This window comes from Olivibacter sp. 47 (genome assembly GCF_030372825.1).
Classification (GTDB): domain Bacteria; phylum Bacteroidota; class Bacteroidia; order Sphingobacteriales; family Sphingobacteriaceae; genus Olivibacter; species Olivibacter oleidegradans.
On sequence record NZ_JAUCNR010000001.1, the window covers coordinates 236497 to 351839 of the forward strand.

Sequence of the window (115343 nt, forward strand, 5' to 3'; positions counted from 1 at the left end):
ATAACTCTGCGAAGATTGTGAATAAGATAGCTCGTCTGCATTGAGTGCTACGGCAATGTGCATGTCAGCATTTAAAGTATGGGAAATGTTTGAAAGGTTACTATATATCCCGCTGACTACAGACGTTGCTGTCGCTTCATTGTTGAATGCGTTAATTTTACCGATCTGGTTGGGCGGTAATTCAACTTCCACGAAATTGCTACAGCCTGTAAAACTTGTGATGATCGCCATCAGATAGTATTTAAATAATTTTTTTTGTTTCATTTTTATGCCGTTAAAAAGTTCCCTGAATTCCAAATGTTAATGTTCGCAGAGGCCGGAGGGTACGCATGCTGGTTACTTCCGGATCATTACCTTCGTATCCCGTGAAGGTCAGTAGATTCTGTCCCTGAAAGTAAATGCGAAGCTGCTTGATGTCCATGCTGCTAACCCAACGATCAGGCAAACGATAGCTGAGTGAAACATTCTTTAATCGGATAAATGAGGCATCTGTTATTACACCATTCGATAACAGGTAATTGCTTCTTGCAGTTGCGGCTCCTCCCCCTGTAGAAGGTTTCTGAATCTCACTATCAATATTTGAAGGGGTCCAATGGTTTGCCAAAACCTTTGGTTGGTTAAAGTTTGTAGTTCCCATTAACGCCGGAAGACTATGTATGAAACTGTATCCGTCCTTTTTGACAAATTGAAGAAAGACGTCCAATTGTAATCCCTTGAACTGGAAGCTGTTGTTTAACCCGCCGTAAAATTTCGGTGTAAGGTCGCGAATAACGCTGCGACCGTTGTTAAGATCGATAGACCAAAGGCCTGTCTCAGGATCTACCCCTAAATAGGGATATAACTTAACGATGTTCAGGGACTCGCCGATCGCATATTGATTTGCATAACTTGATTTATCGAGACCGGGAAAATCAAGTAACTTGTTTGTTGCGCGTGTAATGTTGAAAGACGAATTCCATTTGAATGCAGGTTTTTGGAGATTTATGGTGCTGATTTCAAATTCCCACCCTTTGTTTTCCACCTCGGCAGGTAGATTTTGGGTAATGCCTCGGAATCCCGTCTGAGATGGTAAGGTATATTGCAATAGTTGATTGGAGCTTCGGTTTCTGAACCAAGCTCCTGAAAACAGTATCCGATCTTTCAATAGACCAAGCTCCAAAGCCATTTCCAATTTACGGTTGCTTTCCCATTCGTAGTCAGGATTGTAAAGACGTTGCGGAGCTAGGCCACCGACACCAGCGTACGGATAACGGACATTTCCATAAGTGTCAAGAAACTGGTAGTCGCCTATTTTATCGTTTCCTGTCAGCCCGTAGCTTGCTCGAAATTTCCCAAAGCTTAAGAAGGTTAAATTGTTTTTAATGATGTTCTCATTGGTAAAAATCCATGCGGCACCAATTGCGCCGAAATTTGCAAATTGACGTCCGGGTCCGAAACGGGAAGAACCATCCCGTCGCCCGGTCAGATTAAAAAGATATCGTTCTTTATATTGGTAATTGATCCTTCCGAATATTGCCTGATACCGATAAAGTCCATATTCTTCGGTGACATTTAGGGTACTTGCCCCGGTTGTGGAGAACAACAATTCTTCGCTACTATAATTGCTGGCAAATATAACCCTACCGCTGGATTTCTCTTCCTGCCAACTGGATCCCAACAACATTTCCAACTTATGGTCGCCAAAGCTTCGGATATACGTAAGTTGCGGCTCTACAATCCAACTATTAAAATCACTATTGGCGAATGTTGATTCCCCGCTTATCCTGGAATTGTTCGGTATAAAAGAGCTTAACGGATAAACGTTGGCCTCATCTGTGGCAATGGTGGTATAACCGGCATTCAACCTGATAGCTATGTGTTTTGTAATACTGTAGTTAGCGTTCAGATTGCTGACCAAATTCTGCGTTTTTGTCCGGTAACTTCTCAATGTAGCCGCCAAAGGGTTATTATATACGGCTGATCCGTTTTCTGACCATGATAAGGATCCATTATCTTCATATGGTAGTAAGTTTGGTGCAGTGTAAATACCCTCTGTTAAATCGGTGGGAAGTATGTTGTTCTTGTAATCTGAAAAGCTGCTCGTAAAAGAAATCCGGAACTTCTCATTTTCGGATCTGTGATCGAGATTTAATTGCGCGCTTGCTCGTTTGTCGACCTCATCTCCGGGATAAACGTTTTCCTCCGTTCGATAGGCACCTGAAATACGGAACTGTGTTTTATCACTGCCCCCTGAAAGGTTTAACTGTAGATCAGATAAATGAGCTGTATTTCCAATTAAAATTTTTTTCCAATTTGTATACCGCTGCTGATCGTAAAGTGTAAGGTCAGGAGCATTTACAGACGTAGGGGAGATGTTATCATTTACAAAGGCTTGAGCACGCATTTCAATGTATTCCTGTGTGTTCATTAACGGCATAGTGTGCCCGACCTGGCTAATACCTGTGTAAGCATTCAGGCCAACTTCTGTTTTTCCCTGCTTGCCTTTCTTTGTGGAGATGAGTATCACACCGTTTGCTCCTCTACTACCAAAAATTGCGGTTGCATCAGCGTCTTTAAGCACTTCGACACTCTCAATGTCTAATGGGTTAATGCTGTTAAACGGACTTTGTGAACCCACAGAACTGGCTTTTGAAATACCGGCACTTAACCACGGCACTCCATCGATCAGGTATAGGGGTTCGTTGCCGTTTGCAATCGAGCTTCTACCTCTTATAAGAACATTAAAATTTGCTCCCGTACGTCCGCTCTGTTGTGTTATCTCTACTCCCGAAATTCGCCCCTGTAACGCAGCTATAGGATTGGCAACCGGTTGCCTTGAAATTTCTGCTGCGGTTACACGCCCAACACTACCGGTGTTGAAGCGTTTGGTAGTTTGTCCATAAGCAATTACTACGGTTTCGTCTAAGGTATTTTGCTGTGGATCAAGTTTTATGGTATAGTACTGGCTGGTGGAAATATCATACTGAATTTCTTTGGTTTGATAGCCCAAATAGGTGACCGTAAATGTTCCCTTGTTCTTTTTGGTTATGACAGTGAAATTCCCTTTCTGATCGGTGGTTATAGAGGTGACTTCCGTACGTACGGTAGCCCCTTCAAGCGGTTCGCCATTAACTGCTGACAGCACGTTACCCTTCAGCGTTATTTGCCGTAAAGCCACGCCGGTGGCAGCCTCCGGGGAGGAGGACTGCCGGGCGTGTGCCAAACAAACACAGAACAAAATCTTTAAGGTTATAAGGTAAAAGGCGTAAGGTCTAAGGACGCGCAAGATCACTCCGCTCAAACCTATCTTTATGCCTGTTTTATATGGGTATCTATTGGCGACCTTTAAAGTGTGATTCGCAATGATTTTATGTCGTTGGTCCCTGCACACGGTCGTTCGTCCCAAAAAATGGGGACGGACAGTAGTGTGGAGATTGGTGATATTTCTTTTATTAGTACTGTTTTTCTTGAATCGGGATTTAGCTGATAGCCGATTGCCGAAAGCCGATAGCTCGCCTTTTGGACACAGCAAACCCCTTATGAGCGTTAAATTCATTTTCTGTGATTACGGTTTGGTTAAAAATTAGGTTGAACTTCTTTTTGGAAAGAAGGGGAAAGGGGCTAAACAGGAGATTTAATAAGGTTCTTGTATAGATTCTTTTTAGTGCCTTTTTTCTCCGTACATTGAATTGTCAGATTGAAATCTGAAGTGCTAACGATAATTTCTTCATCGTCAACGAGAGTTACTACCGGATAAAATTTACTTGGTTGGTATGGGAAGAGCTTAAACAGAAGACGACCCTTGACCTTTCTTAAGACGGCTTTAATCGATTTAGGTATCTTTTGCTTTTTCATAATCTATTGTTAGGAATAGCAAAGAAAAAACAAATGCGGTGAAAATTAGAGAAAATCACTTCCAACACTTGATGTTGTAGTTCAGAAAGATGAATTTATACGGAGGTTTGTTTAGAAGTATTTGTTCTTTTGTGGAAGTTTTACTATATTTACGATTATAAAAATTTATAACATGAAAATAGGGAAAAACATCATTGAAATCCGAAGAGCTCACAAGTATACTGAAGAGTTTATGGCCGACGAATTGAAAATTAGTGTTGATGAATACAAATCAATTGAAAATGATGATGTTGACATAACTTTAAGTATGCTGGATGCAATTTGTAGTGTTTTGTCTTTAACTCCTGCAGAATTGCTTCAACTTAACGAGCCGACTAACGGAATAAAAAATTATTTTTTTAACCATAGTGATAATTCGGGAACAAATATTAAGATTCAGGGAATTGATCAAAAAGAAGTAAGAAAAGCATATAAAGAGTTATATAGTGAAGAACTAAAAAGGATACCCAAGCTTGAAAAGTTGTTGCGCGAAAACAATATACCAATAGATTTTTGAACCTTTTGACATGAAAGTTGGCGATAATATAAGAGAAATTAGGGAAACCGAAAAGAACTTTAAAAGGAGCTATATGGCCGATAGGTTAAATATCTCCGAAAGGGCATATGGTAACATTGAGAATAATGTTACAGATATAAGTTTAACTAGACTGGAAGAGATTGCTTCAATATTTGAATGTAGTCCAGAATATATCCTGAACTATAAGCAGTCTAAGAAAGAATTTTATAATTATTTTCACAACAAAAGCGGCAATAAGGGAACTAATATTATGCATCAGGGCGGAACAGGCATAGAGTCAGAAAGCAATAAGAAAATCCTTAGATTACAAGAGGAATTGCTAGAAAGCGAACGGAAACGCATCTCTTTACTGGAAGCACTATTGAAAAACAATAATATCGAATTTTAAGTATTTAAGATATGAAGATTGGAGAAAATATTAAAGAAATCCGAGAAAAGGAAAAAGGCTTGCACAAAGAGGATGTAGCAAAGGCTCTCGGTATAACAGTTAAAGCGTATAGTAATATCGAAAATAATGTTGCAGACGTTACAGTGTCAAGACTTTACGAGCTATCGGAGATTTTCGGAGTAGCCCCAGAATATATACTCAACTATCAAGAAAAGGCCACTTATACAAACCACTTTAACAATTATGATGGTAATCAGGGAGTGAACATAATGTACCAAGGCTGCTCTTCTGACCAGATCAAGAATTTAGAGGAACAGGTTGATAAAAGTAAAAGAGATGCAAGTCGCTTACAGGCTCGGGTGCAAACGAGGAATAATTAACCAATTACCCTCCCGCGGTACACTTCTTTACGATGAGTCAACCAATTAAATTTGAGAAGCAGCTTTTTGTTGACGTAGCCAAGCTGATTGAGGAAAGCAAACAACAACTTGCTCAAAGCGCAAACAGTACACTCACCTATCTCTATTGGAGAATAGGGAAGCGTGTAAGTGAAAACTTACTTACAGAAAAAAGAGCTGCATATGGGCAGCGTATCATTGTGGGACTTTCAGAGAGATTGGTACAGCAATATGGCAATAATTTCTCTGAGAAGAATCTTAGGCGAATGATTCAATTTGCCACAGTATTTTCAGATGAGCAAATTGTCGTATCGGCAATACGACAATTGAGTTGGACACATTTTATTGCTTTGATACCATTGAAAAGTGAGCTTCAACGGGAATTCTATTTGGAATTATGCAAAGCTGAAGGATGGAATGTAAAGACCCTTCGTGATAAAATAAGTAGTACCTATAGCGAACAGCATCTCGAAGATGCCATTTTAAGGGAACTTGAACGGTTTATTCTGGAATTGGGCCAAGGATTTAGTTTTGTGGAGCGTCAAAAGCGTATGATTATCGACGGAGAGGACTTTCGGTTGGATTTGCTGTTTTACCACCGAAAACTTAAGAGACTCATTGCCGTCGAGCTGAAGCTAGGTCGCTTCAAAGCAGCATATAAAGGCCAGATGGAACTTTATTTGAGATGATTGGAGCGTTATGAGATGGAAGAAGGTGAAAATACACCATTGGGGTTGATTCTTTGCGCCGAAGGTAACCACGAACAAGTGGAACTCTTACAACTTGATAACGCAGGTATCAAGGTTTCTGAATACCTTACTCAGTTGCCTAGTAAAAAACTGCTAAAAGAAAAATTACATCAAGCTGTTGAAGTGTCAAAAAAGCAAATCGAGAATAAAGTAGAGGATAAGCCCTAACAATTATTATGCAAACAATATAAATAACCAATTAACAGTCTTAAGGCAAACGGAGGTATCAATATGGCAAATATAACGGTTCAACCACCATTAAGCAATGTGCAAATGGAATTGCTTAAATTGTTTTGTGTGGATATACCTGAAAACGAATTGCTGGAGCTAAAGAGCATGATGGTTAAGTTCTTATTGGAACGCGCTCGTGATAGTGCTGATGCTATTTGGGACAAGAAAGGATATAGTGATGAAAAACTGAAAAAGATACTCGATAGCAAATAATAGTTATGGCTTTGCTGAAAGTAGTATTAGATACCAATGTTATTCTACGTTCTGTCTATCTCCCGAGGTCTGCATTTTGTGATGTATTATACCCAAATCTTATATCTAACGTGGAGAAGAGAGCCTTTGCCGAAAGCAATATGTGAAGAAATGAATCGAATACAATTTATTTGCCGCTGCGAATTGATTACCAAGACGATAAATCAGCGATTGTCCCCCTCAAGTAATTAATTGTTTAGTAATCAGAAATATGTAGAAAGACCGAACTGAAATCCTGCTACCTTAACAGCCGGATTGCCCAGCAGATCCCTGTGCCATTCATAACGATAGTTTGCCCGGAATACCGTTTGCCCTGAAGGACGGAAACTAATACCAGGTACTATAGCTGTAACCTGGTCGTAAATGTTATCTCCTGTTTGTTTGAATGTGCCCACATTATAATCAACATATTCTCCTCTTACTGCCAGGTTAACGGTTGCATTATCCCAACCCAGCATAGTACGTTTAATGACCGGTTGTACAATATCAATGAATCCTCCTTGCTGACGGTTACCAAATTGCTGTGTATATGTAGAAGGAACATCAATAAAAGCCCATACCCATTCTCCGTTGATGTAAGTATTCCATTGGGATACTATCGTATTAAAATCAATAGCTAATAAATCGACGCGCCGTTTTTTATCCAGAATAATCCCATCATCCCGGTACTTATTATATACACCGCCCATCCAGGATACTCCCAACTCCCCAAATCCCCTGTGCCGGATAGCCGTTTTAAGGGTTACCAAAGGCGATCCGTTAAAACTTTCCTCAAACCGTTCCGCGTTTTCTTTACTGGCAGGCATCCACGTACGGTTTTCACTATTGTTGATAATCTTATCGTCAAAACCATTGCTAAGGTATGCCTCATAAGCCCAAACCCAGTCATTACGGGCATATTTGCCATATAATCCAAATCCTACAGTGCTCCATGTAGCGGGGATAATAGTGGTGGCTGAAATCGGACGGCTGATAAATTCCCACTTTGGCCCATCATGATTTTGGTTGAATGAGCCAATTGGGTTCATGATCACGCCGCCCCGCAGGTTCAGCAATGGATGGAATTCAACATCTACTGATGCAAATTCTATATTGATCTCCCTGCCTCCTTCTTCCAGTTCAATTTCACTAAGAAATTTGATCCGGTGCCGGATGGTCGAGGCGACAAATAAAGTAAGCCTGGGTAGTTGGAATGATAAGCCTTCGGTTATACCATTTTCGTTAAAATAAGCCGTGTTGGCTTCAATGTAACCGCCTAGCGTTGCAGGCAGCTTACCTATTTGCAGAAACGGACGATTGTACACAGCATCCATATTCAGTTTCATCTTTGCGGTATCCGGCATTACCCTTTTAAAAAGGGAAGTATCCCTTTGTGCAGAAGCTGAACACGTAATCAGTGCAAAAATAAAGAATAAAAAAATTTTCTTCATACCAGGTGTATAAACAGATTCTGTGCATCAACAGTAGTAACAAATGAACGCAGTTTATCTTCCGCAGGGCCATGCACTACTTCACCCTTAGCGTTGAACTCGCTTCCATGTGCAGGACAGGTAAGCAGGTCACCGTTTACGTTTAGTTCATTGTATTGATGGCTGCACCGCAATAACAGGGCTGTGTAGTTATTTTCTGCATTGCGATATACTACGATAGGGTAGTTCAGCCGATCATTCCTGACAATGATATATCGCTTGAATTGCTGCCGGTTATTTTTTGATGATGTTATGAAAACAGAAAGGGGAACCTGCATTTGGCTCCTATCATTTATCGACGCATCCAATTGCCTGGATACGGCGCAGCTTTCAGTAAGCGCTGATAACCCCATTACCCCCAAGCAAGCAAACCCACATTGGTGCATAAATTCTTTTCGATTCATATCAAAGACTTTCTAAAAATTTAACTAGTTGCTGCTTTTCCTTATCTGTGAACTGCTGGAATTGATTGCGGCTGTTCTGTGCCTCACCACCGTGTAATAAAATGGCCTCTTCTATGCTCCTGGCCCTTCCGTCATGTAACAGAAAGTATTGCCCACCCTGTGAATTTTTTGAAAGCCCCAATCCCCATAAAGGGGGTGTTCTCCATTCTTCTGGCAGGGCAGTGCCTTCAGTGTAGCCATCGTTCAAACCATTGCCCATGTCATGCAATAGCAGATCGGTATATGGGTAAAATGTTTTGCCGGATAATGCTGCTATGGGAGAATGACCGGTTTTAAGTTGCGGAGCGTGACATTTGCCGCAGCTAATGTTCATGAAGATCTGTTTGCCGGCCTTTACATCCGTATTCTCAGCATTTCGCTGAATAGGCGCTTTCAGGGTTTTCAAATAGAATACCACGTCCAATACGGTCTGATTGCTTACTTCCGGGTCTATAGGTTGCCCGTTGTAGGTATCAACGGGTTCGTATCCTGAAGTGATACCAATATCCTGGTTATAGGCAACAGCAGTTTGCTGGAGCAGATCATACACAGCAGCTTTTTTTCCAATCCGGCCAATATACTTTCCATTATGCTCAATGGTTTCGGGGCGGGGCATGCAGTAAGCAGGTGCATGTATCCAGTTTGGCCTGCCCGAAATACCATCCCCATCAGCATCATTGGGATCGGCCAACGCAAGTAAAGCAGCATCAGGCACAGCATCCAGAAAACCAAGCCCCGTATTGGCCGGTGGCATAAAGTCGGAAAAGGTGGCCCCTGTAGGTAGGCTTTCAGATATGAACCCGGGTAAGGCTCTGTGCTGTAACTGCGGCCCACCCTGGTGCAAAAACCTGTTACCCAATGTATCGGATTGTCCGAAACGGGTTAAAGTGGTAAAAGGGTGTCCCTTACCATCCCCGGCATGACAAGTGCCACAGGAAGTGGCTACAAATAAAGGGCCCAGCCCGGTCTCTCCTGAAAACACATCATCATTAAAGGCCACATCGCCACGGAGGAACTGTATATGCTGCTCAGCAGTTAGCCCCTCCATAGGACCATCCAACAGGCTATCTTCTGGAGGGGCTTCGGGCAGCATTTTTTCACAGGCAATCAGGAAGATTATAGCAGTCATAGCAACGACTGTGATCTTCCTTTTTTTAGTCATATACATCATTATAATTTAGATCTGTCTAACTTTAATATTTTGCAAGTCTAATCATTTTTTGTAAATAATCAAAACTTATCCATTTGCCTTAATGAGGAAGTTGGACTGAAATTGAGTAGTTTACAGGAGCATGCACTATATATTTAATGATTCCTTTATGAGTCAGCAATATAAAATGACGCCGGAGCAATCGGAAACCTTAAAAATTAGAGGATATTGGTCCGTTGACTTTGGTGTCTCAAATCCGTTGGATATAAAGGATAAGAATAGCCATTGCCGGTTGCTGGCAAGCAAAGAATTGGTGTTCGAACAAGGAATTACCTAGGATAGTTATCAGGTATCTATTGTGATGATCTGAAAGAGTTATGCTGAGATAAAAGCAGTTATGCTTTTTGAAAGTCGCCGCAAAAAAAGTCCATGTCAAATAATAGCCAAAATCATACCCCCACTTCATAAAATATGGTATAGGGAGCCACGTTCCAATGGGTATAATCAAAAGCCGTTACAAACTATCTGAAACCAGTATTGGGCAATTTTCCTCCGGTTGCGCAGGGTTACAGCAATTTTGGCATTTTTGCACCCCGACAATTAGCTGATTACGTAGGGAGATCATATCGTGAATTTTTGTATCCAGCAAATCAACCTTTTTAGCTATTAGATCACTAACATTATCACAAGTAGCTGCATTAACATCTATCATACCCAACAATGTGGCTGCTTCGTTCAGCGTAAAGCCGAAATTCTTCATCCGTTTTATAGCCTGAAGTCGGTTTAACACATCCTCTGAATACTCTTTGTAATTATTCTTTCTTCGCTGCTTCCTGCCAACCTGAATTAAACCTTGCTTTTCGTAAAAGCGAATGGTATCTTTTGAAAGCCCTGTTTTTAAAGATAATTCACCAATTAACATAACTGTTACAATTTTTACTTGACCATGGACTATACTCCATGGTATATATTTGCAAAAGTAACTTTAATAAATTTATCGAATGGGAACATTGAAATCATTTTTAATATTTATTCTCGCAGGCTTATGCGAGATCGGCGGCGGTTATTTTGTTTGGCTTTGGCTAAAAGAAGATAAGCCGCTATGGTTTGGCATAATAGGCGGTGTAGTTTTAGCCTTGTATGGGGTAGTGGCTACCTGGCAGACCGCAAACTTTGGCCGGGTATACGCTACGTATGGTGGTATCTTCATAGTCCTTTCCTTGCTATGGGCTTGGAAAGTAGATGGTTTTAAACCTGATCGCTATGATATCATTGGCGCTTTGATAGCCCTGTTGGGTGTTTGTGTAATTTTTTATGCTCCGCGAACAACTAATTAATGTATGAAAAAAATCTTAATTCTACCACTGTTGGCTGTTTCTCTTGTAGGATATAGCCAAACCAACATCAATATGAAAATGGAAGACGATAACGTAAAAGTGACAAATGAAGTAAATTCCATAAAAAGGGAAGTTTCCTGTAAACTGACCACGCCGGAAATGCAAAGGCGTAAAGCCTCTATTATTGCCAGCTTGAAAAAGCAGGTTATAGAAAAGAAGGAGTTGAAAGATGGTTTCTCTTATAAGTTTAATGGCTCAGATAAAATAATTGATGAGCTTTCCGATTTCGTAAAAACAGAACGGCTTTGTTGTGATTTTTTTGATTTTGGTTTATCCGTTAAAGGTGATGGCTCCAATACATGGCTCACTATTACGGGGCCAAAGGGGACAAAAAATTTTATCACTTCTGAATTAGAATTGTAACCCTTTGGTCTGTAAAAGAGTAATACCTATTATTGGCATTGTACTGTAAAACTATTGCCAAGCCCTGCTGCCGATTAGCTTCTTTTCCGAGTGGATATTTCAATGTTTCACCAAAGAGATGTGTAACCTATTGCCTCATCATTACGTCATTCCATTCAACTACAGTACGTGTTCGCTCTGTTTAGCCAAATTTCCTTTATCTGCTTCGCTTTAATAAATAGCAGCTTTTTAAGGCTTCCGCAGCCAATTTCAAGTGTAGCAAAACAAACCAGTGGAACAATATAGGTGCCTCAATAGAAGGCTGATCTGTAATCCCTCAAAACTTTCGCATACAGAAAAGCGACATTCACATATAGAATCCCACCATTCAAACCAAGTTAGTTGAATAGACCTCTCTAACGCTCGAAATTCGCTATCGGATATCCAGTAAAACCCGGTGGCCATCGGTAGGGCGTAACCGAAAACCCTTGATCAGAGTAGGCAATGGTTTAACTATAGATACACAAAAGATGAAACGTAAAAGAGGAAAATCCCGGATAGGCAAACTGTTCAGCCGCCCCATTACGTTGCTCGCGTTGGAAGCTATTATGCTGGTAGCAGAAACGGAAGACAAATGTATCCCTTATGAGGGACTATAGAAATAATGTTTACCGCCCGGCGGTTTTTCGTCCGTCGGGCTAAATCTTTAAAAATGGAGAATAACCTTATAAAAAGTCACTCCCACGGCTTTCCTATCACCCATATAAGAACTTCTTTAGAACCTACAAATCCCTTCTGGTACAAATTTCAGGTAGTGAGTGCAAGCTTCCGTAATTTTCTTCCATCGCTAAAATACATGGAGCATGAGTCACATTTCTTTAAGTTATTGACAAACCAGCAGCAAAGCTATTTTGAACAGTCACTTCCGGACCTACCCAAAAACCTTAAAGTCCGCTTTCATGGTTATGCTTTGCAGGATATTAAAAATAGACCTGGAGTAATTGCCACCTTTCATAGTGGATCTTTTCGGATGATCGGGCATTACCTGGCAAAAAATGATGTCCCATTTGCCTTGGTTGTTTCAAAAAATGGCATGCAAAAAGAAAATGAATTGGTCAATCTGAAATATGATAGCCAAAAAATAGAACACCTTGGTTTTAATCTGATCAATGCCAACGATAAAAACAGCCTACTGCGAATAAATAGAGAACTAAGGGACGGAAAAAATATTTTAGTTTATGTAGATGGAAATACCGGAACAGGAGACGACCTGACGAGCCGTAACCTTATATCCATCCCTTTTCTGAACCAACATGTCAAAGTAAGAGCAGGGGCAGCTTTTATTTCTTACCTGAGCAAATCCCCGATTTATCCGGTAGTTTCTACACGGCAATGGAAGCGTGTTCCCTGTCTCGATTTTTTTCCTCCGATATTACCGAATGAGGAGCTTAATAGGCAAATATTTATAGAGCAGGCCGTTTCGCGAATCTATAAATATCTTGAGAAGGCTGTCTCCAAAAGGCCCTGGCAATGGGAAACATGGCTGCATTTGCATGAGCATGCCGATATCGTCAATCCGATCGCGGAACAGATATCCGAACCAATTATCACAGAAGGAAAAAAGAAAAGACTGATCAGATTCAACGAAGAGGATTATAGCTTTTTCAGTATAACCGGCAAATATTTTCTTTTCAGGAAAAGAGATTATCAATGTTTCGATATCGAACACTGGTTATATAGGCGGCTGGAACAGATTTATAGAAGGGATTATCCTTTTACAGTCCCTTTATTGCAGCGGAATCACATGAAAGATCTCATAACCAATAGAGTTGTATTAGAAATCTAAGAAAAGAGAATATGCAATCATTAGATGCGATCGCTGCACAGGGAAATAACGTCCTTTGCACACTTTTTTACGGAAAATGGCCTAATTTTTTTATCTTGTGGAATGATGAACCAAAAAATCCGGAAGATATGGCCACTTTTTTCCGTAAACACCCCCTGTTGTTCAATTTTATCTGTTGGATAATCTATGCCCAGTTTGTATATATCTACAACCTACCCAAAATCAGTTATGTCGACTACAGTCATATACTTTTTCTCTGCTTGTTGTATTCGATTATCTTTTACAGTAATTTCTTTCTCTTTAAATTTATCGAAAGCCGGAAAATAAATATTGGGATCGCTATATTATTGGTAATCTCCACTTTCTTTATACTGGCAGCACTGGGCTATGTGTGCATCTATGGAATATTGCCGCTATTTGGGGCTAAATTATATTATGAGGATGTGCCGTTTAAACTGAGCCTGTACCTGCGCAATATACTTTCCCCTTATATCAAATACGCCAGCTATGCCATTATCGTGTATTTTATACTGAAATGGTTTGCCAATCTGGCGTACAAACGCCGGATGGAAAAAGCACATTACGAAATGGAACGGGAAAAGTTCGAATATGAACAGGCATTTTTAAGAGCCCAGGTCAATCCCCATTTTCTGCATAATTCACTAAATTTTATCTATACAGAAGCACTTTCTTTATCCAAATCATTGGCCGATAGCATCTACCTGCTTTCCATGATGATGCGTTATTCGTTGGACAATGCGGTGAAAGGCAAACAGCTTGTGCCGGTGCATAAGGAGCTGGAATATCTGGAAATTTACCTCGAAATCAACCAGCGACGTTTCGGCAAAGGAAAAAACATTGTGTTCGAATTCGAGGGTGACCGCTACCTGCATTCGATTCCACCTTTATCCTTTATTACGCTTGTGGAAAATGCCTTCAAATATGGAGACCTATCAGATCCGCTATATCCCCTGCAGATCAAGATCGTGGTCAATCGGGATAAAATTTATTTCTATAGTTCCAATAAAAAACGGATCAGCAAAACATTGGATACTTCCGGCAGCCACATTGGTCTGAAAAATGTGGAGCGGAGACTGAGAGGTGCTTTTAAGGACAAGGCCAGACTCAGTCGTACGGAAGACAGTGAGATTTATACAGTTGAGTTATTTATTGATTTTTCCGCTGATACAAATAAACGACCATGATAAACTGTTTCGCAATTGATGATGAACCTGCCGCACTGGAACAGATTTCCCGTTACCTAAGCCAGGTTCCGGACATCCGTTTGATTGGAACCGCCACAAGACCACTCGAAGGTTTAAAAATGATCCCGAAACTAAATGTTCATGCAGTTTTTCTTGACATGGAAATGGATGAAATGACGGGTACCGAAGTGATGCGCGAGCTTGACCCTTCGGTTAAAGTGGTCGTCTGTACTGCTTATACTGAATTTGCAATCGAAAGTATCGAGCTCGATGCGGTGGATTATCTGTTAAAGCCTGTTCAATTCGATCGATTTGCAAAAGCAGTGGAAAAGCTGAAGGAAAGGATACTACACAGAACATTGGAATTACCCACAGTAAAAAACGATTACATCTTTGTACAGATCGAACATAAAGGAAAATTAAAGAAGATAGATTTCAGTGATATCATTTATGTAGAAGCAAGGGGAAACGATGTGATATTCCACAAACATGATGAATTTGTACTGACTTCTATGCGGATGGACGATGTTGAATCCGAACTGCGCCTGACTGACGGTTTTATACGAATCCACCGATCTTATATCATATCTATAAAGATGATTGACCTGATCGATGAAGGTATGGTTATACTGAAAAATAAAACAGGGCTGATCATCGGAAAAACATATAAGGACTATGTTCTAAAGACGTTGTATCAACACTAATCACCAACATGAGATGTATGCCAGATCGAACCGAATTGCGCGCGCCGATGACCTTCATGAACTCATTAATGAGGTATTGATATCAGAAACGGATAAAGAGAGCTTCACGTCTTATAAACGGGTCATAAAACAATATTTTTTAAGTCTGGAAACAAATATCTCGGCTACAGTCCTCCATGAGCCGTTCAGCAGGTATACATTAATCGGAAAATACCAACTCAATATAACCGATGTAATGCAGGAATGGTGGAGAAGACTTGAACAGGAAAAGGAAAGAAGAATAAAGATACCTTACGGGAATAACTACCGGGCTGCGGTCTATTACTATGCACTGAACCAGGGAACCCGGTTTCTGGAAGGCTTATTTCAACACTATCCCGATTCTTTTCACGAGCATAGATCACTGCCCCCTTTTATACCCTATTTAAGGTCAACAACCTTTCTGAGCAATACACACTTATTGTTGGGAGAGATGTATAAGAACCGTGTCGATCGACAGTTGATCAACTCCCTGCAAAACTATTTTTCCGGATTTGCAGATGAAAGCATGATGAGCTATTTCAAATGGCACCATTGGCATTATGCCCTTAGACTTGCCGCTGAGCTGCCTGCACGCCTATCTTACCTGAAATATTCGGATCGCTACGAACGGGAACTGATCGAACAGCTCATAATGCTGAATTTCAATTATGGCCCTTTCTGTCATCTTATCAGAGAGAAAATGGCAAAGGCTGTTGAAAATCTGGATGATGAATATAAAAAAGAAGAACAATGGCTAACTTACCAGAATCAATTGGCGCTGATACCTGAAATAAAAAAGTGGGCTGCGGATAGCCAGATACTATCCATAAGGAAGCAACTCTTAACATATAGCAAACGTAAACGTAAAGAACTCCGTAAGCGTCGAAGATTATGGTCAAAATTTCCGGTAGGTGCAATTGATCCAGCAACGGGCCGCTACCATTTTCAGGTTTCCCTTACCGAACGGCAGCTACTTTTCTTTTTCCGCGTGCTGCTGGAAATGAAAATACTGATAGTGGATACCAAGAAAATGTTATTTGCTTTTATAGCAGACTTTATCGGAACACCCAACAGAGAACACCTGGCGTTGCATAGTTTACTGAGTAAGGATACCATTCCCTCTCAACAGGTGATCAATAAAGTAAAACAGATGTTAACCTCAATGTTGAATTACATAAATTCCAAGTATCCCTGATCAAGGGTTCATCCTATATAGCATCCCAAGCTCTCTCAGGTAAGCCAACAGTTCATCAAACCATTCGTCGTTGATCTTTGGATGTTCTGCAACCTTTTTCAGTCCGGCATTGAAAATATCTTCTATCGTTAGCCATCCAATTTTGTTGCATGTTTTAATAAAACTAGCGCTTAAGGGGTGCTGGTTCAGGGGAAGTGTCTCCAAGCCCGTTAATTTTTCCAGTTCCGACATCTTATTCATCTGCATAAAAATAAGAATATTTTACTACTTATTAGTAGTATCTAATTAGTAGTAACTTATTAATGGTAACATATAAATATCCTTATGGCTTATTTTGTTTGTATGTCGCAAAAGGAAATATCACCATCGGAAGATGAAGATTTAAGAAAACTGGGAGAAAGGATAAAAGCACTCCGGATCAAAGCCGGATATGCTAATTATGAAAAATTTGCCAATGCCCATGATCTAGCGCGAGCACAATATGGTCGCTATGAGGCAGGCGAAAACCTACAGTACAAAAGCCTTTTGAAAGTCATGAAAGCACTTAATGTGACACCCAAAGAGTTCTTCAGTGAAGGTTTTGACTAATATTACACATTTTTTCCCATTTTTCCACCACCTAATACCTTTAATAGGCCGTAAACAAGCTCTGATATTACACAGGTAGTCGTTCCGACACCACCTTAACCACTTTATTTCCATCCGTAAAACCTGAGTATTTGTAGCGCACCAAAATTTTTGCTTATGATACTCGAAATCGCCAATAATCTTTACCGGCAACTTTCAGATGAGCTGGTAATGATCGAACAGGAAGAAATAACAGATAAGCTGGAAATTGCCAAAAAATTGCTGACTGCGCGTTCTTATCTCGTTGAACTTAAAAACAGGACTGTAAACTATACCTTTAGCAGTGAACAGGAAGAAATAGCTTTTTTTAAGACTAAAAAGCCTACGTTTATAAGTCAGGTACTTTATTATTCTGCCAGACAACGGATTGAATTGACGAAACCGGAAGGCACGGCCGATCAACTTAAGAAATATTACCGTTATCTCCTCAAGGGGATCGAGAAATTCTATCGCGACAACCGTGAACTTCACAGCTATCATCGTTCCGGAGCTGACCACCTCGACCGCCTTCTGTTTATGCGTTCGTCTACAGAACCACCGTCATGGCTCTGTCCGGTACGGATTGACTACGACGAACGTTTCTCCACCCCGGCAGATTATCTCATCGGTAAGATTCTTTCCAATGAGCGTATGACCACCTATCTACGGAAGCTGATAGATGGAAAGGACAATGTTACCGACACCGAAGCGGGGAACGACATGGTTTGGACCGGAGAAAGCATTAATTTGCTGGAAACTGCCTACGGGTGGTACTGTACCGGACAGATCAACAAAGGTCAGGCGGGAATAGGTGAAATTGTCCGTAAGCTGGAAATTCTCTTCAATGTAAAAATCGGACGCCCTTACAGAAGATTTACCGAAATCAAGCAGCGCAAAAGGCTCAGTCGTACCAAATATATTGACGAAATGGGTAAAGCTATAATCCAAAAGCTGGATGATGAAGATGCATATCGCCCGGACATCCAAAATAGACGATTTTAAATCAGCCTGTTCTTCAGGTGTTTACCCGTTTATTTTTGGGTACTACCCAGTAGGTTGTCAAGCAAAAAAACGTAGTCTATCAAACTTTGCTTCGTAAAAGCTGCACAATGGAGTGCAGCTGAAAGCAAAGTATTATGTTAAAACATATCACATGGCATGAGTTCTTACTTGCCGCCACCTTGTTGACATTCCTATGGTATATCAGCGTAATCCTGCTCCTTTTCAGAAAAGAATTAAAAAGGTTGTTGACAGGTAAAAAAAACGGTGCTGAAAAAAGACCACACAGCGGAACAAAGGAGAATGACCTCGATGCAGAACAAACGGAAAGCGTGGACGATGACCTGATGGGTAAGACGAAACTTCCCGAAGGGATGAGTGTCATGGGCATGGACGAATTCTCTTTTCGGAAAAGGGATGAAGAGCACAAAGAAAAAATGCTCGGCAACATTCCCGATCTACTGGAAGAGATGAAACAGCTTTTTCAGATCCTAAAAGACGAGGAAGGGACAAAAGAAGATTTCCTTATCCTGATGGATGGATTCAAACCACGCCTCAAGGCTATCCGTACCAATTCCAACCAGCAATCCCTTAATGAATTTATTACCCGGCATGCCCCTTTTCCCCTTTCGGAAAGAGAGTTGGAAAACTTCTGGGAATAAAATTTTTATAGAAACTTAAAATTATCCTTATATGAATCGCAACAATCATAAAAAACAGGCTATTGCCAGGATACTCTTTGCCTTATATATCTTTTTCAGTTATCAGTTTTTCCTTTCCATTCCACTATTTGCGCAGGACGGGGATGCCGGTATTCAGTCAGCAACCGATAAGGTGAAGGGGTATTTTGATTCGGGAATTGACCTAATGTATGCCATCGGTGCGGTGGTAGGCATTATAGGAGCTGTCAAGGTTTTCAATAAATGGAATGCTGGAGAACCCGACACGAATAAAGTGGCAGCTTCATGGTTTGGAAGCTGCGTCTTTCTGGTCATTGTAGCCACGGTTCTCAAATCATTTTTCGGTGTATAAACGGGCAGACTATGAGCAGCATTTATTCTATCAACAAAGGCGTTTCGCAACCGATTGTGTTCAAAGGGCTCAAGGCACAGTATATTATCTATCTGGCAATAGGACTGGTTGTTCTTCTGATTCTCTTTGCGTTATTGTATATCATAGGTGCCGGCCTGCTGATCGTTTTACCACTGATCCTGATGCTGGGCACAGCACATTTTTTATTAGTTCTTCATTTAAGCCACCGCTTTGGAACGCATGGACTGATGAAATATCTGGCAAAGAGAAGGCTGCCCCATACTATACGATTCCGCTCGCGCCGTCTATTTACTTCTTTAAATGCACACACGCATTCCGTTAACCCTAAATAAGAAAATGATATGATAGCCGAAGCAACAAACATATTTCCTATTTACAAAGTGGAGCACGACTGTATACTCAGCAGACAGGGAGATATTACGGTGGCCTATGAACTGACCCTGCCCGAAATTTTCACTTTATCGGAACGGGATTATACGGCTTATCACAGCACCTTTGTCAAGGCAATCAAGGTACTCCAAAATCACACCGTCCTGCACAAACAGGATTGGTACACACAGGCGAGTTATAAAGCAGACTACGAAGGAAAGGATGGTTTCCTTGCCCGTAGCAGTGAAAAGTTCTTTAATGAACGACCTTATCTGGCCCATTCCTGCTATCTTTTTCTGACAAAAAAGCCGAATGGGCGCAAGCCGGCCACATCCGCCTACAGCAATCTTTTACGGAGGACAATTGTTCCGGCGCAGACCGTGGACGAAAACCTTTTCCAACATTTTCTGGACAGCGCGGGACAATTCGAACGGATATTAACGGATAGTGGCTTTATAAGTCCGAGGCGATTGAAAAATGATGACCTAGCGGGAACGTCGGTAAAAGCAGGGATTATAGAACGTTACTGTTTTCTGTTAACAGAAAACGAGCAGCCGATAGTACGTGACATCAATCTGCAAAACGGTTTGAAAATAGGTGACCGGTACTGTCAGCTGTATACACTTGCCGATACCGAGAACCTTCCTGCCCTGTGTGGCAGCAGGATCAACTATGAAAAGTACAGTACAGACCGAACCAAGTTCAGTGTTGGTTTTGCAAGCCCTTTGGGGCAGCTCCTAAATTGTAACCATATTTACAACCAGTATATATTGATCGAGGATCCGCAAAAAACGATCAAGATGCTGGAATCTAAAAAGCTCCGGCTACAATCCCTTTCGATGTACAGCAGGGAAAACGCCCTGGCAATGGAGGCGGTCAACGGCTTTCTGAACGAGGCCATTGGTGAGCAGCGGCTGCCTATTAAAGCGCATTTCAATGTGCTGGTATGGTCGGATAAACCGGAAGACGCAGAACTTAGAAATCTGGTCAGTTCGGCGCTTGCTCAAATGGACTGCACAGCCAAACAAGAGACAGACGGCATGGCCCAGATATGGTACGCCGGAATGCCCGGAGCAGGAGCAGATTTTCCCATCAATGATACCTTTGACAGCTTTGCCGAGCAGGCTGCATGTTTCTTCAATCTGGAAACCAACTATAAAGATAGCATCAGTCCGTTCGGTATCCGTCTTGGAGACCGGATAAGTGGTCGACCTGTGCATGTGGATATTTCGGACGAGCCCTGGAAACAGGGATGGATCACCAATCGGGCAAAATTTATATTGGGCCCTTCGGGTTCGGGAAAAAGTTTTCTGACCAACCATTTCATGCGGAGCTACCATGAACAGGGTGCACATATCATTATCGTGGATATTGGCCACAGCTATAAGGGATTGTGCGATCTGGTAGGCGGCTACTATTTTAGCTATTCGGATGAGGACCCCATACGTTTCAATCCTTTCTATCTGCCTGAGGGTAGCTCGCTCGACACCGAAAAAAAAGAAAGCATTAAGACTTTGCTGTTATCCTTATGGAAAAAGGATAGCGAACCTTACAAAAGGTCCGAGTATGTTGCGATATCCAATGCCCTAACCTTTTACTACGCTTACTTAGACGAAAATCCCGACATCTTTCCTTCATTCAACAGCTTTTACGAATTTCTCTTATCCGAATATTCTCCGGTACTCAAAGAAGCGCAGGTAAAGGAAAAAGATTTTGACTTGGGGAGTTTTCTTTATGTACTCAATCCTTACTACAAGGGCGGGGAGTTTGATTACCTGTTGAACGCCAATGAAAATCTGGACTTACTTCATCAACGGTTCATTGTGATGGAACTGGATGCGGTGAAAGACCACCCCGTGCTCTTCCCCGTGATTACCCTTGTCATAATGGAAATGATTATATCGAAGATGCGGAAAATACCGCAGATCAGGAAAGTTGTGCTGCTGGAAGAAGCATGGAAGGCAATTGCAAAAGATAGTATGGCCGAACATGTGCGCTACCTATGGAAAACCATGCGCAAGTTCTTTGGTGAACCTATCGTAGTGACGCAGGAAATCGAGGACATTATCAGTTCGCCCATCGTAAAAAATGCCATCATTAATAATTCTGACACGAAGATATTGCTCGATCAGTCCAAATATGCCAACAAGTTTGAGCAGGTACAGGAACTGCTGGGGCTTACGGATAAGGAGAAAGCACTGGTGCTATCCATGAACAAAGCTAACGATCCCGACCGCTCGTACAAGGAGGTGTTCATCAGCCTTGGTGGACACAGCAAGGTCTACCGTACCGAAGTATCACCAAAAGAGTATTGGACCTATACTACCGAGGCCAGTGAAAAAGCAAAAGTACAGGAATACGCGCTGCGGTATGGTAGCATGCAGAAAGGCATTGAAATGCTTGTGAAAGAAATGTCGGGCCAATAACGATAAAGTAAATGGAAACGATAAAAAATTTGACGCATAAAATCAGCAAAATTATGAAAAAGTATATGATTATGCTTCCCCTTAGCGCCGCCACATTGTTTGTAGGTGTGCCGAAAGGGGCCAGCGCACAGATTGCCATTGCGGAAGTGATCCGTACAGGCGTAAAAAGGGTCATCAAAGCGGTAGATCTGAAGATACAACGCTTACAGAACGAAACGATATGGTTACAGAATGCCCAGAAAGTATTGGAAAATCAGCTTTCCAAACTGAAACTCACCGAAATTGCCGATTGGACGGAAAAACAGAAAGAACTCTATCGTAAATACTATCAGGAACTCTGGGAAATCAAATCGGCTGTTACCTACTACAAACGTCTCAGGGAACTCACGGCAAAACAGGTTGAACTGGTAAATGAATATAAGTGGGCATGGAACCTCTTTAAACGCGATAAGCATTTCACGCCCGAAGAAATCTCCGTTATGGAAAAGGTATATACAGGGATACTGGATGCAAGTGTCAAAAATGCAGACGAGCTTTTATTGGTCGTAAACAGCTTCAAAACCCAGATGTCAGATGCCGCCAGACTGGAAATCATTGCCGGTGCAGCCGATAAGATTGATATGAACCTTTCGGATCTGAAAAAATTCAACCACGAAAACATCAAACTGAGTATCCAGCGGGCAAAGTCATTGGATGAAGTGGTCACATTAAAAGAGATTTATGGAATACAGGAATAAGCTATCGGTATTTCACAGCACATTGTTGAACGTTCTATTGTACTGGATTGTAATATTGCCACTTTCTTCTGTGGTTAATATTGCCCAAGCCCAGACATTCTCGGAATTTTTCAAACAGAAAAAGACGCAGAAAAAATACCTGTTAACGCAGATTGCAGCCTTGCAGCTTTATTCGGGCTATGTAAGAGATGGTTATAATATTGCGCGTTCAGGACTGCAAACGGTAAAGGGTTTTACCAATGGGGAGTTCAGTCTCCATAATGTCTTTATCAGCTCATTAACAGCCGTAAGCCCCTTCATCAGAAACCATGTGAAAGTGACCGAAACCATGGCTTTCCAGCTAGCTATCAGCAAACTGTTCAATATGCTCAAAAAGGATGTTGGAGTCCTTTCAAGTTCGCAAAAGGCATATGTTGAAAAGATTCACGCTAAGCTGTCGGAGGATTGTAGCAGGGATATGGAGGAATTGATGTTGGTTATTGCTTCGGGCAAAATCGAAATGACGGAAGGCCAGCGCTTGCAGCGGTTAGATAAGGTGTATATGTCCATGCGTGACAGGTTCTCGTTTGCCCAACATTTCGCGGGACAGGTAAATGTGTTAAAAGGACAGATAAGATCAGAATTAAAGTCCGTAAATCAAATCCACAATATGTATGAAACAGTTAATTGAAAAAGGCAGGTATTTTCTGTTTGCCGTAACTGCTTACTGCCTAACAATGGCATTGCCCTTCAGGTCATCCGGGCAGTCTACCGAAATACAGCAATTGATCCTCAATGCAGAAAAGCTGAGCCAGTTCAAAAACATTTTAAGGGATATGAAAACAGGTTATGATATTATCAGCAATGGTTATAATGCCATCAGGAATATAGCAGAGGGCAACTTTTCCCTGCATACCGTTTTTCTTGATGGCCTGATGCTGGTCAGTCCCGAAGTGAAAAAATATGGACGGGTTGCCGATATCATCAGCTTGCAAGGTAGGATCAATTCGGAATATCGATCCGCGCTATCACATTTCAGAGGTTCGGCAATATTCAACTCCGGAGAATTGGAATATATGGCCAACGTTTACGGAAGGCTATTGAACCAGAGCAAAGACAACCTGGAGGATCTTCTCTTGGTGATCACTTCCTCTCAATTGAGAATGAGCGATGAAGAGCGTCTGGCACAGATCGACCGTATTTACAACGACATACAGGACAAGTTACTTTTCCTCCGGAAATTTAATGAATCAGGTAATGTATTGCTGATGCAGCGGAAAAGGGAAATAAATGATATCAAAGGTATCAGTCAATTTTTTAACGGTAAAAACCTATGAAAAAAATTAAACTTGCGGCCGTCCTGTTGGCGGCCAGTGCGCTTGTCTTCCCGCTTGCCAGTCGCGCGGATATTGCCCAGACCTTGGGCGGCATGCAACCCGTACTGGACAGCGTGCGGGATGATATGCAGCCGCTAAGCGGAAAACTCATTGACGTTGCGCGTGCCATAGCTGGTTTTGGCGCCCTCTGGTATACCGCCAGTCGCGTATGGCGCCAGATTGCGGCCGCCGAACCGATCGACTTTTATCCGCTTTTGCGTCCATTCGGTCTTGGCCTTGCCATTATGTTCTTCCCCGCGGTCATCGATCTGATGAACGGTGTACTGCAACCGACCGTGCTTGCCACTGGGGCGATGGTCAGAGACAGTGACGATGCAATAATAGCACTCCTGAAACAAAAAGAGGCGGCAGTAAAAAAATCCGATCTGTACAACATCTATGTCGGGGAAGACGGTAATGGAGATCGTTCTGAATGGTATAAATATAAATATCCCGAAAACGAGAACGGCTCCGGCGAGGGACTTTTGGAAGGACTGGGTCACGATATGCAGTTCTGGATGGAGAAACAATCTTATAATTTCCGCAATTCGGTAAAGCAATGGATGAGCGAGGTTTTGCAGGTTGTTTTCGCAGCTGCTTCTCTTTGCATCAATACTATCCGGACATTTTTTTTGATCGTGCTCTCTATACTAGGACCCTTTGTGCTAGGTCTAGCAGTCTTTGATGGTTTCCAGCAGTCACTTGTCCAATGGCTTGCACGGTATATAAACGTCTTTTTATGGCTTCCCATCAGTAACATATTCGGAAGTATCCTCGGCAAAATTCAGGAGAACATGCTCAAAATAGATATCGGACAGATCGGCCAATCGGGTGATACCTTTTTCAGTACCTATGATACCGCTTACCTGATATTTATGCTGATCGGAATTGTAGGGTATTTCACCGTTCCCAACGTAGCGGGCTACGTGGTGCAGGCAGGAGGAGCCAATGCCATGTTACAGAAAGTAACCAGCATGGTATCCACTTCGGCCATGGTTGCAGGAGGTTTGGCGACAGGTGGGGCTGCTAGTGTAATGCAGGGAGGTTCCAACATCTTACAGGCCGGAAAACAATATTCCGGCCAGCAGGAAGGTTCAGGCTCACATGATGCATCAGGTACTATGGGAAAAGGAGGAGCCTACCTCTATGACAAACTTTCCGGTAAATAATTCAAATTAAAGACAAGCGTATGTTCACACAATTCAGAAATATCGATACGGCTTTCAGGCATATAAAAAGGTTCAGTATCGTCCTGATATTGGCCAATGTTCTGACCGTCTGTTTCTGTGCCTACAAAAGCTACCAGATGGTAGAAGCGGCTCAGCAACGGATTTATATTCTATATAACGGGAAGGTGCTGGAAGCCCTTGCAACACATAGGCAAGGTAACCTCTCTGTTGAGCTACGGGATCATATCAAAACGTTCCACTACTACTTTTTTAACCTCATTCCGGACGACAAAGCGATAGAGGCCAGTGTTTCAAAGGCATTTTATCTCGCGGACGAGTCTGCCAAGAAGCAGTATGACAACCTGAAGGAATCGGGTTATTATAATAACCTGATTTCGGCCAATATCTCACAGGAAATTGAGGTGGACAGCACCGTGCTTGATATAGACCAATACCCCTACACATTTACCTGTTACGCCACCCAAAAGCTCACCCGCTCAACCAGCACGGCACTGAAGAGACTGGTCACCAAAGGAAAAGTGCGTGACTTAAAGCAACAGACAGATAATAACCCACATGGCTTTCTGATACAGCATTGGGAAGTCCTCAAAAACGAAAATCAGTTGCCATGAAACTCTACAGGAAACAAAAGGATAGAAAGCATGAACAAGATGAACAGGATGAAACGGCTTACCGGATAGCGATGAAAATCGTTAAGGGACAACAACGGGTTGCTTCCTTTTTGAATAAAAAGGCCGATGGCTTACCCCGATGGGTTTTACTATCCGCTTTTCTCTCGTACTTTCTCTCCATTGGAGCTTACTGTATTTACCTGTTGGTTCAGGCACTGAATTGAAATTGATCATCAATAAAAAACAATATCATGATGGAACAGGAAAAAAAGAAAGATACTCGCAAAATATGGCTGTTCTTGCCATTGCTCGTAATGCCCTTTTTGGTATTTGCATTTTATACATTGGGAGGCGGTAAGAGAACAGAGGAGATACTCAAATCGAAAAAAAAGCAAGTCAAATACGGAATTACCTGATGCTGCATTCAGGCAGAAAAATCAACCCCGCGATAAGATGGATTTTTACCGGCAGGCGACGAGGGATGAGGAAAAAAAGCAGGAAGGTATTGAAAACGTTATAAATAGACTGGGCTTCTCGCTGGAGGAAAATCCAAAAGCCGAGGAAATTGATGAAAAGCTAAAAGCAATCCGGCAGGAAATCAACGGGCCACAAGAAAAACATGAAAAATTTCCTTTTGCGGTTGTAGCTGAAAATCCGATGGTGGAACCCAGCCCCAAATCAGAGATGAACAGCGAAGTAGATCGGTTGGAAGCGCTGATGAAAAGCATGCATACAGACAGCGCTGATGACAGAGAGGTGGAGCAGCTCAACGGACTGCTCCAAACGATTCTGGATATTCAGCACCCAGAGCGGGTCAAAGAAAAGCTACAAAGTGAAAACGAGATAATTCCAGAGAAGGATAGCCTTTTCAAAGCGATACCAGCGATCATTACCAATAAACAAAAAGTAGTACAGGGAGCCACGGTAAGGCTTCAGTTGCAGGATAGTATGGACATCAAGGGCCATCATATTCCCAAAGGCTTTTATCTGTTCGCTACCTGCCGGATAGCGAATCAACGGATCATGCTGAATATTCGCAATATTCGCTTGGGAACATCGATTATCCCCGTAAATCTAAGCGTTTACAGTCTCGATGGAATGGAGGGCCTTTACGCTCCCGAAGCGGTAATCACGGAAGCGGCAAATCTTGGGACGGACAATCTGGTGCGTGGAATGGGTATGTACGGGCTAGATGGCTCTATTGCCACGCAGGTAGCGGGTGCCGGTATGGAGGCCGCTAAAAACATAATCAGCAAAAAAGTCCGCAAAATAAAGGTTAAGGTAAAAGCCGGGGAGTCTGTACTCTTAAAGAATAATGATTTAAAAAACACTAGATAGGTTGGAAGAACCCGCCTTCCTAAAAGGAGAAGAAAACAACCATTTCATATTTAACAATATCCGTAAATTAAAAATTAAATGTTATGAATCTGAACAATTTAGAAGATAGAATCGACGAAGCTAAAAACCTTGGTTTTAGCCCAAAAACCATTGCACAAATTGAAGAAAATATCAAGTTGGGTGTTCCCGAATTTAAAGCATATGACAGTATGCCTGCAACGGCAAAAGGACAGATTGATTTTACGCTGCATTACAAAAAATCCAGCCAATCGGATTTCTATTATTTCAACAAATTTGACGCCGTGCACAATAAGGTCGACCCACTGGAGATCGGTCAGAAATATATGCTTATCTTAAAAGGCGAAGATGACAAAAACATAGTCAAGAAGCTTGATAACGTTAATGAGGCTATTGAACTGTTCAAAAAGCAGGAAGGAAATGCGGAACTTGCTATCGGAAAAGACCCTGCCCATAAAAGTATGGTTGCCAACATGGAGAATGGAAAGATCAATTTTGTAGCAAAAACTTTCCAATCTGCCTATTATGCCAATCCGATACCACAGACATTTTACGTAGAAGAAGGAAAGGGATTCAACAAGGAACAGGCGGGAAATCTGGTGCAGGGACGTGCCGTGTACCGGGATGATCTGCTGAATATACAGGGTATGGTTTATAAAGCATGGGTAATGCTGAATACCGACAAACCCCGTGACAGGTATAATAATCTAACGACAAGAATATTCCACGACCCGAGTTATGGTTTTGATCTTAAAGAATCGCTCAAGTCATTTAATATTAAAGATCTTGAAAATCCGGAAAGGGCGGAAAAGATCTTTACAGGGATTATGAACGGAAACAGGGAGCTCGTAAAAGCGGAGAAAGCCAATGGAGAAACGGTTAACGTTTATGTAGAAGCCTCGGTAAGGTTCCGTAAGGCCAATTTCTTCCTTGAAAATGGTAAACCTGAAAAACGGGAGGAATTTTTAAAGCCAGGAGTAAAAGCCGAACAACAGAGTAAAGTATCCAGAGAAAATAAGCAGGAAAGAGCGGCAGGTATTGCCCGGTAAAGTGATTTGCCGTATTTTAGGGTTTTGAACGATAGGCTTGATCAGTAACCAAGCCTATTGTTCGGTATTAACACAATTATAGTCACAAAGATTTGGGGGCTTTTCAAAACGACCTCTATATCTCATTCTTAAAAACAATCTGTATCATGGAAAAATTCGCAGCACTGAAAGAACTTATCGCATCGGCCGAAAAAGATGCAAAGGCATTTTATGAGAAAGGAAACAAAGCAGCGGGTACACGCTTACGTAACGCGCTCCAGAACACAAAAGCGTTGGCGCAGGAAATACGCAACGAGGTTACTGCAAAGAAGAATGCTAAGTAAGTTTACTAATTAAGCCGCTAGCTATAGCGGCTTTTTTGTACGCTAATATAGGCTGTTTTGAGTAATACTTTCTTAATATTTTTATTTAATGGCTTATATTTGAGTTTGTTATCTAAACTCCTGATTATGGAAGCATACAGAAATTTTAGTTGGGTCGTGTTGCTATCGATTTCATCTTTTACCTTTTCCTGTTCATCACCAAAGGGGAAAACAGACTTACAAGATCAGCTAATTGGTAAATATGCATCTCAAAGCGAATCCACTTTTGACTATTACAAAGATACGGTAGAAATCAAGCCAACAGATGAAGGAAAATTTGATGTTCAGGTAATAGCCCATTGGAGCAATGCAAAAAGGATGATCCCAAACGTCCTGTAAATAAAGTTGCCGGTGTGTGGAATAAGGGAAAGCCGGGATCTATATTAGTTGCGGATCTTCAGACCAGTGATACCACGTTGCGTATTGTAGGTCAACTAAGAGGAGGTGTGAAAATTCTCAAATTTAATCTTGATAAAGCAATAATGGAATGGCCAGGAGATGACAGTGAAACACTGATTTATACAAAAGTCGACAATTAAGAATAAAATTCTGGCCAATATGCTTGTATAATAATATTATTCATCCTTCAAACTGCAAGAGGACAGCCGCTTCTTCGTGCCTTGAAGCCGCTATCCTCTTATCTTTTGCAACAGGCAGCCTCGTCCCTCAGCAGCCAGTTGCTTCCTGTTCAAGTCAAACCCTTCGTTTAATGTTCTTTAGCCCAAAAAACGCTTAGTGATTGCGTACCCCCCGGCGATTCGTTAGCAAAAAAATTAAACAATCCCCAACCGAGCAAGCCTGCCCGTTGGTTTGCTCGAAAAAATCTTCCTCGCTCGTTCCTCGCGAGCGTATTTTTTTCGGCAAAGCCTTGCACGGATGGGGATTCTATTAAGGTGAGGCTGCTTAACAATTGCCGGAGGGCCCCTGCGCCCGATGGACTTAAAAGTTAGGCGCTATGAAAAAAATTAAAGGCAGAAGCCCGCCATTAAGCTAACAGCAGATTGAAGCGGTTTTCCGCTCGCTCTGCCCAAAAAAGGAATTACACGAACGGAATTATTGACATCAAAAAAAGAAATCATGAAAACTACAGAAATAAACAGCAAAAGCAATTTGGAGAATATTGTAAAGAACAGTGCACAAAATGGAGTTAAACCACAGGGCGATATAAAGCCTTCTTTGCCTCAGGACAAACAGCAGGAGAAGACTACAGATACAAAAAAAGGAGCTTCTCCAATAGCTGAGCAAAAAGAGCCGAAAGCAACAGAAACTGCTCCCAAGTTGGAAAAACCTGCACTGAACTTAGAAAGCACCTTAAAGCTTGTTGAAGAATTGCACCGCAGGAAAATCCAACGGGATAAGCTGATCGATACCATTGATACACTTAATGCTTTTGAAGTAGCGCAGAAAGACGATGCAGAAGAAACTGATAGCAACCATTTTCAGGGCTGCGTGCTATCGATCGGGGACGATAAGCGGAGAGAATTTATTACTAAAAACCCTTACATCATCAAGAAGGTTGCAGAATACATCAACACGCTTTGTATGGATAGATTAGCCGAGATTGAAGGTGAAATCCAACTGCCTGCTTAGTTATGGATGCCCCTTGTCATTTACTGCAAGGGGCAAATTAATTGCTCAAGTTATGGAAACAGCATTTTTGGAGTATTTGGACGGGCTTTATTGGGAAGGTTACGGGGAGGAATTCAGAGAAGAAAACCCTAGAGAGTTTCAGGTTCAGTTAACGGCCTTTATCTGTGAGCATGCAGGTACGACCACAAACAGCAATACTAAAATTAGAGGAAATGGGACACAACATCAATTATAACGGCACTAGGGGAGACTATTCTTTTTTCAGTGTGAAGGAAATCCCCTGGCATGGCCTAGGTACAATATTGCAGGATTATCCCACAAGCGAGGAAGCCATAAAATTTGCGGGGCTTAATTATGAAGTTGCGAAATCACCCAATAAGCAGGTTTTCCCGAGCGGAAAAGAACGGTTTTCAGAAAACAGTTTTTTTACTTATAGAACCGACAACGAGGAAGTTCTAGGCGAGCATGTGGGGAAAGATTATGAGGTGGTACAAAACGCTTTCGCATTCGAATTTTTTGATAGCATTGTCGGGGCAAAGAATGGGATTCTGTATGAAACGGCCGGGGCATTGGGAAAGGGGGAACGCATATTTATCACCGCTAAATTGCCTGACTTTATCAGGGTCGGCCGTGATGATCTTATCGATCAATATATTTTCCTTACCACTGCGCATGACGGGACAAACAGTATTACCGCTGCATTTACACCGATCAGGATCGCATGCAATAACAGCCTTAATGCAGCCCTTCGGACGACAGAAAGGATTGTTAAAATACGTCATACAGCCAGTGCACACGAGAAGCTAAAAAAGGCACATAAGTTGTTAGGGATCAGCCATACGGTTAGTTGTGAACTTCAGGAAATTTTTAACAGTTGGTCAAAAATCCGTATCACAGACGCCAATCTCAAACGCTTGATACAATTGGCCTTAGCTCCCAGTAAAGAGGCATTGGACAAAATATTTGGCGAGAAACAGGAGGAACTATCGACCCATTTCAATAAAAAGATTGATGCTGTTTTAGCCTATGCTTTTAATAACCCTTCTCAGATTGACCCAACAACAAATGGGACGCTGTATGGCTGTTATAATGCGGTCACGGGCTATCTGCAAAATGTTCATGATTACGGTAGCGGAGAAAACAAACTAAAGTCCCTTATGTGGGGAATTTCCCAACAACAGACACAAACGGCCTTTGATCTTTGCAACGGCTTTGCACAGGTAGGTGCAGCTGCATTGAATTAATGTTTTAACCTAAGCGGAGGCGCAACCGTACAAAGGGCGCGTTTTATTATGAAATCGATAAATGAATTAACAAACACAGATAAAGCCAAATTGATACATCAGCTTTTTCCCGAAGAAATAGCACCACTTTTGGAATATACATCATCGTTTTGCGTTAAGCTATCTGAAAATAGAGCAGCTTACGAAAGCGAATGGAGCAGCAAAAGTATAATAACATTTAGCTTTTGGCTTCATCTTGCAGGGGAAACGGAAAAACTCATTAAACGTTTGAAATACGATATGATCAAAAGCCGACATGTTTTTGCAGAACAATTGTGTTTTAACCATAACGCTATCTTTTTTAATGAATGTTTGATGAGGTACGCTAAAGAGAAGAGCATTAATGACAAATTTAAAAAGGCGATAGTTTTGTTATATAGTTGATACCTTAGAGTATATCAATTTTAGTCCCTTCGATTTTCATCGAAAATCAAGGGGCTTTTTTTGCGGCGCCTTAAGTGCCTTTTATGTTCTTTTAAGCGTTTTTAAAGATTGTGCAATTCAAATGTCTAGTATTCTTAGTGACTTTTTAGTCCCCAATTTAGTTTTGATTAGTCAAAACAATCACTGGATAAACTCTAGAACTTAATTTTGAAAATCGGTTCGTCATAACTATAGGTTATTTTGTCGCGAACTCTTGTGTAATGTAATGAGGATCATTCGTGAAGAGCGTCGAGGTGTTTTGAATAAGCCCATATATATACCGCAATAAAAATTATCGAAATTATCATTAGAACTACACCAAAAATTGTCCCTATTTTCTCTATGCCTGTCATGTCTCGTTTCTTTTTTTTAGATGGTCGTCTTTTATTGGGATGAGCTGTAACTTTCTTAACTTGATTCTTATTCATTTTTATATGCCAATAGCCTTAATGCATTAAATACCACAACTAAAGTTGACCCTTCATGTGCTACTACGGCCGGACCGATGGAAGCTATCCCGAGAATAGTTAATGGAATCAGAACAGCGACGACACCGAGGCTGATCCATAAATTTTGTTTAATGATACCTTTCGCTTTACGGCTGAGCCCAATTGCAAAAGGAAGCAAATTGAGATTATCTCCCATTAAAGCAATATCGGCAGTTTCGAGTGCAACATCCGACCCCGCGGCTCCCATTGCGATACCAACAGTGCTATTGGCCATTGCAGGTGCATCATTAACCCCATCTCCTACCATCGCTACATTCTTTTCCTCCTGCCTAAGCTTTTTTATTGCATCAACCTTCTGCTCTGGAAGCAGGCCTCCCCACGCGTCAGACAGGCCAATCTCACCAGCTATAGCATCAGCCACTTTTTGATTATCCCCAGTTAACATGACCATACGACGGATGCCAATCGCTTCTAGACGGGACAAGGTCGCTTTTGCTTCCGGACGGGGTGTATCCATAACAGCAATCATCCCTATGTAATCGTCGTTCTTTCGTATTATCATGGTAGTATTACCTTGACCTTCCAGTTCCTGTACTTTTTTTACAAAGGGGTCCGACGGTTTTTTTGCATCTAATGTTTCAAATAGGCTAAGGTTGCCAATGTATATTGTATCTCCTTCTAATTTCGCTTTTACTCCTTTACCGAGCACCGCTTCAAGACTCTCCGCGGAAGGGATGTTTGTATCATTGAGCCTTTTCATCCCGTCCTGTACAATTGCCTTTGCCAACGGATGGTCGCTTAATGCTTCTACTGCTATTGTAATCTTGAGCAGGGTTTCTTCATTGATATCTTTAGCGGGAAAAACCGCCGTAAGTTTTGGCTTACCTTCCGTTAATGTTCCTGTCTTGTCGAAAGCTAAAGCTGTTAATGTTCCCAAGTCTTCCAGTGGTTTTCCTCCTTTTATAAGCACACCACCTTTTGCCGCTCGCGCAACGCCGCTGAGTACCGCACTGGGCGTAGATATTGCAAGGGCGCACGGACTGGCAGCTACCAACACGGACATCGCTCTATAAAAACTGGCACTAAATGTTTCGTCGGTCACAAGAAATGCAAAACACAGTAAAAACACTAAAATCAGGACAGCAGGTACAAAAAGTTTTTCAAAACGATCTGTAAATTGCTGCGTGGGCGACTTTTGTGTTTGCGCTTCATTAACCATTTTAATCATCCGGGAAATTGTTGAATCACTGGCTTCCCGACTTACCTTCACTTCCAGTGTGCCGTTTCCGTTAATTGAGCCTGAGAATACTTTGTACTTTGCGTCAAGTGTAGCGGCTTTATTTATATCTATCTCTTCTTTCTCAAATGCCAGCTTATCGACGGGAATACTTTCTCCGGTAATTGGTGCCTGGTTGACCCCGCTGGCTCCTTTAACTACTATACCATCTGCAGCAATTTTGGTATTGGGACGAATAACGATGATGTCGCCGATATTAAGTTGTTCGATGGGAACTTCTTCAATTTTATCAGCATGTTTTCTAAAGGCGGTTTTTGGTGCCAGGTCCGTGAGCGCAGCTATTGATTTACGCGCCTTTTCTAACGCAAAGTGTTCGAGTGCGTGCCCTAAACTGAATAGAAACAATAAAAGAGCACCTTCTGTCCACTGCCCAAGTGCCCCAGCTCCGGCGGCGGCCACTAACATTAAAAAATCTATTTCAAATTCTCCTTTAGAAATAGCCTCATAGGCTTCTTTAGTAACATAATAGGCTCCGAAAAAATAAGCTCCGAAAAGGAAGCAAAGAGAAACCCATGGAGCGAGACCTTCTAAAAAGGATAAACCAAAGCCTATCCCTAATAATGTCCCTGAGATAATGCTAAAAACGAGTTCAGCGTTTTTGCCGAATATACCCTCGTGAACGTGATCATGCTCCTTTGACTTACCCTCTTCATTCTTTTTATCCACGTGTTTATCTATCCCATCGCTTTTCTGTCCGATAAATTGTGTGTGCTCATTAGAAATTATTTTAATTCCCATAGCTGTTATTGAGCGTTCAACTTCCTTTTGATTGATTTTATCATGATCGAATTCGATATACATTACCCCGGTTCCCGAAACGGATACCATCGTAAAACCTTTGATTCGCTTCAATCTGCTTTCAATGAGCCGTGCATGTCTTACATGTCGAACACCGTCTGTGCGTATCAATAAATGCCCAAATTTTTCAGTAAATGTGGCTCCCGCCTTTTTAGCTAAGCTTTGTATTCTATCGATGGAGATAACATCGGGGTCATAGTGGAAACATAATTGAGCTTTATTTTGCTCATTTTGAGGTTTGAGATGTATCTTTTCAATCCCATTTCTACCTTCCAGCAATTTTATTAAACGCTCAACGCAACGATCCCGTTCATCAGGGATTTCGGGAAGGAGTATGTCTAAGTTTATTTTTGTTTTTTTCATGGTCAGCTTTATTGGTTTTGGCACTTAATTCTTCTCTGCTACAATTAAGGGATATAATTTAAATATATATAGTACAAAGTTTCAGTAACATTTGTTGCCTCTTTATCGCCCGAATCGTGAAGCGCAGGATAACGCGTTATCCTGCTTTACTATTACCTCTTCTATTCCTCCTCCTCACTGTTTTTCATTTTTGATAACAGGTCATAAGCGCCGTTAACTACTATCTTGGTAGAGTCGATATTTTTCGGCAGAGTAACTTCTACATATCCCGCCTCTGATAGACCTGTCGTTACTTCGACCAGTTGGAAATCGTGCGTCTTTTCAGCAGGAGCATTTTCAGATTCCACATTTCTTACACCTTTTTCAATAAATATGTATTTTTTACCTAAGTAATCTACCACTCCGCCTTCAGGAAGCGCGCTTACCTCGTTGTTACCCGTTTCAATAAAAGCCTTAATATAGGTGTTGGGTATCAGGCTCTCACTTTGGATGGTAGCTAAACAGTGTACCGTCACGGTTTTATCTGGATCAATTTCGCGCCCAACTAAAATGACCTTTGCTATTCTTTCCTCTGTCTCATTATTTAATGTAAATCGCACAGATTTGGCCTTTTTTTACTTTCGATACATCTTTTCAAAAACCTTAAGTTCTACATGAAGGTTGACGTTATTGACAATTTCGAACATTACGTCGTTGGGCGCGACAAATCTGCCTACATTGGTATTTACCTTAGTGACGTAACCGTTAATCGGCGCGTAAATATTTATCGTACTCCTGATATTTCCTGCATTCAGTGTGGTAGCATTGATATTTATCAACTTTAAACGCTCTTTAAGGGCACTGGTTCTCGACAGCATTGTCAGATATTGCGATTTTGCCTGTTGCACGGTTTTTTGCGCATTGATGTTTTGCTTCGACAATTCCAATTGCCTTTTGTATTCGGCATCGGCGAGCTCCAGTTGGCTGTTACTTTCCAGGTAGTCCTGCTGAAGCTGGACATAGTCCTGATTCTCAAGAACCGCAATAACCTGGCCTCTGCGAACTGAAGCACCCTGCAACAATGAAGTAGATTTAACGATACCTCCCAACTGGGTTGTAATGCTATAAAGGTTTTCGGGCGGGACATCTACAAATCCGTTTACTTTCAAAACACCGCTAAGTGATTTTTTTTCAACGGTTCCGATCTTTATCTGTGAGCCTTTATATTGAGCAGGAGAAAGTTCGACAATATTGGAATTTTCTTCTTCGGCAACTGTTGTTTCCGGCTCCTGTGTTTCCGTGGTTTTGGTTCCACACGAAGAGAATAGCATAAGAATAAGTACTGTTGCTACAAGTATGTGTTTGATATTTATGTTCTTTTTCATTGCTGGATTATTGATTTAAGCCAATAAGGTATTGTGCTGTATATACTGACTGATTGTATTGATTAAGGGCCTGTAAGTATGCAAAACGAATGTCGGAATAAGTCCGAAGAGCTACAGAGAACTCAAGATAACCGATTTCGCCATTTTGAAATGCAACTTGTGCCTGCCGCAAAATCAGATTTGCGTTCGGCAGCGCACTGTTCTGATAATAGTCAATGCTCTTCGAATTTTTCAATAAATCTTGGTTTGCCTGTTGAAATTGCGATTTCAGATTTGTCTGAGCTAAATCGTATTGTGATTCCGCTATTTCTTTCTGAATCTTTGCTGTCTTAATGCGGTTAGCAAAAGGTTTGTAGAAGATTGGCAATGCTACACCTACCTGTATCCCCTGAAACCGCTTTCCCGCATCGAACACCACTTCTTGTCCGTTTACATTCTGTGAACCGATTATCGATTGGTTAAAATATCCTAGTGTAAAGTCCGGGCCAGCTTTCGCTTTCTCTATACCAATGCTTTTATCTGCTATCTCTATCTGCTGTTTTTGCATCGAAAGCCACGGATTTTCACTAACAGTGCCGGTATTAATTTGCCAATGCTCTTTTTTTAATTCGCTTTCTGAGATTTGGACGCTGTCTTGTGTATTAAGGAGCCTTTTCAGCTCGGCCATATAGATCATAATATCTGCTCTATTTTTTTCGAGCTGATTGAGAACTTCATTCCGCTGCGTTTCAGCTGTTGTTTTTTCCAGCAAATTAGTTTCCCCTGTCTGGTAACGTAGGGATGATGCCTTGAGAAAATTATTAAATATCGAATCTTGGGTATGGTAAAGCTTTTGAAGTGAAAGAAAATACGCGAGTTGTCCGTATGTGCTTTTGACTTGGTAGATTAATTCATTCTCGGTAACGCCGAGATTAAACTCGCTACTTTTAAGCTGGGCATCGTAGAGTTTACGCTGCTTACTAAATAAGAACGGATTCACAATACTTTGACTGATGGAAATATTATTATCTCGTTTAATTGTATTCATTTGACCATATTGAAGGTCAAAATTTGTTTTCCCAAAGTCAATCGAGGTCCCGCGTAATGCTTTTTGTTGATCTATTTGCAATTCTGCTGAATTCACCATTTGGTTGTTTTTAAGTGCTATCTCAATTGCCTCAGCCAATGTTATCCTTTGGGAAATTGAAGATGGTTCCTGTGCTTTAGAACTATAAGGAAACATCAAGAACGCCAAAAAAACAACCACCGCAGTTCCTTTTACTACGTGCTTTTTTAGTTTGAAGGACTCAAAATAAGTATACAATACCGGCAAAACCAGCAGCGTTAGAATCGTTGATGTAATCAATCCGCCAATTACAACTGTTGCCAGCGGCTTTTGAACCTCTGCTCCGGCTGCTGTAGATAATGCCATAGGCATAAACCCTAAAGATGCGACAGTCGCAGTCATCAGTACGGGACGAAGTCTAACGGCTGTCCCTTTTATTACAATTTCTCTTAAATCCTTTATACCGGACTTTTTCAACCGATTGAATTCGGTTATTAATACAATTCCGTTTAACACGGCAACTCCGAAGAGCGCAATGAACCCCACTCCGGCGGAAATACTGAATGGCATTCCTCGCACCAAAAGGGCAAATACTCCACCGATTGCAGCCATTGGAATGGCCGTAAAAATTAATATAGATTGTTTTATTGATCCAAAAGTGAAATACAATAATAAAAGTATCAGCAATAGTGCCACAGGTACAGCAACAGATAAGCGCTGGCTGGCGGCTTGAAGATTTTCAAACTGCCCCCCGTAGGTAATGTAATAGCCGGTCGGCAATTTAATCTGACTGCCGATTTTCTGTTCAATTTCTTCTACGACACTTTCAATATCTCTTCCCCTAACATTTAGACCTACAATAATTCTACGCTTCGTATCTTCCCGTTGTATTTGGTTCGGACCTACTTCAAAGTCTACCGACGCCACTTGCGACAATGGGACTTTTTCACCATCGGGCGTTGATATAAACAGACTGCGAACATTATCGATGTTCTGCCTGTATTCTTCATCCAGACGAACTACCATATCAAAGCGCTTTTCGCCTTCATATACCAATCCCGCCGCCTGACCGGCAAAAGCGGCATTTACGGCCTGGTTCACAGCTTCAACGTCTATCCCGAAACGGGCAAGCTGGTCGCGATCCACCTTAATGACAATCTGAGGGAGACCGCTGGCCTGCTCGATATATAGATCAGCAGCCCCTTGGACCGTTGCAACGATTTTGCCTATTTTTCGTGAGAGATCGGTTAGGTGATCCAGATCATCACCGAAAATTTTAATTCCTATGTCCTGTCGCACCCCTGATATTAGCTCGTTGGAGCGTAACTGAATGGGCTGTGAAAAGCCGAAAGTTACACCGGTGACCGGTTCTAGCGCCTCAGCCATTTTATCAGCTAACTCTTCCCGATTAACCGCACTTACCCAATCTTTTTTATCCTTTAGAATAATGGTTAGGTCAGTTGCTTCCATAGGCATTGGATCTGTCGGAATTTCTGCCGCACCTATTTTTCCTACTACCTCTATCACTTCAGGAAATTTATCGATGAGTATGGCAGAAGCTTGATTGACTTTATCTATCGTTTGATTGAGGGAGCTTCCGGTAAGTAATCTTGTTTCTACCGCAAAATCACCTTCTTCGAGCGTCGGGATAAATTCACCCCCCATACGGGTAAAGGCAAAAACACTGAGGCCTAACAAAACTACTGCCGTAAGTACTACGATTACACGATTGCGAAGCGCCACACGGATCATCGGATCATAATACCTATGAAAAAAGTCCATCATACGATCCGAAAAATTGCGCTTATGACTGATCTTTTTGCTCAATATAAGTGCTGACATCATCGGTACATAAGTAAGGGAAAGAATGAAAGCACCTAAAATGGCAAAGGACACTGTTTGCGCCATGGGACCGAACATTTTTCCTTCTATACCTACAAGTGCAAGAATAGGGAGATACACAATTAGAATTATAATCTCACCGAATGCAGCCGCAGATCGTATTTTTGAAGCTGACTCATAGACCTCATCATCCATTTCTTTTTGTGAAAGCTTATTTGGGTTCCTGCTTAAACCGAGATGATGCATGGTGGCTTCGACAATAATAACGGCCCCATCAACGATTAATCCGAAATCGATGGCCCCAAGGCTCATCAGGTTTCCACTGACCCCGAATATGTTCATCATCGAAATAGCAAAAAGCATTGAAAGAGGTATAACAGAAGCAACGACAATTCCGGCCCGGAGATTTCCCAGAAATAGTACAAGTACAAAAATAACTATTAATGCGCCTTCTATTAGATTTTTTGCGACGGTCCCGATCGCCCGGTCAACAAGCGCGCTGCGATCCAAGAAGGGTTCAATGGTAACGCCCTCGGGAAGTGTTTTATTGATACGTGCTATCTTTTCTTTTACCTTGCTTACAACTTCGTTTGCATTTGCGCCCTTCAGCATCATTACAATACCCCCCACTGCTTCCCCTTGACTTTTTTTCGTAGTTCTTGTCAACGCACCGTACCGAATAGCATTACCAAGTTTAACTTCGGCAATATCTCTGATCAGTATGGGTACTTGCTTTGGGCTTTTCCTGACGACAATTTTTTTAATATCATCAATACTTCCTACCAGACCTTCACTTCGGATAAAGTAAGCATTGGGCTTTTTATCTATATATGCGCCACCTGTGTTTTGATTATTGCGTTCCAATGCACTAAAAACATCATTAATGCTTAGATTATAACTATTCAGCTTATCCGGATCAAGTGCGATTTCATATTGTTTTAACAAACCTCCAAAGCTATTTACTTCCGCTATACCCGGCGTTCCCAATAATTGTCTACGTACAATCCAATCTTCGATCGTACGCAATTCTCTTGCATCATACTTCTCTTCATAACCAGGTTTTGCATGCACTACATATTGATAGATTTCGCCGAGACCGGTTGAGATCGGAGCGATTTCGGGTTTACCTACATCCGAAGGAATATTGTTACCTGCTTCGGTTAATTTTTCATTCACCTGTTGACGGGCCCAATAAATGTCAACATCGTCATGAAACACGATGGTCACTACTGAAAGGCCGAAACGGGAGATCGAACGTACCTGCTCTATTTCCGGAATAGTTGACATCGTTTGCTCTACCGGAAAAGTTATTAGCCGTTCCACTTCGGGTGTCGCAAGTGATGGACTTTGGGTTATCACCTGAACCTGATTATTTGTGATATCAGGCGTCGCATCAATTGGTAGCTGCTTTAACGAATACAGCCCCCAGGCAATCAATCCCAGAGTCATCAAAGCAACAATCAGTTTATTCTCTATAGAGAACTTAATAATTTTATTAAGCATATCTTATTTGAAATGAATTAAAGCGTGTAGAATCATTCCAATAATCGCTAACAGCAAAATCATTGAAAGTAGAAGTAGACAAACCACCCTTAGGATTTTTATCCATTGAGGTCGCGTGTAGCTCTTTCCTGAACGACCTACGCTTTTTGCTGGTAATGACCTTTTCTTTTTAGTCATAGCCTGAGCAATAATATTATTTGATTTTTGTAATTAAATGGACAGACTTGAGTCCATATACGCACAGAAATGTGCTTAAGAAATCACTTTAGGCGGTTGCCATACATTTATATGGGCTTCCAGGCATTTTCCGGGGGTATGCCAACTATGAGATTCAAGAACAATAGGATCGGGACTCACAATAATGTAAGCCATTTGCTGTATTGAAGGTGTAGCACAACATGTGCATTGACAGAATGGTGTACAGCTATCTTTGTGATCCTGACTCTTCGATGAGGTAACAGAAAGTTCTGTTCGTTTGTGAAGACTGGTAGTCGCAATTTTATCTGTACACGGCATCATTACCTGAACCAGTACTATTAGCGCACATATATAAGATAACAGCTTCATCATTTGCAAATATATATTTTTTTATATTATGTAACTAACTTTCCAGTCTTTATATGATATTATAATGGCCTGAAAAGTTAGTTATTTTGAAAAAACAAGAAACGGCTACGACAAACTCCGCTTCGTTTCTTAATACTTTACTTCGCTAAATTTAATATTCGAAACGCCCCTCTTAATACAATGGCAAAAACGATTGTACCAACAATCAGGTCCGGCAAACGGGACGCAGTAATGAAAACCAGTATACCTGCTAGCATAACACCGATATTTATAATTACGTCATTGGAAGTAAATATTTGACTAGCTTTGATATGTGCCTCATCACTCTTAGTTCTGCGAAGGATTACAAGGGAAAACGCATTCCCAATCAAGGCCAATAGCGAAATAACTACCATCATTCCAAATTCAGGTGTTTCGCCAAACCCCATGAAACGTCTGATTACCTCTGAAAAGCCTAAAACAGCAAGTATTATCTGAAAGTATCCACTGGCTTTTGCAATTTTCTTTTTTCGGAGGACTGTCCCACCAACGGCATATAAGCTGAGTCCGTACACGAGTGCATCAGCTAACATATCCAAGCTATCGGCAACAAGCCCCATTGAATGAGAAATAAATCCTGTTGTAATTTCGAGTACAAAGAAAAAGGCATTGATAATCAGCACATATAGCAGCAGCTTGCGCTCTTCACGCTCTGAACCCGCTGCCGAAGTGTTATCTGTTTCTTCAGTTGAAATGAAACGATCTCCTAAACTCAGCTCTTTAATGGCCGTGGCTATGCGATCTATATTTCCGGTATGTATCACAATTAGCTTCCTCTCCGGAAGATTAAAATCGAGGTGAATAAGCTCTTCAATCCCGTCTAATTTCATACGGACCATTTGCTCCTCTGCGGCACAGTCCATGTTTTTTATTTCAAAAGTTGATTTTTTCATGGCTATAATTTTATTTTTAAACCACCGTTAACGACGAACCCATCGAGCGGTGCATATATATCACGGAATATTGGCTTTGTAACCGTTCCTGTATAGATACTGTCAAATCTAGTTTGCCGGGTATCCGTAAAGTTCTCAAAATTGACAAAAAGAGAGAAGCGTTCCCATATCTTTTCGGCCATAAAGCCACAGGTCCAATAGGGTTTTCCCGTGGTACCGTCATTGAGGGCCTGACGGCTATAATAATAGGCTTCCAGTCCAAGTTTCCATTTATCCTCGATCTCATACATGAGGACATTATTCAACCGGTGGCGGGCAGTCAATGGATTCTCCCGCTTTTGTGTTCCTTCACGGAGCCAGGCGTCGGTAAAGGTATAACCGATGAACAGTTTGAAATCACCGTAGCCCAGCCTTACATTCGTCTCCCAGCCCTTTGTATCCACATAACCGTCTGCATTTACCAGTTGCACCGTTCCCGAACCGCTAAATTCTGTAAGTAATGGATCATTGATACGGGTATAGAAAAAGAGCTGGTTTACGCTCAGGCTTATCTTCTCGAAGAGCGTAGTCCTATAGTTGACGTCATAGCTTGCCCCATAAGACCGCTCCAGTTTATTTGCCTCCGGACTGATGGGAAGAACCGAACGGAACTGAATGCGCTCTGTTTCTTCGGTGAATATGGTCGGTGTTTTATAGCCCAGCCCTCCACCCAAACGGGAAGTTATATGGGGGGAGACCGTAAAGAACGCAGAGATCCGTGGCAGGAACACGAAACCGTAATCGATCACATAATCCCCGCGGATACCCGTTTCCAACTGCAACCAATCCGTGGTCTTAAAAGTATTCTGAACAAATCCTCCGAATGTATTCTGGTCATAGTCCCTTTTCTGAAAGCCATCTTTTGGATATTCGCTGAAATTGTCTGTGTAGAGATTGATACCTGCTACCCAATCTGCTCTTTCGCCGTTGTTGTTGTAGGCGACCTCCGAATAGGTTGACCATTGTTTTCCGTCAAATACATAGTCAGGAATAGTTATGGTTCTGTTGAAGTTGTTAACTGAATTTTTGATGGTCAGGCCACTTCTTTCTGTGAACCGGTGATCTAGGGAAAACTGGGTGGAGAACCGGCTGCTTTTGTTCTTTTCAAAATAGCTGTGGACATTATCACCTTTCCCTTTTATGAAGAGGATATCTCCACCGGTACGGTCTTCAAATATGGTATTTAACCCAAGGCTCATGGTTGTTTTCGGGCTGAAATAGACAAATAGCTTTGGATTGACCACATATCTTTCCGTTTTGGGTATGGCGGTAAAACCAGTATTGGACGGATCATAGGGCCTGCTGGAATTACGGGATGCAAATACCGTGAGACCGACCTTTTCAAACCTCTGTCCATAAAAACCATTGATGTCCAGTCCTCCGGCAGAAGTTCCGTTCAGCAGGAAACGGAGTTCTCTTTCCTCCATGGGCATCTTTGATACCAGGTTGACAAGGCCGGCAATGGCTCCGCCACCATACAAAGTAGAAGAAGAGCCTTTGATGATCTCCACCTGCTTCAGGTCTAGCGGTGGCGTCTGCAACAGGCCGAGGCCGCCGGAGAAACCCGCATATAAGGGGAAGCCGTCTTTGAGTATCTGGGTATAACGACCATCAAGTCCCTGGATGCGGATGCTGGAATTGGCAGAGGTGGCCGAGACCTGCTGCGTTTGGATACCTGTGCTTTCATTGAGCATCATACGAATATCTCCCGGCTTCATATTGCCCTTCTCTTCCAATTCTTCCCCTCCGATAAATTCAACACGCGTGGGAATGTTCTGTATGGTACGGGTACTCCGGGTCGAAGAAATAACTACTTCCTCCAGGTCCTCATCCGTTGCTTCAAGATAAATGGTAACAGTATCGCTGGGACGGGGAAAATCAAGTGTATCCCTTTGCTCCTCATAACCTAAATTCCGGAACACGAAAACATGCCTTCCCTCGGATATACCTGTAAGGGAAACAGCACCGTTTTCATCGGTTGTTCCACCTTTGCTCGTACCGAGTTGTAATACCGTGGCGCCCGCCAGTGGTTCTTTTGTATCTGCATCTTTTAGTATGGTTGTTAATGTATGCTGGGCCATGCACAGGTTTACTGTACAAAGCCATAGTATCAAGCCTATAACTTTATTCATTCTTAAATCTTTGTATGTAAATGTAAATATGCCGCCGTAAAGGCAGCGATCAGCGTAAAACCGGAAGATATTATGCGGTTTTGGGAGGTTGCCAGATTGTCCGGGAAAGTTCCAGTAATGGGTATTCCTGATAGGAGAAATGTCGTTGGAAAATTGGCGGCAGTTCTTTGATGACCGCCATTATGGCATTTGACAGAACTGCCCCGATACAGGTACCACATGCGAAAAAAGGTGAACAGGGACAGACCGATCTATGGTTGCGCTCTTCAGCAGGCTTTTCCTTTTTGGCTAAGCTGTAAGTATCATCAATGCAGCAATTATCTTCCGCACCACAGGGTACAGCGGATAAGACAAGTACATAGATGGAAAACAAATAAACCAGCCATTTCATGTCCCAAAGATAAGGAAGTAAGTGAAATAATGCATGGTAGCTATTAACATAAAACCGGGCATAGAAAAAAAATAATCTAAAATTCCGCATCTTTTTCTTCCATTCTCCGTCATCCTTCAAAAAATTAATAGTTATGACTGAGAAAATGAAAATAACCATCTACGAAATGGGTGATGCTGTTCTACCAGTTTGGTAAATTTGCCGGAATCGGAGTTTCTCTTGCTTTGAAAGTGAATCTCGGAAAAGACGGTTTAATAATTGTGAATTCGTTCGCTCATACAGAAACATAAAAAAATCCATATATAGACAAAATTTCGTATATTTGCATATTATTAAAGTACGGTTGATTTGATACCATTTTTAAGCAAAAAAATCGAGCTTTAGGATAGGTTGTTTTATTTTGATGCAATTTGAAACGTGCCCTATTTCATGCCCTTTTAAAAAGAATGGGTATTAAATAGTTTAAATACAGATATTTAGAGTAGAGGGGTGATCGTTCTGCCACCCCGACAGCTAAAAAGCTCTTGCGAAAGCAAGGGCTTTCGTTGTTTATAACGAACCGAGTTTACTCGGGTGAGTAAATAAACAACGAAAGCCCAAGCACGGAGTGCGAAGCTTTTTGGCTGTCATCTCCCCAATTCAGGATCACCGAGCGGAGCGAGGTAATCCTGCAGCGAACCAAGCCTGCTTGAGTGAGCTATAAACCACAATGCCCAAGCACGGAGTGCGAAGCTTTTTAGCTGTCATCCTCCCCTTTTCAGGATCACCGAGCGGAGCGAAGTCCTCTTTCAAAAGACCATGTCTCTACAAACACACCACGAACTTTTAAAATAATTTCTTTTTTTCCATTTTATTTTTACTTTTGCATAACTAGTATAGACTAGTACAGAATAGAATACGCTAACCTATACAATGATAAAAGTATAATACTGATGTAATGTACCTACAATGAACCTAATGTCGCAGTGGGCGTAAAGGACCCCTATTTACAAATTATAAAACCTGTTAAAAATCATGATTCTAACTTTAAAAAGATGGTATTGTGCTATAGCAAGCACAAAAGCAGCGTTCGCTTTCAGTTTGCTGCTTTTATTTGGAACTGCAACTTCGGCACAACAAATGAAAATGACCGGAAGCATCTTGGACAGTCTAACCCGCGAAAGCCTACCGGGTGTTTCCATTAAGGTAAAAGGCAGTACAAATGGCACAGCATCAAACGCGAACGGGCAGTATTCCATCACTGTAGCTCCAGATGCTATTCTCGTAATTACGTATATTGGTTATCAACCTAAGGAATTACGTGTTTCAAATGCGGTTTCCGACATCTTACTTCAACCGCAAGGGTTTGAGCTGGAAGATGTCGTTGTTGTCGGAACCCGAATAAAGAAGAGCGATCTTACCGGAGCCATTGGATCGATCAGTGAAAAACAACTAAAGGAAATTCCAACAACCGATCTTACAACTGCCATGCAAGGAAAAGTGCCCGGTTTATATATTGCCCGTTCCAATGCCACACCGGGAGAAGATGTAACGATCAAAGTGCGCGGTACCAACTCAATCTCTTACGGTACCAATCCCGTTTATGTAATTGATGGTATTGTAGCGGAAGAAGGTATTCGAATGATCAATCCGGATGACATTGCGTCCATAGAAGTTTTAAAAGATGCCTCGTCTACCGCTTTATACGGATCAAAGGCATCAAATGGTGTCATTGTCATAACTACAAAAAGGGGGCAGCAAGGGGAAGGAAAAGTTAGTTACAGCGGTTTTGCTACCATAAGCAACTATCAGAATCGCATCAAATTATTGGATGCCCGTCAAATGTATGATCTACGTATAGACGCTTACGCAAATGCCTATATGGATGAAAATCCGAATGCTGATCGCCAAGCTTATATTGATAATTTCTTAACAAAAACAGATATAGCAGGCGCAATCTTTTCTCCGGAAGAATTATACAATGGCCAGAACAACATCACCAGTGATTGGCTCGATGCTATTACACGAACCGGCCTGGAACAGAACCACTCATTAAATTTTTCCGGTGGCGATAATAAATCGAACTACTTTTTGGGATTTTCATATTCGGATAATAAGGGTGTGCTTGATGTATCTCGTTACAAACGGATTAGTGGCCGTTTCAATTATGAGCGACAAATCAAGTCGTGGTTAAAGGTGGGTACCAATACGAGTATTTCGCGCGGAGATAAAAATCGCTTGGATGCAAACGCTTATTCCACCGCCTTAATGGCCAATCCTATGCAAACGATTGATACCGATCGGTTGTATATGGCTTTCCAAGGCGTATCACAGATGGGAAATTACAATCCTATATTAACGAAAGATTTGCTTAGTGAGGAAATACATAGCCGGATTTTAACAACCAATTTTTTAGAGGCCAAGCCCGTGGAAGGGCTCAATGTACGCACATCCTTATCCGCAGATATTTATAATAAACAAGATAACAGTTATATTCCGAGCAATATCGGTCAATCCATGCGCGACAATTACAATGGAAGGGGTTGGCAATGGCGTGGAGTTACGGAGTACTGGCAATGGGATAATTCGATCAGCTACGATAAGTCCTTTGGCAAGAACCGTCTTTTTGGATTAATTAGCACAAGTATGTCAAAAACGCGAACCAATGCCATTGATATGACCGGTTATAACTACCCTACTGACATATTGGGTTATAAAGGTATGGGATTGGCCAGCGACCGCGAACGTAATACTATCAACTCCGATTATGTAACCAACACCCTGGCTTCCATTATCGCTCGGATCAATTACTCATATGATGGCAAATACTTGTTAACTGCAACAGTGCGCCGCGATGGAAGTTCGCGATTTGGAGATGGAAACAAATGGGGCACCTTTCCTTCCCTATCGCTCGGTTGGAATATGCGAGAAGAAAGCTTTCTAAAAAATGCAAGCTGGTTGGATCAATTGAAATTGCGAGCGGGTTTTGGCTTGCTGGGAAACCAAAATATACCAAACTACACTTATATGACCATCTACCAACCTGCTTATTCGAACGGCGTTGTCGGATTCACTCCGGAAGATAACCGATTCGGTAATCCAGCCTTAAGATGGGAAAAACAAAAACAATACAATGCAGGTTTCGACCTGAGCATTTTAAACAATAGGCTATCCTTCACCGGTGATGTGTTTTATATGCGGAATACGGATCTGCTAATGCGTATGGCCCTTTGGCCGTCGTTCGGTTACGATTATCAAATTGCTAATGTAGGAGAGCTAGCTAACAAAGGTTTGGAATTCAGTTTTAATGCCTTAGTTATCAACTCCAAAGATTTTCAGTGGCGTATCTCAGGTAATATTGCACACGATAAAAATACCGTTAAAAAGTTGGTCAATGGTGTCAACGTATTATGGAACGGCGGTAACATTATGGCACGAGACGGTAATTTATTTGTTGGGCAGTCGCTTAACACCTTCTATACATTTAAGGCCGAAAAAATCGCTCAACAAATGGATATGGACCGCATTAACGGTATGACCTTTTATAACGGTTACATTGTACGGCCGGGAGATATTCTGCCAGCTGACCTAGACGGCGACGGAAAAATCACAGCCGAAAATGATATGGCAATCGTCGGCAAAGCAGATCCTAAATTTTATGGTGGCTTCAACACCAACATTGCTTATAAAACCTGTCCCTCAACGCGGTATTCACCTATTCTTACGGGCAAAAAAGTTTAATGGGCAATGGGATGCGTTAATGGACGGTTCTGCCAGCTTTACCCCTGCAAGTATCGATCAACTTAATCGTTGGACCCCTGAAAATACGGATACGGATGTCCCTAGAGCCTATCGCGGAAACAAATTTAATCGATTTGGATACGGCTCTACCGATTGGGCGATGTTAGATGCCTCTTTTATACGTTTAGCGGCATTGAACCTAACATATAATTTTCCTGGTAAATCAATAGGTCCTCTAAGCAATCTGAGTATTTATGCCTCTGGAAACAACCTCCTGCTCATCACCCCATACAAGGGGTACGATCCCGAAGCAGGTGAAGGCTATCCATTAACACGCAGTTTTACTTTGGGCGTTAATCTATCATTCTAATGCTTAGACCACTTAAATCTAAATACAACTCATTATGAAAAAGCACTTATTATATACCGGTATATTACTGGCAACGCTGTCTTTGCCTCTTAGCTCTTGCAACAAATTTTTGGATGTAAAACCTGAATCCAAAATTCAGGATGATGCCATTTTTGATAATATTGAGAATTTAAACGGCTATATCCTGGGGCTTTACAAGGATTGGCGCGACTCGCACAAAAATCGGATCGAACTATATGCAGGCACTGATGAAGCCAACATGGGAGGCATACAATGGCGGGATAATAATTTTCGCAAAGGATTAGAAACTTACCTTGATGGTATGAACAGTACCAATGGTGGTATACTCGATGTATGGAAAAGTCGATTCCGTATCGTAGCGCGTGCGTCTAGCGCGATATCCGCCTTAAGCCCGAATGAAAGTAGTCAAGATAACGCTTTCAATCTCCGTTTAGGTGAAGCCTGTTTTTTACGAGCTGTCAATAATTTCGAGCTCGTACAGATGTTTGGTGCTATCCCCCTCACCGGAACAGATATGGGCGGAAAACGACAATCAATTGATTTAGTTTATAAGTCCATAGAAAGCGATTTACAAAAGGCCATTCAGTATTTGCCTGATCCGGCGGATCCTAATTATACCGATTTAAGAAGAGCTACACGTGCCATAGCACAAGCGATACTCGGCAAAGTTTACCTTTATGCGCCGGAATCCTCCGGTTTCAGAGACTATACAAAAGCCGCAGAACAATTTGAAAAAGTCTATAACAATCCCTACTTTGGTGGTACAGGAGCAATCAATTATAGTACGATTTATGATGCCCATCAGCAGAATTCGACCGATTATAAAAGAGAAATGGTGTATGCTTTCCAATTCAGTAATGTGAGCGGCGATATGAATAGCATACAATGGGATATGGGTTCAAGACCGGTAGCGAGTATGACGGCCGTAGAGGCAACCGCTTTATTTGCAGGCTTTGATGGAACCATGCCAAGTGAATACTGTTATAAGCTACGATCGGAAGGAGGTGTATGGGAAGAAGGCGATGTGAGACGAGCCGAGAGTATACGATATGATTTTACCTGGGATGGCAAAAAACCATCATTAACGGGCTATGTTTGGGGCGATGAGCTTGATCCCCATGTAAAAAAATATGAAGACACACGCACGGTAGAGCAAGGCCTCAGCTCCTACTATAGCGGCAAGAATGTCCCATTCGTTCGCTTTAGCGATGTTGCGTTATGTTATGCTGAATGCTTATACAAGATAGGCAGACAAGGAGAAGCTATAGAACTAATCAATAACGTCGTCCGTAAAAGAGCTTTCGGAGGTAACCTTCCGACAGACAAAAGATGGGGCATGATGGGCGAAGAAGAGTTTATGAAAAACCTGATGGATGAGCGGATGCGCGAACTCTGTTTTGAAGGCTGGCGCAAATTCGATTTATTACGCACCGGATTGCTAAAGCAATACGTACAGGAAAGAAATCGTTGGGTTTCGGGTATGTATAAAGGAAACAGAATCAGCGAACCGGTGACCATACCGGATTTTCGCCTTGTTTGGCCAATACCTTTAGATGAACTTCGACAAAATCCGGATTTATCAGAAAGCGACCAAAATTCAGGGTATTAATATAGCAAACAGACCATATGCAAATCATAAAGTATTTATATAGCTTCAGCTTCGCTGCTTTATCATTCTTTTTTACGACAACAAATGTGGTGGCTCAAACCACAGCAGATTACGTTGTCCCGTTTGGCGGAGAGAATGAACTGATTATTCATAGAAAATCGGGGTCATTCTCCATAAAATATAAGAGCACAGCTATTATAAACGAAGCTGGAATTTCTTTTCTAGCCAACCAGAAGAAATACACTAACACCGATTACAGTAACTACGAAATACAACAACAGCAAATAAAAGACGAATTGGGGAAAGGTGTTCAGATTAAACTTACCGCAAAAGCACCGGGGCAACCAACGGTCAACCATTATTTCTACTGCTATCCAAACCGGGAATTTATTTTGACGCAATTGGAAATAATGGACCAACAATTATTGACTTCCAACCAGCTCATACCCTTATATAGCAAGCATGCACAGCTCCTACACGGTGAAGATGTTAGAACGCTATTCGTACCTTTTGATAACGATACATTTATCTCTTACGACGCAAAACCTATCAGCTTGAATGCACAAACAAGTGCAGAAATAGGCGTTGTGTTTGATAATCAATCTCGTCACGGATTGGTTGTTGGATCCTTAAACCATATGAACTGGAAAACCGGCGTGAAAACTGCCGGTCAAAAAGCCTCTATTCATGAACTCGAAATATGTGCTGGTTACAGCGACGTAAAGGTGACCAGAGATTCCATGGCGCACGGAGCAATCAGTGGCAAAACGATACAATCGCCGAAAATTTTCGTTGGTTATTTTTCGGATTGGCGAGATGGCCTGGAAATTTACGCAAAAGCAGGTCGATCGGTTGAAGCGCCCTATATTAAACCTTGGGCCAAAGCTACACCCGTTGGTTGGAATAGCTGGGGCGTTATCAAGGAACATCTCAGCTACGAACAGGCGACCCGTGTAGTTGATTTTTTTGACAAAAAAATTCCATTCTTTAGAAATAATGATCAAACCGCCTTTATCGATCTCGACTCTTTTTGGGATAATATGGTGGAGGGTGGATTCTCCGGTGATTTTTCCCAATTAAAGGAATTCGTTGCTTATTGCAAAAAAAGAGCGCTGGAGCCCGGGGTTTATTGGGCACCATTCACCGACTGGGGCTTTAGAGGAGATTCTAACAGGGTAGCGGAGGGGGGTAACTATAAATTTTCAGACATGTGGACGAAAACCACTAAAGGTTACCACGACCTCGATGGCGGCAGAGCACTTGATCCCACCCATCCCGGCACACAAGCCCGAATCGCTTATGTTATTAACAAACTTAAGGAGTGCGGATTTAAGATGATAAAAATCGACTTCCTCGCACATGCCGCAGCTGAGTCCAGTGGTTTTTTCGATAGCACAATAAGCACCGGTATGCAGGCATATCGAGTTGGAATGGAATGTCTATCAAACCATCTAGCTAACAGCATGTTGGTATATGCAGCCATCTCCCCTTCTTTAGCAACAGCGCGCTATGCGCATATGAGACGCATAGCCTGCGATGCTTGGAAAAGTATTAAAGATACGGAATACACGTTAAACAGCGTCAATTATGGCTGGTGGCAGACTTATCAATACGATTATATCGATGCAGATCATTTAGTTTTCGAACAGGAGAGCGAAGGGGCTAATCGTGCACGCCTAATCGCTGGTTTGATTACAGGTTCGGTTATTTTAGGTGATGATTATTCAAAGCCTGCGCATTGGCAACAACGGATCATAAAATGGCTCCAAAGTGCTGAAATTAAATCAATCATACAATCCGGGAAAGCCTTTCGTCCGGTAGAAGGGAACACTGGGACAAAAACCAATCCCCTATTTATCCGCTCTGATCAGGCCGGTACCTACCTTGCCGTATTTAACTTCGACACCGAGGCTACAACTATTCATCTCGACACGGAGCGGGTTGGTTTAAACCCCAATAAGACCTACGTATTTAAAGAGGTATTAAGTGGCCAAGAAATGAAACTAAACAAGCAGATGGACATCGCATTTGAAAAAGAAGGTGCTTATCTTTACAAAATCAGTGCTAAGTAAATACTAAATGATACAAAATATGCCTTCCAATCGGTCACCTATTTTTGAAAAAATACATTCATTAGAAAAAATTCAATCGCTTTCGAAGCATGAAAAACTCATTCAAGGTGTTTTGGATGCTATTGATGACGAATGTCTATATGCAAACGATCCATTACCTTCTGTTAATACAATGGTAAAAGAGCTGGGCTACGCGCGTGAGACAATTGTGAAAGCTTATAAAGAACTGATTGAGCGAGGTGTCATTGCCTCGAAGAACCGGAAGGGTTATTTTGTAATCAGTAAAAACACCAAACAAAAGCAGAAGATCGCCTTATTGATGTACGCTTTTGACACCTTTCAAGAAACTTTATACCAACATTTAAAGATCAATCTGGGCGATGATGCCCAAGTTGATCTTTATTTTCACCATAACAATCCGGATGTGTTTGAAGCCATTTTTCATCGCATTGTTGGGCATTACGGCTTATACATCATTGCCCCTATTCCGTCTGAACGGATTAAAGAGCTTTTGTTGAGTATTCCTCCCTTTAAATTGCTGATCATCGACCGCCTTATTTCGCTGGGAAAAGACTATTCTTATATCGTACAAGAGTTTCAACACACCTCTTATCGCATATTTAAACAACTGGAAAGCAAGTTATCGACTTATGAGGAGGTTATTTTCTTCTTTAGAAAGGACACCGCCGAACCGCAGGATATTTTGAAGTCTTTTAAAAAATTCTTAAAGGAGACCGGAATCAAGGGTAAAGTCGAAACCAGCTATAAACCGGGTACGATACAGAAAAATAAAGTATATTTTACGATCCATAATCCTGAACTGTACGCGATCCTTAAAGACGTAATGGACAAGAAATGGGAACTGGGGAAAGACTTGGGGGTGTTGGCACATAATGACGATGTGATTAAGGAGATCTTGGCAGGAGGTATCACAACATTTTCAACGGATTTTAAGAAAATGGGCGAACTTGCTGCTACTTATGCTAAAGATCGTGAACAGATTCAACTTGTTATTGAAACGGAATTATATCAAAGAAAGTCATTGTAAATAATGGAGGCCTTTGTCAGCTTTGGACTATGCACCTTATTGATTGCTTTTATTTCATGGTATAAAACGAAATCAACTAATTTACGGACTGTAAAAGGACTCTTACTTGCAGGAAAAAACAATGGTTATTTGATCGTTGCAAGTTCATTGATTCTCACCAATCTTAGCGCGAATCAATTTATCGGCGAGAATGAGTCGGTATACCTAAATAACCTATCTGTTATGGCATGGGGTATTACCTCTGTAGTTGCCATGCTCCTGGTATCTGAGTACTTTCTTCCCATCTATTTTAAAGGAGGAATGATTACGACGCCGGATTTTCTAGCAAAGCGTTATGACGAGGATACGAAGCGACTTGTTTCCATTATCTTTCTTTTGAGCTATACGGTAAATTTGCTACCACCGGTATTATATGGTGGTGCGGTGGCATTAACAGGGATGTTTCATCTCCCAAGCTTATGGGGAATCAGTTATTGGCAATCTATATGGCTTTTGGTATGGCTTTTGGGTTTAATAGGAAGTGCTTACACTATTTTAGGAGGATTACGAGCCATCACCATATCGGACACGCTTTTAGGCATAGGCTTGTTGTTGCTTGCTATTGTACTACCTTTCTATGGACTTCGTTATTTAGGCAAGGGCGACCTCGCACTTGGTTTAACGCTTCTTTTAAGCAAACACACGAGCCATTTAAATGCTATCGGCACGGCTCAAGATGCCGTTCCTTTCAGCACAATCTTTACAGGAATGTTATTGGTCAATCTTTATTATTGGGGAATCGAGCAATACATTGTCCAACAAACCTTTGCTGCTAAAAATTTAAAAGAAGCTCAAAAAGGAATGGCACTCGCTGCATTGAGCAAATTATTTATGCCTCTTTTAATTAATCTGCCTGGCTTAATAGCCGTGCATTTATATGCAGGCGTTGAAAATACCGCATCAATTTTCCCCCAGGTAGCAGCAGATACGCTTCCTAATACACTATTGGGCATTACGACAGCACTTGTTTTCGGTGCAGCGATAACTACCTATAATGCAGGATTACATGGAAGCAGCACGCTTTTTGTTATGAATCTCTATTTACCCTATTTAGAAAAAAAACATAAAACACCAACAGAAACTCAATTAGTAAGAACTGCCAAACGTTTTGAATTGCTATTATCGATGATCGCGATGATAACCGCTCCCTTTATTCTCTTTGTTGACAGCGGATTCTATACCTATTTACAGCGAGTAGCGGGACTTTTCAGCATGCCTATTTTCACCATTATTGTTGTTGGCTTTATAAACCAAAAGGTCCCACCCATCGCTGCAAAAATCGGCTTGCTCTTTTTTATGGTTGCTTACTTTATATGCGAATATATCCTCGTATTGACGATACATTACCTACACATTCTAGCCATCCTCTTCTTACTTACAGTCTTCATCATGATCGCTATCAGCTTCTGTTATCCATCAAAAAACACGAAAGCGATTTCAATCAACCTCTCCCATAGCCTCGTCGTTCCATGGAAAAACCGGCACATTGTAAACGTTGTCTTACTCATCCTGATGGTATTGATTTATATCATCTTTTCTCCTTTCGTACTGGCATCCTGATTCCATGATTAAGCCATCAATTTAATCAACTGAATTGGGGTTACATAGTTGATGCTGAAGAGACAGGTATTGCTTCGGAGTCAATTGCGTGAAGTGTTTAAAATCGCGTATTAACTGGCTCTGATCGTAGTAAGAACAGTGTTCTATCAGTTCAAACCAGTTAATTTTTCCCTTCCTTTTTAGTTGTTGTTCCAGCCATTGAATCGCTTTAAGAAAACGATAATAACGATTCAACTCTTTGGCGCTATAGCCTAAGATTTTCTTATGTTTTAACTGCAAGTTCCGCTCAGTTTGCCTGGTTTCTCTAGCTATCTCTTGAATAGGATTGAGCCAGGTATGTGTTTCGTGAAAAGTCAACATGTGGGCAACATCCTGGTCATTTATACGAAGATAGGGTTCACAAAACGCCAGTAAGTACCGGATCCGTTCCTCATTGGATTTTGCCTGGAGTTTCAACGTCAGTTCCGCGAAGCAACTATCCGTTAATAAATCATCCGGATGCATAAAAAAATGATCGATTAGTGCTCTTCCAAAAAAACGATAAAAAGCATCGCCTTTGAAATTTATGACCAATAGTTCAGTGCCCGGAGCCAAGGTATAATCAAAGGCTCTTTTTATGGGGCCTAAGACAAGACAAGTATTTATAAAGCGTGCAATGGCTTCACCCACCGATAACGATACTTCTCCGCCAAAACAAAAGACAAGCACTGTCTGATAATTGGGTAACAGTGTTTTTGTAAGGGATTCGCTGCCTATGTTAGCGGCATAGTAAAAATGGCTAAAAACAGGTTGGAATTTTTCCGACACTTCTATCCGCTCACTGATATAATCAAGTCTTTCAGTCATTTAAGAAATGATCAATTAAAAAATTGGAACAACAAATACGAGTAAATATGCGTATTTTTCTAGCATATAATAAACAATATATGAAAGTATTTACTACAATTGGCTTGCTTGTGCTTTCAAACGCCTTTATGAATGTTGCCTGGTATGGTCATCTAAAATTTTTCGCCAAGTCGGAAGGCAACACGGCATGGTGGCTTATCATTTAGTCAGCTGGGGTTTAGCGTTTTTCGAGTACTGCTTTCAAGTACCGGCTAATCGGATCGGTTTTGAACAAAATGGAGGTCCGTTCTCTTTGGTACAACTAAAAGTATTACAAGAGGTGATCACCTTGGTCATATTCATGTTATTCTCCGTTATTGCATTCAAGAATATCCATTTTACCGGCAATCATTTTATCGGTTTTGTATTTCTTGTACTAGCCGTTTACTTTATTTTCAAAAAGTAATAATTTATGCTTAGTTTTAAATGCTATTAGAACCCTGAATTATATTCAGACTCTTATCACATTTTATTTGTTGGAATAAATGAGGAACGTACTATCCAGACGATCCTTTACTAAAGGTCGTTTTGGACATATTTGCGGGGAGGAAGGCGGCGGCATCCATGCACTATCCAAACATCTATTTGCTGCAACCGGTGCCGGCAGCAGATCTTACGACTTGGAAAAATCTTGGAATATGGTTATCCCACTAAAACAAGCATAAGGCCTGTTAGATCTTGTATTGTTCAATCTTTCTGTATAATGTCGCAATACCAATATCGAGTAAACGAGCAGCTTCCGCTTTATTTCCGTGTGTAAAAGCCAATACTTTTTGAATATGCAGCTTCTCCATGCTTTCAAGCGAAAAATTCGAAGATACCGTTGTATGCTGCAATTCGGGATGACGAACTTCGTACGGTAAGCTATCAACATTCAATACCCCGCTTTCATCCAGGATGACGCTGCGTTCGATAACATTTTTTAGTTCCCGAATATTTCCTTTCCATGGATAATGTTCCAAAGCCTGCAGGTAAGTGTGGCTTAATTTGACGATTCGTTTATTCGTTTTCAGGGCAAAAACTTCAGCAAAATTATTGGCAAGCAAAGCGATATCCTGCTTCCTTTCTCTGAGTGGCGGTAAAAAAATAGTAAATACCGAAAGTCGATAATAAAGATCACTTCTGAAAGTCCCTTTTTCAATCTCGTCTTCCAACTGTCTATTCGTAGCGGCAACAATACGGACGTCTACTTTTGTCGGCTTTGTTTCTCCAATTTTTAAAAATTCTCCCATTTCTAAAACTCTTAACAATTTAGCCTGTAAGTCAACAGCCATCTCTCCTATTTCATCTAAAAATAACGTCCCGCCGTTTGCTTCCTCAAATAATCCCTTTTCATCTTTCAATGCACCTGTAAACGAACCCGCTTTATGACCAAAAAGTTCGCTTTCTAACAATTCTCTTCCAAAAGCAGCACAGTTTAGAGCCACGAAGTTTCTCTTATTTCGATTACTGGCTTGATGGATTGCTTGTGCAAACACTTCCTTGCCTGTTCCTGTCTCGCCTAATAGCAAAACAGTTGTATCTCCCTGAGCTACTTTTTTACCCCAATTAATAGCATCTATAATGGCAGGCGATCTCCCAATAATACTATCAAAATTATATTTCTTTGCGACCTGCTTTTCCAGCTGCTGTACTCTTTTTGCAAGCTGAGCTTTTTCAAATGCACGATGTAACAGGGGTATAATCTTATTGTTATCATCTCCCTTAGTGATATAATCAAATGCACCATTTTTTATAGATTGTACACCGTCCGCAATATTCCCATAGGCTGTTAATAAAATAATTTCAGCAAAGGGCTGCTTTTCTTTGATACTTTCTATAAACTCCACCCCATTACCATCCGGCAATTTGACATCGCAAATCACTACATCAAACTCTTCACTTATGAGTTTTTTTCGAGCGCTTTTTAAACTATCTGCTTGTACAACTTCAAAACCTTCCAACGCAATAATGCGAGCCGTAAGCTGGCGGAGCTTTTCCTCGTCGTCAATTAATAATACATGCTTCACTTTCGAACAATTTAATTGGATACGGACAAATGGGATTGTCAGTTATCCTATCGAACAAACTTAGAGAAAATTGGACCATTCCCCAACATCCATAAGAATATTCGATTAAAATAGTAGTTCGCTGCTTTATCGGCACATGTGATGCGATCGTCGGGAAATCTATTCGGGATTGAGAGAAATCATTTTTATATACGATTGACAAGACATTAACGGGCATTGTCAGCATAAAAATGTTCACTTATTATACAAAAATCGTGAAAAAAAAAGAGAACGCAGCGCAATTGTTCTCATAAACCTAGCGTCTTGTAAAAAGAAGAACGCGAATCTCGATCCAATTCATTAACACACTTGCGGTGAGGCAACTATGTATCTTTATTGTAAAGATGTGCGAAGTAAATATTAAGACACATTATGTAACTTGTGAACAACTTAGCCTACAGAACTAAAACATATGTGTAACAATTTACAAACTTTAAGCATTCTTCTGAATATCGAGATCCAAAACAACAATATTGGCAACGTTCCTTACATTCCTTTGGGCGATCGCTACATCGTTACAGAAGACTACCTAACAAAAGAACTGGAGTTGAATGACCTTCACCTTTATCAATGGACAGTAAAATCGCTGAGTGAAATACTGAATTTCGCTGCTCGATTATGAATAAAACCCAACCTCTTTCTTTTCTCTGTTTTTTGAAGCAAACAAAAGCTAAAAATGTCTTATTTTCGACTAAATGCTCATGCATTTAGCTAATACACAGATCTTGGAACAACGACACACACAACAGAACGAATGAAAAGGGGAACATTTCTAAAACTGAGACAATTAGGACTCATCATTATTATATGGATGTTCATTGGCTTTATAATAGCTATATATGATCATTTAGTGTTGCATACCCAAGTATCGCTAGGTACGACGGCCAATTATTCCTTCTTTATTTCCGTACTTAGGAATATAGGAGCGGGTCTCATTGGTGCGCTATTGGGTGGCAGTATACTCGTTTTTTACATCAACGAAAAGTTCAGAGATAAACCTTATGGTTATACCATTTTAATTGTGATTATATGTTTTGTGCTTATCGTCGGTATCATTACACTTGTTATGGGTCTAACAATCGTACCCTATCAATTGAAAAGGCCACTATCCGATCCCGCCACCCGACAGGCGGTTGTTTCGTTCATGACAGATAGTTATCCACTAAAGAATGGCTTGGTTTGGGCCTTCATTGTCGCGCTCACCCAGTTTCTTCTACAGGTGAGCAGTAAATTCGGACATGAAACATTTCTCCATATTTTGACAGGCAAATACAATACGCCCAAGGCTGAAAAGCGCATTTTTATGTTTCTGGATTTAAATGCATCCACCACCATAGCAGAGCGGTTAGGTAACGAACGGTACCATTCGCTTCTTAAAGATTTTTTTGCTGATATTACCAACCCAATTCTTGAAAACAAGGGAAATATCTATCAATATGTTGGAGATGAAGTAGTAGTAGCATGGAGCTACAAGGATGGCTTGGAAAAGTCTCACTGCCTTCGTTGCTTTTTCGATATAAAGATGACTATTGAAGATAAGAAAGATAAGTACGAACAATCGTATGGTTTGGTGCCAACCTTTAAAGCGGGTATTCATTCGGGTAATGTCATCGCGGGTGAAATAGGTGTTGTTAAAAGAGATATCACCTACTCAGGTGACGTGTTGAACACGACTTCTCGTATATTGGGGAAGTGCGGAGAATTTAAGGAAGAAGTAATCATCAGTGCCGATTTACTATCTCTGTTGAACAGCGCCAAGGAATACAGCAGCAAACTGTTGGGTAGCATACGATTACGGGGAAAAGAACGAGAAGTAGCTATTCTCGCACTTTTACCCAACTCGATCGATTCAGCTGGCAGCTAATTCATTTTCCAGTTCGAGTAAAGCTCTTTTTCGCCAGATGCCACCTCCATAGCCCGTTAGCTGTCCATCTGATCCGATCACCCGATGGCAGGGAATCAAGATGGATACCCTATTCATACCATTTGCGTTTGCAACAGCTCTAATAGAAGCTTCCTTTTCCATCATTTGCGCCTGCTCCTTATAAGAGATGGTTTGACCATAGGGTATACGTTGAAGGGTGTTCCAAACTAGATTTTGAAAATTTGTGCCTGGTGTAAAAAGCGGGACCGTAAACTGTTTTCGCTGGCCGGCAAAATATTCGGCCAATTCAATTTCCAACTGTCTGATATGCAAGTTATCACCTTGCATGATAGTTGCATTTAGCCTTTTAGAAAGTGCTTTAAATTCCGTTTCAAGCATCTTTCTATCCGTAAACTCCAACAAGCAAATTCCCTCCGTAACAGCACAGGCAACCATGGTTCCGAGTGGTGTTTCCAGACGTTTCAAATCAATTACTCGTTGCTCCTTTGAGTGCTTGGGAGATACCCCGAAAATTGATTTAAATGAATCTCCAAACCCGCTCAACGATTCGTATCCCACATCAAAGGCCGTTGCTGTAATAGATTCACCTCTTTGAATACGCTTGAAAGCATGGTTGATGCGAAACATTCTTTGATATGCCTGAAAAGTCATACCATGGTTTTTTAAAAACCAGCGTCTCATCGTACTGGGTTCAACACCCATTTGCAGCAAATCACTGTCTCTGAATTTCCTAGTGGGATTTTCAGCAAGTTGATTCAGGATATTCCTTATGCCATCAGGTGTCATATTATATTTTTCTAAGGGATGACACACTTTGCAAGGCCGATACCCCTTCATTATGGCCTCTTTTGCGGTTTTAAAAAATTCAACGTTTTCTTTCTTTGGTTTCCGTGCAGTACAAGTGGGGCGACAAAAAATACCGGTCGTCTTTACGGCCGTGAAAAAGATCCCTTCAAAAGAGGAATCTTTGTTTACGGCAGCTTCATACATTAGATCTATTGTTAATTGCATAATACTGTATTTAATAGATCAAAAATAGCTCAATCGACAACATAGGCACAACCGAAAACTTAACAAGTATTTTTAGGAGATCAGCTTCAATAGATCGCCTTCGCTTTTTACTTTTCCTTGCTCAACAAGTAGCTCGATTGCACGCGCAACTTCATTTCGTACTTCTTCTGTCAATCTACCGAAGCCCAGCGCTCTGCTAACAAGCGGGAAGAGTGCTTCCGGTACAATAGCAATGGAACGGTCAATTATTTGCAAAACAGCAAATGCTATCTCCTCGGGTGCGATATATTGAATCTTTTTTGATGTTGCAGGCAAATTAGTCCGATCTCTTACCGGCGGCTCATTTTGCTTGCCTCTCCACAAAAAATCACCTACGCGCCGGATGGTTCTTTTCTTTTCCGCTAAATGACTAGCTATCGTTAAAGTGTCTCGCATGCGTGCTCCTAATTTTGAAACGCCAACGGCATTTACAATACGTCTAGCCATCTCTTCAAAGTGAATCGGTCCTTCAATTTTCACTATATATTCTACCCATTCAACAATCTCTTCAAGAGGATGCTGATGTAGGTTAAGACTCGATGACATCTTCGGTAATTCTGCGATTTCGTAGAGCTCAAAAGATGCGGAACTCGGTTCAACCAGCTCTTCACGCATTAGGTCAGTAAACTCTTCTCTATACGTGGCTTCGGAAACATCTTCCATCAGGGACTTTCCTTGAGCTTCTTCAATAGCTTCCAGCAAAGCCTGCAATTCTCTAGCTGGATTTCTGTACCAGCTAACGCTCCACACGCGGTATAGGTTCCAACCCATATTGGTTAATACCTGTTCCCGCAAGCGATCCCGATCGCGTGCTGATCTTGCCTTCGCGTAGTTCTCGCCATCACATTGAATTCCAAGAATATAACGATCCGGATATTTTGAGTCAATCACCGCCAAATCCAGATAAAAGCCAGCTGTACCAACGTTTTTTCTTACATGATATCCCTTTTCTTCCAAACTGCTTTTTACGAGGTCTTCAAAAGGAGTTTTTGCTACAAGTTCGGACTCGTCCTTTGCTAAGAAATCTCCATGTTGCGCAAAGTATAAAAAGCGCTTGAGCGTGTAGATTCCTCTTTTATTCGATCGATTTAAATCAATATCCTCCGCTGTAATATTGGTAAACACCTCACATCTCATCTTGGCGCGTGTGATTAACACATTCAGTCGCCGTTCGCCCCCATCGTTATTAAGCGGTCCAAAATTCATCAACAATTTGTCATCTTCACTGCGACCATAACCCACACTGATAAAAATCACATCCCGTTCATCTCCTTGAACATTCTCAAGGTTTTTTATAAAAAAGGGCTCGTTGGAGTGACTTTTAAAAAAACCTTCCATTTCAGGCTGCTTACGCCTCCTAATTTCCAAAGCCAGCTGGATAGCCTGCATTTGTGTTGAACTGAATGCAACGACGCCCAAAGTAAGATGAGCATGTTCTGCGGCATGCGACATAACCGCGTCGGCCACGGCTTCTGCCTCCAGCGGATTGGTACGGGTTTTTCCTCGATCATATAAGGCATTCTCTAAATAATGATATTTTAGGCCCATATGAAACGCTGAGCCGGGACTCGGAAAAACCACTAATTTGTTTTCGTAGAACTCTCGGTTCGACAAACCGATAAGTGCTTCATGTCGACTTCGATAGTGCCAACGTAGCATCGACTGGGATGCTCCCTGCCCTTCACATAATCCCAATATACTTTGCACATCTGCCGTAATATTCTCCTCTTCTTCCAAATCATTGTTCATTGTATCAAAGAAACTTGTCGGTGGCAGTTGCTTACTGTCTCCTACTACTACTAACTGTTTTGCACGCAGAATAGCTCCTATAGCTTCAACAGGACGCACTTGGCTCGCCTCGTCAAAAATTACCAAATCAAAATCTACACTTGACGGCGGTAAAAAATTAGCAATCGAAAGCGGACTCATCATGAACACGGGTTTAATCGCTTGGATTGCCAGTCCAGCTTCTTGCATAAGCCGCCTAATAGGCATATGCCGCGCCTTTTTATTGAACTCGGTTCGTAAGACATTTACTTGCCCACCGGCCTCCTGCCTTGGAATATCTTCCCAATGTTTTAAGGCTACCAAGGCCCTATGGTATTGTTGATTCAGCAAGTCGAGCTTCTTGAACTTCGATAAAGTTTCTTCATGACTGTTTTTTTCAAACTTTCGCAAGGCAGGTTCATTGAACATGACCTGTTCAATAAGCAACTCGTACCAAGTTTTTTGTAGTGCTGTTTTAAGATGATCCTTTGCCTCCGGCCAAAATTGAGCAACAACCGTAATCCGCTTCAAGTCGAGTTCTTCTGCTTGTTGTGTTAAATTATTCCACGCAATTGCATCGTTGATCTCAACGAAGTTGTTATTCCATCTATTTAAAAGATCCAACTGAATGGAAAAATCTTCGGCCAATAAGCCCTTCTCAAACTTTTTTTGGTCATCATAGGCAAGTCGTTCCAAAACTTCCCGCGACTTTCTATGCTGCTGTTCCAATAAATCTGTTAGAACCTTTACGTTATTTTGAGCAACTGACGGTTCATTGTAGCGATTTAAATAAGAAAGCAAACAAGCAGGGTACTTTTCTTCTAACACGTCTTGATGTACTTGTGATAAAAAAGCAGCAATGCGTGTCATGGTAACGAAATCTGATTTCTCTCGTTTCCAAGTTGTTCCAAAAAGCTTCTCTGCTAAGTCCTGATATTCCAATAAACTCTTTCTTAAGCGTTTTACTTCCAGTATCGCATTGACGTAATTTAATCGTGTGTTTATGTCGTCGGGAAGTGTTGTCCGACAGATGACAGCAAGCTGTTTCGTACTTTTTCTGTAGTCACTGATCAAAAAGCGATACCATTTCCTTCCATGGCTCATCAAACACTGTCTGATCGCTAAAACTTCTTGCTCCCAAGCTTCAGGTAATAATACCGACTCATATTGTCGATAAATTGCTGATAGCCTTTCGCCGGCCTCTATAAATTCGCGGATGTCTTCCTGCTCGGTGATCCATTTTTTTGATAATACGTCTACATTGTCCAATTGGGGCGCTTTACCTGCAATATCAAAAAGGGCAATGAGCAAACGGATGTCATCCGTATTTTTGGAGCCCTTAGGACCTTCATATCTTCACCTAAGCGCTGCCCTTGATACAGGAGATCTTCACTCGCTTTCTTACTTCCCTGCAGCAACGCGCGGATTTCGTCATGTTCATGTGGTAACAAAACCTCTAGGCCACTGCCCCAAAACAGTAATTCCGCCGGTATACCAATCTCCCGCAAACTTGCCTGAACGCGTTCAGCAAAGGCTTCGGCCTTTCGCATGCGTTCCGCATCCCAACTTTGCAAATCATCCAATGGTATTTTCGGCAACTTGAGGTTACCGATGGCATCCTGTATAGCCATTAGATGCCCAATAACTTTGTGCGGCGTCAACTCACTCTTTTCAACAAAGGTATTAATAGCTTGACAGTATGCGTTGAGCTCATCTTTATATTCGCTGAGCAGGCTGACCTCTCGCTCTAAGTGGGCAAGAGCAGGTCGTCCTAAATCCATTGTACGCCGCAACTCCTCATGTAGCTCTTTTTTATTGCTTTTATGACTATGCAACTCAATACAGGCATCACCGAGATTGATCATATCCAATCTCCTCTTCACCACTTCCAAAGCTGCTAGCTTCTCCGCTACAAACAAGACCTTCTTACCCTGTCCGATTGCATTAGCGATCATATTGGTGATGGTTTGCGATTTACCGGTTCCGGGAGGCCCCTGAATTATCATATTCTTTCCTTCATTAACAGCAAGCAGGGCGAGCAATTGCGAGCTATCAGCATCCATCACATGAAAAATCTTGGCCGCTTCCGGATACTTATCCAAGTCATGTTCCTCATTGGCTGTCGGCGCAGACTCCTTAAAACCATCCGTAAACAGTGCCTGTAAAAGCGGTTGGTTCGCGGGCTTATTTTCCGATGGCCATTGATCGCTGTCGAGATCATGGTAGATCATAAATTTCCCAAATGAGAAAAATCCAAGCTCAATATGGTCTCGATCTATCTTCCAATTGTCCTGACTGCGAATAGATTTTTCAACGACATCGAAATAGGCATCCATACCAAAGTCTTCGATATCCCCCATATCCGGAATTACAACATGAAAATCAGACAGCATTTTCGCCTGTAACGATAAATTTGCACCAACCTCACCTCCTGAATACCGTAATCGAAAACGTTCTTGGGCACTGGATCGCTCGAGTGATACGGGTATTAAAACCAAGGGAGCATGACGAACTTCATCGGATTGATTACTTTCGGTCCAATGAAGCATACCGAGTGCTAGATAAAGCGTGTTTACACCCTGTTCCTCGATACAGGTACGAGCGTAATAAAAAGTATTTAATAATTTAGTTTGTAAGCGACTAACCAGTTCGTCTGTTTGCAGTTTTGTATCTAAGTAGGCATTTTCCGGTACTTCCGCATGTAATTCAGCCGGTAGAGACAAACCATTATTTCGAGCTTCCTTTTCGGATAGGCCAATAAAGCTCAAGGCTTTTCCTTGCCTTACTAACACTTCATATATAGCGGTACTTTTTTCGTGAATAATATGTAAACCCCTACTTTTCGACACCCGATAGTTTAGTAACGGGTTGCGTAATCCTAAATCTAAAAGTTCTTTACGGGCAGATTCGAGGCGGGCTAAGACAGTTTCATTCATAACATCTTTTATTTCAGACGTGGGATAAGGCGATTAATCCCAAACACCATTTTCGGCTGTTAGAATCAATGGTTTTCCATCTGTAACGACAATGGTATGTTCATGTTGTACGGCATAGCCACCTTTATTGCCAACTAAAGTCCATCCGTCCGGCTGTTCAACGGCGAGGGTAGAATCAGTAGCTATAAAAGTTTCGATGGCTACCACGGAATTTTTCTTAAATCTTCTTCTATCAAAGCGATCTTTATAGTTTAGGATATTATCCGGTTCTTCGTGTAGGCTCTTCCCGATGCCATGTCCAGCTAAATTCTTTATAACTTTATAACCCTCCTTCTTTGCCTCTCTCTCCATTACTTCGCCAATATCAGCAATCCGGACACCACCTCTAATACGATTAATTGCCATTTGCAGAATACGCTTGGAAGTATGTATCAAATGCATTTTTTTATGAATATCCTTTCCCAATATAAAAGAGCTTCCATTGTCTGCCCAAAACCCATTCAATTCAGCCGATACATCAATGTTCACTAAATCCCCTTCCTGAAGTACGCGTTCCGCAGAAGGGATACCATGAGCGACTTCGTTGTTGACACTAATACAGGTGCACCCAGGGAAACCATAGCTCAGTGCAGGAGCTGACCTTGCACCGTATGTTTGCAAGATCTCAGCGCCAAAGTCATCTAATTCCTTCGTCGTCATCCCAGGCTTAGCATAGGTCTGCATTGCCTTCAATGTCGTTGCTACGATCTTGCCTATTTTCATCATTCCAACCAATTCTGATTCTTTACTTATTGACATATTATTTATTTAAGTCATTCTAATTAAAGCTAAAAGCCTTGTTCTCTTGTTAACAAACTTAGAGAATTTACCGCTCATATACAATCGTGTGCCTCATCGTTCAGTCATTCGACGCGGCGCCATTGAATTTTTAATCGTAAAAATTGCTTAAAAAATACAGAATTATTGAATATTAGTTGGAATTTAGCTGAGGGAGGGCTCAATCGCTTGAAACGATAAGTGAAACAAAACAAGTATACTCATTAATGACTTAACAATAAATTACTTGAAAATGAAAATAGGTCTAGCTGCAGATCATGCGGGCTTCGAGCAGAAGCAGCAACTGCTTAAACAACTAAGTGAAAAAGGTTTTGATGTGACCGATTATGGTGCTACTAGTTACAATGCCACAGATGATTATCCGGATGTTATTAAGCCGTTGGGCCTCGCTTTGGCAAAGGGCGAGGTAACAAGAGGTATTGCCATCTGCGGAAGCGGCGTAGGTGTATCGGTTGCTGCCAATAAAATTCCCGGGGTGCGAGCGGCGCTTGTAACCGAGACTTATTCTGCACACCAAGGTGTAGAACATGATGATATGAACCTGCTCTGTCTAGGGGGAAGAGTAATCGGGCCCCAACTGATATGGGAACTGGTAGAAACTTTTTTAAAGGCCCGGTATATTGGAGAGGAACGCTTCCAACGTCGCCTTGATAAAATAATTGCATTAGAACAACAGTTTGCAACGTTTAAAAATATAGATTAGCACAAAAACAGATTCAGAAGACTCAATAATAAAATTATACTATATGGAATCATTCGATTTTGGCATTGTAGGCCTAGGTGTTATGGGCAGAAACCTACTACTCAATATGGCTGACCATCAATTTGCCGTGGCGGGGTTAGACTTAGATGCGGCAAAAGCCAATTCATTGGAAAGCGAAGCGGATACAGGGCAGCGTGTAAAAGGCACTACCGCTCCTGAGGAATTTGTTAAACTCATTAAACGTCCGCGTGCTATTATGCTACTTGTTCCTGCGGGCAATCCGGTAGACGCCGCGATTGAAACGCTTCTTCCCTATCTCGAAGAAGGCGACATCGTCATCGATGGCGGAAACACCTATTTTCCGGATACGGACAGGCGGGTTGCCAGCCTTGCAGAAAAAAAAATACATTTCTTCGGTATGGGAATTTCCGGTGGCGAAAAAGGTGCGCGTTTCGGTCCTAGTATGATGCCGGGTGGCGATAAAAAAGCCTACGAGCGTCTTCGCCCAATATTCGAAGCAATTGCCGCTAAAGTAGATGGCGAACCTTGTGTGGCTTATCTCGGCAATGGTTCGGCAGGTAATTATGTTAAAATGGTGCATAATGGTATAGAATACGGCATCATGCAGCTCATTGCCGAAACGTACGATTTACTAAAAAGAGGATACGCTTTTGATGATGAAACCCTCCAGCAGACTTTCGAAGAATGGAATCAAGGCGAACTTCAGTCATTCTTAATTGAGATAACAGGTGAAGTCTTGAAAAAATATGATGATGAAACCGGCCAGCGATTGATTAATCTGATCTCCGATCGTGCACGCGCCAAAGGTACAGGAAAATGGACCTCACAAAATGCGATGGATCTACAAGTCCCCATCCCATCCATCGACGTGGCTGTGAATATGCGTGACATATCCATTTATAAAGAAGAACGTATACAGGCGGCCGAGCAACTTACCTGGGATTATACGGTTGGCTCTATTGACGCCAATGAAAAGTCGGCCCTGCAAGAAAAAGTAAAGAATGCATTTTATTTTGCTATGATTACCATTTATGCACAAGGCCTGGCGCAACTCCATGTAGCCTCCAAAACATATGATTATGGTTTAAACCTAGAAGAGGTTGCCAAAATATGGCGCGGCGGTTGTATTATTAGGGCCCTGTGTCTAGAAGATTTTCGTCAAGCTTACAAACGTACGGCTTCGCTACCTAATATTTTGTTAGACCAAGAAATCGGTCGTAAACTAGTAGATAGACAGGCTGATTTACGAGCGATTGTGAAGGAAGCAGTTGACAAAGGCATTCCGGTTCCGGCTTTTATGTCGTCTTTAGCCTATTTCGATGCTTACAGAAGCGCTACGCTTCCGACGAATCTGATTCAGGCGCAACGCGACTACTTTGGTGCTCATCTTTACGAACGCACCGACAAGCCAGGTACATTTCATACACAATGGGACTAAGAGGTTAATTATAGCAGTATCCATTTTTTATATGTTTTAAACCATCTAAAAGAGATCTGCCATAATTACTAGTTCGACAGAAAACAAAAAAGAAAAGAACAAGAACATGAAAACAGGTAAAAAGGCAACTCCTACCATTATCGTAATTTTTGGAGGAACCGGCGATTTAGCTAAAAGAAAATTAATTCCCGCATTCTATAATTTATATTTAGACGGTTGGATGCCTGAAAAGTTCGCCATTATCGGATTGGGAAGGACCGAGTTAGATGATGAACAATATAATAATCATTTGCATGAAGGGCTGATCGAATTTTCACGAAAAGGCAAACCGGATGAAGCACAATGGGCTAACTTTAAAAAAAATGTCTCCTATTTTAAATCAAATATCAACAATACCGGTGATTATTCCGTATTGGCCGAAAAGCTAGATAAAATTGATGCTGAGTGGGGCATGCGAGCCAACCGCCTATTTTACTTGTCGGTAGCGCCTCAATTTATTGAAGCGGTAACCGTCAACCTACATGACAGCAAACTGGCATCAGAACCCGTTTCCGATCGGATTATTATAGAGAAACCATTTGGTCATAACAAAGAAACCGCGATTGAGTTAAATAATTTATTAACACGTACGTTTCAGGAAGAACAAATCTATCGAATTGATCACTATCTTGGTAAAGAAACCGTACAGAATATTTTGGCTTTTCGCTTTGCGAATGCGTTATTTGAACCCCTGTGGAATCGAAATTATATTGATTCCGTACAGATCACGGTAGCTGAACAGGTAGGTGTCGAAGAGCGTGGGGGGTATTATGAGGGTTCCGGTGCTTTACGTGATATGATCCAAAATCACTTACTCCAAATTCTTTGTATGGTGGCTATGGAAGCGCCGGTTTCGTTTCAAGCAGAAGAAATAAGAAATCGAAAAGTAGATGTGCTAAGAGCTGTCAGACGAATTAAACCGGAGGATGTACATCGTTACGCCGTTCGAGGTCAATACGATGCGGGGTGGATACAAGGAAAAAAAGTTCCGGGGTATCGGGAAGAGCCGGAGGTGTCTCCAAAATCTAACACAGAGACTTACGTCGCCATTAAATTTTACCTAGATAATTGGCGTTGGCAAGGAGTGCCATTTTATTTACGAACGGGTAAAAGGATGCAAGAAAAAACGTCTTCCATCACCATACAATTCCGGCCCGTTCCACACTCCACTTTCCCTGAAAGTCAATCGGATAGCCTTATGCCTAATCGACTGACAATTAACATACAACCTCAGATGGATATCCGCCTGCGTTTCATGGCTAAAAAGACCGGATTAGAAATGAACCTTAACCCGGCAGAAATGATATTCGACTACGACACCTGCTCAACCCAAACACCCGAAGCTTATGAAACCTTGCTTTTGGACGCTATGCGCGGGGACACAACGTTGTTTATGCGATCCGATCAGGTAGAAGAAGCATGGGATGTAATTATGCCAATATTGGACACTTGGGAATCCAGAGAATCGCTTGATTTTCCAAATTACGCGGCCGGTACTTGGGGACCCGAAAATGCCGAGGCATTAATTGCCCGCGATGGGCATGTATGGGCAACAAACCTCCACCCGAAAGAACACCACTAAAAATTTCAAGATGATTAACGTTTTCAAAGATATTGATACACTGAGCAAAAGTGCGGCTGAGCATTTTGTACAAATCGCCCAACATGCAATCGAGTCGAGCGGTCGGTTTTCCGTAGCGCTAACGGGAGGGAGCTCTCCTATTCAGCTCTATCACTTACTTGCTGAACAGCCCTATGTAGAACAAATCGATTGGACGAAAGTATTTGTTTTCTGGGGAGATGAGCGGTGGGTACCGTTAACCGACGACAAGAGCAATGCAAAAATGGCATTTGAAACGCTGTTAGACCATGTTCCCATTCCAAAAAATCAAATTTTCCCGATGTGGAAGGCAAATACTACACCGGAGGTTTATGCATTGGAATATGAACAACTATTACAAACGCATTTTGGTACGAATCCACAATTTGACCTGATATTATTGGGCATGGGAGAAGATGGGCATACGGCTTCTTTATTTCCGAACACGGCCGTTTTAAAAGAGAAAAAAAAATGGGTCGAGGCCTACTACTTGGAACCGCAACAGATGTATCGCATTACATTAACAGCCCCTCTTATTAATCAAGCGAAAGTTATTGCTTTTATTACTTACGGAAAAGGTAAAGCAAAAGCACTTTATGAAGTCTTACACGGGGAACCCAATCCAAGCCAGTATCCATCGCAGTTGATTAGGCCGGCTCAGGGTGAGGTTTACTGGTTCGTAGATGAGGCCGCCGCAAATCGAGTGAGATAACCTGGAAGAATTGTATCGCAGAAAGATGAAATATATAACGAGCGGTATCTTTTTCCTCTTCTTCACTACTATTGCCATTTGTCAAACATGGGTGACAGGCAAAGTCATTCGGATTGCGGACGGGGATACCATTACCCTTTTAGATGAAAATAAACAACAACTGAAAATCCGTTTATATGGTATTGATTGCCCTGAACGCCGTCAAGACTATGGTATGATAGCGAGGCAGTTTACAGCCGACCGTTGCTTTCGGCAAGTGATAAGAGTCGAAATAAAACAAGCGGATCGTTATGGTCGTAAAGTCGGTATCGTTATCCTACCAAATGGAAAAAATTTAAATAAAGAACTGCTGAAAGCAGGACTTGCATGGCACTATCTTAGCTTTGATCATTCAAAAGAATTTGCTGATCTTGAAAGAAACGCAAAGCAAAAAAGAAGAGGCTTATGGCGCATGAACAAGCCGGTTGCTCCCTGGTTATATAGGAAGCATGCAGCCTGATTTTATGAAGCTGTCGATCAATGATCGGCAGCTTTTATTTTTCCTATTCTTTGTTTTTCACTCGTTCCTCCAACCTCTTAGGTGCAATATTGCAATAGGCCGTTATTACCGCGTCTTTGAAAAGCTCCTCTTCAACGTGATCAAGCAGTAGAAAGGTCCATCCCCGCTTACCCCATTTATTTGGCACTGGATAAATACTGGATTTGTTAAATGAGGAAAAAACATATTGATCGATTTCCGAAAGTTTAACGCATGCGCTGTTTTCGAATTCAGAAAGTGTAGCGAAAATCCTTTTATTAACTACAAAAGATGCTTTATCAAAGTGTGCTCGTTCCATTACTTCAGGAAGTGATAAAGCTAATTCTCTGAATTGACGGATAGTAACCATAATGAGGAATCTTAAGATGTTAAATAAATTTACTCAAAACAGATTGGATATACAAAACAATTGTGACATCATTAAAATTCAGTGCTAATTATATAATTCCATTCATTGACTGTATCTTATCCAATTCAGGCATTGGAGACGATTACACTTCGCAATTAGTTAGTAAAAAGTGCGATAAAATACGGAGATTATTTTTTAAGTTTGTTCATATTGATAGACAAAAGCCCATTACCGTTTAACTTCCTACTGATCCATTTAAGAAAGATAAGGTGACGGCTATCAACATTGTAAACACTCAACTTATAAACAACATGGCAAAATATTCAATTCTGGTAAACGATAAAACCTACGAGGTGGATGTAATGGACGACATGCCGCTTTTATGGGTTTTAAGAGATGTACTGGGTATGCGGGGAACAAAATTTGGATGTGGCAAAGCACTGTGCGGTGCCTGCACGGTCAATTTAGATGACACCGCTATTCGATCATGCAGTTTCCCTATATCAGCAGTTGGAAAGGGAAAAATCACCACCATCGAGGGAATTTCGGATCATGGTGATCACCCTGTTCAAAAGGCTTGGGAGCAGTATGTTGTACCGCAATGCGGTTATTGTCAAACTGGCCAGATCATGAATGCGGTAGCGCTGTTAAAAAGTAATCCCCGCCCTTCGGAGCAGGAAATCGAACAAGCAATGCAAGGTAACTTATGTCGATGTGGTACATATAATCGCATAAAAACAGCTATTTTAAGTATCGCCGGCGCATAGTTTTTATTATCAACCAAGGCAATCAACAATATGAACATACCTACATTCGATAAAAAAGACCTGAAGAACGTAAGTTCACAAATCTTTAAAGCATCAAGAAGAGATTTTCTAAAAATAGGCGGTATGCTTGCGGGCAGTTTCGCCCTCGGCGTTAGTTTTTTCAGCTGCAATGAGAAAGGAGAAAAGATCAGTTCCCTCGCTCCCAATGTGTACCTACAGATTACATCTAAAGGAGAAGTGATCATTATTGCCCATCGTTCTGAAATGGGACAAGGTATACGCACCTCACTTCCCCTTATTGTAGCAGACGAGCTAGGGGCCGATTGGCATAAAGTTCGCATTGTACAAGCAGAGGGGGATGAAAAGAAATATGGAAGCCAGAACACCGACGGTTCCTTTTCTGTGAGAATGTTTTATAAACCTATGCGCGAGGCCGGTGCGGTTGCCAAATTATTGCTAATTCAAGCGGCAGTTAAGCTGTGGCAAGTCCCCATTGAGGAATGCGATACCGCTAAAAATCAAGTTGTACACAAAGCCTCCGGTAAAGCAATTGATTTTGGAGAATTAATAGAATCTGCTAAAAACTTACCTATTCCCCGCATACAAGACATTAAACTAAAGGAAAGACAGCAATTCACGTTGATCGGTAAAGCAACACCCATCATAGACCTACACGAAATCGTTAGTGGTACGGCCGTTTTTGGCATCGACGCCGTTGTCGATAATATGAAAATAGCGGTGATTAAACGCTGTCCTGTGCTAGGTGGTAAAGTAAAATCATATGACGACAAAAAAGCACTGGCTGTGCCTGGCGTACTAAAAGTTATCCCTATTAAAGGAGGGGATATTCCGCCTACGATTGAAAAACCCTTAAGTGGTGTAGCCGTAATTGCAGCGAATACCTGGGCAGCTATTAAAGGTCGGGACCTTTTAGACGTAACTTGGGATTTAGGAGAACATGCTACTTACAACTCCGCGCAACAATTAGAGGAACTGAGTAAAGAGGTTTTGAAAAAAGGTACGCTCAGAAGAAATCGCGGTAACTTTGATCAAGCAAAAGCACAGGCTAAAAAAGTCATTGAACATACCTATATAGCTCCGTATTTAGCACATGGAACCATCGAACCTCCTAATGCTTTAGCAGTGGTAAAAGACGGAAAATGCGAAGTTTGGGCCCCAACACAACATCCACAGGGAGCCAGAGACGCCATCGCTCAATTTCTAGGAATTTCCGCGGAAAATGTAAAAGTCAATGTAACCCTATTGGGTGGCGGTTTTGGAAGGAAATCGAAACCCGATTTTATCGTAGAGGCGGCCTTGTTAGCTAAAGAATCCGGTTTCCCGATTAAAGTGCAATGGACGCGTGAAGACGATTTGCATCACGATTTCTTTCATGCACTGAGTGTGCAGCGAATTACCGCCACTATTGATCAGAACAATCAAATAAGCGGCTGGAACCATCATATAGCCTACCCCTCCATTAGCGCTACTTTTGATGCGTCGGTATTACAACCTGCCGACGGTGAATTGGGCCAAGGAGCAAGCGACTTTCCTTACAATGTACCTGCCGTCAGGGTGGAAACCCATGATGCAAAAGCACATTTAAGAATTGGATGGCTCCGTTCGGTACGGAATATTCCACAGGTTTTTGCCATTGCTACGATGTTGGATGAACTGGCTGAAGCGCGAGGAATAGACCCCGTTCAACAGGCACTATCTCTCCTGGGAGACGATCGTTCGATCACCTTTGATGAGGAGATGGTGAATGGAAAATATGGTAATTACGGAGAGGATATCAGTACCTATCCTTGGGAGACTGCGCGTATGAAAAAAGTCATAGAACGAGTCGCCAAAGAAGCAGGTTGGGGTAAAAAACTACCTGCGGGTTCGGGACTGGGTTTTGCAGCGCATAAAAGTTTTCTGACCTATGTTGCTTGTATAGTGGAAGTAAAAGTAGGTCCGGATAACAAAATCAATATTCCTCATGTGCATTATGCGGTAGATTGCGGTACGGCAGTCAATACGGATCGAATTAAATCACAATTTGAAGGGGGTGCGCAATTCTCTACGAGCATCGCCCTAAAAAGCGAAATCACCGTAGAAAATGGAGCCGTCGTACAAAACAACTTTGATGCTTATCAAATTGTACGCATGCCCGAGTCACCTCAACAGATTCATGTCCATATTGTGGACAGCGAAGCTAAACCAACCGGCGTTGGTGAACCTCCCGTACCGCCCTTTACGCCTGCTTTGTGCAACGCCATCTATGCTGCAACCGGAAAAAGGATTTACCGGTTACCTATTGATTTAAAAGAACAACGGAGCTATTAAAATATATCGTTATCTACCCTTCCGTTCCATTTGTGGAACGGAAGGGTTTCATATCGTGATTATAATAGCAATTAGCTATAAGCAGTAGGCCCTAAGCACCCACATGCGGCAAGCAGGCTCCATTATCAAATTGGCTAACCGACCTTAGGGAGCTCATGAGTGCCGAAAAAAGCAAACACTTACGAATAATTGGCTATTTGGCTAATTAACTAATTGGCTAATTGGCTAATCATCTAGTTCCCTACTCTACTACTCAACTATCTTAAATCGGAGCACCGTAAAGGAGTAGGCAGGTAATTCATCTTTGAAGTTCTTCGTTACAGCTATCGGCGTACTTTTTGGTCTGAGCGCTTCATCTTCCGGATTCCCCGCTAAGCTGATTTTTAAGGCATCAGTTGAGATGTTGCCTAACGGTTCTAAATTCAAAGCCACCCGTGTACTAACCGGTAAAAGGTTAACTATTTTCACAATGGCATCTCCGGATTTTGTATCACGTACGACCGATATAGCCAAACGTTTTTTAACAGCCTCTTCGGTGTTGGATAAGCGAACTTGAGTGGGCAGATAAATATCACCGGCATGTTGCCCATATATCTGCTGTACAAAGTAACCGACCGTAGGTTTCACTTCTGTGTTATTAAAATAAATAAGATCGGGCTTCCATTGCGTATGATCTTCTTTAGCTAATAAAGGTGCGTAGGAAGCCATGCTAACCACATCCCCATTACGCTCCAAGCTTGTTAAATGTATCGCCTCGGCGAGAGCCGTTTCCAGGTTACTAGGCCTACCTGGCAAATGAGCCGCGTATTCACCTAAATATACCTTAGCCTTTGATCGATCATACTTATCGTAATATGCTTGATTATGAATAAACCAACCCGGTGACTGGTAATAATGTTCATCCACCATAGGTACTTGAAGTTTATTAGCAATCAGCCAACCTTCCGTATAATCAGTACCTTCAAAACTTGGCCCAACCGTACCGATCACTGTTATTTCAGGATGTTTTTCGCGTACCCGGTTAAAGATCATGGTAAAACGTTCTTCAAAAATATCGGATATAAGATCTTCATTACCGATACCGATATATTTTAGATTGAATGGTTTTGGGTGGCCTGCCTCTGCGCGCTTTTTCCCCCAAACTGTATGCGTATCTCCGTTCGCATATTCAATCAAATCCAGCACCTCCTGTATATAGGCTTCCATCTCTGCCATCGGTACCCCGCCTTGCTGACCGGCACCGCCCGTGGATGAGTTTTGACAAGGCACACCCGCCGGAACTACCGGTACTGGCTCAGCCCCAATATCTTCACAAAACTGGAAATATTCGAAGTAACCAAGCCCGGCCGTTTGATGGTAATTCCATAAATTTCGTTGCGGTACCCGAGCTTCCAACGGACCAATTGTATTTTGCCAACGATACATATTTCCCAAACCATCTCCATGTGCGACACAGCCGCCTGGAAAACGAACAAACCGCGGATGTAGATCAGCTATGGTTTGCGCTAAGTCTGCACGCAAACCATTTTTCCGCCCTTTAAAAGTCTTCTCCGGAAATAGCGAAATCATGTCAAGCGCTATTTCCCCCGCCTCTTGTGGAATAATCTCCAGCGATGCTTTGGCCGCGTCTGCTTTCACTGAAATCGCCGCTTCATACTTTCTCCAATTACCTTTAATAGCCCGAATGCGAGCTTCACCTAATAGCTTACCATGCTCATCAATTAAACGGATTAGAAGCGCTATGGCTTTCTCTTGCGGGTTCCTCGCAAATAAAGAGACATTATAACGCTCTCCGGCTTTTAATGGAATGCCGTCGAAACCGGCATTGACCAAAGCAGTGCCTGCCTTTTCAATATTTAAAATCGCATAATGTACGTTATTTGGGTGTAAAGGGTTTACGCTATCTATCTTAAATGTTCCCTCCTCTCCTTTTAAAGACCATGCCTTATAACTATGCCAGCTGGTATCGCTACCTTTTTTATCACTTAAGCGATATTCAAAATCTCGATTCTGCACTAATTCGGCATATAAACCACCATCAGCAGCATAATTAATGTCCTCGAAAAAAACACCCATTAGCAAATCACTGATTTTCTTTTTATTTTCCACATCAATTTGTACCTCCACATCGACTGGTTTTAAAGAAGCGAATCGAATACCATCTTCAGCCGTTTTCTCCGACCATAATTCCTGTTCATAGGCTGCTTGCTGTTGAGCCTGCAGTAAACCTTTAATTACATTCCAAGACACTTTATGGACGGTTCCATTTTCCTCCCCATTTTCCAAACGTATAGTATGCCTATTATCAAACGTAGCTTTAGCAACTGGTTCTGGAGGTGTATAATTTTTAAAGTCAAGTGTACTACTTCTATAATAAGTAGCATCGGCTCCCCCATTCGTACTCTTCCACTCCACTATAAATTTTCCATGCTCTTTATCAAAGGAAAGAGCGGGAAGCAAACAATTCTCTTTTTGCATCAAGATAGGATAAGATTGTCTTCTCCAATACACAAGATCTTTTGAAGTTACGTGCACAACAACACCGTCAGTTTCGTTGACCGACCAGACAGCATGCCATAAGCTATCAGGACCATAGAACAAAAAAGGTGTAAGCATCCGTTTCTGAGCTCCCCAAGTCCCATAATCGCAACGGACGTAACTGTACTCCGGTCCTATTGCATGCCACTTTTTGCGATCGATACTCCATGCGAAATGTAAGCCGTTCCGTCCTCCATTTTTTAGAGAAGCATAGGCAAAAATATAGGCGGAATCCGGTTCTTTCGTCATCTCAGCAGCACCTGCGCGCGTCAAGCTTAGTAACGTAGAGGCAATAAGTAATATCAAGTACTTTTTCATGAATTTGTATACGGTTTATTTGTTATTAGCTTTCAAACGAGGAATATTCACTTATTTCAACAACCTTATTTCTAAAATTTTTCCCGTAGCTTCTTTATTACATGCTTTGATTTTTACCCTTAATTTATCTTGATCCGTATCAGCGGCTTCAAGATTAAAAGTCGAAATATCAATTCCTTCTGCATCTGTCGTTCGAGACGTTACGGAAACTTTTTTATCATTTATCCATAGTTCATAGCAAGCGGTTGCATCATGTTCATGTTTAATGCTTATTTTTTTACTTTGTCGACCATTGTTAAGCATTTCATAACTAAACCATCCCCTTGCCGCACGCCAATGATAATCACCCAAGACACCTGTATAGGAATCCTCTTGCTGCATATGATGATCTGACTCAGGTTGCTGTTCACCCGATACTACTACATCTATGGTTTGTCTATCTAGCTTTAACTGTGCTTCTTCGCGCTGACGTGCAACACCGGCAATACTATCTAATGACCGTTTGTCGGCCGTACGCCAATAAACGGTATAACGCGCATCATGTACCGAAAAGAAAGGCTGTAACGTTACTTTCGTTGCTTTGCCATTTTTATATAAGTGATCGAGTTCAAACAACAACTTATTCGCATCCAGAACTTTTGCGTACTTATTAAGTTCCCCACTTTCAGGTACAAGGATCGGATTGGCATCCATCGGAAGTAATGCTCCCGCAGCGATATGTCCCATTCGTTTGTCATCTGCAAAAAGCCCCTTTAAATCTTCCGTTCCATTTTTTGAAGCCAACACAATGGGACCGTAGGTATAAGAAACCCAAGGCTCGCCACTGGGCAGCAGCTCCGCATTGATTTGCATAGGTAAATTAAAAGTAATAATCGATTGCCCTACCCATTTACGATTGATTTTCAAATATTCTTTATCTTCCTGATAGCTTATCAGCTTTCCGTTTACTAATAGGTTGATAGGTTGTTTTCCTAACCATTTTGGTTTACGAATAAACACGGAAAAGGTTTTTGGATTTGCCACCTCAATTGTTACACTGCTTTTCTGTTCATAGGGAAACCGTGTACGCTGCGTCAGCGATATGCCCTGTTCCTGCCATTTCAATGTAGACGGGATAAAGAGATTGATGTAGAGGTCCTGTCCACTATGCGTATAAATTAACTCACCATATTTACCGTGATTTTCTAAACCACTACCCACACAGCACCAAAAACAAGCCTGCGCTTGCGAATACACTCTGTAGTGATTGGGACGCATTGGTGTGAAATATACAAAGCCGCCTTCCTTCGGATGCTGTGATGAAAGGATATGATTATAAGTTGCTCTTTCATAATAATCGATGAATTTGCGATCCGGCCCCTGTAAGAAAAGATCTTTGGAGAGCTTCATCATGTTATAGGTATTACAGGTTTCAGGCCCCTCACGCGAGGATAGCATTTTTCCAAAGCTATTAAGTGCATGGAAGTGTTCACTTTCACTGTTCCCACCGATCGATACGGTACGATGTTCTACGACGGTCTCCCAAAAGAAACGAGCAGCATTCGCCCAGCTCATACTATCGGCCAGCGCCGCAATTTTTTCAAAGCCAATGACCTTCGGAATTTGCGTATTGGCATGTAAGCCGGTCAGTTCATCCTTTCCAGCAATTAAGGGCTGCAATATGGCACGGTGCGAAAGTCGTTTAGCCATGGTTAAGTATTTTTGATCACCACTTATCTGCGCTAAATCCGCAAAAACTTCATTAATTCCACCATGTTCCGAACGTAATATCGTTTGAATCTGTTCATCAGTAAGTCCACCGAAAACACTTAACCACCAATTCCCTAGCTTAAGAACCATTTGCCGGGCATGCTCATTGCCTGTATAACGATATGCATCAATTAAACCGGCAAAGAGCTTATGAATGTTATAAATGGGAACCCATTTTCCATTTAGAGAAAAAGATTGGGCCTCTATTTTCCCTCTTTTAATGTCGTTCCACATTTGCTTGCCTCCCGGTATACCGCCCACGTAGCCGTCCGAATCTTGATTCTGACAACGTTTTAACTCGCTTAACATATAAGTAAGTCTATCCTGTATAACTTGATTTTCTGTTGCTGCAGCCATAAGCGATAGTGCCGAAAGGTAATGCCCCCCTATATGGCCATCCAAGCCTGTGTTTTCCCAGTTACCATAACTAGAGGCTTTCGGCTCAAGCCCCGCCTCTCTTAAATAAGGAGCTAGCAAACGATCCGGGTTTAATGCCAATATATATCGAAGATCCGTTTCCTGCGCGTCCTTTAACGGGCCATCAGCTAATCGTATGGATGCTAAAGGAAACGGCTCCATTTTAACTCTTTGAGCCAATGATCGCTGATTCATTCCAAGCCATAAGCTAATAAAGATCAAGAAAGAGGATACCAAGCACAGTGGGTTACTTCTCATTTGTATTAATTGGTTAGAAAATAAGTGTTACATTAACAATTATAAATCAAATATATTAATACTATTCAATAAATCAAATAAAAGCATGAAAAACACCGGATATTTACGCTTAATTCCCGCTGTATATGCAAGAATTTCGCTTTTAATATAAACACCTTTATCTATATGTTAAAGGCGAAACCGACCAACGGGAGTTCACCGAGGTAATCAGGGATTTCGTCTTTAAAAAAGAACATTTATTTTAGTCAATTTTATTTACGTTTTATCTTGATGATTTTTTTTATTTCATCTCTCTTTACCTTGATGCAAAGAGAGGCAAACATCAAGGCTGCACATCCTTTCGCTAAAGATTTAGGCCCAATGTTGAATCCTGTGGAGCCGCTCCTTCCCGCCAGTCTTCCCCTTCGCTTCTTCACATGATTTTTTGTCCTCGGCTATCCTAAATCTTCTTCACGCTCATGCTGTGAGGCCGTTTTGCCCTACGCACTGTAGCCTGGTATCAGCACTGCCGTTCCGAAGTGCATCAATGGCCTAGTCTGTGGAGGTAGCAACCGGCAGTCAAAGATGCCCCTTCACCATTATCGTGCGAAGCAGGTGGTAATGAGTGAATCGACGAACGAAGGGCATGCCATTGCGCAAGAGGGTGGCTCCGATTCACGGATGGGCATCTGACCACGAGTTGCAACGGAATAGACAAGCCGAAGCACCTTGCCCCAATGGGCGCAGCAAGTGGGATGTATAAAATAAATGTTCTTTTAATAGAAACACCTTTATATATAAAAACGAAACCGATCAATAGGAGTTCACCGAAGGTAATCCCTGAGGTACAGTATTAAAATGCAGGTTTTTTAATGATTTTTAGTATATTCGTAGAACTTTTTTGAGGTCCATTCACTTGCCTTTAACGGATATCCAATACAGCAAACACCTTCTTAATACCAAGTAGCTACCATCTTCTCCATGCAAACATTATTTGAGAAGACTATCTCCGCATTGAGTCCAGGTTTTTGCTATAAAAACCTGGACTCACCCTGGACTCAATGTGGACTCACCCTGGACTCACCTCGAAGAAAGTACCTCGTTTGTCTTATCTTGGTGTAGTATGATTATGGAGAAGCTTGTAATCAAGGTTGTTAGTTGCGACACCCCAAAGAAAATTGATTTAGGCTAAGACAAGATAGCATTTTTTAATAAGTTTTCTATTTATCAACCAATTTAAAATGGCGGTCGGGAAACAAAGAGCTAATTTTTCTCATTAACATCTTCGGTAATAAACGGAGATGCCGGCAAACCGTCTTTATTATAAAAGTTTACATCAGGCACATTTGCCCAACCATAACGGGCCTGCTTTGGCTTTTTTACCCGATCGCTACTTAACACGATCGTAGTATCTTCGATAGAAGCCATCGCAGGGTAATACACGCCGTCGGCTCCGGCAAGTTCAAATCCCTTTAATTTCTCTTCTTGAGGAAGGCTTACCAGTCCTTTTCCAATATGCTTAAATGTTAAGTATAGTTTATCAGCTTTTATTTTGTACGCACTATACATAGGTCCCTGATACTCCTCCTTGCCATGGTAAGCGAGGGCATGGGCGGCAAGTGCCAAACGTTCACCTACGGGCTTTTTATTGGTCGGATGTATATCCATCGCATCTCCACAATCGGTAGTTACAATCAATGCCGTATTAGGTACATGTGCTACTACCATACGTTGCGCATCTCTTAATTCGGGCTTCATATCTTTATGTGGTGCAATCTGAACAATTAAAAAGGGAAAATCACCTTGATTAAAATCGGTGCGCCAATTTTTTATCATATTCGTGAGCACCATTTCATATTGCTCTGCCCGATTATTATTAGATTCTCCCTGATACCAAGCGACACCCTTAATGGCAAAGGGAAGCAGCGGATGGATCATGCCATTATATAAGCCCGAAACACACTGCCCCTTTGGATGATAGCCTACATTCATGGTTTCAACATAATTTTTAACCAACTCATTTAGTTCGGGATTACGCTCCAAAGCTGCCCTACTTGTCCAATCTTCAGCAGGTGTTCCGCCAAAGGCAGAAAATAAAATTCCTATGGGTACTTCAAGCTGCATATATAAATCCGCTGCGAAGAAATAGCCAACAGCGGAAAAGTCTACTACCGTATTTGGACTGCATACCTTCCATTTTCCGTCAACATCATCTTGTGGTGTTTCTGCATACTTCAGCGGCACATAAAATTGACGGATTAAGGGATAATTAGCCCGATCCCGCTCTGCTTCCCAACCAAGTATAGGCTTTTGCGGTGGACGTGGACCAAGCTGACGCTCCATATTAGATTGCCCACTGCAAAGCCACACCTCACCAATTAATACATCATGAATACGTATAGTATCTTCGGCAAAAACTTCCATGGTTAAGGGTTCCTTGGAAACAGCCATAGGTTTAAGCTTCACCAACCATTTGCCATTGGAAACTTTAGACGTCAACTGCTGTCCATTAAATCGCACGGTTACCTGTCCTTCGGTAGTTGACGAGCCCCAGACAGGGACTGTTACGCCCTGTTGAAGTACCATGTGATCGCTAAAAAGGCTGTTGACCGAAATCTCCGCAAAAGTAAGTGAACAAAAAAAGCAACCGGACAGCAATAGGAACGTCCGTTGTAACATGCGTTTAATAAGAAGGTGTTTTAACATTTTTCAGATTGTATAAAAGGTAACAATCTAAGATAGTAATTTATTGAAAATAATTCATCAAAAATCATATTGCGCATTACTTCAATCGGCTTGGAAAAAGCAGTTACGATTGTCTTTTGCGTAGCTGTGAAGACTCCCGGATGCGAAATTCATTCTTAAGCACAATATGAACAGGTTTATCTTGCTTTGGCATTTTTGCATTCGTTAGCCTATCCAGTACTAAATTAATGGCTTGCTGGGCCATCTCATTAATTGGTTGAGAGATTGCGGTAACGGAGGGAGTAAAAAGTCTAAACATGTTATGATCATCGAATACCACAACGCCCAAATCGCTTGGTATTTTGATTTTCAGATTCCGAATTGCTTCCAATCCATTCTCTGCAATGTAATTAGTAGCAAAAAAACGGCATCAACATAGCTGTGTGTCAATAAAAACTCCTCAATTTCGCGAATACTATGTTGTTTATCATCGTGGTACTTTATACGTTTAATAGTATAAGGTGCACCAATCTCTGACATGGCTTGTAAATAACCCCTTTCACGTTCCAACATTTGTACTTGATCGGATGAAAGGGTGATAAAAGCTACACATTGAAAATTATGCGCAACAAGGTGCTTCATGGCCGTATACGCGCTATCAAAATTATCAACCAACACGCTATCCGTAGCGACACCCGGTAAGGTACGATCAAATAGAACGACAGGAAACCCTTCTCGTAAAAGTTCTTCTATTTCATTTTCTATAGCTGGAGGAGGTGCAATTATATAGCCATCCACTCCGCTGTTCCTATAAACCTCCAACATTTCTTTCGCTTTGTTGGTATCATTTTCTGTGCTACTGTAGACAATTTTGTAACCCATTTCGTACGCGCGCTCTTCCACTTGACGTGCAATCGCGGAAAAAAACGGATCTGATATATCTTCCACTAACATGCCGATTATTCTTGTTTTACCATTTCGTAATCCCTGGGCATACTGATTAGGAATGTAGCCTACTTTCCTTATATAATCGAGCACGCGCTTTTCCAGAGACGGACTGATCTGAATCTCCCGAGCCTTTCCATTGAGCACGATGGAAACCGTAGTTTTAGACACCCCAAGTGCTTTAGCGATATCGCTGATGGTAATCCTTTTCTTTGACATGATCAAACAGTTGTGGTTCTTCAAGAAGTTAATACCCGTTGAGAAGATCGAAACTACTTTTTCATAATTCAACCTTTTGGTAGTCTGTTTTATTTTTTGTGATTTTCTTCCCATTTGCCTCAATTATTGAGACACCCTTATCACTGGCAAAAAAGTACTGTCCCTGCTTATAGACCAATACTACATTGGCTTTTTCGCTGCATCTTATAGTAATTCCTTTAGCGCTTATTAAAGTCCCCCCTCCTAAAAATAAGCTAAAATCTTTGTTTTCCTCGCTAATAACCGCGTAAATACCCTGGACTGTCATGTTATTGTAGTGTACCTTTTCATCTTTTGCAGATGAAAAAATATGATCCAGTCTGCCTGATTTACTTGTCACTATCAAACCTACAAAATCGTCAGACACATCGCCTACTTCGAATGTACTAATCGAATCAATAGATTTACCTTCTTTTTCCGTTGTTGGTTCAAAGATGGAGACAAAAGGATGATTCCATGCTTCTCCATGCTGCCTTGCCGCTATTGTTAAAAATGGAGCCGTCTTTAAGTCGTAGGAAAATCCCTCATTTGAACGGAAGGATTTCACCGGTGGTGCCTTAATGGTAAACACTTCCCTCCCGTCGTATCCCTTCATCCACAGGTTCATATAGACATGATTACTATCAGGTTGGTTCATCTTCCAAACTGCCCGATAGTCTTTATTTGTCTTTGCTGCACGCTTATCCCACATATAGTCGAGCGCGAAAAGGTGTCCGCCGGCAAAAGCCATTTCCTCGCTAGGTTTTAAATCCAAAGCTCGCCCTTTCGTGTCTTGCACAGAAAGGTGCTCACCCAGATTATGATAGAAATAGTCGTGAAATCTATCTTTACCATTCCGTCTTTTCGAACGAAAAATATCGACATAATAACCCGTAGTTTCGCCTGTATTTACAATGCTCAATAACCTACTTTGGTCACTATGGCTCTCCGGTTCTAGAAAATAAACATTCGAGTAAGTAATACCGGGATAATATCCATCCTTTCTTCCAGTTGCAGGATAACATCCTAGCAGATCAAAGGGATGATTGCTTAACATTTCGGGATATTTGGATATCCCATCGACCATTACGGTATTATGTGCAGGAAACTGGGAATAATATTCTAAATAAGGTTTTTCAAAATAAGTCGACCCTATTCCCGATTCCGGCCCCAGCACATATCCTTTTCCATAGAGTTCCATTGCAACACCATTAGAATGCGCATGATTGCCATAAGACGCAAATTGCGATATCATCAGGCCGTGCGCTTTACTATGGTATTTTGATCGTTGTACAAACCAACTCACATTGGGCGCGTAAAAAGTGGCGGTTACAAAGTCTTTTAATCGAGCTGCGGGAATGTGTTTATCCAAAACAAGTGGTTTACCGGTAAAGAAAGATTGGATTTGTGGCAACAACTTAGTTTCTGTTGAGCCTTGTACCCGATTACCAATAAACCGTTTATACATCCCTGTGAAAAGCTCTTCGTCTTCCCGATTTTTATATTTTTGGCTTATTTTAACCATATCCACTATGGGCGAAGCAGAAAGACCGGCATAATACGAATCACCAAAGGCTGTCGTTAGTTCATTGGGAAAGAGATATTGTGGAAGAACCGTTACCGCTTTTTTCATTACCGGCATATAGGGCAATAAATTCTGATGATAAGTATGGTCGTAATGCATAATAAACTCCATGAAAAGACCTGTTACACTCTGTGCATAACCAGGACTTTCATTCCAGATACCGGTTTCTTTATCGTACCCATAATTCATCAGCTTGCTTAAGGCCCATTGCCGCGCAGACGTCTTGTTTAAGATACGATCGATGTAATACATTCTCCCCCTTTTATCGGTGTAGGCCACGTCATCATTTAACACCATAATCACCGGCAGTATGAGACTCGCTTGATGTAAATTCCAGTTGTTATGGGGCACACCATGCTTGATGATCACATCAATCCATTTTTTAAACGCTTGCTCATAAACGAGAAGTTTATCCGGATAATTCGTTTGTATATATCCATAGAGAAAATCGTAGAAAACGGCTAACTCCGGAAGAATTTTCTCTTGGATAACCTCAAAAGTGCTCATGCCAACTAAAGTTTGCGCATGGCCATTTCCCTCGTCGATAGGTTCTTTCATATAATACATCCCAGTCATATAGGTATCAAAAACCCCAAAAGCCAACTTCGCATATTGCTCCTCTCCCAGCAACCAATAAAGAAAGGCGGCATCCCTCCCCAGCCCGATAATTTCGCTGTTCACGCTTTCAATATTCGCGCCTGACACCGCCGCTTGGTCAACCCATTCCAAAGGGTCACCCTCTTTGATTGTATTTTGAAAGAATACGCCCTTGGTATCGTCCATGTAAGGTATAATATCTTCCAATTTGGGGCGTTTGATCGATGAACCAATCCCCCTTGTGCTTCCAAAGCGAACCGTAGGAACCGGAGCTTTCCCTTCTGCCCGTGCATAAATACCTCCATTGATATACACCTGATCAGCATGGCTCTTCCAATACATCATCAATCGAGAAAACAACCAATCCGGTTCTTCCTGTGTTCTCTTTATGTAAGGATCCAGTCGATCCCTAATTCCCTGCATCACCTCTTTCGCCCAGTTTTCCTTTTTGATTCTCTTTTGCAACATGGATTTGTTCTTCGGCGTTGTCAGCAATCGAGGATGTTCCTGCGGCAGATTTGTGGGTAACGGGATCTGTTGACTATATAATTGGCCGCTTATTACCACGATCGCCAAGCTTAAAAACATTTTTAACTTCATAGTATTAAGTAATCTGCATTCAAAATAGATTCCTATTCCGTAAAATCAAATCAACGACTATTTTCCTAACTGTTGACCTTTCCAATATATATTTATAAACTGTACTCAACCGTGGGAACTGATCGCATCTGTTCACTCACTGCTACCATATTGCCAATTAGTAACGGTGCAAAAATAAATGCGCGATATAAACTACCGACTTTATCCATCTTTAAGGTATAAAAGTCACATTTTCTACATGTTCACCAATGTAAACCCGTGCCATATCGCCTGTTTTATACCATTTCGGTTTATCAGACATATCATCAGTGATCAGCCTGCCGTTTATACGTAGATTTTGGAAAACCACATTCTTTACTTTCCGCTCACTATCATAACCCGAAATCATGGATAGCTCGCCCCCACTTCCATTGTAACTGACGTCCTTAAAAACTATATTTTCAATACCCCGCCCAGGGGCTTTGCAATATTTTTCGTTAAAAAATATGCGTAAATTCACCAATTGACCCTGCCTAAAATCCTCTATACGGATATTCTCGAAATGTACGTTACGGATCAGGTTGTTGTCGCCCGCATTAATAGCTAAACAACCTTGATAGTCCAACTGCGCTTCCTTATGATCTAGAATATCGATGTTTTTATAAAAAACATCTTCGATCGTATCCGGCTTTTCGGCATTTCCATGTATCCCGATAAAAACTGGATGCGCCACATCGGCCCAAAGGGTAGAATTTTCCATGCGAATATTTTTGCATCCCCCTTCAAATCCCTTCCGTGTTGCGTATACCGTTGTACAATCGTCGGAATTACGACAAAATACCCCATCAAATAATACATTATTGCTAGCAAAAACATTCATACCATCCCCCCAACCATAATAGCTTACACTTTTCACATTACGAATGATCACGTTATCCGAGCCTCCGGTAGCGCATTGTGTCGCAAATATTCCTTCTACTAGAATATGTTTAGCACTCGAAATGTGGACGCCCATCTTCACCGTATGCTCTACCATTCCACGTCCAATTACGTTTACGTTTTCTACGTTCTGTATTTTCAACTGGCCTCTTAAAATAGCACCGCCATCAATATAGACTGTCTTATTGGAAGGCACCGAAAAACCTTTCTCGCCCAGCTCATGAATACCCGCATCGAAGAAAATAACGTTAGGATCCTTGCGATCTGGCTTATTCTCAACCATTGGATTAGCAAATAAGAGTAGGTTATGAAAAATATCCCCATTTACTTCTACCGATAAGTTGCGCGGTCTGCCTAACTTAAATGTAAGGGTGTTATCTTTCACGGTAGGTTCAATTCCATACGACAGGGGTCTCACCCGCGCTTTGTTTACCTTACCTTTATTGAAGGTAATAGAAACCTCCACTTCCCCTTTAAAATCAAAATAAGCCATTGAAGAGCTTTCTATGTGATGCTTCGCATTGCGTACCTCATCTACTTTAATCAAATGGCTAGGTATCGGTTGCCATTTTTTCTCACCAATCAATCGAACAGCAACGGTATAATCATCGTTTAGTAGGGCCCCCTTAGGGGCCTTGTAAACTACTAACTGATTGGGTAACTTCTCCGCCTTCGCGAAGAATGCCAAGAAGACCGGAAATAACAGTAATAAAGCCCAACGGTTGTTATTCAATTCCATACCCCTATCTTTAAAATACCTTTTAGGTAGTGCTTTATATTTCTTTTCATTTTCCTTATTCGCGGGTGTAAAGCGTATAGCGGCTCCACCGCTTGCTTTTAATTGTAATCGAAGGGTCTCCGAGCTTTTTACCAAGAAGCGATTCACGGCAACCTTTGTTTTAGTTTGTACCTGCCCATCGTCTGTATAGATATGCATTACATATTGTTTTCCTTTTTCCAAAAAATCCAGTGTAAAAGCAATCGCTCTTGCATCGGTATTGGTGATAGTGCCCACAAACCAATCCGATCCACTACGTCGAGCTGTCACAATATATTCGCCTATTTTACCATCGAGCACTCTTGTATCATCCCAAACTGTTTTAACCCGATCGAAAAACTCAATTTCCGGTTCACCTTGATAATTTGCAGGTTTATCGTACCAATACAAAAACTGCAAGGGGCTATAATAAACTACCGATAAAGCGAGTTGATGTGCATGAGTTGTTTTAATTCGATTATTATAATAGCAAATGGTATAATCTCCTGCTCCCGCCAGAAATCTGGTGAAGGGTAGGATGGTATTGTGCGTTGCATCCGGCATCTCTTCATTGCCTCGTATTCCCTCCTGCGTCATGAGGTTGGGGTAAGTCCTACTAACCCCCGTCGGCCTGTACTCATCATGGATATCCACCAATAACTGATGTTCTGCAGCCTTCTTAACCGCTTTATGCAACCAGTCGGACCACCTATTCGAGCCTACCTGAACGAAACCGAATTTCACCCCCTTAATTCCCCATTTTTGAAAAAGTGGAAAAAGTTCATCCAGTTGATTTGCCAAAGCTCGTTGATTAACGTAAACGATAATTCCGATATTCTTTGTTGCTGCATAATTGATCAATTCTTGCATCTTCAAGTTACGGTTCTCGGCTACTCGGCGGGCATCCGAAGCTACCTTCATTTCCGGTCCGTACCAACCCGCATCTAGATGAACATACTGCATATTATGCGCTGCAGCAAAATCTACACATGCCTTTGCCTCTACCGTAGTCAAACCTGAACGAATGACCTTCCCCGGTTTAATCCAGGAAGTATTTTTAATTTGGTTCGGTTCATTCAAGTTCAATAACAAATCATTATGTTCAATCAGGTCACCTGCTCTTTCAGCGGCCATAATAACCCGCCAAGAAGTAGCGAATGGGCTAATGGCATCAACCTTATCATAGATAGATGCTTGCAAGGTATTTTCCTCGTCAAGCTTCAGCTTAAACTTAGTTCGTGCATAATCAATCATTTGTGCTTCCAGCAAAGACACATATAAACCATTTTTCAACTCGAGCGTCAGCGGGCGCTCACCTTCATCCTCCCAATTTTTCAAGGGCTGTAACGTATAAGGTCCCTGCGCCCATCGCTCATAGTAGGCTTTGGTTCCCGAAGCGAAGGAAAAGGAAGTTTGTTCACCTACAATATGAAGGAAAAGACCGTTGGTACTCTCGGGAAAGAAATATTTAAAAGCCACACCCTCGTTATAAGCGCGGACAATGAGATGCATCTCATAGCTTCTTCGCTTATCATAACTGGTACCATGCCGGCCTTCCGTAAGTATGCTTCCCTCATCAAACTTGGTAAATTTCAATATCAGCTCCTGATAGCGATTTTCTATGTAGCTCCGCTCTCCATACAGCGGTTTCCAATCAGCTTCTATCGTATTCCGAAGCTCTTCTTTAAATTCAAGGTTCTCGCACCAATACGTACTTGGATCATTTTCGATACCCAAGGCGGATTCGAACAGTTGATTCTCAAGTTGAATGCCCAGTTCAGACTCTGTGACTACTTCCTTACCTTTATAATTCAATCGGTAGTATAATTGTCGTTTATTGGATGCGATTTCCTTCTGTGTAATCTGCATCTCATAAGCGCCGTTCGGAGAAGTTAATTTCCAACTTTTATCCTCTCGGGCAAAAACGCTTTTTGCAGGCAGCAACCATAAAAACCAAAGAAAAAATACGAATGTCCTAACCATGGTATTGATTATATTTGCGTGTCTTTATTTTTTCGATCTGCGTAACCGCCAACCCATAGATATCCACTCCTACCTGTATTTTATTACCTACAGGTCAGCAATTCACTATAATTGTATAAAAAGACGCTTGTTAAATTTTCATGTGCGAGTGATTTTTGTGATCACCATAATTAAACAGCGGATGATCAGGAGAAATTAAATCCCCAGCTCCTTTTGGATTTGCTCCAGACTTTTCCCCTTCGTTTCAGGCATAACACGCCAAATGAATAAAAAGGATAAGAACATCATGACGCTGTAGAAAACGAAGGAATAAAAACCTCCCATAGCGCTACCTTCCACAATAATGGGAAATATCCAAGAAATAATAGCGGCCATGATCCAATGCGTAAAACTTCCTAGAGAACCTCCCTGTGAACGCACGGAATTAGGAAAAATTTCAGAGATAAACACCCATATGACAGCTCCCTGCGAAAAGGCAAAAAAGGCAATAAACCCGATTAAATAAATAATAACATGTTTATCTGTTACAGCCGGGTTACTAAAAGAGACGGCGGTTAATGCCAAAAAAAACACCATCCCTACGGCCCCTGTCAGCAGTAAACGTTTTCTTCCAAAACGATCGATTAGGGTCATTGCCAAGGCGGTGAAGAGAAAATTGGCCAGTCCAATGTATACCGATTGCTGAAAAGCGTCCGCTTTGTTAAAACCCGCCATTTCAAAAATTCGCGGAGCATAATATAAAATCGCATTAATGCCCGACAGCTGGTTAAACATAGCCAACAGAATAGCATAAAAAATAGGTTTATTGTACTTGCCATTAAACAATTTTTCGCGTGTGCCTCCTGCAGCTAAACGGTGTTCTTCGCGGATAAGTTGAGCGGCGCCTTGTTCGCCCAGACGAATAAAGATCCGCTCAGCTTCTTGGTCTTTACCGTTTAGCACCAACCATCTTGGGCTTTCCGGTATAAATTGCAATAAAATAAAGAATAGCACAGCAGGAGCAGCCATCACGCCCAACATGTAACGCCAAGCATTTTCTTCACCTGTACCTGATAGCAGGTAGTTTGTTAAATAAGCAACTAATATTCCACCAACAATATTGAGCTGAAACATGCCGGCTAAACGGCCCCTAATCCGAGCGGGCGAGATTTCAGCAATATACATGGGACCTACTACAGAAGATGCGCCAACCGCAATTCCACCCAAAAAACGAAATAGAACAAATAAAATCCATTGTTGCGCCAACGCACACCCGACGGCTGAAAGCAAGTAAAATAATGCAATACCTATGAGCACCTTCTTCCTTCCATATTTCTGAGCAGGAGAACCAATGATCAGCGAACCTAGAACTGTCCCGATTAAGCTAGCTGCAACCGTAAATCCGAGCCAAAAGGCATCAAGTTTCCAAAATTCTTGGATCGTCTTTTCTGCCCCCGAGATGACAGCAGTTTCGAAGCCGAAAAGAAAACCACCCAAGGCGGCTATCAATGCAATACGTGTAGGATAAGTCATATTTCTTTATACAATTATTTTAGGTTCATGCGTTCCTTGCACAGCGTTGAATAAAAAGGCGGCGCCAATCATGGCCGATTGTTCCCCTTGCAGAGCTAATTTAACAGCGGGTGTGATGCCCTTCGCCGCCAGCATAGCCGAAAATTTAGGAAGGAACAAGCGATTTGCCTTCGAGATATTCCCTCCGAAAACTAAGGTATCTATCCTTAAATCCACAATATGCCCCGCAAGGAAGTTAGTTAAGCGACTAGCATATTCGTCAAATAGTACGTCTACCGTTTTATCCTTTCCACTCAACTCACTCAATGCTTCTACATTTGTAACCTTATTTCCACTCAACTCCTCGTAGCGGTTTACAAACCATCTTGTCGTGAAAAAGTCATCGGCGATGCTGGTTTGATAAGATTCGCTTCCTAGGTTTAAATCGATTGTTTTTCCTGCGTAACTAAAAGCTGTACCCATCCCGGTGCCCAACGTAAGGCCTAAAACACGATTATTCATCTCTACTAAACCGGTAGCTACTTCACCATGCAGAAAAGCTTCCGCATCGTTTCTAAACAAAACGTGCTTATGAGATAAGTTTAATGTATTTGCTAATTCTTCTTTTATGTTGATACCATATAAACTTTCATATTTATCTAAGCCTCGGATATAAGAAATGCCATTTTCATAGTCAAATGGGCCTGGCATCGCTAAAGCTAGCTTATCAGGGCGTTCATTGAAGGAGGCAAAAGCCATCTCCAGCACATTGCACCAAGTGTTCAAAATATCCTCACGGGTTCCCCTACTATTCACGCGTGCACGTAACATTCTTTCCGAAACAGCTTGCGAGGAAGAAATATCTATGGGCGCAACCGTGATGTGTGAACCACCAATATCAGCAGCGATGACAATGCTTTCAATAGATGAATAGGGCTTATTTCGCATCTTTTACAATTATTTTTTAAGTTCTATGTTTTTAAGTCTCAATAAAGCCTCCAAATAATAGTAATCCGCATAATTAATAGAAGCATCTACTTCACTATTGTTTGGCTTGTGGCCTGTAGCATGTTTTAGAAAAGCCGTATTCGCATTACCACTTTGATAGTTCGTTGAGAGCGATATGAGCATTTGCACTGCTTTTTTATAAAAGTAATCGGCCCGCTTGCTATTTTTAACAAAACCTGACAATTCAATCAAAGCGGATGCGGTTACAGCAGCGGCCGAAGCGTCTTTGGGTGCATTTGGAATAGTGGGATCGTCAAAATCCCAGTACGGTACCTGATCCGCCGGTAATCGATCCAAATACACCTGCGCTACTTTTTGGGCGAAATCCAGAAATTCCGACTTTCCGGTTTCACGGTAACACATTGTATAACCGTAAATAGCCCATGCTTGACCACGTGCCCACATCGAGCCGTCAGCATAGCCTTGGTGAGTAAGTCCTTTAATTCGCCTACCTGTATTCCGGTCGTAAATAACGGCGTGGTAGGCAGTATAATCAGAACGAAAATGGTTCTTCATGGTTTTTTCAGCATGGCTTACCGCAATATCGTAAAACTTTTTGTTTCCACCATTTTTTGATGCCCAAAAAAGAAGCTCCAAATTGATCATGTTATCAATAATGGTATTATGCTGTGGCCACTCCATTCGCGGCACCAACCTCGGCCACGACAAAATAGTTCCTACATTCGGGTTGAAAAGTGTTGCCAGTGTATCCGCAGCGGCTAATATGATCTTCTTATAGCCGGCATCCTTCGTGAGACGATAACCATTTCCAAAACTATTGAATACCTGAAATCCCAAATCATGATCCAGTGCCGGTTCCTGCGATAAAGCGCTAAGTTCACGGGAGAAACGATCAGCAGCCAGTCGTAAAGAGTCATCACCACTAGCCTGGTAGCTGTACCAAAGTATACCCGGCCAAAAACCGCTGGTCCAATCTTTATAATTCACCATTTTCCATTTGCCTGTAGCATCTGTGATATTTCGTGGAATATTCGGTGTATCGAGCGGTAAAACGGCCAGGGTCTTTTTTACCTGTGCAACACAATAATCAATATCCCGTTGCGGATCGTACAGGACTTCCTTCTGATGGCAAGTCGCTAAACCCAAACTACCTAAAACAAAGCAACAGTATATCAATCGCATCTTCATATATTTTAAAAGTATTGCCCCTTCCTTGTTTGTAACGGAAGGGAGCACGATTCATCAACAAAAAAACCAACTCTTTATAAGCTATTTAAACGACTAGACCTACCATCCCGGATTCTGCTTTAAATTAGGATTCAACTGTATTTCCTGATTGGGAATGGGTAACAAATAATTCCGATCGTTCCATTGGCGTGCCGTTTCCAATGTGAACACGCCATTCTGAATCCTATTACCAATAGCTGGGTATTTAGTCTCCCATTCCGTTCCAGACCATGTAATTCCCTGTAATGGTTGAGGCATTTCTATCTCGGCGGTTTTCCAGCGTTTCAAATCGTCTACCCGAAAGCCTTCCATAAACAATTCGACCGTACGCTCCCGCCTAATTTCCGTCCGCATATCTAACCCATAATTCCCTACAAATCCATTACTCAATTTAGGCATACTCTTATTGACTCGTTGTCTAACCAGGTTTAAACTCTTATTTAGGTCGGCGTCGGATATAGCTTCGTTTCTTTCATAAACTGCCTCTGCATAATTTAATAGGACCTCTGCGTAACGAATTACCGGATAGTCGTATCCTTCGGCATTATCATCCACCCTTCGCTCCGCCGCCCATTTCTGATTAGCATAGCCTGTTCCCATCGCCCCATTATGACGTCCTCTTGAATTAGCCTGATCCACGGCGTCGCTTAACCAATTGACCCTACTTGATGGGGCCTCGTTATCCCAATAATAGTTACCATCAATCATCATCGTATAGCGCATACGATTATCCCTATTTGTGTATTCAGAACGGGCTGTGCTGTAACCGGCAAAACCGGCGCCTGCTTGATTGATCGGTAATCCATTTGCCATTAGAAACATATCAGCAAACTTCTTGGTAATCTGCATGCCTAAATAGCTATGCGTCACATTATATCGGATCTGTCGAAGTTCCGAATCATAACGATTAGAAAGTATGTACTCCTGATTAGCTGATTTATTCAGATTAGCCGGATTAGCCTGCTGGTTCTCCAATATAAACAAATATTTTTGAGCAGAATCTCCAAGCGCCTGGGGAGCAAACAACTGATATTGTCCACTCTCTATGACTGCGTTAGCATTTTGAATGGCCTTATCCAATAAGGCGTTGTACCTAACCGGGTCACCGTTCCTAAATTTTTGCCAAGTTCCCTCATATAGAGCCACCCGACCTAAAAAGGCTTGCGCAGCGCCTTTACTCACTCGCCCCTTTCCATTAACTCCAATTTCTTTTTCAAACGGAAGCAAGAGAATAGCTTCATCCAGATCATGAATGATAAAATCAACAACCTCTTCACGACTGTTCTGTGTTCCCTGCAACGCCGGCGAATCGACCGCCAGCGGTTTATCAAACAATTGGACTTGACCATACATCTGCAACAGATCAAAATACACATAAGCCCTAAAAAACTTAGCTTCCGCAATATAAACAGCAATTTCATCCGTATTTGCATAAGTTGAAGCTTTATCCAAAAAATAATTAATGGCTCTGATACGTTTAAAGGCATCCGAGTAATTATTATCGCTCGTTGTGTTGGTATTCGTACCATTACTATAGGGGTTCCTGTCATTTGCCGCGATTAAGTCCCCCCTAATTTCTGCATGTGGTGCATCAACCGTGCCGATTTGATTAAACGTACGTAAATAGGTGTAAAACTCATTGGCGGCCAGTTCGAACTGATCGGCCGTTTTCCAATAATCCACATCTGAAATTTCATTCGTTGGTTTCAGATCGAGCATTTTATTACATCCCGTCAAGGCCAGTCCGGCAGCAAGCCAAGAAAAGCAGATGATATTTTTATAAAAGGTTCTCATAATATTGTGCATTTGATTGGTTAAAGCGTTAGGTTTACTCCGAAAGTATAGAAACGATAGAAAGGGAAACGTTGACTAACGGTATGTACATTGTTGTTATCACTATCTCCCTCTGTATTAACCGTTCGCGGTGCTTCCGGGTCCCATCCATCACGGATTTTGCTAATCTCCCAAAGATCATTTCCCGAGAAATAAACCCGCAAACGTTCAATACCAATTTTTCTCGTTATGATTTGCGGAATAGTATATCCAATCACTAAATTTTTCAGACGTAAATATGCGCCGTTCTCGCGCACAAAGTCTGACGGAAAATAATTGTAATTATTAATGTTTCCGGTTGTAGATATACGAGGATATGCTGCATCAGTACGCTCGGGGGTCCACCATTTATTGTAAAAAGCCTCATTCTGTGCTTGGTAGACAACTGCGCCTGGAATACGCCAGTTACCGGTTCTAAGAATCGCGCGCTTACCTACCCCTTGAAAGATAAAGCTCATATCAAAACCTTTCCAATCGAAGCCCCCGTTTATGGCAAAAGAATAACGGGGATCATCCGTCCCTAAAAAGACCGCGTCGTCAGGAAATGTGATCTTACCGTCTCCATTCACGTCTTTAAACATATTATCGCCCAACTGCAGTCCGTTATTTCTACCCGTGCCTTGTGGAATTACATTGGAGCCGTTTTTATAAGCAGCGATATAAGCCTCCAATTGTTCTCGCGTTTGAATACGACCGTCGTACACTAATCCAAAGTAAGAGTTGATAGGATACCCTTCTACGCTGCTATTAAAACCCTGGTTACTTGATTGAATCAATGTTTGTCCACCAAAATTGACAAGCTCATTTTTGGCATCTGAAATATTACCACCGATATGGTAGTTTACATTTCCTATTTTATCGCGCCAGTTAAGACTTAACTCCCAACCTTTTGTTTTCAGTTCACCATTATTTCCTTGAGGAGCCGTTGCACCCAACACTGCCGGAAAGGTACGCGCCAAGAGCATATTCTTATTCCGTTTGACGAAATAATCAACACTACCCGTCAATCGATTATTGGCGAAAGCAAAGTCGAGCCCTATATTAGTTGTTTGCAATTCCTCCCAAGTTCGGTCAAAGGCCACCAAATTTTGAGGCGACACCCGAACGGCGGGACTGTTACCTAGAATAGGGAAGCCGCTCGACGCCGGGCCAGTCGAGTAGTCCAATCGCAAATATTCATAATAATCATATAAACCAATACCACTTTGGTTACCAACAGTGCCCCAAGAAGCGCGAAGCTTCAGATCGCTCACCAATTCAACATCTTTCAAAAATGCCTCTTCTTTCAAACGCCAACCACCTGAAATACCGCCGAATAATTTCCATCGGTCTTGCGCTCGGAATCTGGAGGAACCGTCATAGCGACCATTCACTTCCAATAAATAACGTCCTTTATAATTATAGTTCACGCGACTGAAATAGCCGGCTAATGCATTATGCCCTTGGGTCTCTGAAACTGATTTTGTCGTAGGATCGCCAAAACTATTACTTAATGACGGAGGAACGCCGTCCAGTACATCCAATGTTCTCCCCAAGAAGCGATTGAAATCATTCCTTTCGTATTGCGTTCCAGCCATCAATTTAAAATCGTGATCCGTACCGAATACCTTTTGATATTGCAAATAGATATTTCCTGTATAGTAATTTTCGCGACGTGCCCCTCTTTGATAAAAATTTTGGTTAGCTCCGGTGGACGTCAAATAAATGGGCGGAGCCGTTTCGAGGTAGTCATAATAACCTACCAGGTTTTCTTGTACTCGATTATCGCGATTGTAGAAATAATAACCGACGGCCGCATTTGCACTTAAATGTTCGTTCAATTGATAAGACAAATTGAAATTGGTATTAATCCGCGTATGGAACTCTTTATTCTCTCCCCCGTATTGTGCAATATTATTAACCGCCACATTGCCAATGCCCGAACCCCAGATATACGGTTTGCCATTAATAGTGGTTGTGGGCATACCTGGTTGAATACCATTATTCAACAGACCTCCTAAACCGCTAGGTTGCACAATATCATTCCGTTCCAATGATAGATTGCTTTGCAATTTAAATTTATCCGTAATTTGGTAATCATGGGATAAGCGTAAATTATAGCGTTTATTGCTGTTGTCCCCATACTGCAATAAACTTCCATCATTTAAGTACCCCAAAGAAATACGATATCCTGTCTTTTCTCCTTTACCGCTGATACTCAACTGATGTTCGTGACTGCTAGCGGTGCCCCAAAGTATATCCTGCATGGTACCATCAAAAAACATAAAATCGCGCACATCGGTAAAACCGGTAAATCCTTGATCTAAATATTCCTGTCTTGTTAGATAGTTCAATCCATTTTGCTTTGCATACATAGATGCTCGCGCTAAGTTGATCCATAAATCTTCGGCACCAAAACCATCCGATAAACGCGCCTCTTCGATCATGGGCCCCCACCCGTTTATATCTACCAGCTGAGGAAGCAATCCTACACGCTTGAGCGACAAGGAGCCATTGTAGTTAATAGTGGGTTTGCCATCTAACGCCCGCTTAGTGGTAATCAACACAACCCCACCCGCCGCACGAGCACCATAAATCGAAGCTGCCGCTGCGTCCTTTAAAAAAGAAATATTTTCTATATCATTTGGATTCAACGAGTTAAGTGCACTAACCCCTGGAACCGGAACACCGTCAATGATGACCAATGCTTCTGTACCATTGATAGAAGTAGCGCCTCGCATTTGGAAATTCCAACTCTCGCGGCCTGGTTGGGCCGAACTCCGTGTGACTGTTACACCTGCTACCTGACCTTGCAAAGCCGCTAAAGGATTTGAGATGGGTCCTCTATCCTGAAAGGTTTCTTTACCTATTGTGCCAACGGCTCCGGTCAGTGTCGTACGCTTTTGTGTACCGTAGCCCACAACAATCACTTCATCCAGAGCCTGTTGATCAGCTGTTAGAGAAATGGTTAAAGCTTCATGAGCGTTTACTACTATTTCTCTTGTGATATAACCGGTATACGAGATTTGCAAAACAGTGCCGTCGCCTCCCTTTAAGCTAAAACTTCCGTTTACGTCGGTTGCAGTACCTTGCAACGTCCCTTTTATTTTCACTGAAACACCAGGTAACGGCTCATTGGTATTGGCGTCAATTACCTTTCCAACTAATTTTCCTTGGGTAGCTCCCATTGTTTGCTGATTTTGGGCAACTGCTTGGGTTAAGCACCATGTGAAAAGGAATAATACACACCAATGCTTTCTTTTTTTTAATTCGATTAAATAGTTCATATATTTTTTGGTTGGTTAGTCTCTTAACACTTGTCCATGCTCGCTTAATGCGTCAAAACTATAAAGCCTAAACCGATTCAGGAAATGAGAACCCGGTAGGAGTTGTAGATAGTAATACATATTAAAAACAAGATAAAAAGCTGACTTTAATACACTTATATCTTTTAAAAAATCCGTATGCAGGGTAATTAAACTGAGAAGATTGTTAAATATCCTTAGTAATTCATTTGCATATTATTTGTAATGCGAAGCCCTAAACGTCCATAACCTGATGTTTCTCTAGGTAGGCTTTGGGCGTCATACCTGTGGCAGCTTTAAAGGCCTCATGAAAGGAGGTGTAATTTCTAAATCCACTGCTGTAGCATACCTGCTTTACAGACAACTGATCGCTCAACAATAACTTACATGCATAGCCTATCCGAACGTCCTGCAAAAAACGACTATAAGTTTTACCCGTAGTGACTTTAAAATACCTACAAAAAGAACTGGGTGCCAAATCGGCTACTTGTGCCACCTTTTCTAAATTTAGGTTCTCTTGAAAATTAGTTAAGATATAATGGTAGATATTATTGAGTCGATCAGTTTCCACTTTATTGCCCGTATATTGGAACCCCCTCGATGATAAAGTGTTTAATCCTTTGCATTCGGTCATTTTCCGCAGGCAATCCAATAAATCCAATATTTTCCGAAAACCGTCCGCATCGCATATTCTCTCTACATTCCCAAATAACGTTTTTGTTTCCAATCCACTAATTAAAACGCCTCTTTCTGCCTTCAATAGCAGTGATTTAATTGCTTTTGCCTCGGGCAAATTCAACCAAGTCTGCCCTAAAAAATCACGTCTAAAATGTAGCGTCGTCGTAAAGGGTGTATTATCACCTAGCAAACGGATTGAGTGGTCGTAACGCCAATGATGGGGTAAATTCGACCCAATCAACACAAGATCCCCCGCAAGAAATGTACGAATATGGTCCCCTATAAAAAGCGTACCCGTACCCTTATGAAAACAAACCAGTTCTAACTCTTCATGGCAATGCCATCGATCATTTAGATTAGGTGTCATGACTCTCCGTACGTTAAGCGAGCTGGTTGCTTTTTTGGGTATTATAATTTGCTGTGCATTCATTTCTTTCTATGGTTAGCTTCCGGGTTAGCGTTCAGATGAAGGCGATCTGCCGATCTGTTTTGCGAAATTGATTTATCTACCCCGTTAAAAGGGGGACAAATCCGTAAAAATGGTGGCTATTTTCGATTCATTTTCCTGGCTTTCGAGCCTCCTATATCGGTTCAGGAAAAATCGGGGTGAAAAGGCATCGCTTCATAAAGGAAATAATTCTGTCTTTATATTGAAAAAATTTTACTTTTATGGTTCTAACGCCGGAAACCCTAAAATGGAATAAAACGCATAAGCAACCTAATGAAAGCGCTACTTTTAATATTTTATTCATTATATTGTTTTACAACGCTTTATGCCCAAAAATCAGGAAATATCAGCTATGTGGATATTGAACGCGGTTTATCTAACAACCAAGTAAGGAGCATAACCCAAGACCATCGCGGTTTTATGTGGTTTGCCACCAAAGATGGCCTCAATCGTTACAACGGGTACACGTTTGATGTTTTTAGAAAGCAGGTGGATAACTCCTCGTCGCTGTCTCATAATATTTTAACAGCGGTTACCAATGACAGGCAACATCGTTTATGGGCAGCGACCCGACAAGGCGTTTGTATCTACAATGATACTACCAATACATTTATGCCTGTAGATCACCTCCCTTATCACGGCCAACATGCTAAACCTTTACAAGAGGTAATACGTACAGTACAAACAGATAAAGTCGGTAATATGTTGATTGCATCTGAAGGATTGGGATTATTATATTGCCAAAGTGGGCATACAGCAAGGCAAATTCCGTTAATTATAGACGGTAAAAAAAATCTCACTTACGGTGTCCCCTGCCTTACCATCGCGCCTAACGGAACTGTCTGGGTTTTTGTTCAAAAAATTGGCCTGTGTGTACTGCGTTACGACAAGATGTGCCTGGAACTGATCAACGAGGAAATTAAACTCGCTGTTAGCATGGAAGCCGATGGCCAATATCTCTACATTGGCAGCTACCGAGGTTTGTTAAAATTTGATATCAAACAACAAAAATTAGAAAAAGTATTTTTAGATAAGTTTGATCAAGGCGTGCTGACGGTCAACTGTCTCACATGGCGCACAGCCGATGAACTCTGGATCGGAACAGCCGAAGCTGGTATTTTTATATATCATGCTAAACAAAAAGAGGCTCAAGCCTTTTTATCATCTGATCAAAAGAATTTGTCGAGCTATGGTTATATCTACTCCATTTATGTCGACTATGATGCTCGAGTTTGGATTGGAACATCCATCAGTGGTGTGCTCATTATGGACCCTAACAAAAAAAAATTCCGTACCCTCACACCGGGCCAACTCGGAACAACTAAATCCAGTCAGTTAGCGATCTCTTCATTTATGGAAGATGGCGATCATAATCTGTATGTCGGCACTGAAAATGATGGATTGTACATATGGCATCCGAACAAAGGCTTTTACCATCATTTTCTTCATGACGAAAACAAAGCCACCTCTTTATCTAGTAATTCTGTCACTTCCATACTCCAAGACAATGAAAACGCCGTTTGGATAGGCACTTTCAATGCCGGAATCAACCGATACCATTCGGCAAACGGTACTTTTGAACGATTTCGTTGTATCAATCCGAGTACAGGTATTGAGAATAAAGTTATTCGACGTCTTTATAAGGACAGGCACGGTAACTTTTGGGCAACCACTTTAAGGCAGGGAACACTTACAGGAGGCCTATATCGATTTAATTATCAATCTGATAGCTTTCAACTTTTCGATGATCGCTTGAGCGATTTTTTTTCCTTTACAGAAGACAGACAAGGCACACTATGGGGTGGAAACCTTACCGAATTAGTAAAAATCGACACCGCAGCAAAAAATCATCGGTTTTTCCCTATTCATTACACGGTTACCAGCATTTACGAGGATAGGGGTGGTCATTTTTGGGTTGGTACCGAAGGTGGAGGGCTCTTCCTTTTCGATCGGGAGCGCTTCCAAATTACTAAACGGTATACCACAGAAAACGGGCTCAGCAACAACGCGGTGCTTTCCATTTTAGAGGACGAGCAAAGTAACTTATGGATGAGCACGTATAATGGCTTAATGAAATTTGATCCAAAGCGAGAGCAGTTTCTTTACTATTATCAAAGCGATGGACTCCAAAGCAATCAATTCCAATTGTGCGCGGCTGACCGTTTAGCCTCCGGAGCCTTTGTCTTTGGCGGCATAAAGGGCTTCAATCTATTTATGCCAGCTGAAATAACAACTGCTCAAACAAGCCCGGCACTTCACTTCACGCAAGTGGCGGTGGATGGAAAAGTGTTCCCCTTCATGAATACGCCTATTGTTTTGCCTTATAACCAAGCTGCGTTAAGCTTCCAATTTGCCGCCTTGGAATATTCAGCACCGGATAAGATACAGTATGCATATTATATGGAAGGTTGGGATAAAACCTGGAATTATGCCGGTAATAACCGGATCATTAATTACAATCGAATGGCAGAAGGCTCTTACGTCTTACATATACGTTGCACAAACAGCGAGGGCATTTGGATGGATAGTAATACACGTCTGGCAATTACCATACTTCCACCTTGGTATCGAAGCTGGTGGGCCTATTTGTTATATGCAGTAACCGCAGCTGCACTGCTATCCGGATATCTCTTGTACCGAACCAGGCAGACGCGTTTGCAATATGAAGTAAAAGTATCAAAGCTGGACGCATTGCGTAAAAAGGCTGAATACGATGCAGAAGTGGTACGGCACGAAAAGGATTTGATCGCTTTTGAACAAGAACGCTTGATCAATGAAAAAGAGAAAGAACTGAATGAAAAACGCATCTCCTTTTTCACCAACATCTCTCATGAGTTCCGTACCCCGCTCACACTAATTATCAATCCGATTAAAGAATTGTTGAATCGGATCAGCGAAAAGGAGGTGCGCAACGAATTGGATATTATGTACCGAAGTGCGCGTCGTATGTTAAATTTGGTTGATCAGCTCCTTCTTTTCAGGAAAGTGGAAGCGGGTTATGAGCAATTAAACAACTCTTACTTCAATTTCCATGACTTATGTGAAGAAGTATACCTCTATTTTATACAGCAAGCGCAGACCAAACACATTATTTATGATTTTTTCTGCCCGAATAAGGAACTGTATCTCGTAGGCGATCGGGACAAGCTTGAAATGGTATTCTTCAACCTTATTTCAAACGCTTTAAAATATACCTCCGTTGGGGGTCGAGTCAGGCTAAATGTTGTTGAGATGGTACAGGAACTGATAATTGAAGTGTCTGATACAGGATGCGGCATTTCAGCTCAGGAAGGAGATAAACTATTTGAACGATTTTACCAAACCGATTACGGAAATAAAACCGGTAAATTAGGCTTTGGAATCGGGCTTTATCTTGCTAAACAATTTGTCGAATTGCATGGAGGAAGCTTGACTTATCAGAGTGCACTTGGTAATGGTACCACATTCAAGGTGGTACTTGTGAAACAGGATAGGCAGCCCTTTGAAGCCCCTCCTATCGCAGTCCATTCCGTTTCCTCGCTTCCGGATCATTCGCTCATATCAAACTCTTCGGAAGCAGTGGAGTTAGATTTGAATACAACGAATTTAAACCAAGAATTCATCAGTGATAAAAGAAGTTTGCTGGTGGTTGATGACGATGTGGATATTCGCAACTATATCAAAAATATCTTTAAGTCAATTTACACAGTTTATGAAGCCGAAGATGGCGAGGAGGGTTTGGCAATGGTTCGGAGGAAGCTGCCCGATCTTATTATTACAGATTATAAGATGGGTGAACTGGATGGCATTAGCTTTTGTCAACAGCTAAAAAATGACACAACCTTTTCCAATATCCCCGTAATTCTATTAACCGCCAATACAGGCAAGGATGTCCAATTAAAAAGCCTTGATAGTGGGGCTGACGATTTTCTTACTAAACCATTCGAAACAGATTATTTAGTTGCTCGTGTGGCCAACCTCTTGCAAAACCGAAACTATTTACAAAATTATTTTTATAATGAAATAACGCTGCAATTTAACACTGTAGTGATATCAGAGGAATACAAGAAATTTCTGGATCGTTGCATAGAAATCGTGGAACAACATTTAACCGACACCGACTTCGGCATACAGGCGCTTGCCGCTGAGATTGGCATGAGTCATTCTAATCTATACAAAAGAGTAAAATCCATTTCGGGGCAGTCGGTCAGCGCCTTTATCCGCTTTATCCGGTTACGTAAAGCGGCTCAATTACTTATCGACACGGATTGTAACGTTACAGAAGCGGCTTTCAGAACGGGCTTTAATGATCCCAAATATTTCAGTAAGCAATTCACCAAACTATTTCGATCGAGTCCGTCGGAATTTATTAGAAAACACAGGGTAACCTTTGCTAAGCATTTTAAAGTTCAGAAAAAAGAATAACGAGGTCGCTAATTAGCGTATAGATAATTCTATATTCACGGTAGTTCCCTCGTTTATTGCTGAATCAATCTCTAGATTTCCTTTCAAAAAGGACACTCTACTCTCCATATTGTTCAGACCGATACCTTTCTTAGTTTTCAATATACTTTTATCGAAACCCCTGCCATTATCTTCCATGGTAATGAAAAAGCGATTTTCATTTTGACTACATTGCAACACAATTTGGCTAGCCCTTCCATGACGTACAGCATTTGTCAATAACTCTTGTATTATCCTGTAAATACTCACTTGTACCTGTTCAGGTATATCCTTTTGTATAGCAAATGCCTGAAAACTTATGTAGGTTACCTCGTTTCTAAAGAAATCACAAAGATCTTCCAACGCGATCTCTAAACCAAATTTGATAAGCGCCATAGGCATCATATTATGGGCTATACGGCGCAATTCTGTCAGTGAACCATCAACCTGATTAATGATGCCGCCTAAATCCTCTACAATTACATTGGTTTCAGCTCTCGACTCCAAACCCGAAAGATTGATCTTTACATTGGCAAGCAAGCCGCCTAAACCATCATGCAAATCACGTGCTAAACGTCGACGTTCCTTCTCTTCTCCTTCTAATAAGGCTGAACTATACTCAAGCTGTCGTTGTTGTTCGGCTTCCTTTAATTGCTGTCGATAATTTAGTTCCTTTTGTTCCGACAACTTTTTATTATTCCGGTAATACCATAACGAGAAAAAGGAAGCTAACAATAATACCAGACTTAAAGCTCCTAATAGCCAGTTAAAGAGACGATTGTTACGGGCTTCCAGTACAGTTCGATCATTCTCCGCCTTCAATTCGCTGATTTTCTTTTCGTTCTCTGCATTTCTAAACTTGACTTCCAGTTCGTGTATATCATTTTTCAGTTTACTCGCATTCAAACTATCACTCAAAACACTATATTGCTTTAACCAGTTATAAGCAGAAGACATATCTTTCAACCTTACATTCGTTTCCGCCAATCCTTCATAAATTTGCAATCTATTTACGGCAAGTGACATCAATTCCTTTCGATTTAATAGCTGATGAAGTACTTCTTTTGCTCGTTGATAGTCTCCGTTTTCATAGTAGACATAAAATTTTTGGAACACCAAACTCTGCTCGTCATAGGTCATGTTTAGCTTTTTTGCTAATCCGATTCCTTTATCCAAACTTTTCAGCGCTTTAACAGGGGCTCTAACTACGGTAAAGTACATTCCTTCTATCATATAATAGCGCAGAAAATGTTCAGACTCGGGAAAAGGAGCGAGTAAAACACGTGCGCTATCCAGCATCGCTTTTGCCTTCGGGTACTTTTCCAGAAAAACATAATTTTCAGCATTAGTAACGTAGGCTTTCGCCAATAATCCAGGCTCAGCGTGTGCATCCTTTAATGTCTCAATCGCCTTCAAGCAGTATTTTTCAGATTTCTCCAGTTGCCGTTTATTTTTGAAAACAATCCCCATTGCCAGGTAATTATCACCAACCAGCGAATAGTCGCCGGACTTTTGGGCAAACGGAATGGCTTTATTTACTAAAATATCGGTGAAAGCCTTTTCGTCATCATCCAATTGTTTCCACAAACCAATCTTCCGCCAAATTTTTGATCGAAATAGATAAACATCCCGACCTGTATATTTGCGTAAAGCGTCGTCTGCTTTTAAATAAATGTCCTCACTTTTTTTCCTTTCTTCTTCAAAAGAACCTTCAAAATAATAACGTATTCCCTGTAGATAGGGGTAGTTACGGCTCAATTGCGTTCCTTGTTCAAGGTATCGCTTTGCTTTGATTGTATCCTTGGCGGACCAATATTCAGCTAAAAGAAAACTTGTTCGTGCTTTAACACTATCAGACGCGGTGCCTTTCAAAACCATATTTAAACTGTCCCTATATTTACTATGATCAAGTGGCACTTGTGCCAGACATACAGTTAGGTAGTTTAGAAAAAAGATTAAACAAAACAGGTTGCGAAGCATATCGGCAAATTAAATTCGATTACAATCGTTAAAAATATTTAAAATTTACCGAAAATGGAATTTCCTTAAAGTAAACTCCCGTTGGTGGATTCGCCTTTAACATAGAGATGAAGGAATAGCCTTGTTATTTTCAATTTTTAGATCATGCTTTTGGAAAGTCCTGAGCCATCCGCCACGTCCTGCAAGGTTCTCCGCTGATTCATCCTTAGTATCCTGATGCGGTCGCCCACAGCTAAAGATGTTAAAACATGCTCTTTAGGACTTTTATTTCGTTTTTCACTAAACATCCAATTATTAACAAGCGTAAAATAAAAAGTTAAGCTTATTTGATCAAACCATCTCCGTCATAAAATATTCTTCATCTACGCTATGCAGTAATGATTAAAAACAGCCTCACCAGTCCAGTTTAATAAGCGCTACCGCTTGTCGTTTTAACGACAAAGGCACAAGGGCTTTGCCCGCGTTTATATCTATTCTTTTTTCCAAAATGCACTTTAGTTTACCCGCTTGCTCAAGCGTTGAGATTTGCTGTTGACTTGGCTTTTGCGGTGAGCCCATTTTTTTCCAAACTTCGTAAGAATTACTATTCTCGTCGTCAATAAGATACAGATGGAGCGTGGCATCCTTAGCTGGTACATGCGCTAAAACTACATTCACAATTTCGGCAGGCCCCTGTTCATCGGCATCGTGATAATTCCAAACCATCACCGCTGCTGATTTTACATCTTTAGTAGCCAATGCGCCAATATCCGTTTTTGGTCCACGCACACTGGAATCAAGTACCGTTTCAAGTGGATACATTCGATTACTCTCTACTGATATACGATCGCCTTTCATCATACCAAACATTCTGAAAACATTCAGTACCGGTTTATCAACTCCATTGGTTGCCAAATCACGGAAGCCGTAGAACCAAGGTTGATTTTCAAATTCAAAAGACCAAGATACCGCGCCCAGAAAATTCACTTTTGCATCATCAGCTAACAAATACTTCCTTGCGAAGGAAGCGGCAGTATAGCTCGAATACATGGTGCCATTTCGGTAAGCATTTTCAGGGTTCGTTGCCATACCACATGCTGCACATCCTTCAGGATCTGATTCACCGATAATAAGCGGCAAATGTTTTGTTTCAGGATAAGAAGACGCTATGCGGAAACCCGCAGCAATATCACGCATCTGTGGCGACATGTTCATCACGACCTTCCCGTCTACCACCTTGGGTGAACCTTTAGCATGAAAAAGCAAGGCTTCCAAGGGTGATCCCTTTTTTCCCGTGGCGTAATTGGTACCGGAAATGCAGTGTTTTATAAAATTATTCATCCATTCCATAGCACCTTTACTCGAAGTGCCCGCGATATTAGGTCCTCCAATTTTAGCAGTTGGCAGTGCGCGTTTAACACCATCCGCCGCATAATCATAAAGCTTAAAGAACTCATCCTGACTAGCCATCCAATAATGGCCATTAGGTTCGTTCCATACCTCCCAATACCACGTTTCTACCTCCTCTTTTCCATATCGCTCCACGGCATGTTTTACCCATTGGTAAACCAGTTCTCGCCATTTATTGTAATCTTTCGGAGGATAGGCCCATCCAGTAATAATATCGGTATAAGGATCACCGGGCTTCCAACGATGTCGATAAGGTTTTGGATTATTTGATGATAAATCTTCGGGCATAAAACCTATTTGAGCCAAGGGTTTCATTCCTCTCTGAATATACGTATCAAAAATACTGTCAATAATTTTCCAATCATAAACAGGCTTCCCATTTGCATCTTCGGTATACGCATTCGTTGAGCCCCATTTTAAAGCAGCGGTTCCATCGCCACTTACCAATAAGCTGTGTGTACGGACATATACCGGAACCGGACTTAAATCAGCCAGTTCAGAAAGAAGCTTTTTGCCATCTTTCATATAAGTATAATTAGGTTCATCGTATCCAAACCAGGCCCATATCGGTTTCATCGGAGCTATCTTTTTTTGAAGATCTACTTTGATGAGGTTATTAGTAGTTGAAGTTTGCCGGGCTTTTGCATTTGTGGATACAATTGCAAAAAAAAACAAGAAGTAAATAGCTAAATGTGTTTCGCATATCTATGATTTATAAGTGGTTGAAAAATCATTTATAAAATTGGTATATTTTATTATTCAATAAAGTTGAATAAATGTAATAACATTCCAAACTTTATCCAGCTTATAAATTTATTAGTTCCGTCAAAGCACCTCTGTATGGACGTAGATTGATGGAAAATATGTTAAATAGTTTAATAGCTATTCGTACACTCTTTTATTCCCACCTATTGAAAAGTAAGGTTCCATAGCCTGGGTGATCGGCTCCAAATGGGGCCCCTTCCGGCCGCAGGTCCTGTAGTACCTGAGAAGTAAAGGGCATTGCCAAGCCTTTTCTGTGTACGTAGTGATTGAATGCAATTTCAAATACAGATCGGAAATTTCCTCTATTCTTTGGAGATATGGCCTCTGGTGTGTAATCTTGATAATTTCTTTCCCCGTAGTCATACCAAAGCACGTAAGGCACCTCATTTCCCAAGTTATAATTGGCTGTATATTCATAACCTCTCATAAGAGCATTATTAGAAGCCTTGTATAAATCTATTCCTTGGTGATAAGCCATTTCAGCAAGTTCAGCTAATGATCCGAGCGCCAGCATGGTATGCGGTTGGTCTCGATTGCTTTCTTGCAGTTGTCCGGCGGTAGATACTACATAATTGTCGATACTTCCATTGCCCTCACCATGATAAAAGTAAGTAACAACTCGATTTATCATTTCCCGATCTTCGGTAAAGATGGCAATGGCCATCAATGCCTTCATACAAATAATATCCCAGTTGCCATGGGCATAGGGTCTGAAATTCTGTAAAGTCGGATAAAATACCTGCTTTAGCATAGTACCACAACGCTGGATAGAGGCTGTGGGCCACTGTGGATAAGTCGATCGCATGATTTCGGCAGCATTTGCTAAAATGAAGCCATAAAGGCCGTTCAACTCAGCATCGCCACCGATGATACCGGTGGTAGTGGAAGCGTAAGCATCAATAATTTCAATCGATTTTTGTGCATTAGCGACATTACCCGTAATATTCCACATCAAGGCATTGTAATAAGCAGCCAGGAAATCATTTTCTACTCGCGATTTCACCGCGCCTCCTCCTATCCCGTCAACGGTTTGACTTGCATCTCTTGTAAGTTTTGTAAAGGGCCCCGCCATATTAAAGGAAGCTGAGGAACGGCCATTGGCGGCCAACAACTGATAGCATGCATAAGCATTTGGCTTTTGGTCGGCAACTAAGGAACGAATATGATTTAAATCCGCCATTGTATGTAACATACCCGGATGTTTGAACGGTGCTGTGAATTGAAATGGAGCAGGGTTTGGCGCACCAACCTTTTGACGAAGGTCTTCGACGGATTTAAAAGTACCCACCCAATAAACCGGATAGTCAAGTTGCCGGTTAGCCAATTGGGCAGCAGTTAATTCAACATCCGCTACCTTAAATTGGAAGAGCGATAAGTTAATGTTGCTGTCAAGGGGCAGTGCGTTGCTGCCGAGTTTTCCTTTGCTCAGATCCCAATAATAAACATTACCGGAAGCCATTTTGATAACTGTATGGTTGTTATTACGGTTATCAAAAGCACCGAGATTCGTATCGAAAAAAAAATTACTTTTAGGCGGTTTTGCCATTTTAACGGCAATTATAGGATAGTTGCTAATATTAAGTACCGCTCCGCCAACGCGCTGTATATCGCCTCTAAATTTTGTGGTTCCGGACATTGTTACCTGCATGGCACCATTCAATAGGGCTACGGTGGCACCATTGGTTGGCGTGCGCCATGTCAAACTATCCAATTTGCCGAAATCGTCAAAAAAATAACCATCTAAATGCTCTTCTGCACCCGGGTTGACAGGATGTAAAACTTTTTTACAAGACAACAATAAGAAAATACTTGCAAGAACGACAAGTACACTTTTAAAGTACATGTTTTTCATCATCTAATCCGATTAAGTTTATAATTTCTGTGGTAGCAAGTAAAACACCAAACCCAATTATGACACGCTAAAATAGTGCACGCTTACCGCCGTTTTTTTATAATGGTTTCATCAAAACTAGTAATCTAAACCGGTTCAGGCAATTGAAGAACGGAAGCAGAACCAACTTAATCTTAAAAACAAAACAGCACAAAAAACTATTAATCAACACAATACGAGATAAATTCCTATAAAATCATGATAAGAATCTTAAGGAATATGATAGAATAACTTAGTAGATTAAATAGCGTATCTAAAGGTTAGGCTTTGGTTTTAGGGCCTTAGGCACTAGGTTATTAGTATTAGCTTTTAGCTGCCGGCAGCCAACTTTTGTCGGTGCCGCAGTAAAGCGGTTATTATTACTAATAAGAGTCTATAGGCAATAGGCGATCGATTTATTTTAAAGAATTCTTTATTTCATTCGTAATAGCGACAGTAACCTGCAGACAGCTTTGTTGTTTCTTTTGCAAAAAACAACCGCAAATGCCTACTAGTGCAACTGCCGCTAATCCTATTTAACTATGCAAAACACCTCAATACCCCGGGTTCTGTTTAAGCTTACTATTAGTCAGTAACTCAGAATTTGGAATAGGAAATAGTTTTCTATAATCCGCGCTTGGATCGTGCGAAAACCAAGATTTCTTCGTAAATACATTAAAGCGAATCATATCTTGCCTACGGCGTCCCTCTTGTGTAAACTCCCAGGCCAGTTCATCTAAAAATCTTCCATATTGAATATCAGCACCGCCTTCATGTGTATTCGCATTATTATCTCGCCTACCATAGTCATAAGCGCTTCCCTGCAAGAGTTGGGCGCCGGTTACTTTGGCCTTCTCCGGGCTTGCTTTAAAATTACGGGCCCTTACCTCTGTTACAAGGGTCGCCGCTTCATCCTGTCGGCCGGTTCGCAAAAGCGATTCTGCTTTCATTAACAGGACATCCGCATACCTAAACAGTGGCCAATCGTTACTCAATCGATTCGTTATTCCCTGGGCGTACTCAAACTTACCCCAGCGTAACCCATGCACCTCTTGTGATTCGTCCATACTTGGCACCTCATTGATATAAGCAAGAGGCCGCCCGGCAAAGGCTCCCATTGTGCAATTCAATGCGGCACCTGTAGACGAATATTGCTGTCCCTGTATAAAATTAGTGACTAAGCGGTTGTCATCCGGATCAAAAGAATTAATATATTGAGGCGTTACACAAACTCCTCCCCAGGGGGTAGCTGTGAAATTGTACGTTGCCTGATTTGCAGGCTGTAACGTATACATATGAAAATCGAAAGCATTCCAATCGCTCACATAATTTTCGTCAAATGCCAGTGCCATAATAATTTCAACAGAGCTTTCATTATGTGTAGCAAATACATTAGATTGATTTCCCTCCAAAGCATATTTATTCGCCTCTATAATGCGGTTGCACGCTTCAATACAAGCATCATAGTTTCCTGTACCGGTATACACTTCGGCATTCAGGTATACCTTAGCCAACAAGCTGTATGCAGCCCACTTATTAAAACGGCCATAAAAATTACCACCTACCGTTTCGCTCAACTGATCGATATTTCCTGTTATCTCTGAAATAATGAAATCATACACTTCCTGTCGCGTGTTCTGTTCTGGCAAATAGCCTTCCGGCACGTCAAATTGGGTTACAATAGGTACATTACCATAGAGATCGCATAATAAATAATAATAGGAAGCACGTAGCACCTTTAACTCCGCCAATATTTGTTCGCGGGTATCTGGAACTTCAATAGCCCCCGATTCGATCTGATAAATTATGCGATTACAACTATTCACACCTACATATGTTCGTTCCCAGCAATTCCGCACCACCTCATCTTCAGAAGTCCATTTATGCTGATGTAAACGTTTATAAACACCACCATCTACCCAGCCATTGGGTCGGGCGGGTAATACGTCCTGATCAGCGGTAAGCATTTGCGCTCGAACGACACCATTCCATAGAAGCATGGTATGTCGCCATGGAACATAAGCGGATCCTATTAGCGCAATTAGATCGTCACCAGACGCCACAAATTCATCTGCGATAACCCGGTCGTAAGCATCGTCTTTCAACTTCGTACAGGAAAGGTTTATGATCAATGATGATAGCATTAAACCGATTAAGAATATCTTTATTTTCATCTTTATTATTTTTTAATGGCTGATGAGAGCTCGAGTAAATAATGACTGCCCCGTGTGTCAATATTACTTACATCTCGGCTTCATCTTTATTATTTTTTAGCATTTCTATAATATCCATGTACACTTCGTTCCTTTAAAAGCTAACATTTGCCCCGATCGTAAAGGAGCGTATCGTCGGATATTGATCTCGGTTGTCATAACCCGGATCAAGGCCTGCACGGCTTACTTCCGGATCGATCCCCTTATAACCAGTAATAATGAAGGTATTTAAACTGGATGCGTAAACACGCAAGCTCTTGACTCCCTTCCACTTATCCGATTTAAAAGTATACCCAAGTGTAATATTATCTATTTTCCAATGATCACCATTTTCTACATAATAGCTATTAAATTCGCCGGGGACGAGCTTGTTCAAAATCGCTTTTCCATAAATCTTGTCGTAGGCTGATTTTAAACGATTGTATTGCTCTAAGTTTGTATTCTCATAATACATCCGTGCACCGTTAATAATCTGATAACCAAATGCGCCACGCATACTGATATTCAAATCAAACTGCTTATACTGGAAGGAATGATTCCATCCAGCATACCATTTAGGGAGTCCATTACCGATTACTTTTTTATCTTCGAATGCGCGCGGAAAGTCGTCGTAAGCTACCGGATTTCCGTCTCTACCCTCATAGATCCATTTTCCGTCGTCTGAAATATCAATTACTTTAAAGCCATAGAAATTACCGATCTTATCGCCTACACGCACAATGTGAGACTCAGTCTTAACCGGTTCGCTGATCCATCCGGTCATAAAATAATCGCTTGACGACTGATATAGTTCGTTAGACAAACTGATCAGCTCATTGCTGTTTGTTGAAAAATTAATGGAGGTCGACCAGTTAAATTGCTTCTTTCTGATCGGGTTAAAGGATAGAAGTACTTCAATCCCTTTGTTGCGCATTTTTCCTACATTAGCCCTCGTTGTTTTATACAAATTAGGCGGACTTGGTACCGCGTAATCATAGAGTAACCCGTTGATATCCCGATTATATACATCGATGCTCCCGCTTAACCGGCTGTTGAACATGCTAAAGTCCAAACCGAAGTTGGTTTCGTGCTTTTCTTCCCAACGTAGATATGCATTTGGATTTTGTGACGGAGCCAAGGTTTGTATCCAGTTACCATTAGAATAAAAGTAATCGCTATAATTAAGCAAGGCAACGCCTAGAAACCCTAAATTCGGTTGACTTCCCGTTACACCATAACCTGCGCGAAGCTTCAAATCATCAAATATTTCCTGATCTTGCATAAAAGCTTCCTTGGTTAATCGCCATCCCAATGAAACAGCCGGAAAAGTTCCCCAAGGATTTTTGGTACCATACAGCTGACTTGCCGCCTCGTGCCTTACACTTGCTAATAGTAGGTATTTATCCTTGTAAGAATATGTGAGACGTCCGAAAAAACTAATTAAATTCGTCGTTATACGGGAGGTCGTCTCTTCAGTCAAACCTTCTTTTAATGCTCTGCCAGCTCCTATGTTATGGTAGCTAAAGTTATCGGTTGGAAAGTCCCAATTCGTCATCCTCTGCGAGGTATAATCTGTTTCCTGATAACTATAGCCGCCTAATAGATTAAACGTATGGTTATTTACTTCCTTGCTATACTGTGCTGTAAGCTCCATCAGTTTGGTCATATTTGCATTTGAACCGACGGCGGCAAAACCATTTCTTCCGTCCCTTAACGTGGAGATATGATTCTTGGTTTCATAATAGCCCCCATTTTGCTGGCTCTTCACATAAGATAATAAGGCGTTTAATTTCAAGTCCGAGATCGGCTTATAACTGATATTACCATTATAGCGCATTTCAGAAATTTCCTGCTTTCCATCACTTTCATACAAACGCGCGAGTGGATTTTCGTATTCAAATAAACCAGCTTGTTCCTGCCATTTGCCTTCTGCATCATAAATAGGAGCCGTTGGGTTTCTAATGATAGCTTGCCTATAAACATAATTATTGAAACCATCATTATCACCGGTAGCCGTATAATTGGTCTGATTGCCAATCATACTAAAATTTACATTCACCTTGTCGTCAAACAAGGATTGATTGATTTCCAGTCGGCCTTGAAAGATGTTGTTATCCGACCGCTTAAATATTCCTTGTAATGCGCGGTAATTAAGACTAGCAATGTAATTTGTTTTATGGTTCCCACCTCGAAAGGCCAAATTATGTACGTGGCTTATAGGGTTTCTAGTTATTTCATCCAACCAGTCGGTTGATGCCCCCAAGTCCCACGAAGCATCGCGCTCACCGGCAGCAATTTGGGCTCTATAATCAGCTGCCGTTAGCATATCAAGACGGCGGCTGATCTGCGAAGTGGTAGCATACACGCCGTAGTCAACTTGGTTGATTCCATCCCCTTTCGCTTTCTTCGTGGTAATAAGAATCACCCCATTTGTTCCTCTTGTACCATATATAGCGGCGGCCGAGCCGTCTTTCAATACGTCCATACTCTCAATATCTTCAGGCGCTACCGTATTAAACGTACCTGGAACACCGTCTATTAACACCAAAGGA

92 protein-coding genes and 1 pseudogene (2 of these 93 only partly in view) are annotated in these 115343 nt (G+C 41.6%); 54 read left to right on the plus strand and 39 right to left on the minus strand.

The genetic code is table 11. The features are described from left to right. Positions 1–264: the 5' portion of a RagB/SusD family nutrient uptake outer membrane protein gene (locus QT327_RS00940; protein ID WP_289551657.1), read on the minus strand. The gene continues 1104 nt to the left of window position 1, outside the view; the window shows 264 of its 1368 coding nt (coding positions 1–264); its start codon is at positions 262–264; its stop codon lies off the left edge, out of view. Between the two features lie 10 nt (positions 265–274). Then, the gene (locus tag QT327_RS00945) at positions 275–3535 is read right to left on the minus strand and encodes a SusC/RagA family TonB-linked outer membrane protein (RefSeq protein ID WP_289551658.1); all 3261 of its coding nucleotides are present in this window, start codon (positions 3533–3535) and stop codon (positions 275–277) included. A 471-nt stretch (positions 3536–4006) separates the two neighbouring features. Here QT327_RS00945 and QT327_RS00950 point away from each other — a divergent pair, with 471 nt between their 5' ends. The 6 genes from QT327_RS00950 to QT327_RS00975 all read left to right on the plus strand — a co-directional run bounded on the left by QT327_RS00950 (position 4007) and on the right by QT327_RS00975 (position 6390). Then, the gene (locus QT327_RS00950; protein ID WP_013663477.1) at positions 4007–4390 is read left to right on the plus strand and encodes a helix-turn-helix domain-containing protein; all 384 of its coding nucleotides are present in this window, start codon (positions 4007–4009) and stop codon (positions 4388–4390) included. Positions 4391–4400: 10 nt separating this feature from the next. After that, the gene (locus QT327_RS00955) at positions 4401–4799 is read left to right on the plus strand and encodes a helix-turn-helix domain-containing protein (protein ID WP_289551659.1); all 399 of its coding nucleotides are present in this window, start codon (positions 4401–4403) and stop codon (positions 4797–4799) included. Between the two features lie 11 nt (positions 4800–4810). Further along, positions 4811–5179, plus strand: coding sequence for a helix-turn-helix domain-containing protein (locus QT327_RS00960; protein ID WP_289551660.1), 369 nt, complete (start codon positions 4811–4813; stop codon positions 5177–5179). A gap of 32 nt (positions 5180–5211) precedes the next feature. Further along, on the plus strand, positions 5212–5886 hold the full coding sequence (locus QT327_RS00965) for a PDDEXK nuclease domain-containing protein (RefSeq protein ID WP_289551661.1): 675 nt from the start codon (positions 5212–5214) through the stop codon (positions 5884–5886). A gap of 15 nt (positions 5887–5901) precedes the next feature. Then, entirely contained in the window at positions 5902–6114 is a 213-nt protein-coding gene (locus tag QT327_RS28460; protein WP_289551662.1) for a hypothetical protein, read from the plus strand. Positions 6115–6177: 63 nt separating this feature from the next. Next, the gene (locus QT327_RS00975; RefSeq protein WP_289551663.1) at positions 6178–6390 is read left to right on the plus strand and encodes a DUF8507 family protein; all 213 of its coding nucleotides are present in this window, start codon (positions 6178–6180) and stop codon (positions 6388–6390) included. A gap of 242 nt (positions 6391–6632) precedes the next feature. On the opposite strand, the gene QT327_RS00980 is transcribed toward QT327_RS00975, so the two are convergent. From QT327_RS00980 to QT327_RS00990, 3 genes are read right to left on the minus strand one after another with little or no spacing between them, the layout of a single operon-like run. Next, complete coding sequence (locus QT327_RS00980; protein ID WP_289551664.1) at positions 6633–7859, minus strand: hypothetical protein; 1227 nt, start codon at positions 7857–7859, stop codon at positions 6633–6635. After that, complete coding sequence (locus QT327_RS00985) at positions 7856–8302, minus strand: Rieske (2Fe-2S) protein (protein ID WP_289551665.1); 447 nt, start codon at positions 8300–8302, stop codon at positions 7856–7858. The genes QT327_RS00980 and QT327_RS00985 overlap by 4 nt, the downstream gene beginning before the upstream one ends. Before the next feature lies 1 nt (position 8303). Then, positions 8304–9503 (minus strand): di-heme oxidoredictase family protein, encoded by a 1200-nt coding sequence (locus tag QT327_RS00990; RefSeq protein ID WP_289551666.1) that lies wholly within the window; start codon positions 9501–9503, stop codon positions 8304–8306. A gap of 157 nt (positions 9504–9660) precedes the next feature. On the opposite strand from QT327_RS00990, the gene QT327_RS00995 reads away from it, so the two are divergent. Beyond that, complete coding sequence (locus QT327_RS00995; RefSeq protein ID WP_289551667.1) at positions 9661–9828, plus strand: hypothetical protein; 168 nt, start codon at positions 9661–9663, stop codon at positions 9826–9828. Positions 9829–10005: 177 nt separating this feature from the next. On the opposite strand, the gene QT327_RS01000 is transcribed toward QT327_RS00995, so the two are convergent. After that, positions 10006–10413, minus strand: coding sequence for a MerR family transcriptional regulator (locus QT327_RS01000; RefSeq protein WP_289551668.1), 408 nt, complete (start codon positions 10411–10413; stop codon positions 10006–10008). A gap of 79 nt (positions 10414–10492) precedes the next feature. Here QT327_RS01000 and QT327_RS01005 point away from each other — a divergent pair, with 79 nt between their 5' ends. The 7 genes from QT327_RS01005 (at position 10493) to QT327_RS01035 (ending at position 16201) form a co-directional block, all read left to right on the plus strand. Further along, a complete protein-coding gene (locus QT327_RS01005) occupies positions 10493–10828 on the plus strand; it encodes a YnfA family protein (RefSeq protein ID WP_289551669.1) in 336 nt (111 codons plus the stop codon). Positions 10829–10831: 3 nt separating this feature from the next. Beyond that, positions 10832–11251 (plus strand): hypothetical protein, encoded by a 420-nt coding sequence (locus tag QT327_RS01010; protein WP_289551670.1) that lies wholly within the window; start codon positions 10832–10834, stop codon positions 11249–11251. Positions 11252–11760: 509 nt separating this feature from the next. Next, positions 11761–11889 carry a hypothetical protein gene (locus QT327_RS01015; RefSeq protein ID WP_289551671.1) on the plus strand — a complete coding sequence of 43 codons (129 nt, stop codon included), beginning with the start codon at positions 11761–11763 and terminating at the stop codon, positions 11887–11889. Between the two features lie 53 nt (positions 11890–11942). After that, on the plus strand, positions 11943–13076 hold the full coding sequence (locus tag QT327_RS01020) for an LpxL/LpxP family acyltransferase (protein ID WP_289551672.1): 1134 nt from the start codon (positions 11943–11945) through the stop codon (positions 13074–13076). Between the two features lie 11 nt (positions 13077–13087). Further along, complete coding sequence (locus QT327_RS01025; protein WP_289551673.1) at positions 13088–14281, plus strand: sensor histidine kinase; 1194 nt, start codon at positions 13088–13090, stop codon at positions 14279–14281. Beyond that, the gene (locus tag QT327_RS01030) at positions 14278–14985 is read left to right on the plus strand and encodes a LytR/AlgR family response regulator transcription factor (RefSeq protein WP_289551675.1); all 708 of its coding nucleotides are present in this window, start codon (positions 14278–14280) and stop codon (positions 14983–14985) included. Before QT327_RS01025 ends, QT327_RS01030 begins: the two co-directional genes overlap by 4 nt. Positions 14986–14998: 13 nt before the next feature. After that, positions 14999–16201, plus strand: a complete 1203-nt coding sequence (locus QT327_RS01035) for a hypothetical protein (RefSeq protein WP_289551677.1) — start codon at positions 14999–15001, stop codon at positions 16199–16201. On the opposite strand, the gene QT327_RS01040 is transcribed toward QT327_RS01035, so the two are convergent. Further along, on the minus strand, positions 16202–16441 hold the full coding sequence (locus tag QT327_RS01040) for a hypothetical protein (protein WP_289551678.1): 240 nt from the start codon (positions 16439–16441) through the stop codon (positions 16202–16204). An 84-nt stretch (positions 16442–16525) separates the two neighbouring features. On the opposite strand from QT327_RS01040, the gene QT327_RS01045 reads away from it, so the two are divergent. The 22 genes from QT327_RS01045 (at position 16526) to QT327_RS01150 (ending at position 31571) form a co-directional block, all read left to right on the plus strand. After that, positions 16526–16789: a helix-turn-helix domain-containing protein gene (locus tag QT327_RS01045; RefSeq protein WP_013663569.1), complete on the plus strand. Its 264-nt coding sequence runs from the start codon at positions 16526–16528 to the stop codon at positions 16787–16789. Positions 16790–16945: 156 nt separating this feature from the next. Further along, complete coding sequence (locus tag QT327_RS01050) at positions 16946–17809, plus strand: RteC domain-containing protein (protein ID WP_289551679.1); 864 nt, start codon at positions 16946–16948, stop codon at positions 17807–17809. Positions 17810–17943: 134 nt separating this feature from the next. Continuing rightward, positions 17944–18468 (plus strand): hypothetical protein, encoded by a 525-nt coding sequence (locus QT327_RS01055; RefSeq protein WP_289551681.1) that lies wholly within the window; start codon positions 17944–17946, stop codon positions 18466–18468. A 31-nt stretch (positions 18469–18499) separates the two neighbouring features. Further along, a complete protein-coding gene (locus tag QT327_RS01060) occupies positions 18500–18838 on the plus strand; it encodes a DUF4134 domain-containing protein (protein WP_130858256.1) in 339 nt (112 codons plus the stop codon). An 11-nt stretch (positions 18839–18849) separates the two neighbouring features. Next, the gene (locus QT327_RS01065) at positions 18850–19191 is read left to right on the plus strand and encodes a DUF4133 domain-containing protein (RefSeq protein WP_289551682.1); all 342 of its coding nucleotides are present in this window, start codon (positions 18850–18852) and stop codon (positions 19189–19191) included. 9 nt (positions 19192–19200) lie between these two features. Next, the gene (locus tag QT327_RS01070; RefSeq protein WP_289551683.1) at positions 19201–21654 is read left to right on the plus strand and encodes a TraG family conjugative transposon ATPase; all 2454 of its coding nucleotides are present in this window, start codon (positions 19201–19203) and stop codon (positions 21652–21654) included. Positions 21655–21707: 53 nt separating this feature from the next. After that, positions 21708–22391: a conjugal transfer protein TraI gene (locus QT327_RS01075; protein WP_289551684.1), complete on the plus strand. Its 684-nt coding sequence runs from the start codon at positions 21708–21710 to the stop codon at positions 22389–22391. Beyond that, a complete protein-coding gene (locus QT327_RS01080) occupies positions 22375–23061 on the plus strand; it encodes a hypothetical protein (RefSeq protein ID WP_289551685.1) in 687 nt (228 codons plus the stop codon). Before QT327_RS01075 ends, QT327_RS01080 begins: the two co-directional genes overlap by 17 nt. A 46-nt stretch (positions 23062–23107) precedes the next feature. After that, entirely contained in the window at positions 23108–23707 is a 600-nt protein-coding gene (locus tag QT327_RS01085; protein WP_502910545.1) for a TerB family tellurite resistance protein, read from the plus strand. Next, positions 23704–24915: a conjugative transposon protein TraJ gene (traJ, locus tag QT327_RS01090; protein ID WP_289551687.1), complete on the plus strand. Its 1212-nt coding sequence runs from the start codon at positions 23704–23706 to the stop codon at positions 24913–24915. The genes QT327_RS01085 and traJ overlap by 4 nt, the downstream gene beginning before the upstream one ends. Positions 24916–24935: 20 nt before the next feature. Next, positions 24936–25547 (plus strand): conjugative transposon protein TraK, encoded by a 612-nt coding sequence (gene traK / locus QT327_RS01095; RefSeq protein ID WP_289551688.1) that lies wholly within the window; start codon positions 24936–24938, stop codon positions 25545–25547. Further along, the gene (locus tag QT327_RS01100; protein WP_289551689.1) at positions 25544–25771 is read left to right on the plus strand and encodes a hypothetical protein; all 228 of its coding nucleotides are present in this window, start codon (positions 25544–25546) and stop codon (positions 25769–25771) included. The genes traK and QT327_RS01100 overlap by 4 nt, the downstream gene beginning before the upstream one ends. 27 nt (positions 25772–25798) lie before the next feature. Further along, positions 25799–25963, plus strand: coding sequence for a hypothetical protein (locus QT327_RS01105; RefSeq protein WP_289551690.1), 165 nt, complete (start codon positions 25799–25801; stop codon positions 25961–25963). A 37-nt stretch (positions 25964–26000) separates the two neighbouring features. Continuing rightward, positions 26001–26885 carry a conjugative transposon protein TraM gene (traM, locus tag QT327_RS01110; protein WP_289551691.1) on the plus strand — a complete coding sequence of 295 codons (885 nt, stop codon included), beginning with the start codon at positions 26001–26003 and terminating at the stop codon, positions 26883–26885. Between the two features lie 83 nt (positions 26886–26968). Then, positions 26969–27952, plus strand: a complete 984-nt coding sequence (locus tag QT327_RS01115) for a hypothetical protein (protein WP_289551692.1) — start codon at positions 26969–26971, stop codon at positions 27950–27952. A 146-nt stretch (positions 27953–28098) separates the two neighbouring features. Beyond that, entirely contained in the window at positions 28099–28275 is a 177-nt protein-coding gene (locus tag QT327_RS01120) for a BF3379 family histone-like protein (RefSeq protein ID WP_289551693.1), read from the plus strand. A gap of 126 nt (positions 28276–28401) precedes the next feature. Then, entirely contained in the window at positions 28402–28653 is a 252-nt protein-coding gene (locus QT327_RS01125; RefSeq protein WP_289551694.1) for a hypothetical protein, read from the plus strand. A 14-nt stretch (positions 28654–28667) separates the two neighbouring features. After that, positions 28668–28853 carry a hypothetical protein gene (locus QT327_RS01130; protein ID WP_289551695.1) on the plus strand — a complete coding sequence of 62 codons (186 nt, stop codon included), beginning with the start codon at positions 28668–28670 and terminating at the stop codon, positions 28851–28853. Between the two features lie 538 nt (positions 28854–29391). Beyond that, on the plus strand, positions 29392–29904 hold the full coding sequence (locus tag QT327_RS01135; protein ID WP_289551696.1) for a hypothetical protein: 513 nt from the start codon (positions 29392–29394) through the stop codon (positions 29902–29904). A 52-nt stretch (positions 29905–29956) separates the two neighbouring features. After that, positions 29957–30139, plus strand: a complete 183-nt coding sequence (locus tag QT327_RS01140; protein WP_013663553.1) for a hypothetical protein — start codon at positions 29957–29959, stop codon at positions 30137–30139. Further along, positions 30117–31148, plus strand: a complete 1032-nt coding sequence (locus QT327_RS01145) for a DUF932 domain-containing protein (protein WP_289551697.1) — start codon at positions 30117–30119, stop codon at positions 31146–31148. The genes QT327_RS01140 and QT327_RS01145 overlap by 23 nt, the downstream gene beginning before the upstream one ends. Before the next feature lie 48 nt (positions 31149–31196). Continuing rightward, entirely contained in the window at positions 31197–31571 is a 375-nt protein-coding gene (locus tag QT327_RS01150) for a hypothetical protein (protein WP_289551698.1), read from the plus strand. Between the two features lie 459 nt (positions 31572–32030). Here QT327_RS01150 and QT327_RS01155 read toward each other — a convergent pair whose 3' ends face one another. The 7 genes from QT327_RS01155 to QT327_RS01185 all read right to left on the minus strand — a co-directional run bounded on the left by QT327_RS01155 (position 32031) and on the right by QT327_RS01185 (position 44452). Next, the gene (locus QT327_RS01155) at positions 32031–34517 is read right to left on the minus strand and encodes a heavy metal translocating P-type ATPase (RefSeq protein ID WP_289551699.1); all 2487 of its coding nucleotides are present in this window, start codon (positions 34515–34517) and stop codon (positions 32031–32033) included. A gap of 161 nt (positions 34518–34678) precedes the next feature. Beyond that, positions 34679–35116: an efflux RND transporter periplasmic adaptor subunit gene (locus tag QT327_RS01160; RefSeq protein WP_289551701.1), complete on the minus strand. Its 438-nt coding sequence runs from the start codon at positions 35114–35116 to the stop codon at positions 34679–34681. 15 nt (positions 35117–35131) lie between these two features. Beyond that, positions 35132–35881, minus strand: a complete 750-nt coding sequence (locus tag QT327_RS01165; RefSeq protein WP_289551702.1) for an efflux RND transporter periplasmic adaptor subunit — start codon at positions 35879–35881, stop codon at positions 35132–35134. Between the two features lie 7 nt (positions 35882–35888). Beyond that, positions 35889–40271, minus strand: coding sequence for a CusA/CzcA family heavy metal efflux RND transporter (locus QT327_RS01170; protein WP_289551703.1), 4383 nt, complete (start codon positions 40269–40271; stop codon positions 35889–35891). A gap of 704 nt (positions 40272–40975) precedes the next feature. Further along, complete coding sequence (locus QT327_RS01175; protein ID WP_289551704.1) at positions 40976–41770, minus strand: cation efflux transmembrane domain-containing protein; 795 nt, start codon at positions 41768–41770, stop codon at positions 40976–40978. A gap of 2 nt (positions 41771–41772) precedes the next feature. Then, positions 41773–43941, minus strand: a complete 2169-nt coding sequence (locus QT327_RS01180; protein WP_289551705.1) for a TonB-dependent receptor — start codon at positions 43939–43941, stop codon at positions 41773–41775. A 70-nt stretch (positions 43942–44011) separates the two neighbouring features. Further along, the gene (locus QT327_RS01185) at positions 44012–44452 is read right to left on the minus strand and encodes a hypothetical protein (protein WP_289551706.1); all 441 of its coding nucleotides are present in this window, start codon (positions 44450–44452) and stop codon (positions 44012–44014) included. An 894-nt stretch (positions 44453–45346) separates the two neighbouring features. On the opposite strand from QT327_RS01185, the gene QT327_RS01190 reads away from it, so the two are divergent. From QT327_RS01190 to QT327_RS01215, 6 genes are read left to right on the plus strand one after another with little or no spacing between them, the layout of a single operon-like run. After that, the gene (locus QT327_RS01190) at positions 45347–48052 is read left to right on the plus strand and encodes a SusC/RagA family TonB-linked outer membrane protein (RefSeq protein WP_289551707.1); all 2706 of its coding nucleotides are present in this window, start codon (positions 45347–45349) and stop codon (positions 48050–48052) included. After that, the gene (locus tag QT327_RS01195; protein WP_289551708.1) at positions 47970–48422 is read left to right on the plus strand and encodes a hypothetical protein; all 453 of its coding nucleotides are present in this window, start codon (positions 47970–47972) and stop codon (positions 48420–48422) included. Before QT327_RS01190 ends, QT327_RS01195 begins: the two co-directional genes overlap by 83 nt. A gap of 34 nt (positions 48423–48456) precedes the next feature. Then, complete coding sequence (locus QT327_RS01200) at positions 48457–50052, plus strand: RagB/SusD family nutrient uptake outer membrane protein (protein WP_130855366.1); 1596 nt, start codon at positions 48457–48459, stop codon at positions 50050–50052. Positions 50053–50069: 17 nt separating this feature from the next. Beyond that, entirely contained in the window at positions 50070–52124 is a 2055-nt protein-coding gene (locus tag QT327_RS01205; protein WP_130855365.1) for an alpha-amylase family protein, read from the plus strand. 7 nt (positions 52125–52131) lie between these two features. Next, positions 52132–53172 (plus strand): GntR family transcriptional regulator, encoded by a 1041-nt coding sequence (locus QT327_RS01210; protein WP_198140281.1) that lies wholly within the window; start codon positions 52132–52134, stop codon positions 53170–53172. Positions 53173–53175: 3 nt separating this feature from the next. Further along, positions 53176–54771 carry a solute:sodium symporter family transporter gene (locus QT327_RS01215; protein WP_289551710.1) on the plus strand — a complete coding sequence of 532 codons (1596 nt, stop codon included), beginning with the start codon at positions 53176–53178 and terminating at the stop codon, positions 54769–54771. A 21-nt stretch (positions 54772–54792) separates the two neighbouring features. On the opposite strand, the gene QT327_RS01220 is transcribed toward QT327_RS01215, so the two are convergent. Next, positions 54793–55617, minus strand: a complete 825-nt coding sequence (locus tag QT327_RS01220; RefSeq protein WP_289551711.1) for a helix-turn-helix domain-containing protein — start codon at positions 55615–55617, stop codon at positions 54793–54795. 128 nt (positions 55618–55745) lie between these two features. Here QT327_RS01220 and QT327_RS01225 point away from each other — a divergent pair. Both QT327_RS01225 and QT327_RS01230 read left to right on the plus strand, forming a co-directional pair. Continuing rightward, positions 55746–56062: pseudogene (locus tag QT327_RS01225) on the plus strand (DMT family protein). 79 nt (positions 56063–56141) lie between these two features. Beyond that, the gene (locus QT327_RS01230; RefSeq protein ID WP_130855363.1) at positions 56142–56321 is read left to right on the plus strand and encodes a hypothetical protein; all 180 of its coding nucleotides are present in this window, start codon (positions 56142–56144) and stop codon (positions 56319–56321) included. Between the two features lie 6 nt (positions 56322–56327). Here the strand turns inward: QT327_RS01230 and QT327_RS01235 are convergent, their stop codons facing one another. Further along, positions 56328–57665, minus strand: coding sequence for a sigma-54-dependent transcriptional regulator (locus QT327_RS01235; RefSeq protein ID WP_289551712.1), 1338 nt, complete (start codon positions 57663–57665; stop codon positions 56328–56330). Positions 57666–58116: 451 nt separating this feature from the next. On the opposite strand from QT327_RS01235, the gene QT327_RS01240 reads away from it, so the two are divergent. Continuing rightward, positions 58117–58326 carry a hypothetical protein gene (locus QT327_RS01240; RefSeq protein ID WP_013667506.1) on the plus strand — a complete coding sequence of 70 codons (210 nt, stop codon included), beginning with the start codon at positions 58117–58119 and terminating at the stop codon, positions 58324–58326. Positions 58327–58458: 132 nt separating this feature from the next. Continuing rightward, complete coding sequence (locus QT327_RS01245) at positions 58459–59568, plus strand: adenylate/guanylate cyclase domain-containing protein (protein ID WP_289551713.1); 1110 nt, start codon at positions 58459–58461, stop codon at positions 59566–59568. Here the strand turns inward: QT327_RS01245 and QT327_RS01250 are convergent. From QT327_RS01250 to map, 4 genes are all read right to left on the minus strand, one after another. Next, on the minus strand, positions 59554–60600 hold the full coding sequence (locus QT327_RS01250) for a bifunctional transcriptional activator/DNA repair enzyme AdaA (RefSeq protein ID WP_289551714.1): 1047 nt from the start codon (positions 60598–60600) through the stop codon (positions 59554–59556). The genes QT327_RS01245 and QT327_RS01250 overlap by 15 nt on opposite strands. 72 nt (positions 60601–60672) lie before the next feature. After that, positions 60673–63717, minus strand: a complete 3045-nt coding sequence (locus tag QT327_RS01255; RefSeq protein WP_289551715.1) for a DUF3320 domain-containing protein — start codon at positions 63715–63717, stop codon at positions 60673–60675. Then, entirely contained in the window at positions 63663–65342 is a 1680-nt protein-coding gene (locus tag QT327_RS01260) for a DUF4011 domain-containing protein (RefSeq protein WP_289551716.1), read from the minus strand. The genes QT327_RS01255 and QT327_RS01260 overlap by 55 nt, the downstream gene beginning before the upstream one ends. Before the next feature lie 33 nt (positions 65343–65375). Beyond that, positions 65376–66140 (minus strand): type I methionyl aminopeptidase, encoded by a 765-nt coding sequence (gene map / locus QT327_RS01265; protein WP_013667510.1) that lies wholly within the window; start codon positions 66138–66140, stop codon positions 65376–65378. A 271-nt stretch (positions 66141–66411) separates the two neighbouring features. Between map and QT327_RS01270 the strand changes: the two genes are divergently transcribed. The 5 genes from QT327_RS01270 to QT327_RS01290 all read left to right on the plus strand — a co-directional run bounded on the left by QT327_RS01270 (position 66412) and on the right by QT327_RS01290 (position 71191). Next, complete coding sequence (locus QT327_RS01270) at positions 66412–66882, plus strand: RpiB/LacA/LacB family sugar-phosphate isomerase (protein ID WP_013667511.1); 471 nt, start codon at positions 66412–66414, stop codon at positions 66880–66882. Between the two features lie 43 nt (positions 66883–66925). Further along, positions 66926–68341, plus strand: coding sequence for an NADP-dependent phosphogluconate dehydrogenase (gene gnd / locus QT327_RS01275; RefSeq protein ID WP_289551718.1), 1416 nt, complete (start codon positions 66926–66928; stop codon positions 68339–68341). Between the two features lie 106 nt (positions 68342–68447). Further along, positions 68448–69962 carry a glucose-6-phosphate dehydrogenase gene (gene zwf, locus QT327_RS01280; RefSeq protein ID WP_289551719.1) on the plus strand — a complete coding sequence of 505 codons (1515 nt, stop codon included), beginning with the start codon at positions 68448–68450 and terminating at the stop codon, positions 69960–69962. Between the two features lie 10 nt (positions 69963–69972). Next, entirely contained in the window at positions 69973–70692 is a 720-nt protein-coding gene (pgl, locus tag QT327_RS01285) for a 6-phosphogluconolactonase (protein ID WP_130855357.1), read from the plus strand. A gap of 25 nt (positions 70693–70717) precedes the next feature. Beyond that, on the plus strand, positions 70718–71191 hold the full coding sequence (locus QT327_RS01290) for a thermonuclease family protein (RefSeq protein ID WP_130855356.1): 474 nt from the start codon (positions 70718–70720) through the stop codon (positions 71189–71191). 43 nt (positions 71192–71234) lie between these two features. Here QT327_RS01290 and QT327_RS01295 read toward each other — a convergent pair whose 3' ends face one another. Further along, the gene (locus QT327_RS01295; RefSeq protein ID WP_130855355.1) at positions 71235–71579 is read right to left on the minus strand and encodes an MmcQ/YjbR family DNA-binding protein; all 345 of its coding nucleotides are present in this window, start codon (positions 71577–71579) and stop codon (positions 71235–71237) included. 311 nt (positions 71580–71890) lie between these two features. On the opposite strand from QT327_RS01295, the gene QT327_RS01300 reads away from it, so the two are divergent. Both QT327_RS01300 and QT327_RS01305 read left to right on the plus strand, forming a co-directional pair. Then, positions 71891–72346, plus strand: coding sequence for a (2Fe-2S)-binding protein (locus QT327_RS01300; RefSeq protein WP_013667517.1), 456 nt, complete (start codon positions 71891–71893; stop codon positions 72344–72346). 30 nt (positions 72347–72376) lie between these two features. After that, positions 72377–74677 (plus strand): xanthine dehydrogenase family protein molybdopterin-binding subunit, encoded by a 2301-nt coding sequence (locus tag QT327_RS01305; protein ID WP_289551721.1) that lies wholly within the window; start codon positions 72377–72379, stop codon positions 74675–74677. Positions 74678–74926: 249 nt separating this feature from the next. Here the strand turns inward: QT327_RS01305 and QT327_RS01310 are convergent, their stop codons facing one another. The 13 genes from QT327_RS01310 to QT327_RS01370 form a co-directional block, all read right to left on the minus strand. Continuing rightward, positions 74927–77533, minus strand: coding sequence for an alpha-L-arabinofuranosidase family protein (locus QT327_RS01310; RefSeq protein WP_130855353.1), 2607 nt, complete (start codon positions 77531–77533; stop codon positions 74927–74929). 51 nt (positions 77534–77584) lie between these two features. After that, positions 77585–79957, minus strand: a complete 2373-nt coding sequence (locus QT327_RS01315; RefSeq protein ID WP_289551722.1) for a glycoside hydrolase family 127 protein — start codon at positions 79955–79957, stop codon at positions 77585–77587. A 1242-nt stretch (positions 79958–81199) separates the two neighbouring features. Next, positions 81200–82642, minus strand: coding sequence for a sialate O-acetylesterase (locus QT327_RS01320; protein WP_289551723.1), 1443 nt, complete (start codon positions 82640–82642; stop codon positions 81200–81202). A 103-nt stretch (positions 82643–82745) separates the two neighbouring features. After that, a complete protein-coding gene (locus QT327_RS01325) occupies positions 82746–83012 on the minus strand; it encodes a substrate-binding domain-containing protein (RefSeq protein WP_289551724.1) in 267 nt (88 codons plus the stop codon). Continuing rightward, entirely contained in the window at positions 82991–83785 is a 795-nt protein-coding gene (locus QT327_RS01330; protein ID WP_289551725.1) for a LacI family DNA-binding transcriptional regulator, read from the minus strand. The genes QT327_RS01325 and QT327_RS01330 overlap by 22 nt, the downstream gene beginning before the upstream one ends. A gap of 61 nt (positions 83786–83846) precedes the next feature. After that, positions 83847–86585, minus strand: coding sequence for an endo-acting ulvan lysase-like protein (locus QT327_RS01335; protein WP_289551726.1), 2739 nt, complete (start codon positions 86583–86585; stop codon positions 83847–83849). 211 nt (positions 86586–86796) lie between these two features. Further along, entirely contained in the window at positions 86797–90243 is a 3447-nt protein-coding gene (locus QT327_RS01340; RefSeq protein WP_289551727.1) for a glycoside hydrolase family 97 protein, read from the minus strand. A 195-nt stretch (positions 90244–90438) separates the two neighbouring features. Beyond that, positions 90439–91755 carry a sugar porter family MFS transporter gene (locus tag QT327_RS01345; RefSeq protein WP_289551728.1) on the minus strand — a complete coding sequence of 439 codons (1317 nt, stop codon included), beginning with the start codon at positions 91753–91755 and terminating at the stop codon, positions 90439–90441. Positions 91756–91761: 6 nt separating this feature from the next. After that, positions 91762–92682, minus strand: a complete 921-nt coding sequence (locus tag QT327_RS01350) for an ROK family protein (protein ID WP_289551729.1) — start codon at positions 92680–92682, stop codon at positions 91762–91764. A gap of 9 nt (positions 92683–92691) precedes the next feature. After that, positions 92692–93885 carry a glycoside hydrolase family 88 protein gene (locus tag QT327_RS01355; RefSeq protein ID WP_289551730.1) on the minus strand — a complete coding sequence of 398 codons (1194 nt, stop codon included), beginning with the start codon at positions 93883–93885 and terminating at the stop codon, positions 92692–92694. 105 nt (positions 93886–93990) lie between these two features. Next, positions 93991–95724, minus strand: a complete 1734-nt coding sequence (locus QT327_RS01360) for a RagB/SusD family nutrient uptake outer membrane protein (protein WP_289551731.1) — start codon at positions 95722–95724, stop codon at positions 93991–93993. Between the two features lie 20 nt (positions 95725–95744). Beyond that, entirely contained in the window at positions 95745–99029 is a 3285-nt protein-coding gene (locus QT327_RS01365) for a SusC/RagA family TonB-linked outer membrane protein (protein ID WP_289551732.1), read from the minus strand. Positions 99030–99282: 253 nt separating this feature from the next. Next, positions 99283–100155 (minus strand): AraC family transcriptional regulator, encoded by an 873-nt coding sequence (locus QT327_RS01370; RefSeq protein ID WP_289551733.1) that lies wholly within the window; start codon positions 100153–100155, stop codon positions 99283–99285. Positions 100156–100446: 291 nt separating this feature from the next. Here QT327_RS01370 and QT327_RS01375 point away from each other — a divergent pair, with 291 nt between their 5' ends. Beyond that, positions 100447–104577, plus strand: coding sequence for a hybrid sensor histidine kinase/response regulator (locus QT327_RS01375; RefSeq protein WP_289551734.1), 4131 nt, complete (start codon positions 100447–100449; stop codon positions 104575–104577). A gap of 12 nt (positions 104578–104589) precedes the next feature. On the opposite strand, the gene QT327_RS01380 is transcribed toward QT327_RS01375, so the two are convergent. The 5 genes from QT327_RS01380 to QT327_RS01400 all read right to left on the minus strand — a co-directional run. Then, on the minus strand, positions 104590–106575 hold the full coding sequence (locus QT327_RS01380; RefSeq protein WP_130855349.1) for a sensor histidine kinase: 1986 nt from the start codon (positions 106573–106575) through the stop codon (positions 104590–104592). Positions 106576–106968: 393 nt separating this feature from the next. Further along, positions 106969–108639, minus strand: a complete 1671-nt coding sequence (locus QT327_RS01385; protein WP_289551735.1) for a GH39 family glycosyl hydrolase — start codon at positions 108637–108639, stop codon at positions 106969–106971. Positions 108640–108862: 223 nt separating this feature from the next. Beyond that, positions 108863–110584, minus strand: a complete 1722-nt coding sequence (locus QT327_RS01390) for a DUF4979 domain-containing protein (RefSeq protein ID WP_289551736.1) — start codon at positions 110582–110584, stop codon at positions 108863–108865. A gap of 569 nt (positions 110585–111153) precedes the next feature. After that, complete coding sequence (locus tag QT327_RS01395; RefSeq protein WP_130855346.1) at positions 111154–112773, minus strand: RagB/SusD family nutrient uptake outer membrane protein; 1620 nt, start codon at positions 112771–112773, stop codon at positions 111154–111156. 133 nt (positions 112774–112906) lie between these two features. Then, a protein-coding gene (locus QT327_RS01400) for a SusC/RagA family TonB-linked outer membrane protein (RefSeq protein WP_289551738.1) crosses the window boundary here: on the minus strand, positions 112907–115343 show its 3' portion. The gene runs 890 nt beyond the window's last position; the window shows 2437 of its 3327 coding nt (coding positions 891–3327); its start codon lies beyond the right edge, outside the window; its stop codon occupies positions 112907–112909.

Bases quoted from the DNA above. Each gene is read 5' to 3' on its own strand.
- QT327_RS00945 (WP_289551658.1), bottom strand. From the start codon at position 3,535: ATGAATTTAACGCTCATAAGGGGTTTGCTGTGTCCAAAAGGCGAGCTA.
- QT327_RS00950 (WP_013663477.1), top strand. From the start codon at position 4,007: ATGAAAATAGGGAAAAACATCATTGAAATCCGAAGAGCTCACAAGTAT.
- QT327_RS00955 (WP_289551659.1), top strand. From the start codon at position 4,401: ATGAAAGTTGGCGATAATATAAGAGAAATTAGGGAAACCGAAAAGAAC.
- QT327_RS00960 (WP_289551660.1), top strand. From the start codon at position 4,811: ATGAAGATTGGAGAAAATATTAAAGAAATCCGAGAAAAGGAAAAAGGC.
- QT327_RS00965 (WP_289551661.1), top strand. From the start codon at position 5,212: ATGAGTCAACCAATTAAATTTGAGAAGCAGCTTTTTGTTGACGTAGCC.
- QT327_RS28460 (WP_289551662.1), top strand. From the start codon at position 5,902: ATGGAAGAAGGTGAAAATACACCATTGGGGTTGATTCTTTGCGCCGAA.
- QT327_RS00975 (WP_289551663.1), top strand. From the start codon at position 6,178: ATGGCAAATATAACGGTTCAACCACCATTAAGCAATGTGCAAATGGAA.
- QT327_RS00980 (WP_289551664.1), bottom strand. From the start codon at position 7,859: ATGAAGAAAATTTTTTTATTCTTTATTTTTGCACTGATTACGTGTTCA.
- QT327_RS00985 (WP_289551665.1), bottom strand. From the start codon at position 8,302: ATGAATCGAAAAGAATTTATGCACCAATGTGGGTTTGCTTGCTTGGGG.
- QT327_RS00990 (WP_289551666.1), bottom strand. From the start codon at position 9,503: ATGACTAAAAAAAGGAAGATCACAGTCGTTGCTATGACTGCTATAATC.
- QT327_RS00995 (WP_289551667.1), top strand. From the start codon at position 9,661: ATGAGTCAGCAATATAAAATGACGCCGGAGCAATCGGAAACCTTAAAA.
- QT327_RS01000 (WP_289551668.1), bottom strand. From the start codon at position 10,413: ATGTTAATTGGTGAATTATCTTTAAAAACAGGGCTTTCAAAAGATACC.
- QT327_RS01005 (WP_289551669.1), top strand. From the start codon at position 10,493: ATGGGAACATTGAAATCATTTTTAATATTTATTCTCGCAGGCTTATGC.
- QT327_RS01010 (WP_289551670.1), top strand. From the start codon at position 10,832: ATGAAAAAAATCTTAATTCTACCACTGTTGGCTGTTTCTCTTGTAGGA.
- QT327_RS01015 (WP_289551671.1), top strand. From the start codon at position 11,761: ATGAAACGTAAAAGAGGAAAATCCCGGATAGGCAAACTGTTCAGCCGC.
- QT327_RS01020 (WP_289551672.1), top strand. From the start codon at position 11,943: ATGGAGAATAACCTTATAAAAAGTCACTCCCACGGCTTTCCTATCACC.
- QT327_RS01025 (WP_289551673.1), top strand. From the start codon at position 13,088: ATGCAATCATTAGATGCGATCGCTGCACAGGGAAATAACGTCCTTTGC.
- QT327_RS01030 (WP_289551675.1), top strand. From the start codon at position 14,278: ATGATAAACTGTTTCGCAATTGATGATGAACCTGCCGCACTGGAACAG.
- QT327_RS01035 (WP_289551677.1), top strand. From the start codon at position 14,999: ATGTATGCCAGATCGAACCGAATTGCGCGCGCCGATGACCTTCATGAA.
- QT327_RS01040 (WP_289551678.1), bottom strand. From the start codon at position 16,441: ATGAATAAGATGTCGGAACTGGAAAAATTAACGGGCTTGGAGACACTT.
- QT327_RS01045 (WP_013663569.1), top strand. From the start codon at position 16,526: ATGGCTTATTTTGTTTGTATGTCGCAAAAGGAAATATCACCATCGGAA.
- QT327_RS01050 (WP_289551679.1), top strand. From the start codon at position 16,946: ATGATACTCGAAATCGCCAATAATCTTTACCGGCAACTTTCAGATGAG.
- QT327_RS01055 (WP_289551681.1), top strand. From the start codon at position 17,944: ATGTTAAAACATATCACATGGCATGAGTTCTTACTTGCCGCCACCTTG.
- QT327_RS01060 (WP_130858256.1), top strand. From the start codon at position 18,500: ATGAATCGCAACAATCATAAAAAACAGGCTATTGCCAGGATACTCTTT.
- QT327_RS01065 (WP_289551682.1), top strand. From the start codon at position 18,850: ATGAGCAGCATTTATTCTATCAACAAAGGCGTTTCGCAACCGATTGTG.
- QT327_RS01070 (WP_289551683.1), top strand. From the start codon at position 19,201: ATGATAGCCGAAGCAACAAACATATTTCCTATTTACAAAGTGGAGCAC.
- QT327_RS01075 (WP_289551684.1), top strand. From the start codon at position 21,708: ATGAAAAAGTATATGATTATGCTTCCCCTTAGCGCCGCCACATTGTTT.
- QT327_RS01080 (WP_289551685.1), top strand. From the start codon at position 22,375: ATGGAATACAGGAATAAGCTATCGGTATTTCACAGCACATTGTTGAAC.
- QT327_RS01085 (WP_502910545.1), top strand. From the start codon at position 23,108: ATGGCATTGCCCTTCAGGTCATCCGGGCAGTCTACCGAAATACAGCAA.
- traJ (WP_289551687.1), top strand. From the start codon at position 23,704: ATGAAAAAAATTAAACTTGCGGCCGTCCTGTTGGCGGCCAGTGCGCTT.
- traK (WP_289551688.1), top strand. From the start codon at position 24,936: ATGTTCACACAATTCAGAAATATCGATACGGCTTTCAGGCATATAAAA.
- QT327_RS01100 (WP_289551689.1), top strand. From the start codon at position 25,544: ATGAAACTCTACAGGAAACAAAAGGATAGAAAGCATGAACAAGATGAA.
- QT327_RS01105 (WP_289551690.1), top strand. From the start codon at position 25,799: ATGATGGAACAGGAAAAAAAGAAAGATACTCGCAAAATATGGCTGTTC.
- traM (WP_289551691.1), top strand. From the start codon at position 26,001: ATGGATTTTTACCGGCAGGCGACGAGGGATGAGGAAAAAAAGCAGGAA.
- QT327_RS01115 (WP_289551692.1), top strand. From the start codon at position 26,969: ATGAATCTGAACAATTTAGAAGATAGAATCGACGAAGCTAAAAACCTT.
- QT327_RS01120 (WP_289551693.1), top strand. From the start codon at position 28,099: ATGGAAAAATTCGCAGCACTGAAAGAACTTATCGCATCGGCCGAAAAA.
- QT327_RS01125 (WP_289551694.1), top strand. From the start codon at position 28,402: ATGGAAGCATACAGAAATTTTAGTTGGGTCGTGTTGCTATCGATTTCA.
- QT327_RS01135 (WP_289551696.1), top strand. From the start codon at position 29,392: ATGAAAACTACAGAAATAAACAGCAAAAGCAATTTGGAGAATATTGTA.
- QT327_RS01140 (WP_013663553.1), top strand. From the start codon at position 29,957: ATGGAAACAGCATTTTTGGAGTATTTGGACGGGCTTTATTGGGAAGGT.
- QT327_RS01145 (WP_289551697.1), top strand. From the start codon at position 30,117: ATGGGACACAACATCAATTATAACGGCACTAGGGGAGACTATTCTTTT.
- QT327_RS01150 (WP_289551698.1), top strand. From the start codon at position 31,197: ATGAAATCGATAAATGAATTAACAAACACAGATAAAGCCAAATTGATA.
- QT327_RS01155 (WP_289551699.1), bottom strand. From the start codon at position 34,517: ATGAAAAAAACAAAAATAAACTTAGACATACTCCTTCCCGAAATCCCT.
- QT327_RS01165 (WP_289551702.1), bottom strand. From the start codon at position 35,881: ATGAAAAAGAACATAAATATCAAACACATACTTGTAGCAACAGTACTT.
- QT327_RS01170 (WP_289551703.1), bottom strand. From the start codon at position 40,271: ATGCTTAATAAAATTATTAAGTTCTCTATAGAGAATAAACTGATTGTT.
- QT327_RS01175 (WP_289551704.1), bottom strand. From the start codon at position 41,770: ATGAAAAAATCAACTTTTGAAATAAAAAACATGGACTGTGCCGCAGAG.
- QT327_RS01180 (WP_289551705.1), bottom strand. From the start codon at position 43,941: ATGAATAAAGTTATAGGCTTGATACTATGGCTTTGTACAGTAAACCTG.
- QT327_RS01190 (WP_289551707.1), top strand. From the start codon at position 45,347: ATGATTCTAACTTTAAAAAGATGGTATTGTGCTATAGCAAGCACAAAA.
- QT327_RS01195 (WP_289551708.1), top strand. From the start codon at position 47,970: ATGGTGGCTTCAACACCAACATTGCTTATAAAACCTGTCCCTCAACGC.
- QT327_RS01200 (WP_130855366.1), top strand. From the start codon at position 48,457: ATGAAAAAGCACTTATTATATACCGGTATATTACTGGCAACGCTGTCT.
- QT327_RS01205 (WP_130855365.1), top strand. From the start codon at position 50,070: ATGCAAATCATAAAGTATTTATATAGCTTCAGCTTCGCTGCTTTATCA.
- QT327_RS01210 (WP_198140281.1), top strand. From the start codon at position 52,132: ATGATACAAAATATGCCTTCCAATCGGTCACCTATTTTTGAAAAAATA.
- QT327_RS01215 (WP_289551710.1), top strand. From the start codon at position 53,176: ATGGAGGCCTTTGTCAGCTTTGGACTATGCACCTTATTGATTGCTTTT.
- QT327_RS01220 (WP_289551711.1), bottom strand. From the start codon at position 55,617: ATGACTGAAAGACTTGATTATATCAGTGAGCGGATAGAAGTGTCGGAA.
- QT327_RS01230 (WP_130855363.1), top strand. From the start codon at position 56,142: ATGAGGAACGTACTATCCAGACGATCCTTTACTAAAGGTCGTTTTGGA.
- QT327_RS01240 (WP_013667506.1), top strand. From the start codon at position 58,117: ATGTGTAACAATTTACAAACTTTAAGCATTCTTCTGAATATCGAGATC.
- QT327_RS01245 (WP_289551713.1), top strand. From the start codon at position 58,459: ATGAAAAGGGGAACATTTCTAAAACTGAGACAATTAGGACTCATCATT.
- QT327_RS01250 (WP_289551714.1), bottom strand. From the start codon at position 60,600: ATGCAATTAACAATAGATCTAATGTATGAAGCTGCCGTAAACAAAGAT.
- QT327_RS01260 (WP_289551716.1), bottom strand. From the start codon at position 65,342: ATGAATGAAACTGTCTTAGCCCGCCTCGAATCTGCCCGTAAAGAACTT.
- map (WP_013667510.1), bottom strand. From the start codon at position 66,140: ATGTCAATAAGTAAAGAATCAGAATTGGTTGGAATGATGAAAATAGGC.
- QT327_RS01270 (WP_013667511.1), top strand. From the start codon at position 66,412: ATGAAAATAGGTCTAGCTGCAGATCATGCGGGCTTCGAGCAGAAGCAG.
- gnd (WP_289551718.1), top strand. From the start codon at position 66,926: ATGGAATCATTCGATTTTGGCATTGTAGGCCTAGGTGTTATGGGCAGA.
- zwf (WP_289551719.1), top strand. From the start codon at position 68,448: ATGAAAACAGGTAAAAAGGCAACTCCTACCATTATCGTAATTTTTGGA.
- pgl (WP_130855357.1), top strand. From the start codon at position 69,973: ATGATTAACGTTTTCAAAGATATTGATACACTGAGCAAAAGTGCGGCT.
- QT327_RS01290 (WP_130855356.1), top strand. From the start codon at position 70,718: ATGAAATATATAACGAGCGGTATCTTTTTCCTCTTCTTCACTACTATT.
- QT327_RS01295 (WP_130855355.1), bottom strand. From the start codon at position 71,579: ATGGTTACTATCCGTCAATTCAGAGAATTAGCTTTATCACTTCCTGAA.
- QT327_RS01300 (WP_013667517.1), top strand. From the start codon at position 71,891: ATGGCAAAATATTCAATTCTGGTAAACGATAAAACCTACGAGGTGGAT.
- QT327_RS01305 (WP_289551721.1), top strand. From the start codon at position 72,377: ATGAACATACCTACATTCGATAAAAAAGACCTGAAGAACGTAAGTTCA.
- QT327_RS01310 (WP_130855353.1), bottom strand. From the start codon at position 77,533: ATGAAAAAGTACTTGATATTACTTATTGCCTCTACGTTACTAAGCTTG.
- QT327_RS01315 (WP_289551722.1), bottom strand. From the start codon at position 79,957: ATGAGAAGTAACCCACTGTGCTTGGTATCCTCTTTCTTGATCTTTATT.
- QT327_RS01320 (WP_289551723.1), bottom strand. From the start codon at position 82,642: ATGTTAAAACACCTTCTTATTAAACGCATGTTACAACGGACGTTCCTA.
- QT327_RS01330 (WP_289551725.1), bottom strand. From the start codon at position 83,785: ATGTCAAAGAAAAGGATTACCATCAGCGATATCGCTAAAGCACTTGGG.
- QT327_RS01335 (WP_289551726.1), bottom strand. From the start codon at position 86,585: ATGAAGTTAAAAATGTTTTTAAGCTTGGCGATCGTGGTAATAAGCGGC.
- QT327_RS01340 (WP_289551727.1), bottom strand. From the start codon at position 90,243: ATGGTTAGGACATTCGTATTTTTTCTTTGGTTTTTATGGTTGCTGCCT.
- QT327_RS01345 (WP_289551728.1), bottom strand. From the start codon at position 91,755: ATGACTTATCCTACACGTATTGCATTGATAGCCGCCTTGGGTGGTTTT.
- QT327_RS01350 (WP_289551729.1), bottom strand. From the start codon at position 92,682: ATGCGAAATAAGCCCTATTCATCTATTGAAAGCATTGTCATCGCTGCT.
- QT327_RS01355 (WP_289551730.1), bottom strand. From the start codon at position 93,885: ATGCGATTGATATACTGTTGCTTTGTTTTAGGTAGTTTGGGTTTAGCG.
- QT327_RS01360 (WP_289551731.1), bottom strand. From the start codon at position 95,724: ATGAGAACCTTTTATAAAAATATCATCTGCTTTTCTTGGCTTGCTGCC.
- QT327_RS01365 (WP_289551732.1), bottom strand. From the start codon at position 99,029: ATGAACTATTTAATCGAATTAAAAAAAAGAAAGCATTGGTGTGTATTA.
- QT327_RS01370 (WP_289551733.1), bottom strand. From the start codon at position 100,155: ATGAATGCACAGCAAATTATAATACCCAAAAAAGCAACCAGCTCGCTT.
- QT327_RS01375 (WP_289551734.1), top strand. From the start codon at position 100,447: ATGAAAGCGCTACTTTTAATATTTTATTCATTATATTGTTTTACAACG.
- QT327_RS01380 (WP_130855349.1), bottom strand. From the start codon at position 106,575: ATGCTTCGCAACCTGTTTTGTTTAATCTTTTTTCTAAACTACCTAACT.
- QT327_RS01390 (WP_289551736.1), bottom strand. From the start codon at position 110,584: ATGATGAAAAACATGTACTTTAAAAGTGTACTTGTCGTTCTTGCAAGT.
- QT327_RS01395 (WP_130855346.1), bottom strand. From the start codon at position 112,773: ATGAAAATAAAGATATTCTTAATCGGTTTAATGCTATCATCATTGATC.